The sequence below is a fragment of the Myceligenerans pegani genome, from assembly GCF_014892515.1.
Taxonomy (GTDB): Bacteria; Actinomycetota; Actinomycetes; order Actinomycetales; family Cellulomonadaceae; genus Myceligenerans; species Myceligenerans pegani.
Map to the genome: position 1 here is coordinate 1 of NZ_JADBGR010000102.1, position 95,390 is coordinate 95,390.

The 95,390-nt window shown below is 69.2% G+C and carries 74 protein-coding genes and 1 tRNA gene; 32 read left to right on the forward strand and 43 right to left on the reverse strand.

Annotated features, from left to right (window positions below; all coding sequences use genetic code 11):
* Window positions 1-19: 19 nt before the first annotated feature.
* The gene (locus tag IIE03_RS17565) at window positions 20-1,693 is read right to left on the reverse strand and encodes a beta-1,3-glucanase family protein (RefSeq protein ID WP_192864065.1); all 1,674 of its coding nucleotides are present in this window, start codon (window positions 1,691-1,693) and stop codon (window positions 20-22) included.
* A 308-nt stretch (window positions 1,694-2,001) separates the two neighbouring features.
* Between IIE03_RS17565 and IIE03_RS17570 the strand changes: the two genes are divergently transcribed.
* On the forward strand, window positions 2,002-3,168 hold the full coding sequence (locus IIE03_RS17570; protein WP_192864066.1) for an IS1249 family transposase: 1,167 nt from the start codon (window positions 2,002-2,004) through the stop codon (window positions 3,166-3,168).
* Window positions 3,169-3,331: 163 nt separating this feature from the next.
* On the opposite strand, the gene IIE03_RS17575 is transcribed toward IIE03_RS17570, so the two are convergent.
* The 4 genes from IIE03_RS17575 to gyrB form a co-directional block, all read right to left on the reverse strand.
* Window positions 3,332-3,405: transfer RNA gene (locus tag IIE03_RS17575), tRNA-Ile, on the reverse strand.
* Window positions 3,406-3,586: 181 nt separating this feature from the next.
* Entirely contained in the window at window positions 3,587-4,942 is a 1,356-nt protein-coding gene (locus IIE03_RS26005; protein ID WP_225997944.1) for a DUF3566 domain-containing protein, read from the reverse strand.
* Entirely contained in the window at window positions 4,942-7,611 is a 2,670-nt protein-coding gene (gene gyrA / locus IIE03_RS17585) for a DNA gyrase subunit A (RefSeq protein WP_192864067.1), read from the reverse strand. Before gyrA ends, IIE03_RS26005 begins: the two co-directional genes overlap by 1 nt.
* A gap of 133 nt (window positions 7,612-7,744) precedes the next feature.
* Window positions 7,745-9,874 carry a DNA topoisomerase (ATP-hydrolyzing) subunit B gene (gyrB, locus tag IIE03_RS17590; RefSeq protein ID WP_192864068.1) on the reverse strand — a complete coding sequence of 710 codons (2,130 nt, stop codon included), beginning with the start codon at window positions 9,872-9,874 and terminating at the stop codon, window positions 7,745-7,747.
* Window positions 9,875-10,372: 498 nt separating this feature from the next.
* Here gyrB and IIE03_RS17595 point away from each other — a divergent pair, with 498 nt between their 5' ends.
* Window positions 10,373-11,173 carry a hypothetical protein gene (locus IIE03_RS17595; protein WP_192864069.1) on the forward strand — a complete coding sequence of 267 codons (801 nt, stop codon included), beginning with the start codon at window positions 10,373-10,375 and terminating at the stop codon, window positions 11,171-11,173.
* A gap of 211 nt (window positions 11,174-11,384) precedes the next feature.
* On the opposite strand, the gene IIE03_RS17600 is transcribed toward IIE03_RS17595, so the two are convergent.
* The 5 genes from IIE03_RS17600 to dnaA form a co-directional block, all read right to left on the reverse strand.
* Window positions 11,385-11,885, reverse strand: a complete 501-nt coding sequence (locus IIE03_RS17600; protein WP_318843049.1) for a DciA family protein — start codon at window positions 11,883-11,885, stop codon at window positions 11,385-11,387.
* A 133-nt stretch (window positions 11,886-12,018) separates the two neighbouring features.
* Window positions 12,019-13,350, reverse strand: a complete 1,332-nt coding sequence (gene recF, locus IIE03_RS17605) for a DNA replication/repair protein RecF (protein ID WP_192864129.1) — start codon at window positions 13,348-13,350, stop codon at window positions 12,019-12,021.
* A 4-nt stretch (window positions 13,351-13,354) separates the two neighbouring features.
* Window positions 13,355-14,248 carry a phosphogluconate dehydrogenase (NAD(+)-dependent, decarboxylating) gene (gnd, locus tag IIE03_RS17610; protein WP_192864130.1) on the reverse strand — a complete coding sequence of 298 codons (894 nt, stop codon included), beginning with the start codon at window positions 14,246-14,248 and terminating at the stop codon, window positions 13,355-13,357.
* An 81-nt stretch (window positions 14,249-14,329) separates the two neighbouring features.
* Window positions 14,330-15,463, reverse strand: coding sequence for a DNA polymerase III subunit beta (gene dnaN, locus IIE03_RS17615; protein ID WP_192864070.1), 1,134 nt, complete (start codon window positions 15,461-15,463; stop codon window positions 14,330-14,332).
* Between the two features lie 721 nt (window positions 15,464-16,184).
* Window positions 16,185-17,621 (reverse strand): chromosomal replication initiator protein DnaA, encoded by a 1,437-nt coding sequence (dnaA, locus tag IIE03_RS17620; protein ID WP_192864071.1) that lies wholly within the window; start codon window positions 17,619-17,621, stop codon window positions 16,185-16,187.
* A gap of 478 nt (window positions 17,622-18,099) precedes the next feature.
* Here dnaA and rpmH point away from each other — a divergent pair, with 478 nt between their 5' ends.
* From rpmH to IIE03_RS17660, 8 genes are all read left to right on the forward strand, one after another.
* Entirely contained in the window at window positions 18,100-18,237 is a 138-nt protein-coding gene (rpmH, locus tag IIE03_RS17625) for a 50S ribosomal protein L34 (RefSeq protein ID WP_068270888.1), read from the forward strand.
* 2 nt (window positions 18,238-18,239) lie between these two features.
* Window positions 18,240-18,707 (forward strand): ribonuclease P protein component, encoded by a 468-nt coding sequence (gene rnpA, locus IIE03_RS17630; protein ID WP_192864072.1) that lies wholly within the window; start codon window positions 18,240-18,242, stop codon window positions 18,705-18,707.
* Between the two features lie 92 nt (window positions 18,708-18,799).
* Complete coding sequence (gene yidD, locus IIE03_RS17635; RefSeq protein WP_225997952.1) at window positions 18,800-19,060, forward strand: membrane protein insertion efficiency factor YidD; 261 nt, start codon at window positions 18,800-18,802, stop codon at window positions 19,058-19,060.
* Window positions 19,061-19,179: 119 nt separating this feature from the next.
* Window positions 19,180-20,352 carry a membrane protein insertase YidC gene (yidC, locus tag IIE03_RS17640; RefSeq protein WP_192864074.1) on the forward strand — a complete coding sequence of 391 codons (1,173 nt, stop codon included), beginning with the start codon at window positions 19,180-19,182 and terminating at the stop codon, window positions 20,350-20,352.
* Between the two features lie 10 nt (window positions 20,353-20,362).
* Window positions 20,363-20,968 (forward strand): Jag family protein, encoded by a 606-nt coding sequence (locus IIE03_RS17645; RefSeq protein ID WP_192864075.1) that lies wholly within the window; start codon window positions 20,363-20,365, stop codon window positions 20,966-20,968.
* A 266-nt stretch (window positions 20,969-21,234) separates the two neighbouring features.
* A complete protein-coding gene (rsmG, locus tag IIE03_RS17650) occupies window positions 21,235-21,885 on the forward strand; it encodes a 16S rRNA (guanine(527)-N(7))-methyltransferase RsmG (RefSeq protein WP_192864076.1) in 651 nt (216 codons plus the stop codon).
* A 283-nt stretch (window positions 21,886-22,168) separates the two neighbouring features.
* A complete protein-coding gene (locus IIE03_RS26810; RefSeq protein ID WP_318843050.1) occupies window positions 22,169-24,106 on the forward strand; it encodes a ParA family protein in 1,938 nt (645 codons plus the stop codon).
* Window positions 24,107-24,176: 70 nt separating this feature from the next.
* Window positions 24,177-25,442 (forward strand): ParB/RepB/Spo0J family partition protein, encoded by a 1,266-nt coding sequence (locus IIE03_RS17660; protein ID WP_192864077.1) that lies wholly within the window; start codon window positions 24,177-24,179, stop codon window positions 25,440-25,442.
* Window positions 25,443-25,593: 151 nt separating this feature from the next.
* On the opposite strand, the gene trxA is transcribed toward IIE03_RS17660, so the two are convergent.
* The 6 genes from trxA to IIE03_RS17690 form a co-directional block, all read right to left on the reverse strand.
* Window positions 25,594-25,941 (reverse strand): thioredoxin, encoded by a 348-nt coding sequence (gene trxA / locus IIE03_RS17665; protein ID WP_192864078.1) that lies wholly within the window; start codon window positions 25,939-25,941, stop codon window positions 25,594-25,596.
* 44 nt (window positions 25,942-25,985) lie between these two features.
* Window positions 25,986-26,969 (reverse strand): thioredoxin-disulfide reductase, encoded by a 984-nt coding sequence (gene trxB, locus IIE03_RS17670; RefSeq protein WP_192864079.1) that lies wholly within the window; start codon window positions 26,967-26,969, stop codon window positions 25,986-25,988.
* A gap of 214 nt (window positions 26,970-27,183) precedes the next feature.
* Window positions 27,184-29,073 (reverse strand): protein kinase family protein, encoded by a 1,890-nt coding sequence (locus IIE03_RS17675; RefSeq protein ID WP_192864080.1) that lies wholly within the window; start codon window positions 29,071-29,073, stop codon window positions 27,184-27,186.
* Between the two features lie 224 nt (window positions 29,074-29,297).
* Complete coding sequence (gene murJ / locus IIE03_RS17680; RefSeq protein WP_192864081.1) at window positions 29,298-30,980, reverse strand: murein biosynthesis integral membrane protein MurJ; 1,683 nt, start codon at window positions 30,978-30,980, stop codon at window positions 29,298-29,300.
* Between the two features lie 41 nt (window positions 30,981-31,021).
* Window positions 31,022-33,334, reverse strand: coding sequence for a DUF6049 family protein (locus IIE03_RS17685; protein ID WP_192864082.1), 2,313 nt, complete (start codon window positions 33,332-33,334; stop codon window positions 31,022-31,024).
* Window positions 33,331-33,975: an NUDIX hydrolase gene (locus tag IIE03_RS17690; protein WP_192864083.1), complete on the reverse strand. Its 645-nt coding sequence runs from the start codon at window positions 33,973-33,975 to the stop codon at window positions 33,331-33,333. Before IIE03_RS17690 ends, IIE03_RS17685 begins: the two co-directional genes overlap by 4 nt.
* Window positions 33,976-34,092: 117 nt before the next feature.
* On the opposite strand from IIE03_RS17690, the gene IIE03_RS17695 reads away from it, so the two are divergent.
* Complete coding sequence (locus tag IIE03_RS17695) at window positions 34,093-35,550, forward strand: CCA tRNA nucleotidyltransferase (RefSeq protein WP_318843051.1); 1,458 nt, start codon at window positions 34,093-34,095, stop codon at window positions 35,548-35,550.
* A gap of 117 nt (window positions 35,551-35,667) precedes the next feature.
* On the opposite strand, the gene IIE03_RS17700 is transcribed toward IIE03_RS17695, so the two are convergent.
* From IIE03_RS17700 to IIE03_RS17745, 10 genes are all read right to left on the reverse strand, one after another.
* Complete coding sequence (locus IIE03_RS17700; RefSeq protein ID WP_192864084.1) at window positions 35,668-36,618, reverse strand: ribose-phosphate diphosphokinase; 951 nt, start codon at window positions 36,616-36,618, stop codon at window positions 35,668-35,670.
* A gap of 192 nt (window positions 36,619-36,810) precedes the next feature.
* Window positions 36,811-38,337, reverse strand: a complete 1,527-nt coding sequence (locus IIE03_RS17705) for an MDR family MFS transporter (protein ID WP_192864085.1) — start codon at window positions 38,335-38,337, stop codon at window positions 36,811-36,813.
* A 262-nt stretch (window positions 38,338-38,599) separates the two neighbouring features.
* Window positions 38,600-39,952: a M23 family metallopeptidase gene (locus IIE03_RS26815; protein WP_192864086.1), complete on the reverse strand. Its 1,353-nt coding sequence runs from the start codon at window positions 39,950-39,952 to the stop codon at window positions 38,600-38,602.
* On the reverse strand, window positions 39,919-40,542 hold the full coding sequence (locus IIE03_RS17715; protein WP_192864087.1) for a hypothetical protein: 624 nt from the start codon (window positions 40,540-40,542) through the stop codon (window positions 39,919-39,921). The genes IIE03_RS26815 and IIE03_RS17715 overlap by 34 nt, the downstream gene beginning before the upstream one ends.
* Window positions 40,542-42,608 carry a hypothetical protein gene (locus tag IIE03_RS17720; RefSeq protein ID WP_192864088.1) on the reverse strand — a complete coding sequence of 689 codons (2,067 nt, stop codon included), beginning with the start codon at window positions 42,606-42,608 and terminating at the stop codon, window positions 40,542-40,544. The genes IIE03_RS17715 and IIE03_RS17720 overlap by 1 nt, the downstream gene beginning before the upstream one ends.
* Window positions 42,605-46,444 carry an ATP-binding protein gene (locus IIE03_RS17725; protein WP_192864089.1) on the reverse strand — a complete coding sequence of 1,280 codons (3,840 nt, stop codon included), beginning with the start codon at window positions 46,442-46,444 and terminating at the stop codon, window positions 42,605-42,607. Before IIE03_RS17725 ends, IIE03_RS17720 begins: the two co-directional genes overlap by 4 nt.
* Complete coding sequence (locus tag IIE03_RS17730; protein ID WP_192864090.1) at window positions 46,444-47,058, reverse strand: hypothetical protein; 615 nt, start codon at window positions 47,056-47,058, stop codon at window positions 46,444-46,446. Before IIE03_RS17730 ends, IIE03_RS17725 begins: the two co-directional genes overlap by 1 nt.
* A 27-nt stretch (window positions 47,059-47,085) precedes the next feature.
* Window positions 47,086-47,403, reverse strand: a complete 318-nt coding sequence (locus IIE03_RS17735; protein ID WP_192864091.1) for a hypothetical protein — start codon at window positions 47,401-47,403, stop codon at window positions 47,086-47,088.
* A 13-nt stretch (window positions 47,404-47,416) separates the two neighbouring features.
* Complete coding sequence (locus IIE03_RS17740) at window positions 47,417-48,634, reverse strand: conjugal transfer protein (RefSeq protein WP_192864092.1); 1,218 nt, start codon at window positions 48,632-48,634, stop codon at window positions 47,417-47,419.
* A complete protein-coding gene (locus tag IIE03_RS17745) occupies window positions 48,631-48,906 on the reverse strand; it encodes a hypothetical protein (protein ID WP_192864093.1) in 276 nt (91 codons plus the stop codon). The genes IIE03_RS17740 and IIE03_RS17745 overlap by 4 nt, the downstream gene beginning before the upstream one ends.
* A 244-nt stretch (window positions 48,907-49,150) precedes the next feature.
* Between IIE03_RS17745 and IIE03_RS17750 the strand changes: the two genes are divergently transcribed.
* From IIE03_RS17750 to IIE03_RS17800, 11 genes are all read left to right on the forward strand, one after another.
* On the forward strand, window positions 49,151-50,062 hold the full coding sequence (locus IIE03_RS17750; protein WP_192864094.1) for a sigma factor: 912 nt from the start codon (window positions 49,151-49,153) through the stop codon (window positions 50,060-50,062).
* A 351-nt stretch (window positions 50,063-50,413) separates the two neighbouring features.
* Window positions 50,414-51,364 (forward strand): SAF domain-containing protein, encoded by a 951-nt coding sequence (locus IIE03_RS17755; RefSeq protein WP_193107590.1) that lies wholly within the window; start codon window positions 50,414-50,416, stop codon window positions 51,362-51,364.
* Between the two features lie 4 nt (window positions 51,365-51,368).
* On the forward strand, window positions 51,369-52,208 hold the full coding sequence (locus tag IIE03_RS17760) for a hypothetical protein (RefSeq protein ID WP_192864096.1): 840 nt from the start codon (window positions 51,369-51,371) through the stop codon (window positions 52,206-52,208).
* On the forward strand, window positions 52,205-54,040 hold the full coding sequence (locus IIE03_RS17765) for a CpaF family protein (RefSeq protein WP_192864097.1): 1,836 nt from the start codon (window positions 52,205-52,207) through the stop codon (window positions 54,038-54,040). The genes IIE03_RS17760 and IIE03_RS17765 overlap by 4 nt, the downstream gene beginning before the upstream one ends.
* A gap of 37 nt (window positions 54,041-54,077) precedes the next feature.
* Window positions 54,078-54,962, forward strand: a complete 885-nt coding sequence (locus IIE03_RS17770; RefSeq protein WP_192864098.1) for a type II secretion system F family protein — start codon at window positions 54,078-54,080, stop codon at window positions 54,960-54,962.
* On the forward strand, window positions 54,962-55,900 hold the full coding sequence (locus IIE03_RS17775; protein ID WP_192864099.1) for a hypothetical protein: 939 nt from the start codon (window positions 54,962-54,964) through the stop codon (window positions 55,898-55,900). Before IIE03_RS17770 ends, IIE03_RS17775 begins: the two co-directional genes overlap by 1 nt.
* Before the next feature lie 161 nt (window positions 55,901-56,061).
* Window positions 56,062-56,370, forward strand: coding sequence for a hypothetical protein (locus IIE03_RS17780; protein ID WP_192864100.1), 309 nt, complete (start codon window positions 56,062-56,064; stop codon window positions 56,368-56,370).
* A gap of 36 nt (window positions 56,371-56,406) precedes the next feature.
* Complete coding sequence (locus IIE03_RS17785; protein WP_318843052.1) at window positions 56,407-56,805, forward strand: TadE family protein; 399 nt, start codon at window positions 56,407-56,409, stop codon at window positions 56,803-56,805.
* Window positions 56,802-57,332, forward strand: a complete 531-nt coding sequence (locus IIE03_RS17790) for a TadE/TadG family type IV pilus assembly protein (RefSeq protein ID WP_192864102.1) — start codon at window positions 56,802-56,804, stop codon at window positions 57,330-57,332. Before IIE03_RS17785 ends, IIE03_RS17790 begins: the two co-directional genes overlap by 4 nt.
* Window position 57,333: 1 nt before the next feature.
* Entirely contained in the window at window positions 57,334-57,849 is a 516-nt protein-coding gene (locus IIE03_RS17795) for a pilus assembly protein TadG-related protein (RefSeq protein ID WP_318843053.1), read from the forward strand.
* On the forward strand, window positions 57,849-62,285 hold the full coding sequence (locus IIE03_RS17800) for a LysM peptidoglycan-binding domain-containing protein (protein WP_192864103.1): 4,437 nt from the start codon (window positions 57,849-57,851) through the stop codon (window positions 62,283-62,285). The genes IIE03_RS17795 and IIE03_RS17800 overlap by 1 nt, the downstream gene beginning before the upstream one ends.
* A gap of 18 nt (window positions 62,286-62,303) precedes the next feature.
* On the opposite strand, the gene IIE03_RS17805 is transcribed toward IIE03_RS17800, so the two are convergent.
* Both IIE03_RS17805 and IIE03_RS17810 read right to left on the reverse strand, forming a co-directional pair.
* A complete protein-coding gene (locus IIE03_RS17805; protein WP_192864104.1) occupies window positions 62,304-63,557 on the reverse strand; it encodes a hypothetical protein in 1,254 nt (417 codons plus the stop codon).
* Window positions 63,558-63,905: 348 nt separating this feature from the next.
* Window positions 63,906-64,445 (reverse strand): DUF1016 N-terminal domain-containing protein, encoded by a 540-nt coding sequence (locus IIE03_RS17810; RefSeq protein WP_192864105.1) that lies wholly within the window; start codon window positions 64,443-64,445, stop codon window positions 63,906-63,908.
* Between the two features lie 1,463 nt (window positions 64,446-65,908).
* Here IIE03_RS17810 and IIE03_RS17815 point away from each other — a divergent pair.
* On the forward strand, window positions 65,909-66,379 hold the full coding sequence (locus tag IIE03_RS17815) for a hypothetical protein (RefSeq protein WP_192864106.1): 471 nt from the start codon (window positions 65,909-65,911) through the stop codon (window positions 66,377-66,379).
* A gap of 254 nt (window positions 66,380-66,633) precedes the next feature.
* Here IIE03_RS17815 and IIE03_RS17820 read toward each other — a convergent pair whose 3' ends face one another.
* The 8 genes from IIE03_RS17820 to IIE03_RS26015 all read right to left on the reverse strand — a co-directional run bounded on the left by IIE03_RS17820 (window position 66,634) and on the right by IIE03_RS26015 (window position 71,561).
* The gene (locus IIE03_RS17820; RefSeq protein ID WP_318843054.1) at window positions 66,634-67,140 is read right to left on the reverse strand and encodes an endonuclease V; all 507 of its coding nucleotides are present in this window, start codon (window positions 67,138-67,140) and stop codon (window positions 66,634-66,636) included.
* Entirely contained in the window at window positions 67,137-67,739 is a 603-nt protein-coding gene (locus IIE03_RS17825; protein ID WP_192864108.1) for a GNAT family N-acetyltransferase, read from the reverse strand. Before IIE03_RS17825 ends, IIE03_RS17820 begins: the two co-directional genes overlap by 4 nt.
* Window positions 67,740-67,920: 181 nt before the next feature.
* On the reverse strand, window positions 67,921-68,364 hold the full coding sequence (locus IIE03_RS17830) for an SRPBCC family protein (protein ID WP_192864109.1): 444 nt from the start codon (window positions 68,362-68,364) through the stop codon (window positions 67,921-67,923).
* A gap of 14 nt (window positions 68,365-68,378) precedes the next feature.
* Complete coding sequence (locus IIE03_RS17835) at window positions 68,379-68,768, reverse strand: ArsR/SmtB family transcription factor (RefSeq protein WP_318843055.1); 390 nt, start codon at window positions 68,766-68,768, stop codon at window positions 68,379-68,381.
* Window positions 68,765-69,235 carry an SRPBCC family protein gene (locus IIE03_RS17840; RefSeq protein WP_192864110.1) on the reverse strand — a complete coding sequence of 157 codons (471 nt, stop codon included), beginning with the start codon at window positions 69,233-69,235 and terminating at the stop codon, window positions 68,765-68,767. The genes IIE03_RS17835 and IIE03_RS17840 overlap by 4 nt, the downstream gene beginning before the upstream one ends.
* Before the next feature lie 171 nt (window positions 69,236-69,406).
* Entirely contained in the window at window positions 69,407-69,688 is a 282-nt protein-coding gene (locus tag IIE03_RS17845; RefSeq protein ID WP_192864111.1) for an SHOCT domain-containing protein, read from the reverse strand.
* A 170-nt stretch (window positions 69,689-69,858) separates the two neighbouring features.
* Window positions 69,859-70,845, reverse strand: coding sequence for a hypothetical protein (locus IIE03_RS17850; protein WP_192864112.1), 987 nt, complete (start codon window positions 70,843-70,845; stop codon window positions 69,859-69,861).
* A gap of 11 nt (window positions 70,846-70,856) precedes the next feature.
* On the reverse strand, window positions 70,857-71,561 hold the full coding sequence (locus IIE03_RS26015) for a DUF6318 family protein (protein ID WP_318843056.1): 705 nt from the start codon (window positions 71,559-71,561) through the stop codon (window positions 70,857-70,859).
* 304 nt (window positions 71,562-71,865) lie between these two features.
* Between IIE03_RS26015 and IIE03_RS17860 the strand changes: the two genes are divergently transcribed.
* Window positions 71,866-72,153 carry a hypothetical protein gene (locus IIE03_RS17860; RefSeq protein ID WP_408632856.1) on the forward strand — a complete coding sequence of 96 codons (288 nt, stop codon included), beginning with the start codon at window positions 71,866-71,868 and terminating at the stop codon, window positions 72,151-72,153.
* 4 nt (window positions 72,154-72,157) lie between these two features.
* Here IIE03_RS17860 and IIE03_RS17865 read toward each other — a convergent pair whose 3' ends face one another.
* Window positions 72,158-72,640: a GbsR/MarR family transcriptional regulator gene (locus IIE03_RS17865; RefSeq protein WP_318843057.1), complete on the reverse strand. Its 483-nt coding sequence runs from the start codon at window positions 72,638-72,640 to the stop codon at window positions 72,158-72,160.
* 146 nt (window positions 72,641-72,786) lie between these two features.
* Between IIE03_RS17865 and IIE03_RS17870 the strand changes: the two genes are divergently transcribed.
* Entirely contained in the window at window positions 72,787-73,251 is a 465-nt protein-coding gene (locus tag IIE03_RS17870; RefSeq protein WP_192864115.1) for a DUF6653 family protein, read from the forward strand.
* Between the two features lie 39 nt (window positions 73,252-73,290).
* Window positions 73,291-73,869 (forward strand): DinB family protein, encoded by a 579-nt coding sequence (locus IIE03_RS17875; protein ID WP_192864116.1) that lies wholly within the window; start codon window positions 73,291-73,293, stop codon window positions 73,867-73,869.
* A gap of 262 nt (window positions 73,870-74,131) precedes the next feature.
* Here the strand turns inward: IIE03_RS17875 and IIE03_RS17880 are convergent, their stop codons facing one another.
* Window positions 74,132-76,990 carry a UvrD-helicase domain-containing protein gene (locus tag IIE03_RS17880; protein ID WP_192864117.1) on the reverse strand — a complete coding sequence of 953 codons (2,859 nt, stop codon included), beginning with the start codon at window positions 76,988-76,990 and terminating at the stop codon, window positions 74,132-74,134.
* 417 nt (window positions 76,991-77,407) lie between these two features.
* Here IIE03_RS17880 and IIE03_RS26820 point away from each other — a divergent pair, with 417 nt between their 5' ends.
* The 4 genes from IIE03_RS26820 to drmB are packed head-to-tail and all read left to right on the forward strand — an operon-like array spanning window position 77,408 to window position 89,265.
* Complete coding sequence (locus IIE03_RS26820) at window positions 77,408-82,156, forward strand: sacsin N-terminal ATP-binding-like domain-containing protein (RefSeq protein WP_192864118.1); 4,749 nt, start codon at window positions 77,408-77,410, stop codon at window positions 82,154-82,156.
* Window positions 82,153-83,940: a UvrD-helicase domain-containing protein gene (locus IIE03_RS17890; protein ID WP_192864119.1), complete on the forward strand. Its 1,788-nt coding sequence runs from the start codon at window positions 82,153-82,155 to the stop codon at window positions 83,938-83,940. The genes IIE03_RS26820 and IIE03_RS17890 overlap by 4 nt, the downstream gene beginning before the upstream one ends.
* On the forward strand, window positions 83,933-87,190 hold the full coding sequence (locus IIE03_RS17895; protein WP_192864120.1) for a helicase-related protein: 3,258 nt from the start codon (window positions 83,933-83,935) through the stop codon (window positions 87,188-87,190). Before IIE03_RS17890 ends, IIE03_RS17895 begins: the two co-directional genes overlap by 8 nt.
* The gene (drmB, locus tag IIE03_RS17900) at window positions 87,190-89,265 is read left to right on the forward strand and encodes a DUF1998 domain-containing protein (protein WP_192864121.1); all 2,076 of its coding nucleotides are present in this window, start codon (window positions 87,190-87,192) and stop codon (window positions 89,263-89,265) included. Before IIE03_RS17895 ends, drmB begins: the two co-directional genes overlap by 1 nt.
* Before the next feature lie 53 nt (window positions 89,266-89,318).
* Here the strand turns inward: drmB and IIE03_RS26825 are convergent, their stop codons facing one another.
* The gene (locus IIE03_RS26825) at window positions 89,319-90,002 is read right to left on the reverse strand and encodes a response regulator (RefSeq protein ID WP_192864122.1); all 684 of its coding nucleotides are present in this window, start codon (window positions 90,000-90,002) and stop codon (window positions 89,319-89,321) included.
* Between the two features lie 171 nt (window positions 90,003-90,173).
* Window positions 90,174-90,626, reverse strand: a complete 453-nt coding sequence (locus IIE03_RS17910) for a very short patch repair endonuclease (protein ID WP_225997947.1) — start codon at window positions 90,624-90,626, stop codon at window positions 90,174-90,176.
* Between the two features lie 234 nt (window positions 90,627-90,860).
* Here IIE03_RS17910 and IIE03_RS17915 point away from each other — a divergent pair, with 234 nt between their 5' ends.
* Entirely contained in the window at window positions 90,861-92,420 is a 1,560-nt protein-coding gene (locus IIE03_RS17915) for a DNA cytosine methyltransferase (protein WP_192864124.1), read from the forward strand.
* 2 nt (window positions 92,421-92,422) lie between these two features.
* Here IIE03_RS17915 and IIE03_RS17920 read toward each other — a convergent pair whose 3' ends face one another.
* From IIE03_RS17920 to IIE03_RS17930, 3 genes are all read right to left on the reverse strand, one after another.
* Complete coding sequence (locus IIE03_RS17920; protein ID WP_192864136.1) at window positions 92,423-92,704, reverse strand: HigA family addiction module antitoxin; 282 nt, start codon at window positions 92,702-92,704, stop codon at window positions 92,423-92,425.
* Window positions 92,705-92,784: 80 nt separating this feature from the next.
* Window positions 92,785-93,132, reverse strand: coding sequence for a YnfA family protein (locus IIE03_RS17925; protein ID WP_192864125.1), 348 nt, complete (start codon window positions 93,130-93,132; stop codon window positions 92,785-92,787).
* Window positions 93,133-93,279: 147 nt separating this feature from the next.
* Complete coding sequence (locus tag IIE03_RS17930) at window positions 93,280-93,606, reverse strand: hypothetical protein (RefSeq protein WP_192864126.1); 327 nt, start codon at window positions 93,604-93,606, stop codon at window positions 93,280-93,282.
* 126 nt (window positions 93,607-93,732) lie between these two features.
* Between IIE03_RS17930 and IIE03_RS17935 the strand changes: the two genes are divergently transcribed.
* A complete protein-coding gene (locus IIE03_RS17935; protein WP_192861465.1) occupies window positions 93,733-95,370 on the forward strand; it encodes an IS1634 family transposase in 1,638 nt (545 codons plus the stop codon).
* Window positions 95,371-95,390: the final 20 nt, after the last annotated feature.

The following is a 95,390-nucleotide window of genomic DNA, read 5'->3' on the forward strand; positions in this document are numbered from 1 at the left end:
CCCGCCACGCCAGGGACACCTACGCGCCGAACGTCCAGGACTGCTCGGCGCCACCGCCGCAGGTGCGGATCTCGAGCTTCTGACCGTCCTGCAGCGCGCCGCCGATCACTGCCAGGCACTTACCGGACTGCGGGTTCACCAGGTGCCGTGCCGCGGCGTCGTAGGTCCATTCCTGCGCGCCGGTACCGTTGCAGGTCCACAGCTGGACCGCCGTCCCGTCGGCCGTCCCGCCGCCCGAGACGTCCAGACACTTGCCGAGCGCGGAGATCGTGGCCCCGGAGCGGGTCCAGGTCTGGGCGTCGTTGCCGCTGCAGTGCACGATCTGGATCGGGTTGCCGTCCCGCGGATCGGCCCACGGTACGTCCATGCACATGTCGTTGGCGGCGAGGACCGTTCCGGTGCCCTGCGGGAGAGGCGAGTCGGGCGGGGTGTCGTCGTCATCGTCGTCGCCGCCGTTTGCGCCCCCGCCAATGGGGGTTGCCGCTCCGGCGAAGGGATCGAGCTGCATGAAGGCCTCGGTCGGGTTGCCGTCGTGGACCAGGGATTCCTGGTTCTCGACGTCGTCGAACGCGAAGGCGTACGCCTTGCCGTCGGCCATCTGCTCGTGGATGTACTTCGCGTAGTAGTTCGTCCGGCTCTCCTGGTAGAACGTGTCCGACGACGGACCCGGGTGGACGTCTCCGAGCAGCAGGGTGGAACGGTGGAAGCCGGCGCACAACGTACGGGCGATGGCGCCGACGTCGTCGTTCGGCGCGAACAGGTCACCGGCGCAGCCGAAGATCGACTCGGCCGACGGCTTGTCGAAGCTCGCCACGAACCCGCCGCCACCGTCCGTGAACGTCATCGTGTCGCCCGAGACGGTGCCGTAGAACTTGGTGTCCGGCGCGAAGCCGTAGGGGACCACCGTCATCGTCCGTGACCGATAGCGCTCCCATACGTCGTCGACGTACGAGGTGATCACGTCGGGAGAGATCTGACCGGTGCCGATCCCGTGCCCCGGCGAGAGCACCCGCAGCACGGAGCCGTTGGGCGCCGTCTGCTTCAGCCCGTTCCAGCCGGGGGTGGAGTCGAGGGCTGACACGACGTTGGAGAAGCCGTCCGGCTCCAGCATTCCGGTGTGCAGGATGTCGCCGCTCGAGGTCCGTAGGCCCGTCTGGTAGGGCGCGGAGAAGAAGTCGACCTGGGTGCTGTTGATCCACAGGCCGTCGTCGTTCAGCGTGTACTCGGTCCAGCTGAACATGATGTCCCGGTTGGGGTCGTTCGGGTTCTGCACGGCGGGCTGTACCAGGCGCCCGTCCAGCACGATCTGGAACGTCATCTTGGTGCCGTAGCTGAAGTAGACGCGGCCGGAGAGCTTCGGCATCTGGATCGTCGTGGACGCGCCCCGGGCGGGGCCGGGAATCGAGGCGTCCGGCGCCGGCTCGGGAACGGCGCCCGCATCGGGCCACGGGTGGAACGTGCCGGACGCATCCGCATAGCCCATCTCACCGTTGCGCTCGCCGAGCACGTAGAGGAAGACCTGATCGCCGCGGTCCGAGTTGTTGGTGATGGTCAGAGGGATGGTGTCCGGGACGGCGGCGGCAGTCTCGGCCTGGGGCCCGGCCTCGGGGACACCATGCGCGGCGGTTGCCCAGGGAACGAGCAGACACGCGACCGCGGCGAGGGTTCCGATCAATTTCCGGGACGATGACATCTGAACCTCCGGTTCGTCGGCAAGTGGGGCTCCATCGCCCCGCGTGCAGAGACGCCCTTACCCGGCACGCCGTCCCACGGTAAGTAAGCCTTACTGACTTGTCACCCGTCCAGAACGAGAATAGGCCCAGGAGCCTACTGGTAATCTCGTACCCTGCGGCCCCGGCCACGAGGATCCGCACGCCCACGCCCGACACGCCACGGGGGGCAAGGCGCGAAGCCGGGTTAGCGGCAAGATTGTGTGTCTGCTGAGGCGGTCTCGACGCTGGTCGGAGGCGGGTTTCCGGGGTCTGTTATGCCCTGGTGGGCATGGCGGAGCAGGGTGGTGGACATGGCCGACGGTGTGAGGTATGCGGCGGCTGGCTCAAGCGCAACGGCCGTACGAGCAGCGGGAAGATACGGTGGCGGTGCACGTCGTGTGGCTCTTCCAGCAGCAGGAGCAGGCCGGATGTGACCCGCCGGGCGCAGGCCGAGACGTTCGTGGCGTGGCTGACCGGCCCAGCGTCCCAGCGGGAGGTGGGCGGCGGGAGTGGGCGCACGTTCCGTGACCGGCACGCCTGGTGCTGGCGGATCGAGCCGGCCATCGCGGTCACCGGTGAGGTGTTTGACGAGGTTCAGCTCGACGGGATCTATCTCGCCGGCGGCTGGTGCGCCCTGATCCCGATCACCCGAGGCACCGTTGTCGGGCTGCAGTGGTGCGACACGGAGAAGAAGGCCGCCTGGATGGCGTTGCTGGAACGTCTGCCCGCGCCGCGAGCCGTGGTCGTCGACGGCGGCAGCGGCCTTGCCAGCGCGCTGGCGGCTACCTGGCCGGACACGGCGGTGCAGCGGTGCCTGGTCCACGTCCAGCGGAACGTGCGCGGCTACCTGACCCGCCATCCGCGCACCGACGCGGGGCGCACTCTGCGGGCCCTGTCGCTGCAGCTGACCAAGATCACCACCCGCGACCAGGCCACCATCTGGCTGACCGCCCTGAACGCCTGGCACCAGGTCAACAGCGACCTCATCAAACAGCGCACCTACGCCACCCAGCCCGGCGCGATACGTCCGCAGTGGGCCAGGGCCGGGCAGCGATGGTGGTACACCCACGACCGCATCCGCCGCGCCTACCGGCTCATGGCCCGCCTTGCACGCCAGGACGCCCTGTTCACCTACCTCGAACCCCGATTCGAGGGCCTCGACATCTCCTCAACCACCAACCAGATCGAGGGCGGCATCAACTCCGTACTACGTGACCTGCTCAAACGCCACCGTGGCATGACACCCGAGCATCAGAAACGGGCCGTGGAGTGGTGGTGCTACCTGCACTCCGAGAACCCCACCCAACCTGCAGACCTGGCCCGGCCCGAACACTGGAACCCCCAGCCAAGCCCGCCAGTCATCAACGACAAACCCATCGACCCGGCCGGCTACGACACCACCGCCACGGCCGAAGAAGGACTCTGGGCCCGCAAGGGCTGGGCCGGACGACCATGAGCGACACGCCCGAAGCAGACACACATTTCTGCCGCTAACCCGCGAAGCCCCACACCGGGGGTCCGGGGGCGTGCCCCCGGGGCGGGGCATGGGGGCTCCGCCCCCACAGAAAACAAACGAGACGGCCCGGCCTACGAGTAGGCACGGGCCGTCCACCGTCAAGTGGGGGTACGAGGACTTGAACCTCGGACCTCATCGTTATCAGCGATGCGCTCTAACCGCCTGAGCTATACCCCCGAGCCGTTCCAGGAACCCCGTCCACCCGGACAGTGCTCTCTGGCAGCACCCAGACATTACCCCAGCGGGCGGCTCTGTCCCAAACCGAAATCGTGGATCCCGCCAACTTCGTGGTGTGACATGCGCCGGAGACGACGGCGGCGTCCCTCGTCGAGCGAGGGACGCCGCCGATGCGAGGTGCTCAGTCGTCGGTGAGCGTCATGTGCACGCCGCCCACCAGAGCGGCCGTGATGTTGTAGAGGAAGGTCATGATCGTGGCCAGTGCGGTGAGCAGGACGACGTTGCAGATGGCGACGAGCGTCGCGAGCGAGACCACTCGCTCGAACTCGACGTACTGCATGACGTTGAAGTTCGTCTCCTCGCCGATGGCATCGGTCACGAACGTCTGGACCTTGTCGAAGACCCCGAGGCTGTCGATCACGGACCAGAACACGACGGTCGCGACCACAGTCATGATCGCGATCGCGACCGACAGCAGGAAGGCCAGCTTCATGACCGACCACGGGTCGATCCGCGAGATCGCCAGGCGGACCCGGCGCGGACCAGCACTCGGCCGCGGCGTCGCGCTGGGTGCGGGGCCGGGCGTGGTGTCGCCCTCCGGCCGGCCGCCCGTGCCGACCGGAACCGTCTCCTCGACGGGCACGGAGGCCGAGCCTCGCACCGCGCCGGCCGCGTAGTGCATCTCCGGGGGAGCCGGCGGAGCAGGCTGGGGCTCCGGCGGAGCCGCAGGGGCCTCCGGCATGGCGGAGGAAACCTTCTTCGCGGCGTTGCGCGCGGCGGCGAGGGCCGCCTGTGCTGCCTTGACCGCACCCTGCCGGACGGCCGCGGCCGGATCCTCCGCGCCACCGCTCCGGCCGCCGGCCTCGTTCGCCGTGGCGGCCGCCGGTTCGGCCATCGGCGCGTCAGCCGCATTCGGGGCCGACACCCGTTGCCATGCCTCGCCGGGCAGGTTCGGCGGCAGGCTTTCGCGCGAAACCACTCGCGGCTTCGTCGTGTCCTCGATGTCCTCGCCCTCGGCCCGCCCCGGTGCGGCGGCGTTGTCGATGGCCGATCCGAGAGACGACGACGCCGTCTCGGGTGTGCCGTTCGGCCCGTCGGCGGGATCCGCCGTGTAGCGCGACGACGGCGCGCTCGCACCCGCTTCGTACGCCGAGCGCCAGAAACCGCCGGGGATCGGCTTCTCCGGTGCCTCCGGCGGCGTCGAACCCGCCGGGCTCTCGGAGGAGGTGCTCGCCACCGGGTCCTCCATCGGGGCGGCGTCCGATGCGCTCGGCTCCGCCTTCTCCGCGATTCTCTCGGTCACCGTTCCCCCTGCGGGCTCCTCGACGGCATCGCCCTCGTCCGAGACCGGCTCTGTCGCATTCGTGTCGCTCTGTGTCTTGTCGGCCGAGGCTTCGACCGACACCTGGCCGACGGTGTCACCCGACGGTTCGGAGTCCGGCGAGGCGTCCTCCCGGACATGGGTCTTCTCGAGTTCGTCGTCGATCTCCGTCGTCGCCGATCGGCTGCCCTGTCCGGTGTCGTTGCCGCTTGTCATCAGCTGTCCTCGCGTCCGGTGCTCTCTTGCTCTGGGGTGCTCGAAACCTCGTCGGGGCCAGGTACCTCTCCGTCCACGGTAACGCCGTCCACACCGTTCCCGCCGTTCGTCGGCCCCTCAGGGCCGTCCTCCGACTCGGCAACCTCCTGCTCGAGGTTGCGTTCCGCGTTGCGCGCGACGGCGATGATCCGATCGCCCCTGTCCGGTTTGGCGAAGGTTACTCCCTGCGTGTTCCTGCCGGTCAGGTTCACCTCCGCGACCGCGGACCGGACGATCTTGCCACGTTCCATGATGACGAGGACCTCGTCATCCGCATCCGTGACCAGCGCCCCCACAAGGTCTCCGCGCGCCTCGACCAGATTCGCCACCTTGATGCCCAGGCCACCACGACCCTGGACGCGGTACTCGTCGATCCTGGTGCGCTTGGCGAAGCCGCCCTCCGTCACGACGAACAGGTCCGTCCCGGGCGTGACCACCTGAGCCGCGAGCAACTCGTCGTCGTCCCGGAACTTCATGCCCGTCACACCCGAGGTCGCTCGGCCGAGCGGCCGGATCGTGTCGTCCGAGGCATGGAACCGGATCGACTGCCCCTTGCGCGAGACGAGGATGAGGTCGTCGTCCGCGTTCACCAGACGTGCGGCCACCAGTTCGTCCGGACGCCCCTCCTCGTCCTCCCGCAGGTTGATCGCGATGAGACCGCCGGACCGCGGCGAGTTGTACTCCTGCAGCCGCGTCTTCTTGACGATGCCCCGTCGAGTGGCCAGGACGAGGTAGTCCGCGGCGTCGTAGTCGGGGATGTCCAGGACCTGGGCGATGTGCTCCCCGGGCTGGAACGCCATGAGGTTGGCGACGTGCTGCCCCTTCGAGTCGCGGCCGCCCTCGGGAAGCTCGTAGCCCTTCGCCCGGTAGACCCGGCCCAGGTTGGTGAAGAAGAGCAGCCAGTGGTGCGTCGTCGTGACGAAGAAGTGGTCGACGATGTCGTCCTCGCGCAACTGCGTTCCCCGCACGCCCTTGCCGCCACGCTTCTGCTGTCGGTAGTTGTCGCTGCGGGTCCGCTTGGCGTAGCCGCCGCGCGTGATCGTGACGACCATCTCCTCCTCGGGGATCAGGTCCTCGACGGACATGTCACCGAGATGCGGGAGGATCGTCGTGCGGCGCTCGTCGCCGTACCGCGCGACGATCTCGTCCATCTCCTCGCCGACGATGGCACGCTGCCGCTCGGGCTTGGCCAGGATGTCGCGGTAGTCGTTGATCAGCGCCTCGAGCTTCGCGTGCTCGTCGAGGATCTTCTGTCGTTCGAGGGCGGCAAGGCGGCGCAGCTGCATCGCCAGGATCGCGTTGGCCTGGACCTCGTCCACGCCGAGCAGACCCATCAGGCCGCTGCGCGCCTCGTCGACGTCGGGGGAGCGGCGGATGAGCGCGATGACCTCGTCGAGCGCGTCGAGTGCCTTGAGGTAGCCCACGTAGATGTGGATCTGCTCCTCGGCCTCCTTGAGGAGGAACTCGGTGCGCCGCCGCACGACCTCGATCTGGTGCGTGACCCAGTGCCGGATGAACGCGTCCAGGCTGAGCGTCCGCGGGACGTCGTCGACCAGCGCCAGCATGTTGGCGCTGAAGTTCTCCTGCAGCTGCGTGTGCTTGTACAGGTTGTTCAGGACGACCTTGGCGACCGCGTCGCGCTTGAGCACGATGACGAGTCGCTGGCCTGTCCGGCCCGACGTCTCGTCACGGATATCGGCGATGCCCTGGATGCGCCCTTCGTTGACCATGTCCGCGATCTTCGCGGCGAGGTTGTCGGGGTTCACCATGTACGGCAGCTCGGTGATGACCAGGCAGATCCGGTTCTGGATCTCTTCGACGTTCACCACCGCGCGCATCGTGATCGACCCGCGGCCCGTGCGGTACGCCTCCTCGATGCCCTTCTGGCCCAGGATCTGCGCGCCGGTCGGGAAGTCGGGGCCCTTGATGCGCTGCATCAGCGCCTCGAGCAGCTCCTCGCGCGAGGCGTCCGGGTTGTCGAGGTACCACTTCGCCCCGTCGGCCACCTCGCGCAGGTTGTGCGGCGGGATGTTCGTGGCCATCCCGACGGCGATCCCGGCGGACCCGTTGACGAGCAGGTTCGGGAAGCGCGCCGGGAGGACCGTCGGCTCCTGTGTCCGACCGTCGTAGTTGTCCTGGAAGTTGACGGTGTTCTTCTCGATGTCGCGCACCATCTCGAGCGCGAGCGGCGCCATGCGGCACTCGGTGTACCGAGGGGCGGCGGCGGGATCGTTGCCGGGCGAGCCGAAGTTCCCCTGACCGGCGACCAGCGGGTACCGCAGCACCCAGTCCTGCACGAGCCGGACCAGCGTGTCGTAGATCGCCGTGTCGCCGTGCGGGTGGTACTTACCCATCACGTCGCCCACCACGCGCGAACACTTGCTGAACGAACGATCCGGCCGGTAGCCACCGTCGTACATCGCGTACAGCACGCGGCGGTGGACCGGCTTGAGCCCGTCCCGCACGTCCGGCAGGGCTCGTCCCACGATCACGCTCATCGCGTAGTCCAGGTAGCTGCGCTGCATCTCGAGCTGCAGGTCCACCTGTTCCACACGGCCGTGGTGCACGGCCAACGCGGCGTCGCCGACGCCGTCGGGGAGGTCCTCCACTCCGGGGGTCTCGTCCGTCACGTCTCTTCCTTCCCACGCCGTCCGACGGCGTGCTGTTGTCTCCCCGGCAACTCGTCATCACGCGGTGGCCGGGCCGCGCGCTCGCTCCGTCCGCCGCCGTCCCGGCGGCATCGTGCGGAACTCGCGAACTCGCTCAGATGTCGAGGAACCGCACGTCCTTGGCGTTGCGCTGGATGAAGCTGCGACGCGACTCGACGTCCTCGCCCATCAGCACCGCGAACACCTCGTCCGCCGCCGCGGCATCGTCCATCGTCACCTGGAGCAGGGTCCGGTGATCCGGGTCCATCGTGGTGTCCCACAGCTCCGTGTAGTCCATCTCGCCGAGACCCTTGTAGCGCTGGATCCCGTTCTCCTTCGGGATCCGCCTGCCCTGCGCGAGGCCGGCCTCGAGGAACGCGTCGCGCTCCCGGTCGGAGTAGACGTAGTCGTGCGGAGCGTTCGACCACTTCAACCGGTACAGCGGCGGCTGCGCCAGGTACACGTGACCGTGCTCGATGAGCGGGCGCATGTACCGGAACAGCAGCGTGAGCAGGAGGGTGCAGATGTGCTGACCGTCGACGTCGGCATCGGCCATCAGCACGATCTTGTGATAGCGCAGCTTGTCGATGTCGAAGTCCTCGCCGATCCCGGTACCGAACGCGGTGATCAGCGCCTGCACCTCCTGGTTCGACAGAGCCTTGTCCAGTCGCGCGCGCTCGACGTTGAGGATCTTGCCGCGGATGGGGAGGATCGCCTGGTTGTGCGGGTTGCGCCCGCGCACCGCCGAGCCGCCGGCCGAGTCGCCCTCGACGACGTAGACCTCGCACTCCTCGGGCCGGCGCGACTGGCAGTCCTTCAGCTTTCCGGGCATGCCGCCGCTGCTCAGGATCCCCTTGCGGCGAGTGGCCTCCCGGGCCTTGCGGGCCGCGATCCGCGCCTGGCTCGCCTGGATGGCCTTGCGGATGATCTCCTTCGCCTCGTTCGGGTGGGCGTCGAACCAGTCGGTGAGCTGCTCACGGACCACGCGCTGCACGAAGGTCTTGGCTTCGGTGTTCCCGAGCTTCGCCTTGGTCTGTCCCTCGAACTGCGGCTCGCTCAGCTTCATGGAGATGACCGCCGTGAGGCCCTCGCGGATGTCGTCACCCGTGAGGTTGTCTTCCTTCTCCTTCAGGATGGCCTTGTCGCGTGCGTACGTGTTGACCAGGCTGGTCAGCGCGGTGCGGAAGCCTTCCTCGTGGGTGCCGCCCTCGGGCGTGGAGATCATGTTCGCGAACGTGTGCACGGACTCGCTGTACGCGCTCGTCCACTGCATGGCGATCTCGGCGGAGATGTTCCGCCCCTCGTCCTCCGCCTCGAAGGCCACGACCTCAGGGTGCACGAGGTCGACCTTCTTCGCCGCGTTGATGTGCGCCACGTAGTCGACAAGACCGCCGTCGTACTTGTAGGTGACGGTCCGTGCCCCGGGACGAGCGCCCGACGACGACCCGTGGCCGGCTCCCGTACCCGACTCGCCGTCGGTGGCGGCGGAGTCGCCATCGGTGGTGGTGATCGTCCCGGCGACGTCGCCCTCGGCGACCATCTCGGGGGTGACCTTCGGGATCTGCCCGGTGACCTCGTCCTCGTTCCCGGCGTGACCGGCACGTTCGTCGGTCAGCGTGATCCGGAGCCCCTTGTTGAGGAAGGCCGTCTGCTGGAAGCGGGTCCGCAGGGTCTCGAAGTCGTACTCGGTGGTCTCGAAGATCGAGTCGTCCGCCCAGAAGGTCTGGGTCGTTCCGGTGTGCTCGCCCTCGGCCATCGGCTCGAGCCTCTGCACCTCGCTCGTCGGCTCGCCGCCGTCGCGGTACTCCTGTCTCCAGTGGTAGCCGTCGCGGACGACCTCCGACACGAAGCGGGTGCTCAGCGCGTTGACGACGGACATGCCGACCCCGTGCAGGCCGCCCGAGACCGCGTACCCGCCGCCTCCGAACTTTCCACCGGCGTGCAGGATCGTCATGACGACCTCGAGGGTCGGCTTGCCCTCGGTGGGGTGCATCGCCACCGGGATGCCGCGGCCGTCGTCGACGACGCGCACGCCGCCGTCGGCCATCAGCGTGACGTCGATGGTGGTGGCATGGCCCGCGAGGGCCTCGTCGACAGCGTTGTCGACGATCTCGTAGACCAAGTGGTGAAGCCCGCGTTCGCCGGTTGAGCCGATATACATGCCCGGTCGCTTACGAACGGCCTCCAGACCTTCCAGGACGGTGATGTTCCCGGCGTCGTAGCCGCCGTCGATTCGCTCTGTCACGGGCGGGGTAGCTCCTCGTCTTTCAGGCGCACGCCGGGTTGGAGGAGTGGTCCTGACCCGGCGTGATTGTCCCCCTCAGTCTACCGCCAGGACGCGGAAAACATTGGATTCCGAGCCGGTTGTGGGCAACCTCCACAGGGTCTTCGAGCGGATGGAGCGCGGTCGTCGGTCGGATCGGGACCGGCCTAGCGGGTGAAATTCACTCGTTGACGGCCGAAGGTGACGATCCGGCGCTCGAGGGCGGCCGAATCCGGCGGTCGCCGGCGACCTCATGTGGCAGTCGACGGCGGCACCGGCCCTCCGCTCTCCCTCGCGCGCCTGCCGTTTGGGTACCTGTACCCATGTGCGCCATGGCTTGGTACGGCTACGGTCACCAGTCAACCGGGCGCTGGGAACTATTTCGCTTTTCGGAGGCTTTCTGGTCTAATCCGACACGACCCCCGTCAGCTCCCCCCAGCGCAATGTTCGCAACTTCGTTCGCAACTGAAGGATGACACCGTGAAGAAGTTCCTCGCCGGCGGTGCTCTCACCGCCGTCGTACTTGGTGGGATGGTCGCCATGGCCCCCGCCGCATCTGCCCACATCCCCAACGCCAGCGCCGACTGCAGCGGCCTCTATGTCGACTTCAAGTCGTACAGGGGCGGCACGGACATCGAGGTCGTCATCGACGGCGAGATCGTCGAGTCGGCCGTGCTCCCCGGTAGCCCCCGGGACTGGGCCCACTTCGTCAAGCACTACGAGTTCGACGACGACACGGTCGCCCACACCTGGTCAGTGTCCGTCGACGCGCACGACGACGACAAGTACGACTACTCGAACGAAGGCACTGTCGACGCCTGCGCCGAGCCGCCGGCCAAGGAGGTCGTCTCGCCGGCGACGCCCGAGGTCGTCGCCGGCTGCGCCGTGACGATCGACGACGTCGTCCTCCCCGAGAACACCGAGTCCCTGACCTACTCGAAGAACGAGGCGGGCGTCGTCGCCGCCCTCGTCTCGGACCAGTACGAGTGGATCGAGGACCTCGGCGCCTGGCTGCCGCAGGAGGACGGCACCGTGCTCTTCCCGGCCGAGCTTCTGCTCGTCGAGGAGGAGTGCGAAGAGGCTCCGGCCCCGGAGCCTTCGCCGTCGGAGCCGACCGAGGCCGCGCCGTCGGACGAGCCGTCCGAGCCGGTCGCCGAGGAGGAGCCGCCGGTCCTGGCCGCGACGGGTGCCACCGTCGGTGGCGCCGCGGCGTTCGCCCTTCTCCTGGTGGGCGGCGGCGTCGCCCTGGTCATCGCGCGCCGGCGGATGGCCAAGAACTGACGCGGTAGTCCGCGACAGCAGAGAACGATCAGGCCTCGCCCATCCGGGCGGGGCCTGATCGCTTTCCCGCCGCTCTCATACGGCACCACCCGCGGCGAGCAGGGCCGACCAGGTCACGATGCCGCGTCCGGTCCACGATGAGACCTCGACCGGACATCGGCAAACCGCGACCATCGGGCATCGGGGCGCGATGATCGGGCTCGGCCGAGCCTCAGCCGAACGTGTCTCGAGGGCCCGGCCCGCGCACCGCTCGCGGCCCCCTCCGGAATCCCGGCCCGGCGGGCCCCAGCACGGAAACCTCCTCGACGACGCCCTCACCGATCTCTTCCGCCATCCGCCGCAGCAGATCCGGTACGAGCATCCGCATCTGCGTCGCCCACGCGGTGGAGTCGGCGCGCACGACGAGCACCCGTTCCTCGAAGGTGACCGGTGTGCAGTGCTCCGCGACGTCGTCTCCGACGACATCCCGCCATCGACCCACGACGCCGCCGACCGAGACGTCCTGCGTCCAGCCCTTCTCGCGCAGCAGCCGGCCGACGACTGCTCCGAGCAGCTGCGGGTCGCGCGCGTTCGGTCCCTGTGCCTCCTTGCGCGGCTCGGCGAGCGGGGATCTCCGTGCGGGTGACCCCGGCCGCAGCCCCTTCGCTCGTGCGGCCGCCTTGGCCCGGTTGAGTGCCGCGCGCGCGACCTCCTCGGGAGGGGTGGTCGGCACCTCGCCAGAGCTCGCCAGATCTCCTGTCTCCCCACTGTTATCCACAGCACTCTGTGGATAACTTTCGGGGCCGGGGGAGCCCTCCCGACGGGCCCCTCCGCTGCCCGTCGTTGGCTCACGCGACATGTTCTCGTCACTCACGAGTGACTACTCCTGGTTCCACGTGAAACCTCGCACCGCTCAGTGATGCAGGGACGTCCTCCGGCACGGCGGCCGTGACGAGCACCTGCCGGGCGGGAAGCACGAGCTCCGCCAGTCGCTCTCGCCGACGGGTGTCGAGCTCCGCGAAGACGTCGTCGAGGATGAGCACCGGATCGGCATCCGTGCCGTGGTCCGGGTCCCAGAACGCAGGTGCCGACGACGACGGTGCGCCGAGTTCCGCAGCCCCTCCCAACAGCCAGAACGACGCCAATCTGAGGGCCAGCGCGAACGACCACGACTCTCCGTGGCTCGCGTATCCCTTCACCGGCAGACCGCCCAGAGCAAGCAGCAGATCGTCGCGATGCGGTCCCACCAGACTCACCCCGCGATCGAGCTCCTGCTGCTGGACGGTTTCGAGCGCGGCGGTCATCCGCTCCCGGATCCGCTCCACCGAAGGCGGGCCGTCATGCACGCCGCGGGACCGTTCCGAGGCGTCCTCCTCCGAGCGGGCCATCCCCTCCGTTAACCCCGCGGATGCCATCGGCGAATCAGCCGGACGGGCCGATTCCCGGTCACCGGAAGCGCCCTCGCCGCGAAAGTTTTCCACAGGCCCCGTGGACGACGACCGGTACTCGAGCCACGCCTCTCCCTTGCCCTCACTGACCGCCTCGTAGGCCGCTGCCACGACCGGACGGAGTGCGTCGACGAGCTGGAGCCGGAGCGAGACGATCTCCGCACCGAGTTCGACCAGGCGCCCGTCCCACACCTCGAGTGTCGCCAGCGCAGCCGGATCTGCACCGCCCGAGCGACGCACGGCCCTCGCCGACTTGAGCAGTGCCGACCGCTGCTTGAGTACCCGCTCGTAGTCCGCGAACACCGCCGCGAGCCGAGGCACCATCAGCACGATGAGCTGGTCGAGGAACCGGCGCCGACCCTCCGGATCTCCCTTGACCAGTGCGATGTCCTCCGGGGCGAACAGCACCGTCCGCAGGATTCCGAGCACGTCCCGTGCGCGGCCCGGCTGGCCGCGGTTGATCCGGGCTCGATTGGACTTCCCCTGCGTGATCTCCAGTTCGACCGTACTGGCGCGGTCGCCCCGCACGATGCGCGTGCGGACGATCGCACGCGAGGCCCCGGCCCGGATCAGGGGCGTGTCGGCGGCGACGCGGTGCGAGCCCAGGGTCGCGACGTAGCCGATGGCCTCGACCAGGTTGGTCTTGCCCTGACCGTTGGCCCCGACGAACGCGTTGACCCCGGGCTCGAGCTCCACGTCGACGCTCGCGTACGAGCGGAAGTCGAGGAGGCTCAGGTGGGAGACGTACAGCGGTCTACTCTGCCTTCTTCACCGCATGGCCGCCGAACTGCTGCCGCAGCGCTGCCACCGCGCGCATCGCCGGGGACGACTCCTGACGCGAGGCGAACCGCGCGAACAGTGCTGCCGAGATCACCGGCAGCGGCACGGCGTTGTCCACACCCTCGTCGATGGTCCAGCGGCCCTCGCCCGAGTCGTCGACCCAGTCGTCGAGGCCGGCCAGACCGGGGTCCTCTTCGAGGGCCTTCACCATGAGGTCCAGCAACCACGACCGGACAACGGTGCCGCGCTGCCACGCCTTCATCGTGCCGTGCACGTCGGTCACGACGTCCTTCTTCGCCGCGAGCAGCTCGTAGCCCTCCGCGTACGCCTGCATCAGGCCGTACTCGATGCCGTTGTGCACCATCTTCGCGAAGTGGCCGGCGCCGACGGTTCCCGCGTGCACGAACCCCTCGTCACGGGGTCCCTCAGGACGCAGCGCGTCGAAGACGGGCATGACGGCCTCGACGTGGGCGACCTCGCCACCGCACATGAGGCCGTACCCGTTCTCCAGCCCCCACACGCCGCCGGAGACGCCGCAGTCGACGTATCCGATACCGCGCTCGGCCAGCTCGGCGGCACGCTCCTGATCCTCCACGTAGTGCGAGTTGCCGCCTTCGACGACGATGTCCCCCTCGCCCAGCAGGCCGCCCAGTTCGTCGATCACGCTGCGAGTCGGAGCGCCGGCCGGGACCATCACCCAGACGATCCGCGGCGTTGGGAGCGCGGCGACGAGATCGGCGAGAGAGGCGACGTCCGAGACCTCGGGGCGCGGATCGAAGCCGGTGACCTCGATGCCGGATCGGCGGAGGCGCTCCCGCATGTTGTTGCCCATCTTGCCGAGACCGACCAGGCCGATGTGGCTGACCATGTATTCCTCCAGAAAGTTCTCCACAGGCACAGTGCACAGGGCGGGCGCGAGCCATGGGCGCGCGACCGCACGACGCGCGGGTCAGCCCGTGAAGCGGATCGGGACGAGCAGGTAACGGTAGGTCGAGTCGTCCTCGCCGTCGAGCGAGTCCTGCCCGGTGAACTCGACCGGCTTGTTCGGGTGAGTGAACGAGAGGCGGACGAAGTCGGTGCCGAGGGCACCGAGGCCGTCCAGCAGGTACTGCGGGTTGAACGCCACCGCGATGTCCTCGCCGTCGAGCACCGCCTCCAAGGCCTCGGACGCCTGCGCGTCGTCTCCCTGGCCGGCGTCGAGCACGACCTGGCCCTCGCTGAACGAGAGGCGGATCGGCGTGTTCCGCTCGGCCACCAGGCTGACGCGCTTGGCCGCGTCGATCAGCGGGGCCGTCGCGACGACCGCATGGATCGGCGAGCTGTCCGGGAAGAGACGCCGGACGGGCGGGTAGTCGCCGTCGACCAGCTGGGACGTGGTGTGGCGGCCGCCGGCCTCGAAGCCGACCAGGTCCACACCGTTCCCTGCGGACAACCCGACATTGACGGCACCGCCACTCGCCCCGAGGGAGCGGGCGACGTCGTTCAGCGTCCGAGCACGGATCAGGGCGACTGCCGAGAAGCCCGGCGTCGCGGGGGTCCAGGTGAGCTCGCGCAGGGCGAGGCGATAGCGGTCCGTCGCGAGCAGCGTGATCTTCTCGTCCTCGATCTCGACGCGGACGCCCGTGAGGAGCGGAAGCGTGTCGTCGCGACTGGCCGCCACGGTCACCTGCGCCACGGCGGCCGTGAGTGCCTCGCCCGGGACCGTTCCGCTCAGCTCCGGCATGGCCGGCAGCGCGGGGTACTCCTCGACGGGCATCGTCAGCAGGGTGAATCGGCTCGCCCCACAGGTGAGGACCACCTTGTTGCCCTCGAGCGTGACGTCGACGGGTTTGCTGGGCAGCGAGCGGGAGATCTCGGCGAGCAGCCTGCCGGAGACCAGGACCGTCCCGGGTTCGGCGACCTCGGCCGGCAGCTCTGAGCGGGCTGACGTCTCGTAGTCGAAACTGGCGAGGTTGAGGACACCCGACGAATCCGCCTCCATGCGGACGCCGGCGAGAACCGGTGCCGGAGGGCGCGTGGGAAGCGTGCGCGCCGTCCAGGTGACGGCGTCCGCGAGCACGTCACGCTCGACCCTGAACTTCATGCCGTTCCATCTCCCTCACAGAGCCTCGTCCCGTACCTGCCAGAGCCTACGCGAGGTGACTGACGTTGACGACGGGGGAGGGCGCTCCGGGGAGAGGTGCTTGCTCACATACCGGTCATCGTACTAATGTTCGAACAACGGCGATCGGGCCGCTCGGCCTGATGAAGGCGTGCTGACTTCCCCTTCTCAGAGATCTGTAGTCGTCGTAGTAGGGGTTGTGGATACTGGGGATAACCCTCGTTTCGCCAGGTGAGGCGCGGTTTCTGGGTGTGGACAGCTTGTGGGTACAACTGTGGGAAAACTAGGGGCACATGTGGACGGCTGTTTTTTGCCCACAGGCCATCCCCAGTTCAGACTCCGTCGCCCACAGGTTTCGGGATGTTGTCCACATGTCTTCCACAGGTTCATCCACAGGGCAGTTCCCGCACGTAGTGCTCCGAACCGCGGTTATGCACAGATCCTGTCCACAGCCCTGGGGATCAAGGATCGGGAACCGCGGGATTCCGCGGGTCTGTTTGTGTACAACCCTGTGGAGACGATGCCTGCGGGATCGCCGAAAGTTATCCACATCAGAATCCACAGGCCTGTGGAGATGTGGACTGGGGAGCCTCCGAGCGGTGTCGACGCAGGCCAGAGCACGTGCACGAGGTTGTGTCCGGCGTGGTGACGCGGGGACAGAGCAGGACGTATCGCCTCGTCCAGATAGGGGTGCTACGACGTCTCAGGACACGCGGTGCTGCTGCTTGATCCGTGCAGTGAGCTCAGTGACCTGGTTGTAGGTGGATCGACGCTCTGCCATCTGCCCGGCGATCTTCTTGTTCGCGTGCATGACCGTGGTGTGATCCCGGCCACCGAACTGCTGGCCGATCTTCGGCAGCGAGAGCTCCGTCAGCTCACGGCACAGGTACATGGCGATCTGGCGCGCGGTGACGAGCACTCGGGAGCGCGACGTGCCGCACAGGTCCTCGATCGGCAGTCCGAAGTACGCCGCGGTCTGCGCGATGACGACCGCCGGCGTGATCTCCGCGGTGTCGTCGTCGTCGGTGATGAGGTCCTTCAGGACGATCTCCGCGAGGGTCAGGTCGACCGACTGCCGGTTGAGGTTGGCGAACGCCGTGACGCGGATCAACGCGCCCTCCAGCTCACGGATGTTCGTGGAGATGCGCGAGCCGATGTAGGAGAGGACCTCGTCCGGCACGTCGAGATGCTCGGACGCGGCCTTCTTGCGGAGGATGGCGATCCGCGTCTCGAGGTCCGGCGGCTGGACGTCGGTGATGAGGCCCCACTCGAAGCGGGAGCGCAGCCGGTCCTCGAAACCGCTGAGCTGCTTGGGCGGGACGTCGGACGTGATGACGACCTGCTTGTTGGCGTTGTGCAGGGCGTTGAAGGTGTGGAAGAACTCCTCCATCGTCTGTTCCTTGCCCTGGAGGAACTGGATGTCGTCGATGAGGAGCACGTCGACGTCGCGGTACCGGCGCTGGAACGACCCGGCCTTGCCCTCACCGATGCTGTTGATGAAGTCGTTGGTGAACTCCTCGGAGTTCACGTACCGCACGCGGATGTGGGGGTACAGGTTGTGGACGTAGTGCCCGATGGCATGCAGCAGGTGAGTCTTGCCCAGCCCCGAGTCCCCGTAGATGAACAGGGGGTTGTATGCCTTCGCCGGCGCCTCGGCGACGGCGACCGCGGCGGCGTGGGCGAACCGGTTGGACGAACCGATGACGAAGGTCTCGAAGATGTACTTCGGATTGAGGCGTGTCTGCTCGCCCGTCGGCTTCGGGGCCGGCTGAGGCGCCACCGGCATCTGCGCCTCGGCCGGCTCGGGAGCCTCGTCCGTGAGGCTGGTCGGCGCGTGCGAGATCTGCGAGGGGCCGGCCAGGGACGAGCTGCTCAGCTCGGGATCCACGGTGATGCCGAAACGTACGTCCCGCCCGAGCACTTCCGAGACGGCCGACGACAGCTCGTCACGAACCGCGGTCTCGAGGTAGGTGCGGGTCTGCTCGTGGGGCACGGCGACGAAGACCATGTCGTGGACCACCGCCATCGGCTTCGCCAGCCGGATGAATGCGAGCTGCCGCGGACTCATGTCAGGACGTGCCTCGAGCGTGGTCAGCACCTTTGCCCAGACATCGGCGAGGTTGTCGTCCGGGTCGGCCACGGTCGTTCCTTACGGGTCGGGTCGCGCGAGGGTGCGGGACTGTCGCTGTATCTGGGACGGAGCCCGTCCGCTCGAGCTCTTCTCGTAGCGCGGGGGACTCCTGGAGTCTGCCATGATGAGGCACCGTCCACACAGTTGTCCACAGGTTGTGGATACTGTGGACGGGGCTACGGACCGAGGGCCGCTCGGCGGCGTCGGCGAGTCGTGGGTGCCTGTCCTGTGGCCAGCGCGACACCGCGAAACGCGGGCCGCGTTTGACCGGAGGGCGCCCGAAAGCGTAACGTCAGACAGCCGTTCCAGGTACTTTCGCGCGCCCGCTGCCGGTGATCCGCCGGGTCGCGCGGCCGGGCCCGGGTCGGCAGGCCGGCCGATGTGAGTATCGACCGGACGAACGAACCCTGCATCGGCACTCGCCCCTGCATCGACTTGTTTCGTCGAGGACAGGCTGTGCCCTTCCCGACGTCTTCAGGAGTACCTCGTGAGCAAGCGGACCTTCCAGCCGAACAACCGCCGTCGTGCCAAGACGCACGGTTTCCGTCTGCGCATGCGGACCCGCGCCGGGCGCGCCATTCTCGCCAACCGGCGCGCCAAGGGCCGCGCCAAGCTTTCCGCCTGATCGTGCTGCCAGCGGCGCACCGACTGCGCCGTTCCGTCGACTTCGAACGGACGGTGCGCCGCGGCACGCGTGCAGGACGACCGACCTTGGTGGTTCACCTCCTCACCGGCACCGGTGACGGCAGCGCGGACCCGCCTCAGGTCGGTCTCGTCGTTTCCAAGGCCGTCGGTAACGCCGTGCATCGCAACAAGGTCAAGCGCCGCATCCGTGCGTCGGCCGCGCGGCATGTCGGTGAACTCCCGCGCGGTGCGCGTGTGGTGGTGCGAGCACTGCCGCCGTCGGCCACGGCGTCGTACCACGACCTCGACGAGGATCTCGGTTCATGCCTCCACCGTGCGGTGCGGAAGGCGTCGCGGGGAACCGGCGAGCGCCGGCGCCCGTTGGCTCAGGCAGGCGTCGGCAGGACCGGATCGACGGTCGATCCGGCGGCGGAACCAGCGAATTCCACGAACGGCGGAACGTCAGCATGACCTCCTGGACCGATGGCTTCCGGCTCGCGGCACTCCGCCCCGAGTCGTCCGGCGGCCGTCTCGGCGACATCCCCGTGATCGTGCTGGTCGGGATGATTCGCGTGTACCAAGCCTTCATCTCGCCGATGAGTGGGCCCACGTGCAAGTACTACCCCTCGTGCTCGCGGTACGCGGTGATCGCGTTGCGCCGGCACGGCGCCCTCCGCGGGCTGGGTCTCGCCCTCTGGCGTCTGCTGCGCTGCAACCCCTGGAGCCTGGGGGGCGTCGACGACGTCCCGCCCGCGCGTGGCGTGCGCCGTGGGGCAGGTGCCCTGGACGACGACGCCGCGCACGTCGCGCCGCACACGCACTGAGCAGTGCTCGTGCAGACTCGTCCGCGTGCGACAACGGCCCCCGAAGGCCTCACGCGAGCCCGCCGGGCTGCGGCCCCGGCACCCCCGACTTCCGCAACAATCAGGAGTGACTGAGACCGATGGGTGACTTTTTCCTCTGGGTCTGGCTGAAGCAAGGCGTGTCCTGGATCATGGTCGGCTCCCACGAGCTGTTCATGTTCCTCGGCCTGCCCGACGGCCCAGGCATCGCATGGGTGCTCTCGATCGTGATGCTGGTGATCGTGATGCGCATCCTGCTGATCCCCCTGTTCTTCCGGCAGATCAAGGCGTCACGCGGGATGCAGCTGATGCAACCCGAACTGCAAGCAGTCCAGAAGAAGTACAAGGGCAAGACCGACCCTGCGTCGCGCGAGGCCATGACGCGCGAGACGATGGAGCTGTACCGGAAACACGGGACGAACCCGTTCGCCTCCTGTATGCCGATCCTGCTGCAGTCGCCGATCTTCTTCGCGCTGTTCAGCGTTCTGAACGGGCTCAAGGCGATCGCCGCCGGCGACGCCGAGCCGCTGACACCGATCTCGCAGCAGGTGGCCTCGGACATCGAGCAGTCCACGCTCTTCGGGGCGCACCTTTCCGACGTCTTCATGCAGGACTCGTCGGTCACTGCGAAGATCGTGATCGCCGCGCTGATCGTCGCGATGTCCGCCACCACCTTCTTCACGCAGCGCCAGCTGACCATGAAGAACATGCCGCCGGCGGCCCTCGAGGGTCCGATGGCGCAGACCCAGAAGATCATGCTGTACATGCTGCCGGTGATCTTCATGATCTCCGGCGTGAACTTCCCGGTCGGCGTCCTGATCTACTGGACGGTCACGAACCTGTGGTCGATGGGCCAGCAGTACTACACGATCAAGCGCATGCCCGCGCCCGGATCGCGCGCCGAGAAGGAGATGCAGGAGCGCAAGGCTCGCAAGGCCAAGGAGAGGGCACTGAAGCGTGGCGAGCCGATCCCGGAGGAGGCTGTCGAGGTGCTCGAGCCGAAGCCGCGCGGGCAGCGCGTCCAGCCCAAGCGGAAGGACCGTCGGAAGGGTGCGCCCCGGCAGCCGGTGGTGACCGCGCAGGCGGCGCCGTCGGAGAAGTCGTCCGACAATGACGGTGCACCGGACTCCGGGACGGCCTCGACGGACGCGTCCACGTCGTCGGGAACGACGAAGGCAGTGGAGTCCAGGAACGGTACGCCCGCCGGGAACAAGGGCAAGGCGAAGACGAGGCCCGCCGGCGGCTCGCCGTCGGGCAAGCGGAAGAAGAAGTAGGAGGAGTGCGATGAGCGAGTCCACAGCCGGCGCGTCGGAGACCGACGACCGCACGGCCCGCCTCGAGGAAGAGGGCGAGATCGCGGCCGACTACCTCGAGGAACTGCTCGACATCGCCGACCTCGACGGCGACATCGACCTCGACATCCGTTTCGGCAGGGCAGCGGTCGAGGTGCTCTCCGAGGACGGCGGCGACGAGCTCGATCGGTTGGTCGGGCGCGATGGTGAGGTGCTCGACGCCCTTCAGGAGCTGACGCGGCTCGCGGTGCAGGTGAAGACCGGCGAGCGGTCCCGACTCATGCTTGACGTGGCAGGGTTCCGTGCTGCGCGGCGTGCCGAGCTGACGAAGCTCGGAGAATCGGCGGTCGCCGAGGTGCGGGCGACGGGGCAGAGGGTGGCCTTGGAGCCGCTGAACGCGTTCGAGCGAAAGGTCGTGCACGACGTCGTGGCGGCGGCTGGGCTGATCAGTGACTCCGAGGGTGAGGAGCCGCGGCGGTACGTGGTGATTCACCCTGCGGGGGGCGCGTCGTCGACCACCGATTCTGCGGACCGCTCGAGTGGCGCGACCGATGCCCCGGTGGTCGAGGCGACTGCGGAGAAGGCCGGGGTGGAATAGGGGTTGGCCCGGGCGGACCGGGCGATCCGACGGCTGGGGCCGGTGCGTGTCTGCGCACCGGCCCCAGCCGTATCAGGGGCGCTTCGGCCGGGGACGGGCGTCTCGGGTCCATGCGTTGGGCGCCTCGGGCGAAGTGGTGCGGCGGGATGCGGTGTGGTGGGTTCGGTGCGAGAGGTTCGGTGCGACGGGTCGACGACGGACGGCGGCCGGCTCGCGACGGGCCGGACGATCAGGACGACTGATGGAGACTGGAGACCGTGGAGAACATGGACGATCGGGTGCTTGACGCCGAGACGCTCGGCAGCAGCGATGCGGTGCGGGAGTACTTCGGCGAGGGGTATGAGCTCGTGCGCGAGTACGCGCGGATGCTCATGGACGAGGGGGAGTTGCGTGGGCTGATCGGTCCGCGAGAGGTGCCGCGGCTGTGGGAGCGGCACATCCTCAACTCGGCCGCGGTGGTTCCGCATCTCTCCGGAGCCCGCTCGGTTGCAGACGTGGGGTCGGGGGCCGGACTTCCGGGAGTGGTGGTCGCGATCATGCGCCCGGACGCCGAGATCTTCCTGGTGGAACCGATGGAGCGGCGCACGGCGTGGCTGACGGAGGTGGTCGAGGCGCTCGCCTTGTCCAACGTGGAAGTGAAGCGGGGGCGGGCCGAGGAGTACCACGGGGCGTTCGAGGTGGACGCCGTGACATCACGCGCCGTGGGCGCACTGTCGAAGTTGGTGCGCGTTTCGATGCCACTGTTGCACGTAGGTGGAGAGTTGGTGCTTCTGAAGGGCCGGAACGTGCGGGACGAGTTCGACGGGGCGCGGAAGGTGCTACGCAAGTTCGGAGCGGGGGAGCCGGACGTGCTACCAGGCGAGACGGTCGACGGCGTGGAGGCGACGACGGTGGTGCGAGTCCAGCGGAGGAAGTAGGCGAGCTGTTTCACGTGAAACCGTCCGGTGGGCTGCGGCAGACCGTTTCACGTGAAACGTGCGGCGGCACGTTATCGGCCTTCGTCGGCACCGGCGTTTCAACGGCGTTGGCACGGTGCAGCTGCTTAGCGTGAGCAATGTGCTCTCACTCTGGGGATGGCTGAAGGGGCGGCTCGGCCGGCGACGTGGCAAGCGCGCCACGGGGAGGGGGCGCGCCACGGGGATCGGCGACGGGCCGGTTGCTCCGAGGGTGGGGGACGGAGCGGACTCGCGATCCGCGGACGTGGGAAGCATTGAGCATGCCGATGGCCAGGAGTTCGTGCGGGCCGGTCCGCCCTCGACGACGACAGGCGAATACTCCCACGTTGTTGTTTCACGTGAAACGGCGGACCGGTCCCGTGAGGATGGCACAAGCGACGATGCCGGCGTCGCAGCGACCGATGAGGGCGGGGCAGTTGCCGCGGACCCTGTCGCTGGTGTGATCACGAGTGTCGAGACGGGTGTCGAGCCGGAGAGATTCGCGTTCGCGGTCTCGGCGGCCGTGAAGGAAGAGCGGGGACATTCGGCCCCAGGCAATCCAGGGTCCGCGAGCCCGCCTCGGGGCAGGCTTCCCGGGTCGGCGGAGCTGGACGCCTTCTCGTCGGTGGGCCTGACAGCGGCGGTAGACGCGGACACGGGTGGGGATGCGAAGGTGGACGCGGGTGTGGGTGCAGCGGTCGAGGTGCAGGCAGGCGCGGACGGGGAGACGGTGGACGGGGAGACGGTGGACGGCGCCGTCCTGGCCGCAGTCGGCACCTCGCCGGGGACCGTGCGGCAGCACTTGCGGGAGAACTCGGAGACGAGTGGACGGTCAGCCGCGAGCAATTCAGCGCAGGAGCTGGTAGCCACGGCGCCCCGCAGTGACAAGGCCTCCGCAGCGACCGGCGCTGCTGAACGCCACCGTGCCACGGTCGATCCCGCCAACCAGGCCAACATGGCGGCCGCGCTCGAGGAGGCCGCCGGTGTGACGACCGTGCGGATCGGCACCGACGAGGGCGGCGGGAGTGGTGGTGATCCGGACCCGGGGACTTCAGGCGATGTTGTGGAAAGTTCAGGCGAGTCCGGTCACGGGGACACGTCCACGGATTACAGTGTCAGCGTGACCGATCCGATCTTTGTGCAAGGGCTCCGGGCTCCGGGTGTTTCACGTGAAACACCCGGAGTCGGCCTGCCCTCGAATCCAGAGTCCACGGACGGCGGGTACGACGGCGACGATGAGCGCCGAGAGGCTCTGATCGCGTCGGTTCCCGCCGTCGACGAATCCACCCCCCTGGCGGCGCAGCTCGCGATGGATGCGCGGCGCCGAATCGAACTGCAAGGTCGCACCTTCCCTCGCCCTTCTCGGACACGTGTCATCACGGTGGCGAACCAGAAAGGCGGCGTCGGCAAGACGACGACCACGGTGAACCTGGCGGCCGGCTTGGCGCTGTCCGGGCTCAACGTGCTGGTGATCGACAACGACCCGCAGGGCAACGCCTCGACCGCGCTCGGCATCGAGCACCGTGCCGGCACACCCTCTGTGTACGAGATCCTTGTCGAGGACGAGTTGCTCGCCAACACCGTCCAGCAGTGCCCCGACATCGAGAACCTGTGGGGTGTGCCGGCGACGATCGACCTGTCGGGATCCGAGATCGAACTCGTCTCCCTCGTTTCACGTGAAACGAGACTGCGCAAGGCGATCGACAGGTTCCTCACGGACCGCGAGGCGGCGGGCGAGCCGCAGATGGACTACGTGCTGGTGGACTGCCCGCCGAGCCTCGGCCTGCTGACCGTCAACGCGTTCGTCGGCGGGCGTGAGGTCTTCATTCCGATCCAGTGCGAGTACTACGCGCTCGAAGGGCTGAGCCAGCTGCTCAAGACGATCGACCTGATCCGGTCCCATCTGAACCCGGAGCTCAGGGTCTCGTCGATCCTGCTGACGATGTACGACGGCCGGACCAACCTCGCGCAGCAGGTCGCGGGGGAGGTGCGCGCGCACTTCCCGTCGGAGACGTTCCGGACGACCATTCCCAGATCGGTGCGGATCTCGGAGGCGCCGAGCTATGGCCAGACGGTGATGACCTACGATGCGACGTCGACCGGTGCTCTCGCGTACCTTGAAGCCGCGCGTGAACTCGCCGAGCGAGGTCAGGGCGCATCAAGCCCGCGCCGACCGGCACAGATGCAGGAGGCGCGGCCCTGAGCGGAGCGGAGTACGAGCGGCCCCTGCAGGGCGACGGCCGTAGTACGGCGGAGATGAACGAGGAGAAGCGATGAGCGCGAAGAGGCGAGGGCTCGGCCGGGGCCTCGGTGCCCTGATCCCCACGGGGCCGGAAGAGGAAGAAGGCGCGCTGGGCGCGGCCGCGGCCGTTGCGACACTTCCGACGAACAGTCAGTCCACGGAGGAGCCGATGTCGGCCGCGGACGGAGCGGTGGCGGAAGTTCCGGCGGATGATGCTCCGTCGTCGAACACGTCTTCCGCCTCGTCCGGGGCGGGGGCGGCCCTGGGGGCCGGTGTGGAGACGAGGAGTCGCAGCGTCGGGCGCCACAGCACCGGAAACTGGGACTCCGCGATCGCCAGTGGGCGTCTGTCGGTGTCGGGGGATGGGAGTTCCGGTGAGACCGCGCTCGACACGACGTTCTTCGGGAACGGCGACTCGAATGTTTCACGTGGAACCGACGTTGACCTGCTCCCCGTTCCCGGTGCGCGATTCGCCGAACTGGATCCAGCCGACATCAAGCCGAACCCCCGGCAGCCGCGGACCGTCTTCGACGACGGTGAGCTCGACGAGCTCGTCGACTCCATCAAGGAGATCGGCGTGCTGCAGCCGATCGTGGTTCGTCCGGACAAGCAGGAGCCTGGCAAGTACGAGCTGATCATGGGCGAGCGGCGGTGGCGTGCCACGCAGGCCGCCGGCCTTGACGCGATCCCGGCGATCGTCCGCGATACCGACGACGGCGACATGCTCCGGGACGCACTGCTCGAGAACCTGCACCGGGCGGCGCTGAACCCGCTGGAGGAGGCCGCCGCGTACCGACAACTGCTCGACGACTTCGATTGCACGCACGAAGAGCTCGCTACGAGAATCGCCCGTAGCCGGCCGCAGATCTCGAACACGCTCCGCCTGCTCCGGCTTCCGCCGCTGGTGCAGCGACGCGTCGCCGCCGGCGTGCTCAGCGCGGGACATGCGCGGGCGCTGCTCGGACTCACCGACGGTGCGGAGATCGAGCGCCTCGCTCAGCGCATCGTCTCCGAGGGGCTCTCGGTTCGTGCGACCGAGGAACTCGTCATGATGTCCGACGGCTCCGAGAAGGTGAGCAAGGCGCGGAAGTCGCCGCGAGCAGGAGCTCGCACGGAGGCGATGGATGAACTCGCCACGCGACTCTCGGACCGCTTCGAGACTCGTGTGAAGGTCGCCCTCGGGAAGAACAAGGGCCGGATGACGATCGAGTTCTCGGACGTCAGCGACCTGAACCGCATCCTCGGGGTGCTGTCCCCGGACGACCCGGGCCTGCTGAAGGGCAACTCGTCCGACTAGCGACGAGTCGGCACCGCGAGCCAGCGGGAGCGGCGCCGCCACGGCGTCGTGCGATACATGACGAGGGCGATCCCGCGGCAACGAGAAGGCCCGGGCCCCGATCCGATGGATCGGAGCCCGGGCCTTCTCGGGTGCGGAGACGCCGCGTCGGTCAGGCGACGCCCTGGGAGCCGCTGGACGCGAGCACGCTCTCGATCTCCTCGGTGAGCGCACGCTTGGGACGCGCGCCGACGATCGACTTCACGACCTGCCCGCCCTGGTAGACGTTGAGGGTCGGGATCGAGACCACGTTGTAGGCCATTGCCGTGGCCTGGTTCTCGTCGGTGTCGAGCTTCGCGATCTTGATCTTGCCGTCGTACTCCTCGGACAGCTCCTCCAGGATCGGTGCGACCATGCGGCACGGCCCGCACCAGGTGGCCCAGAAGTCCACGAGGACGGGGACGTCCGAATCGAGGACCTCACTCTTGAAGGTGTCGTCGGTGACCTTGACAGTGCTCATGGTCTACTCCTCAGCTGATCGGATGTTGCGGTTCGGAGGGCCGCTCAGACGGCCTGTGCGGTGGTTTCGGTCGGGGCGGCGACGGCGTCGTTGAGTGTGTCGATGTAGGACTGCGCGTCCAGTGCGGCCGCGCACCCCGAGCCGGCTGCGGTGATCGCCTGCCGGTAGATGTGGTCGACGGCGTCCCCGCTGGCGAAGACGCCGGGCAGGTTGGTGCGCGCCGAACGGCCCTCGGCGATGATGTATCCGTTCTCGTCCAGCTCGACCTGGCCCTTGACAAGATCGGTGCGGGGCTCGTGGCCGATCGCCACGAACAGCCCGGTGACGTCGAGCTCGCGCTGCTCACCGGTCACGGTGTCGCGCAACGTCACCGACTCGACCCGGTCCTCTCCGGTGATCCCGACGACCTCGCTGTTCCAGGCGAACTCGATCTTGGGGTCGTTCTTCGCCCGGTCGGCCATGATCTTCGACGCGCGCAGCTCGTCGCGCCGGTGCACGACCGTGACCTTCGATGCGAAGCGAGTGAGGAACGTGGCCTCCTCCATCGCGGAGTCGCCGCCACCGACGACCACGATGTGCTGGTCGCGGAAGAAGAAGCCGTCGCACGTCGCGCACCACGAGACGCCCCTGCCGGAGAGGCGCTTCTCGTCCGGCAGGCCGAGCTCACGGTACGCCGAGCCGGTCGCGAGGATGACGGTGCGCGCACGATAGACGTCGCCGAGGCCCGTGGTCAGTACCTTGACCTCCCCGGTCAGCTCGGCCTGTTCCACGTCGTCCCAGATCACCTGGGCGCCGAAGCGCTCGGCCTGCTCCCGCATCTTGTCCATGAGGTCAGGCCCCATGATCGCCTCGGGGAATCCGGGGAAGTTCTCCACGTCCGTGGTGTTCATGAGGGCGCCGCCCGCAGTCACGGAGCCGGCGAGCACGACCGGCGCGAGGCCCGCGCGCGCGGCATAGACGGCGGCGGTGTACCCGGCGGGGCCGGACCCGATGATCACCACATCATGGATGGTCTGCTCTTCGGTCAACGTCTTCTCCTCGAGTCTCGCCCGGATCAACACGGATGGGGCTTCCAGTGTTCCAGCCAACGGCAGAATCCGGGCTGCTGGGTCCGTGAAGCGCGGCACACTCACTATATCGAAGTATGTCAATACAGTCGTCGAGCGCCCGGGCGGGTACCCAGCGGACGACGAAGGGCTGCCCTCATTCAAGGACAGCCCTTCGCCTGGAGATGTGACGAGGTCAGCTCAGCGTGACCTCGTTCAGCTCGATCCGGTACCTGAGGTCCGGCAGGTCGGGCAGCGGGTCCGACTCCGGCAACGACGTGAACCAGATGACGAACGAGTCGGCCACGACCGGTTCGGGCAGCTCGAACGTCGTGTTCGACGAGACCGGGCCTTCGGCGACCACCTGCCCCCCGGCCGGGTCGTCCGGAGTCGTCGCGCGGATCTGGACGTTGCCGCCCTCGCTGTTCGTGGACAGTTCGATGGTCGACACGGCGGCCGCTTCCTGCAGCGTGAGGGCCACTCCGGTACCGCTCTTGAAACCACCGAAGTCGGGCGAGGCGAAGGTGCGCGTGTACCAGAACGTCGTCGGGTCGCCGTCGGACACGTACGGAGCGGTCTCGGGATAGTCGGCGTCATCGCCCTCGAGCGGCGCGTCACCGGTGCCGACGAGCGTCGAGCCGGTGATGACCGGCCGGGCTTCGGTCTCGGGTGCCTCGGACTCTTCTCCTTCGCCCGTACCCTCACCCTCGCCGCCGCCGTTACCGGCCTCACCTGCGGCGGTCTCGCCCGCGTCACCGACGGGAGACCTGGTCTCCGACGGAGCGAGGATCGCCATGACCGCCCAGATGAGCCCGGCGACCACCGCGACACCGACGACGCCGAGCACGATCGGGGTGGGGTTGACTCCGCCGCGCTTCGGTGCAGGCTGCGTCCGGAACCCCTGGTTCTGGTCGTAGTACTGCTGCTCGTAGCCCGGAGGAGTGGCATACGCTTGTGGCTGCGCCGCGTACTGAGACTCGTACGACGGCGGATACTGCTGCTGGTCGTGGCTCTGCTGCGGCGCGTACTGCTGCGGCGCGTACTGCGGAGGCTGTTGATAGCCGGTCTGCTGGGCGGTCTGCTGCTGAGGCTGGTAGCCCGGCGGGGGCGGCGGCACCGCCGAATGGGGTGGCGGGTACCCCTGGGGAGCTCCCTCGGGCGGGACGGATGACATTGCTGAGGCCTCCTCGGCTCTGGCGATCCGGCCGGTCACCACCGGCCTCCGGACCGGCGGCGCTGGTGGCGCCGGCCGCTCGGTCGCTTCGGGTTCTTGCTGGACGAACGCGGGCAGAGATGCCAGTACCGACACCTCGCCCCACGGCTCGAGCGCCGTGACCACCTCGTCCGGAGTACTGGGGACGTCCGTCTCGACCGACGGATCGAATGCGCGGCTGAGCAGCGCGTCGAGTGCCGGGTCGACGTGGGGGACGAGCGTCGACAGTGCGACGACCGCACCGTTCTCGTCCCGCCGCGCAGGCAGCGGGATCACGGTGTCCTTCGCGATCCACTCGGCCTCGAGCTCGATGCCGGGCCAGCGGGCCGTCATCGCATAGTAGATCAGCGCGAGCGCGCCCTGCGCGTCCACGGCGGCAGGCGCCTGGTTGAGGGTCTCCCCGCTGGCGAGCCCTCCGTCGAGGCCGAGGCCGGTCACCACGACGCGGTCCCGGTCGACACGGATCGCCTCGGGCCGCAGCACGGTGTGGTGCACGCCCCGGGCGCTCGCGGCAGCGAGCGCGGACGCCACCTCGCCGGCGATCGCACGGGCCTGCTGCTCGTCGACGAGGCCCTGGGACACGACATCGGTGAGTGTCTCGCCCGGGTAGGGCTCCGTCACGACGTACGATCCGATGTCCGCGGTACCGGCATCCAGCACCCGGTTGATCCGTGGTTCCGTCACCAGGGCGGCACGGCGCGCGGAGTCCAGGGCATCGGCGGCCCATGGCCCACTCACGAGGGTCAGCCGGACCCGGCGGTCAAGGACCTGGTCGTGCGCCTCCCACGCGACGGCGGCCGCCAGGTCGGTCCGGAGCTCGGAACCCAGGCGGTAGCGGTCGACAAGAACGTCGCCAGGTCCTGGCGTGCTCATTCCTGCCTCCCTCGCTGTTCGGACGGGCCGTCGACGACGGCTGGATCGTTTGCCCGCCATGCTACGCGGCATAGACGACAATCCGTCGATCCGGCAACGTTCGTCCACAGCCTGTGCACGACGACGACCGGCGGCCCTACGACCTGGGAGGCAGCGCCGGACGGGCCGGCACCCGGACGGGCCGTGCGGCGCCCGCCACCGCGGCCGCCGTCGTGCACGGCGCGTCAGCGGCCGAGGCGGCGGCGGAGCGGTACCAGGAGGGTGTCGAGTTCCCGCACGCGGAACAGCTTGAGCAGCGCGACGTACACGACGAGCATCGCGAGACCGCACACCGCGCTGATCCACAGGCCGCTGAGGAACGTGCCGCCCACCCCGCTCTCGAAGTCGAGTGCCTCGAAGCCGCCGAGCCATTGATACAGCCCCCAGCCGGCCCCGGCGGCCACGAGGCCGGACATGACCGCCGAGGAGTGCAGCAGCAGGACCCGGCGCCCGTCCATCCGGCCGTCGAGCATCTTGCGCAGGCCGCGCGTGCGGAGCACGCAGGTCACCCAGTTGGCGAGCGCGAACGACGCGCCGGCGGCGGTGACCCAGTGCTCGGGCGCGAGCCAGACCTGGGCGGCGATCAGGCCCAGCACCAGCGCGACCGTGGCCGGGACCGTGATCCAGAAGACGCCGCGGCCGTCCTCGTAGGCGAAGTAGACCCACTTCATGAGGACCATCGCGCCCAGCGGGACCAGTCCGAGCGACAGCGCCACCAGCACCGGTGCGATCGCCGCCGTGCCCTCGGCACCGGCCGTGGGCACGATCGTCGCCGTCAGCGGTGCCGCGAGTACCGTGAACGCCGCGGTGGCGAAGATCGTGAAGACCCCGACGGTCCGCAGGCCGAGCGAGAGGTCGGAGCGCACCTTGTCCGTCTCGCCGTTCGCCGCGGCCTTGCTGAGGCCGGTGAACAGGGCTGTCGCGATGGAGACCGTCACGAGTGAATGGGGCAGCAGGTAGATCATCAACGCCTGCGTGTAGGCGGCGTTACCGGCCGCGGCACTCGCGAGCTCGCCCGTGACCGCGTTCTCTGCCCCGGCCCCGGACGCGACACGCGTCAGGTACAGGACGCCCAGCTGTTCGAGCACGACGGCGGCGAAGGTCCAGCCGACCACCGACCCGGCCGAGCGCAGCCCGATGCCGCGGTACCCGAGCCGGAAATGCCAGACGAATCCCGAGCGCATCAGCGGCACGAGGAGGACCAGCGCCTGCGACGCGATGCCGAGAGTGGCGGTGCCCGCGAGCAGCACCGTGCGGGGCGTGTCCCACGAATCGAGATCGTTGATGCCGCCCTCCGGGGCGCCGCCGTAGATCACCCAGAAGAGGCCGAAACCGATGATCGAGATGATGTTGTTCGCCACGGGCGCCCACATGTACGGGCCGAACTGCTCGCGCGCGTTGAGCACCTGCCCCAGCAGGGTGTACAGCCCGTAGAAGAAGAGCTGGGGGATGCACCAGAACGCGAAGATCGTGCCCAGCGCGAGCTGCTCTGCGGTCCAGCGGTCCGACGTGTAGAGCCACACGATGATCGACGACGCCCCGGTGAGGACGGCCGTCAGGGCGAGGATGCCGACTCCCGAGAGGGTGAGCAGCTTGTCCAGGCGCTCCTGCGCGTTCCTCGCCTGGAACGCCCGCACGATCTGCGGCACCAGGATGGCGTTGAGCATGCCGCCCGCGAGAATCGCGAAGAGCACGTTGGGCATCTTGTTCGCGACGTCGAACGCGTCGGCGACCAGGCCGGTGCTGCCGATGATGGCGACCATCACCATGTTCCGGACGAGCCCGCCCAGCCGGGACACTGCCGTCCCGGCAGCCATCACCAGCGAACTGCGTCCCAGCCCGCGGCTGCTGGTGGCCTGTGAGGTCATGTGGGGTCTCTCCCGTCCGTGCCGGGGCCGCCCCCGGCGTGTCATTCCGTCCGCCGCGCGGCAGCTGCCGCCGTCGTCGGCCCGGCCGCGTCCGTGGACCCGGCCGTGGCTTCGATCTCACCGGTCGCTGCCTCGACGTCCTCGACCGTGGCGCGGTTCGGGGAACGTCCGCGCCGTACGGTACGCCAGATTCCTGCCAGGAACAGCAGCCCGACCAGCCCTGCCGCGATCCAGGTGCCGACTTCCTCCCATCCCGCGCGCACCCGCACCTCGAACGAGGTGTCCGAGCCGAGCCGCACGCCGGACGGTGCGACGAGTTCGGCGGTCACCGTGACGTCGCCGGAGCCGATCGCCTCGACCGGGATCGGCAGATCCATCTCCTTGCCCGACGGGATCGTCCCGCTGACGGGGTGTTCCACCGTGAGCCGGGGGTTGTCGGGGCGCAGCCGGACCGTGACCGTCACGGCGGTGTCCAGCCCGTTGCGCACGCGAATCGGGAGGTTGCCGCGATCGGAGATCAGGTTGATCCCCTCGCGAGGGATGACAGCGACGGCGTCGAGTACGTCCTGCGTGTAGGCGATGCCCTCGTCGACCGCCACCTGCCGCTGCTCGGGGTCGGCGCGGTAGGCCACCGACAACGGGGTGACCAGGTGCCACAGCGAGTTCTGGCGGAGTTCGGCCGGGTCGTCCGCGATGGAGGAGAAGTCGATGATCCCGGTGCGGGTCTCGTCGATGCGGGCGACCTCGTGGGCGGCGAGATCCCGCTTGGCCGGCTCGTCGTACGGCAGCGGCGTGCGGGCGACCGGGGAGGCGTCAGAGGCGAGGAGCTCGTCCAGCGGAGCCGGCTCCACCCAGGCGGCGTCGTTCAGGACACCGAGTATCGCGTCCACGGCGCCGGCGTCCGGATACCAGGAGCGGTCCAGCGCGACCAGGGCGTGCGGTGGGTCGGCCGACTGCGCGACGATCGCCGACGTCTCGGCGAGCATCCGCTGCGCGGCCGCGGCACTCGTGAGCACGGGCGTGGTGGTGCGGCTGGCCTCGCCCGCGCCGGAGTCGTCCGCCTCCGTCGACTCGGCCGCCCGGAGTGCGGGGGCCAGGTCCGTCCCGTCGGTGAAAACGCGGGTCAGCGTCGCGTCGGCGACGGCGGTCCGCGCCGTGCCCTCCTTGAGGTCCACGTCCGCGCGGCTCTCCGCGACGCCCAGCGTCGTGGGCGCGAAAGTGCCGTTCGCGAGGATCACGTTCGGTCGGTCCGCGTAGGTGGCGCCCGCCACGGTGACGCGATCCGCGACTCCGCGTGCGGGCCAGGCCAGGCCTTCGCCCCACGACTTGGGGACCTTCCAGCCGTCGATCACCGGTGTGTTGAGGAAACCACGCATGCGGCCCCGTGAGACGTCGGCATGCGTGAGCGCGCCGATGTCCGGGTCCCAGGCGGGAAGCGCGAACGTGCTGGTCGCTTCGGTGGCGTCGAGGAAGTCGGAACCCCACAGCCGCAGTTGGTCGTCCTCGGCGGACACCGCGAGGCCCATCACGTTGGGGTCGACCGCCAGTGAGACGTCGCCGGTCCGCGCGACCCGGAGCATCTGGTCGAGCCGGCCCTCCTCGGCGGCCTCCTGCGCCAGCCGGAGCTGGGCGCCCTCGAGATCGGCAGGGTCGACGATTCCCGTCGTCACGGGGGCGGCGACGGTGAGTCGCATCGGGGCCTGCCCGGCGCGCGTCACGCCGTCGTCGTACATGAGGAACGTGCGCAGCACGCCCACGCGGGCCGATGCGTCGTGAATCTCGACGGACAACTCGCGCGGACCCCAGCCCTGCAACGTGTACACGGCGGTCGGGAACGTGAGCTGGAGGCTCGTCGACTGCCCGGGGCCGAGCCTGCCGAGGTCCCGCCCGGAAGGACCGCTGGTCCCGACGCGGTCGGTGAGCGCCAGGGACTCCCACGCCGACAACATCGAGCGCTGCGTGAGCGCGGCGGCGTTGACGGCGACCCGCGCGGTCAGTCCCTCGAGGGCCTGGTCCGTGGTGTTGGTGACCCGGACGGCGATCCGCACCTCGTCACCCGGCCGGGCCACGGTGGGGGAGACGGAGTCGAGGTCGACCGTGACCGGGGCGACGACGTCGTTCGCCCGATCACGGACGACGGCGAACGTGGTGCCCCTGGTGGACGAGGCCGCCGTGGTCACCGGGGCGGAGGCAGCCGTGGTCCGCGGGGCCCCCGCGGTGGCGACAGGGCTCGCCGCGGCGGCGCCGGAGATCGCGCTCGCGGGCAGGAAGCCGCCCAGGAGCGTGAGGCACGTGGTGAGGATTCCTGCGGTGGTGCGGGCGCGACGCCGCCGGGCACCGTGATGCTGCGTCATGGGTGGTCTGGAGTCTCCAGGTGGGACATGCCGGATCGCAGAGCCGCGAGCAACTCGGGCGACGACCCCAGACGCTCGGCGGCGACGGCGGCCAGTCGCTGCTCGTTCGGGTAGGAAAGCTTGCTCGGGAGGTCGTCCATGCCGACCCAGATGACGTCCTCGGCCTCACCGTCGGGATCGCCCTCCACGGTGAGCGAGCCGCCGTCGGCGCGCAGCAGGAAGTGGTGCACCACCTTGTGCACACGACGGTCCTCACCGGTGAACCAGTAGTCGATGACGCCGAGGTCGACCTGGATCGAGCCGCGGATGCCAGTCTCCTCGCGGATCTCGCGGATCGCAGCCTCCTCCGGGGTCTCGCGGCCCTCGAGGTGCCCCTTCGGGAGACACCACTCGATCCGGCCGCTGCGATTGCGGCGCAGGAGGACAGCGGCGTCGAACCCGGTGGGAGTGGCCGCGAGGCCCGGAGTCGGGCGGAGGACGAGTCCGCCGGCAGACGTCTCGTCCACGACGGGGAGGTGTGCGGTGGCGGCGGGCGCCATGACGAGACGAGAGGGATCCACCCGGAGCGGTGCCCCACCGGGGGGCGTGGGCACCTCGGGGCGACCGATGGGTCGATCGCCGGCCGGTGCTGGGGTGGACATGCCCCAACACTACCGACTGCGCGGACCGTTCCCGATCACACGCACCGCGGTCTTCGGCGGTCCGCCATCTCCGTGGGAGACGTCGCGGGCGCGGCGGGTCTGGGAGAATCGGTGCTCGTGTCAACCCCTTCTGGTGCCAAGCCCGAGCTGGATCTCCTGCGCCGCGCACTCGGCGTGCTGACCGAGATGGCCCCGGCCGCGACCGATCTCGGAGAGGTGTTCCGCGCCGCGGGACACGAGCTCGCGCTGGTCGGTGGCCCGGTGCGGGACGCGTTCCTCGGCCGCGCGAGCAACGATCTCGACTTCGCGACGTCCGCGACGCCCGACGAGACGCAACGCCTCCTCGCCGCCTGGGGCGACGCGCACTGGGACATCGGCAAGGAGTTCGGCACCATCGGCGCGCGCAAGGGTGATGTCGTCGTCGAGGTGACCACCTACCGGACGGACCGGTACGACCCCGAGTCGCGGAAGCCCCTCGTCGAGTTCGGCGACTCGCTCGACGGCGATCTCTCGCGACGAGACTTCACGGTGAACGCGATGGCCGTGCGCCTACCCGAGCTCACCTTCGTGGATCCGTTCGACGGACTCACCGATCTGGCGCGCAAGGTGCTCCGCACGCCGATCGCGCCGGAACGGTCGTTCGACGACGATCCGCTGCGGATGATGCGGGCCGCGCGGTTCGCGGCCCAGCTGTCGTTTCACGTGGAACATGGGACGCTCGCGGCGCTGGTCGCGATGGCCGCGCGGATCGAGATCGTCTCGGCCGAGCGGGTGCAGGCGGAGCTGAGCAAGTTGGCGACGTCGCCGAATCCGCGCGCCGGGCTCGAAGTGCTCGTCGACACCGGACTCGCCGACCACGTGCTGCCCGAACTCCCCGCGCTGCAACTGGAGATCGACGAGCACCACCGGCACAAGGACGTCTACGAGCACTCGCTGATCGTGCTCGACCAGGCGATCGCCCAGGAGACCGGGCCGGACGGGCCCGTACCCGCGCCGGACCTGGTGCTGCGCCTGGCCGCGTTGCTGCACGACGTCGGCAAGCCGGCCACCCGCAGGTTCGAGCCGGGCGGGGGAGTGTCCTTCCATCACCACGAGGTCGTCGGCGCGAAGCTGGTCTCGAAGCGGCTGCGCGCCCTGAAGTACGAGAAGCAGGTGGTGAAGGACGTCGCGCGGCTTGTGGAACTCCATCTCAGGTTCCACGGGTACGGGGACGGGGAATGGACCGACTCCGCCGTGCGCCGGTACGTGACCGACGCGGGTCCGCTGCTCGAGCGCCTGCACCGGCTGACCCGCGCCGACTGCACCACCCGGAACCGGCGTAAGGCACAACGGCTGTCCGATGCCTACACCCACCTCGAGAAGCGCATCGAGGCCCTCCGAGAGCAGGAGGAGATCGACGCGATCCGGCCGGATCTCGACGGAAACCGGATCATGGAGATCCTCGGCATCGGCCCCGGCCGCGAGGTGGGGCAGGCCTACAAGCACCTGCTGGGCCTCCGGATGGAGCACGGACCGCTGGGCGAGGCCGCCGCGACCGAGGAGCTCAAGAAGTGGTGGGCCGACCGGGAGTCCTGACAGTGTTCTCCGGAGCCGCCGGGTTCGGCACCGCGGGCGTTCGTGTATCGCGTCCTGGGCCCCCGCCACCATTCCGGCGGCCCGGGATCGCGAGGCACGGGCTGTGGAACGCCCGGTTCAGACGTGCGTGGGGTCGAAGAGGGCACTGACGGACTCACCGGAGTGGATCCGGCGCACGGCCTCGGCGAAGGCCGACGCCACGCTGATCACCGTGAGCTTGTCGTGGGCCATGAGCTCCGTGGACGGGACCGTGTCGGTGGTGACGATCTCGACGACGTCCGGGTCGGCCGCGATCCGGTAGAGAGCATCGCCCGCGAAGATGCCGTGCGTACACGCGATGCGCACCGAGCGGGCGCCGTGCTCCCGGAGAAGATCCATGAGGGCTGCGATCGTGGTGCCGCCGGCGACCTCGTCGTCGAGCACGATGATGTCGCGTCCGCCGACATCGCCGATCAGCGACGTGATCTCGACGCGGTTGTCGTTGAAGCGTTCCTTCGCCGCCGCCGCGACCGGGACGCCGAGCATCTTCGCGAAGGTGCTCGCCGGCTTCGCGTTGCCGAGATCGGGTGAGACGACCGTCGTCTTCGACAGGTCGTTCGACGTGAAGTGGGACGCCAGCTCACGCAGCGCGTTGAGCTGGTCCGTCGGGACACGGAAGAAGGCGTGCACCTGCGGCGCGTGCAGCGTCATGGTGAGGATGCGCCCGGCGCCCGCCGTCTCCAGCAGGTCCGCGACGAGGCGCCCCCCGATGGAGATGCGCGGCGCGTCCTTCTTGTCCGACCGCGCGTAGGCGAAGTGCGGCATGACCGCCGTGATGCGCTGCGCCGAGGCTCCCTTCGCGGCGTCGATCATGAGCAGCAGCTCCATCAGGTTCTCCTGCGTCGGAGTGATGACGGGCTGCACGAGGAAGACGTCGCGCTCGCGGCAGTTCTCCATGAGCTGTGCCTGGAGGCAATCGTTGGCGAACCGGGTGATCTCCGCTGGGCTCAAGGGCACGCCGAGGTCAGCGCACATCTTCTGAGCGAAGCGCTGACCTGCGGAACCGGCGAAGACCCGAACTTCGGCCATGGACGCAGTGTAGGCGCGACCATGACCTCACGCCCAGCCTTGTCGGGACCTCGAACGAAAACGCGCGGCGCGGTGCCTGCTCGAGGCAGGCGCCGCGCCGCTCTGGCCCTGCCGAGCGCCGCTCCGACACACGGCGTGCGCAGTAGGGTGCGTCCGGACCGGCGTCCCGTTGCGGATGCCGGAAACCCGGGGTCAGTGACTCGGCCCGCCCTCGACCCTCTTGATGCGGGTGGCCAGGAAGATGGCCGTGGCCACGACGATCGCGCCGACCGTGAAGGAGAGGCGCGCGCCGCCCGTGAGTGCCGCGGCCTCGGAGGCACCGCCATCCTCCATCGCCGTCGAGCGGATCGTCATGAGCGCGACGAACAGCGCGATCCCCGCGGCCCCGGCGACCTGCTGCACCGTGTTGATCATGGCGGATCCGTGCGAGTAGAGGTGCAACTCGAGGTCACCCATCGCGGAGCTGAACAGCGGAGTGAAGGTGAAGCTCAGGCCCACCATCAGCACCAGCTGTGCCAGGACGATGAGCCACAGCGGCGTTCCCAGGTTGATGGTCGCCAACAGGATCACCGAGGCCGTAACGCCGATGAGCCCGGGAACCATGAGGGGACGCGGGCCGACCTTGTCGTAGAGGCGGCCCACCACCGGCCCCAGGAGACCCATGGCCAGACCGCCCGGGAGGACGACGAGCCCCGCCAAGGTCGGCGAGTAGCCCATCGCGTCCTGCAGCACGAGCGGCAGGAGGATCATCGCTCCGAACATCGCGACCATGGAGATGGCCATGATGCCGACAGCGAGCCGGAAGTTCCCCGAGCGGAACGTCCGCAGGTCGAGCAGAGCCGTGTCGGTGCGCTGGCGGGACAGCTGGCGCCAGATGAAGGCACCGAGCATCACCACGCCGACGACCAGCGGTACATAGGGGCTGACGACGGACGCTTCGTTCGCCGACTCCCCGAGCTGCGAGAGTCCCCACACGATGCCACCGAACGCGAGGAGCGAAAGCAGGATCGACAGCGGGTCGATCGTCTGGGACTCCTTCTCTGCCACATCGCGGACCCACAGGATTCCGGCTGCCAGGGCGAGAGCGGCGACCGGGGTGACGACACCGAACACCGCACGCCATCCGGCAAGGTCGACGACCACACCGGACATGAGCGGACCGGTGGCGGGGGCCAGAGCAATGACGAGCGTGATGTTTCCCATGACCTTGCCGCGGATCTGCGGCGGCACGATCGTCATGATCGTGGTCATGAGCAGGGGCATCATGATCCCGGTGCCCATCGCCTGCACGACGCGGGCGGTGACGAGTATCCCGAAGGTGGGCGCGAGCGCTCCCAGCAGGGTCCCCGCGGTGAAGATGGACATCGCGAGGATGTACGCGCTGCGGGTGCCGAGCCGGTTGATCAGATATCCCGTGGCGGGGATCACCACGGCCATGGTCAGCATGAAGGCCGTGGTGAGCCACTGGCCCGTGGTCTCGGTGATGGTCAGATCCGTCATGATCGAGGGCAGCGCGATCGTCATCGTGGTCTCGTTGAGGATCACGGTGAAGGCGGACACCATCAGCAGTGCGATGACGCGGAAGTGCGCCGGCGCGAGCTTCGTCGCGGCTCCGGTCTCCGGCGCTGGTGCGGCCACCTGGTCCGGGCGGTCCACGGCGTCCTCGCCCTCGGGTACGGCGGCGGGATTGTCGTCGATCGTATCGGTTCGTGTACTCATGTCGGGGTCCCTCTCCGGAGCAGTGCGGGGGCCGAGACCGCGAGCACCCTTGCACACGACCTACGTCACTACGACGCACGTTCATGGTCGGGTATTCCCTCCCACGAGCGCGACCTGTTTATGGAGACGTCTGCCACGAGCAGAACTCATCGGTCGCGCGCAAGAGGTTCCGCCGCGCCGGGACGCGGCTACGGCGACTCCGCCGCTGCGGGACACGGCACCCATGCGACCCGAGGCGTCGCGGCGCCCGCCGGCCGGAGGATCAGGGCGCCGCCTGGGCCGGGTCGGTGCCTTCGTCACCCGGTTCCATCGGTTCCGGTACCTGCGCGGGAGCCGCGGTCCCGAGCGTCACGCCTTGCTGTGCCATGAACGGCTCGGGATCCACGGCCTGCGCGTTCATCCGTACCTCGAAGTGGAGGTGGCAACCGGACGAGGTGCCCGCACCGGCCGGGTCGACCCGTGAGTCACCGCCCATCGACGCGATCTGCTGCCCTGCCTCGACGATGTCCCCGACGGACACGAGGTTCGTCCCCGTCAGCAGGTGCCCGTAGGTCGTGTCCAGGCCGAGCCCGTGCTCGATGCGGATGGTGTTCCCCGTGCCCCAGCCCGTCCCGCCGGAGATCACGACACGGCCCGTGGCCGCCGCGTACACCGGCGTTCCACAGGCCGCCGCGATGTCCTGTCCCTGATGGAACCGTGACGCTCCCGCGATGCCGGTGTTCCGTGGGCCGTAGCCCGACGCCTTCGTGCCCACCGCGGGATTCGCCCACCCACCGGCGCTCACCGCGGCCCGACCGATCGCCCCGGTGAGGCACGGCGCCCCCGGTGAGGCCCCCTGGATCGACGCGGACAACGCCTCGAGATCCTGTTCGTCCGCGCCGCTGACCAGCCGCATCACCTGCAGCGCGCGGTCCCAGTAGCTGGCGTAGTGGTACGGGTCGGCGTTCCGCTGCGCCTTGTGCGCGGCGATGGTCGGTTCCATCGCCTGCCAGCCCTCGACCGCGAGCAGCCGGTCGTAGAAGCGGCCCGACGACGCCACGGGGTCCAGTCGCTCCTCGACCGTCCCGAACCACTTCTGCTCCTGGAACATCCCGATCGACGAGGTCAGGGAGCCGTCGGGGTTCCGTACGCCGAATCGGTCGTCGCCGTAGGTCAGGTTTCGCATGCCCGACTCGCCGAGGGCCGTCATCAGGGCGATCGCCTGTGCTTTCGCCGGCACTCCGCGCTCGGCGCCGACCTGGACGATCACCGTTCCGTTCTGCAGTTGCTCCGCGGTGAAGCCGCCGGCAGCCTGCTGGGCACCGTCTCCAGCGGCCACCACGACCGACCCCGAGACCCCGCACCCGGAGCCGCCGGTCATGGACTGCTGCCCGCCGATCATTCCCGCGACCAGCACCACCATCCCGACCAGCGCCGCCGGCAGCGCGAGCGTCGCCACTCCCAGCACGGCGAGCACGAGCAGCGCTCGTCTCGTGTGGTCGTCCTTCTTCGGACCCCGGCCCGGCGTCGCCGCCCGCCTCGCAGCCCTGCCCAGCGCCCTCGCCGCGAGCCGGCCGCCCTGCCTCGCCAGCCGCGACCCGCTCACGACGGTGGCCTGATCTGCTCCGTGAGCCACGGCGAGCCGCCGTCCGCCCGGACGAGCATCACGGTGTAGGCGCCGACGTCCGTGGGCACGGTGACCTCCGTGAGGAGTGTCGAGGACTCGTCGACGACGGACGCGGGGCCGGTCACCTGACGCACCGGCACGTTCCGCGGGTCGACGTCCTCGTACACCACCCGTGCCTGGGGGGTGAGGAGCGGCGAGAGGCCCCGCCACCAGGCCTCGGCGGACTGATCGACGTCGGAGAACGCGGTGACGGCCGCCGTCGCCGCAGAGACCGCGGCCGTCCGGACGTCGTCGTCCCAGGTCGCCTCGACCTGTTCCGTCGGGGCCCCGTCGGCGTCGAACTCGGGCTCCTCCACTACCTCGAGCGCCGGGTCGCCCGGATCGACGTCGCCCTCGGCGACCGCGTCCGTCGGCGGCTCAGCGGAGGGATCGGCGCCCTCCGGGGCGGTCGCCGTGTCCTGCCGGCCGTCCTGCTCGGCGACGTTCCCGGTGTTCTCGATCCCGTCGCTCCGGCCAAGGCCGTCGTCCCGCGGCCAGCCGATCCACGCCGCCACCACGAGGACGACGGCGGTCACCACCACGATCACCACTCTGCGCATCAACGGCCCAGATCTCTCAGGTCACGCGAGCTCGGGTACGACACGACACCGGGAGGGGCACCGCCTTGCCGTGCGCCGCGGCCGCCCAGTCGTCGTTCCAGGTCGGCGCGGCGCTGGTAGTAGTTCGACATGGCGCGCGCACCGCTGCGTACTGCGCTTCCGACCGTTCGGGCGCGTCTGACGAAGCCGAGCGCGCGTGCCCCGCCGACCGCCGCGGCGGACGAACCCCCGCTCGCCGCCGCCGCACCCATCTGCAGGCCGGTACGGGTGACGGTACGGGTCGCGTTCGCCATGCGATCCCTGAGCTTCTCGGACTCCGTACGCGGCGGGGCCTGATCCGTGCGCTTGTCGTGCGCGTTCGCGTCCGACCCCGGCTCCTGCGCTCCGACGACGGCAGGGATCTGCTCCCGGTCCTGCTCGCGCAGGGTGTTCGCGGCGTCGGACCACTCGCCCGCGGCGCGGGCGCTCGTCGTCGCGGGATCGCGGCCGTCCGTGCCGCTCGAGCCGTCGGCGGGGGCCGCCTCCTTGTCGGGTCGGTCCGCCGCCGCTCCGGCCGCTGCGCCCGCGGCCGCCGCGCCGGCTGCCGCGGTGCCGGCCCCTCCGGCACTCAGATCCATGCCGGCAGGGTTCGGGGCCGCGGGGGCGCCGCCGTCGGCACCGGAGCCTCCCGAGTCGCCGCCGGATCCCGCCGCGTCGCTCCCGGACGAGGGTGCGGGCCCGAGGCCGATCCCGGCCCAGTCCTTGGCCTTGTTGTAGCGCTCGGTCCACTTGGCCTGGTTGGCCCACGGCATCGCCTGGGGCTCGCCCACCTGCGACGGGACACCGGCCGTGGCGAGCTTGTCGGCGAGGTTCCGCAGTCCGGCCCGGACGCTCGTGCCCATCAGGACGTAGAACACGGCGCCGGCCACGACGAGCGTGTTGAACAGGTACAGACGAACCAGGAACGGCATGCCGTCGGTCGCGTCGTAGAACCCGAGCAGCATCTGCATCCACGCGACGAGGAACATCGTCGCCATCGCCACGAGGATGCAGCCCAGCCCGATGCTCGCGAAGGTGCGGAACAGCTGGGCGCGGGTGCCGCTGGAGACCACTCCGACGGGCAGCTGCCACAGCAGCTTGATCGCCGACCAGCCCAGCAGCACGACGGCGAACAGCGTTCCGCCCACGATCACGACGCTCAGGAGCAGGAACACGAAGCCGGTGCTCAGCAGGCTCAGCGTCGAGACCACCTTCGGGGCGTCGATCTGCTGGGCCGACTCGGCATACCTGTCGTCGCAGCCACCGATGCGCTCGACGGCGTCGTCGGTGCCGACGGCGTCGGTGTACGTGCCCTCGCAACGGGTGTCGTCGATCATCGAGCCGTAGTTGATGATCTGGTGCGGCGTGCGGATGAGGGTGTCCACCAGCTGACCCTTGAGGCCGTCACGGATGGCCGCGGTGTCGCGCTCGAACGAGGCGCCCTCGGTGGCGAAGCCGGTGGCGATGTCCATGCCGGCGTCGCGCGACTGCATGATGACGCCGTTCTCGCCCCCGATGGTGCCCATCGGGTTGGCGAGGAAGCCGGTCGCCAGGGCCGCGATGACGCAACCGATGAGGAGTTCCATGAAGCCGCCCGCGTACCGCCCCCTGAGCAGCCAGAACCCGACGACGAACGCCAGGATGATCAGGGTCAGGCTCAGCAGTCCGATCTGGGCGATCATCGACTGCACGATGAGGCTCAGGCCGGCGAGCGGGGACAGCACGTAGTCCAGCCAGTCCATGCCCAGCACCCAGTCCAGCACCCAGATCTGGACCGCGACGATGTCGCGGTACCAGGACCAGAACATCCCGGCGAGCGTCGAGAAGATCTCGGAGTCGACGTTCATCGGATTCCACGCCGGCCCGGTGTCCCACTGCAGGACGAAGCGATCGGTGGAAACGCCGCTCGTGTCCTCGAGGTGAAGTCCGGAGATGCCCGCAGAGCCGGCGTCGTCGGCCTCCTCGGCGAAGCGGAGAGCGGAGCCGACGCCCCCGGTCCCGAGGTGGCCGGATCTGTGCACGGCGGCGTCGATGAGAGCCCCGATCATGAGCGGACCACCGTTCCCGTCGAACTGGTGGGCGTGGTCTTGACGGTCTCCGCGCGGTTCTCGACGAGCGGCGCCATGACCTTGGCACGGCCGTAGCGCGCCTGGAAGTCGCGCACGAGGCACTCGCCCCGGCGTTCCTCGGGCACTCCGACGGCCGCGTCCATGACGGGGGCGGTGCCCTCGGTGATGAGTTTGACGAGCTGAGGATCCACGGGGGAGTCCGACGGGAGTCCGTGCAACCAGCGCAGGCCGCGGCGCGCGAGGTTCTCGTCGCGGTGGCGCAGGAGGACCCGGAACGGGATGAGCCCGCGCACGACCTCGTTCCCGAAGTCCTCCTCGGCGTCGTGGCTACCCAGGAGGAGGGCAGCCTTGTGCTTGCGTCCGTCGCGGATGAACATGCCGATCTCCTCCGCCGCCTCCGGCGACGACATGGTCTTGGCGGCCTCGTCCGCCGCGAAGATGTCGAGCCGCGTGCGATCGGCGAAGCAGCGGTAGCGGGCGAGCGCCGCGATGAGCGCGAACGCGGCGCGGCCGAACACCTTCTCGGCCTTCAGCTCGGCGAACAGGTGTCCGTGCTCGAGGTCGGCCTTGGACGGCAGCTGCATCTTGTGCGTGTGCAGCACGATGGCCGGAGCCGTGAGGTCGACCGGTGGCACGCCGTCGTCGAACACCGCCCTGCCGAAGTCGAGCTCGGAGAAGATGCGCATCTCGTCGGCCAGCAGCCGGGCGCCGGGGAGCTCGCACTCCGTCTCGAGGTGCCGGGCCAGCGAGCCGAGCGACGTGACCCCGTGCCGGGCCATGTAACCAGGCTGAAGCACCTTGGACAGCAAGACGTTCTGTTCCGACTTGGTCTGCACGCTGAGCAGCACGGTGAGGAACGAGCGGGTGATCCGTGGTGCCTGGGCCGACGGGAGGATTCGCAACGGGTCGAGCGAGCGTTGCGCGTCCTCGGCGATCTCCACGACCTGGGAACCGGGGATCTCCGACACGGCGATGCCCCACTCGCCCATGTCGGTGTGGTCGACCGCCATCAGGGTGGCGCCGCGGTCCACGTTGTCCATCGCCACTGACTTCATGGAGACGGAGTTGTGCGTCGGGATCATGGACTCACCCGCGAGGAACAGGTGTGACTCGGACGCCACCCGGATGCACCGGACCGGCACGGAGGCGACGCGACGGATCTCCTTGACGTAGCGGTAGGGGTCCCGCGCCGCGTCGGCCGATGCGGTTCGCTCCAGCTGGGTCTCGGCCTTGCGTCGGAGCGTGAAGACGTCATCCGTCGTCGTGAATGCCACGGTCCACTTCGGGCCGGTGTCGCGGCCGCTGAGTCGGGCACGGCCCGCACCGAGCACGGCACGATGGCCGAGCGTCAGGGCGAGTTCGAGAACATCTCGCGCGAGACGTGCGTTCGTGTCGGTGAACTCGACCGCGCCCTGTGCCGACACGGCTCCGGCGGAATCCATCAGCCCGGCGAGCAGGGATCTCCGCTGGACCGTCCCGGCACGGAGATACACGGCGGGGATGTGCTTGTTCCGGAGGACCCCCAGCGCGCCGAGCCGCCCGGTCAGCGACGAGGCCCGGCGGCACGCCTCGCACCGGCGACCGGTGCTCGTGGTGGCCATCGTCGTGCCGCACCGGGCGCACGGAAGGGGTGCCAGCGGGGCGATGCCGGCCCGCTGGCCGACGGCGGCGCACGCCTTGCCGCAGTAGCGGCGCTGTTCGTACCGGGCGGTGTAGACGCTGCCGCAGTGAAGACAAGCGCGCTCCTCGGGCACGAACGCGTCGTCGGTCTCGTGGGGGAGCGCGACGGCGTAGTCGTGCTCGCCCTTCAGCTTCGTGACCTCGTATCCGCACATCTCGACGATCGAGAGCGCCTCGGGATCCGCCGTGGTGACGTGAGACCTCGACGAGTTGCCGTTCCCGAGCCACAGCCCGAGGTAGTAGGGGTGCACCGGCAGATCGGCCGGCGGAAGGTCCAGGGCCGCGGCAACCGGGATCGCGTGGTTGAGCTGCTTTCCTGCCACGAGCGAGTAGCGCAGTTGTTCCGTCGTCGCGACCGTCCCGTGCTCGAACCAGCCAGGGCCGCTCGGGCCGGGGGTGACGTCGGACAACTCGACGGTGGGATCACCCGCCTGCCTGCGCCTGCCGTTCAGCCTGGCCTGGCGGTCACGGGCCGTACGAGGCACTGTCGTCCAGAGGTGGTCGGCGTCGGCGACGATCGTCGAGCCGTCCGAGAACTCGACCTCGTAGCAGGTGCGGTTCTGCATCACCGGTGAGACGCCGACGACGTCGGTGGGCGTCCCGTTCTCGTCGAGCACGCGGTCGCCGGGAGCCAGCTCACCCATCGTGGTCCACCCGCTCGGCGTGGGGATCGGGGTGTCGAGGGCCAGCGCCTTGCCCGCCCCCAGCTCTCCCACGAAGCCCATCGCGAGGGCGACGTCGAGCTTGTCGGATGCGCCGCCCAGGTTGACGAAGACGGGGTTCGGCCGCGAGGCACCGTTGCTGATCTCCAGGGCGAACAACGATCCGGAGTTGTCGCCGAGGTCCGTCGTCGCGAACGGAACGGCCGCGGCGAACGAGCGTGCCGTCGTGATCTGCGAGTACTCCCGCACGGCGCGCGGGGTCGGCATACCTGGCAGGGTCGCGTCGAAGAGGGCCGCCTGGACCGTCGGGTCGTTGCGGAGCTTGAACTGCATGGCCGCGAAGTACTTGGTGAGGTCCCGGGCATCGTCGAGCACCTGCTCCGGATCCGGGGCCGACACCGTGAACATCGTCGTGGCGTCGACCTCGACCTCGAGCTCGTCGGCGTCCATCACCGCCTGGTACTCGCCCAGGGCGCGAGCGGTGCTGTCCAGCGACGACCCGGCGCGTTCCTCCTCGGAGCGCTGGTCGAACTGGTCGTTCAGGGTACGGACGGCGCGCCGGTTCCGGCCCGTCACCTCTTCGCGGGACCGCACCGTCATCCGGATCGCCCAGTCGCACGGCACGCTCGACTCGTCCACCCGCCCGATCCACTCGCAGCCGGGGTACACGATGCCGCCGGAGGGCGTGTCGCTGACCACGAGCGTGGACTGGTACGACGCGCGGGCCGGGTTCTCCGGGTCGATCACCTTGACGTACGGGCGCTTGAGGATCTGCATCGGCGTCAGCCGTTTGCTCGCGTCGGTCTGCCCGGCGGGGTCGATCAGCGCCCCCGGCAGCACGGACGACCCGGTCAGGTGCAGCTCCGCGTCCAGCGATCCGTGCACCGGGACGTCCGTGTCGAGGCCCAGGCCGCGCTGCATCGCGTGGCCGAACATCCACGCCATCTCCGCCACCGACGCCGGGCGCGGGTCGAACGCGGACGGCATCTCCTTGCGGAGCAGCTCCGCCTGCGCCGCGCGCTCGCCGATCGCGTGCTTCGACGGCACCGCCCGGGGCAGCATCAGTTGGTCCTTCAGCGCCGACCAGCTCGCCTGCAGCGGCTCCAGGACCGCCTTGGCGCCCGGGTTCGGCAGCGGCGCGGCGATCCAGTGGACTCTCCGGCCGATCTCGATGTGCTCCAGGAAGTCGAGGGTCGCGTTGCACTCCGCTGCCCACGCCTCGTGCTCGGCCACGTCCACGCCATCGACCATCGCCTCCACCACGGAGACCGGATCCGTCGCCGCGACCAGCCCCAGGTGCAGGGACTCGCCACGCAACGCGCGGTACAGGGCGGTGTGATGCCGCCGCGCGGCGTGTTTCTTGTCGTCGGGTTGGTAGGCGTACGGAATGGGCGACACCCGCCAGACGGCCCACACGGTCCCGGAACGGGTCCACATGAGGCCGTCGGTCAGGGCGGAGATGTGGCTGAGCATCAGCCGTCCTTCCTGCGGAGCTTGCCTGCGAGGAGTTCACCGACGCCGGTCAGGGTTGCGGTGTCCCGGTCGTCGCCGTGCACCAGGTCGGTCGGGGTGAGGGGCGGCAGCGGCATCTCACCGGTGCCCGTGGCGACCTCGCGTCGGTCGACGTCGTCCACCGGCACCAGATCCGCGCCCGTCCAGCCGCGCGTGCGCGCCAGCCGCGCCGCGCGATCGCCGTCGGGCAGCAGCACCATGACCCGGTGGCTGATCGTGCGTGGTCGCTGGACCACGAGACGTCCGCCGGACAGGCGTCCGGGGCTCGTGGTGAGGTTGAGCGCGTCCATCACCCAGGTCGCCGGGTTGCGGCCGGTACTGGGGATCTTGCCGGTGAGCCACACCGTGCCGACCACGATTCCCGCTGCCAGCAGCACGTTCATGAACCCGCCGAGGTGCGCCCACAACGGCGTCGTCTGCCACAGCACGAGGCCCATGAGGAAACCCGCTCCGACCTGCGTGATCGTATACGGACCGCCCCAGATCCGCCCCCCGCTCGGCATCTTCCCCACGAGCATGGGGATGCGCCGGGCCCGGGTGTAGAACTTCGCGGTCTCCAGCTCCGGTTCGTCCACCACTGCCCCCTTCGTGCGTGCGCCGCGTCAGACCGTGGTGGTACTCACGACCGCCGGCATGCTGAACTCGTCGTCCGTCAGTTCCTTGGTGACGTTGATACCACCGTTGACCAGCCAGAGGACGATGCCGCCGACGATCGCCGACATGATGATCGCGGCGATCGACATCTTGGTCTTCACCGCGGTGATGACCACCATGAGGATGACGATCACAAAGGTCACGGACTCGATGGCGACCTTGACCTCCTCGGACTTCACGGTGATCAGATCGAGGAAGCCTCCGCCGCCGGATGTCCGGGCGGCTGTGACCAGTTCCGGGGCAGCGGTCAAGAGCTCTGTGAACATGGTTCCCTCTCCTTTACTCGGTACCGGACTCGCCGGAGCCGGCGACCGGGGTCTCGGTGCGGACGGCCTGGTCCAGGCCGGATACCTCCCAGCGTCCGTCCCGCGCGACGAGCGTCAGGACGTACTGGGCGGTGGTCTTCTCCCCGTCGGGACGGGTCAGCTCGGCGGTGACGAGGGCGTGCGTGCCGTCGCCGTCGGGCGGGTTGTCGGAGATCTCGTGCGAACCGCCGATCGAGGTCACGGACACGGCCGTGTACGGCGGCGGCGTCACCGGCTGGATCGTCGTACCGGGCCGCAGGTAGCGGGTGATCTCGCCCTCGCCCGCCACCAGCGCCCCGAGGAACGCAGCAACGGACTCCCCGGCGTCGGACGTGGTGGCGATCGTGCGCGGGTAGTCGAGGCCCGGCGCATCGGCCGCCGCAGGCCCCGGAACCGGGGACGGCAGCGCCAGAGCGGCCACCGCGAGCGGCTCGTCCTCGTCCGCGGGGCGCTGCACGGTCACGGGCACCTGGAAGTACCGGCGCACCCACACGAGTACGGGTTCGGTGGTCTCCGACGCCTCGCCGGAGCCGTTGCCGGATCCGTCGCCGTCGGCGGAGGACTCGTCCTGTCCTGACCCGTCGTCCGCGGCCGGCACGGTCGTACCGGGCGCGGGTTCCGCGACGTCCACGCCGACCGTGATCATCCAGGTCGTTCCCGTGGGACCCGGATCGCCCGCGGCCACCGCCGCGACCGAGCTGTCCCGGATCGTGAGACCGGTGGCGGGCAGGGTTCCCACCGAAGCCTCCGTCAGCGAAGCCACCAGCGCCTGGTCGTCCCTGTCCGCCCGGAGCCACGTCTCCGTCAGTTCCACGGCGCGCTCGGCAGCGGCGGCCGACGCCGCCTGATCGGCCGAGGTCGTGCCGGACGCGACGGGGACGGGTTCGGGCCGGAGTACCGCCCACACGAGCGCGACCGGACCGGAGGCCAGTGCCAGCACGAGCAGTGCGGTCCATGCCTTCGAGGCGAGCGCCGGACCCTGGGACCACTCCACGACCTGCGGCGGCGCGGAGTCGCCGGCCGCGCGCGCCGGGTTCCCGCTCGGCGTCGGGCCGCCCACTTGCCAGGGATTGCCCGACGGCGGCGCGCCGGCGTCCTCCGCGGCGCGCTGGGGATGCGCCGGGAGGGCCGAGGGGGACGCCGTGCGCTTCTTGTTGCTCTTGCCGCGTCGCCCGGTCAGGAGCGAACTCATCGCGTGCGCACCTCGTCGGGCAGTCCGTTCGAGAGGTCGCGGGACAGCCGGGCACGAGCGGCCCGCGCGCTGCGGGTGCGGGGATTCTCCAGGGCGTCCGCGATCCTGTGCGCGGTGTCGTCGTTGCCGAGGGGATCCTGCGTGAGGGCGGCCACCAGCGCGTCGATGACCGGCTTGACCTCTCCGCGGACGGCGTGCACCTCGGCCGTGTCACGCAGGAGCTCCATCGTCACGTCGTCGTGGTGGAGCTCGGGGGTGGGTTCTTTGCTCATCGTGCTTCTCCCAGTCACCGGTGCGGTCCGTCTTTCCTGCTGTCGGTCGTCACCCCGAACAAATGGGCTACCAGGGGTTCGTGTGACCCGGAGATTGCCGATCAAGGAGCAAATGTGACCTAGATCACACCAAGTGTAAATCTGCGGGCAACAGTAGCGGGCAACAGTCCTCGGCTGCACTGGGCGGCAGGCGCTGACCAGCGCTCCGGCACCGCGCCGTCCTGACGACCGAGGAGTCACGTCCATGCCAGGCACGTCTTCAGCTGCCTCCGGCACGCTCATGACCGAGCTCGATCACGACTGGGCCGACCTCGTGGCGACCCGATCCTTCGCCGATGAGATCGACCGCTTCAGCCGTCGCTTCCCGCAACTCTCCGGGCTGGCCGACGGTCGCCCCGTCCGGTTCACCTCGGACGAGGCCGACACGGTGCTGCACGCGCTCCTGGTCGAGCACGCGCGGGGAAGCTTCGCCGCCGGCCGGGCGGTGCTGCAGTGCATGCTCCCGGCGGTGCGCTCCATCGTGCGCCGGTCACGCCGCCACTACAGCGACGTGCAGGACCTGGAGCAGGAAGCGGCCGCCGCGATGTGGGACGCGATCTGCCACTACGACCTCGCTCGCGCGGACAAGGTGGCGATGCGGTTGCAGGGTCACACGCTCACCCGGGTGGTCGGGGACCAGGCGCCGTTCGCGCGCGGTACCCGGGCGAGCAGGGCGCCGCACGTCGAGGAGATCCCCACGGACGCGGCGGTGCTGCCGCATCTCGAGCGCCACGAGCCGGAGGAACAGGGGCACGCTGCGGTGTATTCGCTGGCCAGCGCGTCGCTCGGGACGACCGGCGAGGTGCTCGACGTGATCGCGTGGGGGATCGACGTCCGCGTTATCACAAGAGAAGAAGCGTCCCTCCTCGCCCGCGTCTACGCTCCAGACCCAGAGCTGCCCGAGTACGCCGAACTTGGCGCGGGGAGAGGTACATACCAGAAGCGAGTTGCCGACGAGCTCGGCATCTCGCACGCCACACTTCGCCAGCGCGCGAGCCGAGCGGTTCGCCGACTGGCCGAAGCCGTCCGCACCGGGGGTCTGTCTGGGGGATCACCGGACGGGCGGAAGGACGAGGGCCGTGGAACGGCATCGGGAGAACCACTGGGGGGTGCGTGACTCTCGGGGGTTTCCACACCAGCCCCGTCCCTTGGCATGGGGGGTCGTCCGCCTCCAGTCGGCGGCCCCCCATGTCGTGTCCGATCGGCTCCCGCCGAGTCCGATCGCTCGTCGCCCCGTTCGAGCGGCGGCGGTCAAATCGGCGCAGAGCGGGTGAACTTCCTTCGCGCCGTGTTTGCCCAGGTCAACGCCACTGCTGAGGTTTACTCGACGTCCAGGGCTTCTCCACAGCATGTGAACTTCCGTTGACCTTCCCTTGCCCCGAGTCATCCGGCTACCGTTCAACCTGCCGGGTTCGCCCGCGTGCATCAGGATTGCCTGCGGGAGTACATGACCGGGAGGGGACGGCAAGTGAGCAGTGACACGAGCGTCGGTGCGAGACGCACCGGCGCAGGCGGGGGCACGATCCCGCCCGCGACCGGCAAGGATGCGCGCGTTGTGGGCCCGAAGGCCCCTGCGCCCCCGAAACCGACCCGCGCCCGTCGCCGCCCCGCCGTCATTGCGCTGGGCCTCGCCCTGGTCGCGGTCGGCATCCTCGCGTCCGTCTCCCTGACCACCATGCTCGGGCAGACGCGCCAGGTGCTGGCCGTCACGCGCGACATCGACCGCGGGGAGCAGATCACCGCGAGCGACCTCGCCCCCGTCGACCTGCCGACCGGCCCCACCCTGCTGGAGCCGGTGGACGCGTCGGCGCTCGAGGATGTCGCCGGGCAGTTCGCCGATGTCAATCTGCTCGAAGGTTCGCTGCTCACCGCCGGCAGCTACGTGACAGAGCTGGAGCCCGCCGCAGGCAGGTCCATCGTCGGTATCGCGCTCAGCCCCCACCAGATGCCCGCGGGCACGACGCTGCACGCGGGCGACCCGGTCCGCATCATCGAGACACCGGTCAGTGGTGGCGACGCGCCCGTCGAGGAACCGTTCGCGATCCCCGCCGTCGTCGTCTCCCTCGAAAGGGCTGACGTCGGTGACCAGACCGTCGTCGACGTCGAGGTGGCGCGCAACCAGGCGGCGGCGCTCGCCGCGCGAGCCGCGACCGGACGGGTGGCGCTCGTCCTGGACGCAGCGGCGTCCGAAGGAGAAGCCGCGCCTGGTGGAGACGCCGCGACCGGTGGCGATGCTGCGACGGGCGGGAACTCCCAGTCCGGTGGGAACTCCCAGTCCGGTGGGAACTCCCAGACCGGCGGGAACTCCCAGACCGGCGGGAACTCCCAGACCGGCGGGAACTCCCAGACCGGCGGGAACCCCGGGAACGGCGACACCGGCGCGGGGAACGGCGGAGCCTCGACCGACGGGAACGGGTGATCCCGTGGCCCTCGTCGCACTCGCGAACGCGAAGGGCTCGCCGGGCACCACCACGACAGCGCTCGTGCTCGCGATCTCCTGGCCTCGGCCGGTCCTGCTCGTCGAGGCGGATCTCGCCGGCGCGTCGATCCTCGCGGGGTACTTCCGGGGACAGCTCGCGCACGACCGCGGACTGAGCCAGCTCGCCATCGCGCACAGTCACGGGGAGCTCGAGACCGCCCTGTGGGACCAGACCCTCACGCTCGTCCAGCACAACCAGGACAAGAAGCTGCTGCCGGGCATCGTGTCCCCGCACCTGGCCCCGTCGGTGGCGAACCTCTGGGGTGCGCTCGCGAATCAGCTCGTCGCACTGGAGCGTGGCGGGATGGACGTGATCGTGGATCTCGGACGCCTTGGGCCCACGGGCCGCGACGACCGGGAGCCGCTCCTGCGTCTCGCCGATCAGGTCGTGCTCACGACGGGCTCGCGCCTGCCCGACATCGCGGTCAGCCGCGAACTCGTCCGGTCGCGCATGTCAGTGGTCGAGGCCGCGGCCCGTGACCTGACGAACCTCGCGACCCTGACGATCGGCCCAGGGCGCCCGTACGACGCGAAGGAGATCGCCAGGACGCTCGGCCTCGGGTCCGTCGGGTCGATCGCGTGGGACCCGGTGAACGCCGAGGTGCTGTCGGTCGGATCGCCGACGGGTCGCAAGTGGGGATCGTCGGCGCTGGTCCGCAGCGCGGGTCCCGTAATCACGGCGATCCAGGAGCGCACCGCCACGCGACGGGAACGCTTCTCCACCAGCGCGCCCGCACGCGGCGCGTCGGCCGGCAACGGTGCGATCGGGGGGGCTGGGCGATGAGCAGGAAGCGCGACGATCTGGAAGGACTGCCGATCTTCGGCGGCGAAGGGCCCCGGCGGGCCCGGCAGCCGGAGGCGGAGGGGCGCCCGACGGGGTCCGCGGAACCGGCGCACGACGGCGTCCCGGCACCTCGCGGCGCATCGTCACCCGCCGCCGGTCTGAGCGGAGCGGTGGGTGCGGTCGCCGCGGGTCGTCGTCCGGCACCCCCGGCAGCTCGCCCGGCCGACGTGCAACCGGGCGACCGCCGCCTGGCTGCCGGTCCCTGGACCGGCGCCATCCCGACCACGATCCGGCCGGTCGCCCCGCCCGACGCCCGCCCGTCGGGCGGCCCGGGTGGCGTGCCGGGCGCAGCGCCTCCCGGTCCCGCCTCGCAACGCGGACCGGACGGCGGGCGGAGAGGGGAGCCGTCCGCCCCGGCGGCCGGGGACGGAGCGGATGCCTGGGTCGCGGGCGGACGCCAGGTACGGACGCTGGAGGCGTCGAACCCCGGCGGGCTGCGGGACTCCGAGTTCTGGCGTCAGGTGAACAGCCTTCGTGGGGAGGTCTCCTCGCGCCTCACCAACGCGCTGGCCGCCCGAGAGCTCGACGAGGAAGAGCGCGAGGCGCTCGGCCAGGAGCTCATCCAGCAGGTGGTCCGGGACCGCACCGACGCGATGCTCTCCGGCGGGCAGCGGCCCTGGACGGCGGAGTACCAGGTCGAGATCACGCGCGCGCTGTTCGATGCGCTGTTCCGGCTCGGCCGCCTGCAGCCGCTGATCGACACGCCGGACGTGGAGAACATCGAGATCACGGGGACGCAGCCGGTCCTCATGCTGATGGGGGACGGCCGACGCGTCTACACCGAGCCCATCGCCGACTCGGACGGCGAGCTGATCGACTTCCTGCAGTTCCTCGCCGCGCGCGATCCGGCGAACGAGCGCTCCTTCACCCGCGCCAACCCGTTTCTCAACCTGGACCTGCCGGGCCGTGTGCGCCTGGCGGCCGTCGGCTGGGTGGTGCCGTCGCCGCGCGTGACGATCCGTCTCCAGCGCCTGCAGTCGGTGGACCTCGACGTGCTGCGGGGGACGGGCACCGTGGACGCGGTTCTGGAGCAGTTCCTCACCGCGGCAGTGCGCGCACGCAAGTCGATCGTCGTCTCGGGTCAGGGCCAGGGCAGCGGGAAGACCACGTTGCTCCGCGCGCTCTGCGCGAGCCTCTCGCCGTGGGAGTCCGTCGCGACGATCGAGACCGACTACGAGCTCTATCTGCACCTCGAGCCGGAGAAGCACCGCCGCGTCGTGGCACTCCGCACCCGTGAGGGGTCCGGCGAGATGAACACGGCGGGCCGCCGGGTCGGCGAGATCGACACGAACATCAACGTCTACGAATCGCTCCGGCACAACATCTCCCGCGTCATCGTCGGCGAGGTGAGGGGACCGGAGATCGTCTCGATGTTCCAGGCGATGCAGATGGGCAACGGCTCGCTGTCCACCGTGCACGCGGACGGCGCCCGCGACGTCGTCGAACGCCTTGTCGGTATGGCGGTGCAGGACAGCACCCTCAGCGAGACGTACGCGTACCGGCAGGTGGCGCAGTCGATCGACCTCATCGTGTTCCTCCGCGTCGACATCGATCCGGCCACGGGGCTGCGCACGCGCTACGTCTCGGAGGTCATCGAGGTGACCCGCGGCGAGGCCGGGAACCCGGTCGCGATCACGGACGTGTTCCGCCCCGGACCGGACGGCCGCGCGGTGCCCGCGCACACGCCGTCGTTCCTCGCGGACCTGGAGGCGGTCGGGTTCGACCCGAACCTGCTCAACTTCCACGAGGGACTCTGGGGGGCGACGCCGTGATCGGGCATGGGGTACGGCGCGAGAAGGGAACCCGCCGATGACCACCTTTCTCGCCATCGCCGCCGGTCTCGCGGTCGGGATCGGCGCGTGGCTCGTCGTCGTCGGGATGCTGAGGCGCGAGGAGACCCCGCGACCGCCGTCGTCCACCACCACGAAGCCCTTCGAGGGCCTGCTGCGCCTGCTCGGACTCGACGAGGGCGGGCCGCTGTACTCGAAGCGCCGGACGGTGCTGGTCAGCGCGGGCGCCGGGTTCGTCGTCGGGATCTTCACCGGTTGGTGGTCGCTGACCGTGATCGTGCCGGTCATGGTGGTGGGGCTGCCGGCCCTGTTCCGGACCACGACGCAGTCGAGCGAGGTCGAGAAGCTGATCGACCTGACCGCGTGGGTGCGCTCGCTGATCGGCGTGCTGAGCGGCGGCGCGGTCGGGCTGGAGCAGGGCATCGCGGCGACGCTGTCGTCGGCGGCGCCGTCCGTGCGGCCGGCGCTCGCGCGGCTGGTCGCACGACTGGAGGCGCGGCAGCCGATCAAGCCCGCGCTGTATCGCTGGGCCGATGAGATGGACGACTACTCGTCGGACATGATCGCCTCCGCGCTCATCCTCGAATCCGCCAACCGCACCGGTGCCGTCGCCCCCGCGCTCAAACAGCTCGCGGAGTCGCTGTCGGCACAGGCGCGGGCCCGGCGGGAGATCGAGACCGAGCGCGCGACCGGCCGGGCGACGGTCCGGTGGGTGACGGTGGTGACGCTCGTCGTGCTGGGTGGCACGGCGATGACCGGATACCTCGACGGGTACGACTCCCCGGTCGGCCAGATCGTGGCCGTCACCCTGTTCGCGGCGTACTGCGCCTGCCTGCTGTGGATGCGCCGGATCTCGATGGGGCAGCCGATCCCGCGGTTCCTGCCGCACGAGGGGGGCGCGTGATGTTCCTCGGCAGCATCTGGCCGTCCGCGATCGCCGGAGCCGTGGCGGGGCTGGGCCTCTGGCTCGTCATCCGCGCGCTCGTGCCGACGCAGCCGGGCCTGCAGTCCGCCCTCGATCGCCTCAGCGGCGAGGACAAGCTCGCCTCGATCGAGGTGTCCGACGACGACGGCTCCGGGCTGAATCGCACGGAACAGGTGACCCAGCGGTTCGGTGCCTGGGCGCAGCGGCGGCTCCCGTTGCCGATGCTCATGCGGGCCGGGCCCAGTGCGGCCGATCTCGATCTCATCGGGAAGACCGCGACCGAGCACTACGGATCCAAGACCCTGGGGGCGGTGGTCGTCCTGGTGGGCGTCCCGTTCATCGGGCTCATGGCCGGGTTGCTCAACCTCGGCCTGCCCGCGGGGCTGCCGTTCGGTGCCGCTCTCGTGCTCGCGATCGGCGCGTGGTTCCTCCCGGACCTGGAAGCCCGGAGCAAGGCGCGCAAGGCCCGGCAGGAGTTCACGCGCGCGGTGTCGACCTACCTGGAACTCCTGGCGATCGAGCGGATCTCCGGTGCCGGCGCGACGCAGGCGACGTTCGCGGCCGCTCAGGTGGCGGAGTCCTGGCCGTTCCGGCGGATCGCCGAGGCGCTCGAGCGCGGGCGCTGGGAGGGTGAGCCGCCGTGGACGGCGCTGCGGGACCTGGGGAAAGAGGTCGAGGTCGACGCGCTGGGTGAGGTGGCGTCGATCGTCGAGCTCGCCGGTACGCAGGGCTCGGCCATTCGTGACCAGCTCCAGTCCAAGGCCGCGGCGATGCGCGACGCGCAGCTCGACGTCGAGCAGCAGATCGCGCACGACGCGACGGTCCGCATGACCGTGCCGGGGACCCTGACGGTGTTCGTCTACTTCATCATGCTGATCTTCCCGATCGGCGTGACGATGTTCGAGCAGCTTCCGTGAGGGCCGGATTCCCGCGGGCGTGACGCCGTCGGCGAACAGCAGGCGACAGTTCGTGGCAAGGACTTCACAGCCGCAGAATTTCGGCGAAGACTCGTGTCGCACGTGTCACACGAACCGGATCTTGCCCATTTGTTGATTCCGAGAGCACCCCAGGAGTTGCCATGTCCACTGAACAGCACCAATCCGGCCGGCCGGTCCACGCGGTCGCGGGCGTCGCCGTCCGGGCGCACCTGCGCGCGAACGGGGCCCGCGGGCTGATGGGCCGCGCCTCCGCACGGCTCGCGGAGCGCGGCTCCGAGCTGCGTACGCGCCTTGCCGCGCGGCGTCAGGGCCTTCCCGAGGACGCGGGCCTCGAGTCGATCGAGGTCGTCGTGCTGTCCGTGGTCGGTCTCGGCATCGCCGTCGGGCTCGGCCTGGCGATCCAGGGGCTCGTGGAGAGCTACATGACCGATCTAGTGCGCGGGGGATGAGTGAGGCAGCGCACACGCCGAGAACCACCCTTTCGCGTGCCGGCCGGGCCGGATGCCGAGAGGGAGCGAGGCGCTGCCTCCATCCAGACGGTGATCACGTACCCCGTGGTGCTCCTGCTCATCTTCGGCATCGTCCAGGGCGTGATCTACTTCCACGCGCAGAACGTGGCGCGCTCGGTGGCGAACGGGGCCGTCCAGGCGGCCCGGCTCGAGAACGGCACGATTGCCGACGGGTACGCCGAGGCGGCTGCGCGACTCGACCGCGGACGGGACGTGTTCGCCTCGGTGGAGGTCTTCGTCGATCGAGACGAGGAGGTCGCGACGGCGACCGTGGAGGGGCTCGCACCGTCGCTGGTTCCGGGGTTCCGAGGGCTACGCGTGGAGCAGACCGCGACCGGTCCCGTCGAGCGCTTCACGCCGGCGGTGGGCCCATGAGCGGTGTCCTCCGGAGCCGCCGGGCGCAGGCCTCGCGGTCGCCTCTGCCTCGCGTTCGCGGGTCCTCGCCGCCGTTCCGGCCGTCCAGGGCCGGTTACCCGCGCGACGACACCGCGGAGCAGGGCAGCGTCGCGATCAACACGGCCGTGATCTTCCCGATGGTCCTGCTCATCGCAATGCTCCTGGTCATGGCCGGCCGGATGGTCCTGGCCCAGGGCGCGGTGCAGTCGGCGGCGAACGAGGCGGCCAGGTCGGCGTCGATCAGTCGCACGGCCGCGACGGCAGAGGTCTCCGCGTCCCAGACCGCGCACTCCACGCTCGACAACTCGGGCATCGCCTGCACCTTCACGAGGGTCGAGCCCGTGCTCGACGCCTTCCTGCTGCCCCTCGGGACCGTGGGCGAGGTGCGGGTCGACGTGGCGTGCGACGTCCCGCTCGCGGATCTCGGCCTTCCGGGAGCCCCGGGTACCTGGAGGATGCACGCGACGGGGACGTCGGTGCTGGACGCCTACCGGGGAAGGGGCTGACGTGGGCAGTGTTCTCGGAATCCACCGGGCCCGGCCGTCGCGAGGGCTCGCACCGCGTGTCCTCGCGTCTTCCCTCCGGCGGCGCGGGGCCGATCGCCGGCGTGACGGCGCGGAGCGGGGCGAGATCAACATCCTCGTCGCCGGGCTCGTGCCCGCCCTGATCATCGCCATCGGGCTGGTGGTCGACGGCGGCGGGCGGCTCCAGGCGGCCGACCACGCCCAGTACGCGGCGGAACAGGCCGCGCGCGCCGGCGCACAGGAGCAGGACATCTCCGAGGCGCAGTACGGCCGCCCACCGGTGCTCGACGAGGCGGCCGCAGTCGCCGCCGCTCAGGCCCACCTTGCCGCGGCCGGCGTGTCCGGCCAGGTCGACTACGTCGAGAACGCCTCCATAGGCGTCAGCACCACCGTCACCTACCGAACGAAGTTCCTTGCCCTGATCGGCATCCGCTCACTGTCCGCGGAGGGATCCGCGGAAGCCAGAGCCGTGCGCGGTATCACCCAGGAGGGATCCTGATGAGCACCACGACTGAACGCAAGGCAGCGGCCACACCGTCCGAGGCATCCGGCGGCGCCTCCTCCCAGGGGCCCGCGCCCGGAGCCGGTGGCCTGGCAGGCCGCGTGGTCCGCGGGGTGCTCTCCGTGGCTCTGCTGCTGGCGCTCGTGGTAGGGATTCCGATCGCCTTGTGGGCGTTCGGCGTCCCGCTGCTGGGCGGCGACCTGTCGTGGGCCAGATTCGTCTCCGTGATGTCGACTCCGGACGTCACCGGTGAGGTGGTGCTCAGCCTGGTGACGGTGGTGGGCTGGGTCGCGTGGGCCACCTTCGCGCTCGCGGTGCTGGTGGAGTTCGTGGCGGTGGTCCGCGGTGTGCGGGCACCGCGCCTGCGCGGCCTGGGGCTGCAGCAGCGGCTCGCCGCCGTGCTGGTCGGTGCGGTGGTGGCGATGGTGCTCGCCACGCCGACCACGGGCGAGGCGGTGGCCAGCTCACAGGTGGTGGACCCGGTGGACGGGCGGTCGGCGGACCCGGTCGCGAGCAGCGTCCTGGAGTCGCACCCGGGCGACGGCACGGCGGACCCCACGGCGGGTTCCACGCCTGCGAACGCCGACCGCCACGGCGGCCAGGCGGCCGGGCCGGAGGCGTCACCCGTGAAGCTCACCAAGACGAGAGCCGAGACGAAGGCCGAGAGCGCGCGGGCGTCGTCGGACGCGAACAGGAAGACCTACACGGTGCAGCCCGGCGACTCCCTCTGGCGGATCGCCCAGGAGACGCTGGGCGACGGCACACGGTTCAAGGAGATCGCGCACCTCAACTACGGAGCGCAGCAGGACGACGGGCGGGCCCTCGACGGATCGCACTGGGTGCGGCCGGGGTGGGTGCTGACCCTGCCCGACGACGCGTCGGGGCCGTCCGTGCACCAGGCCGTCGACGCGGCGTTCGCCGAGGACCTCGCACCGGCGGGCGACGTCGCGCCGGTCTCCGAGGTCAGGCCCGCCGGGACGCGCGACGTGACGGTGCAGCGGGGCGACACCCTGTGGGGGATCGCCGAGGAGGAACTCGGCGACGGCGCGAAGTACCCCGAACTGTACGAGGCATCCCGCTCGACCACGCAGCCCGACGGTCGGCGGCTCACCGATCCGGACCTGATCTACCCGGGTTGGCAGGTCACCGTCCCGGCCGCCGACGAGGCCGAGACGTCGGCATCGGACGTCGAGCCGGCGCCCGAACCCGACACCGGGGAATCGGGTTCCGGGACGGGGGCCGGTGACGTCGCGGACGAGAGCGGCGACGCCGGCGCCGACCCCGCATCCGACGCCGACGCCGCGGGCGATGCGGCGGGGGACGACACCGCGGGCGACCCCGCCACGGAGGAGGACGGCGCGTCTGACGGCGACGCGTCCGAGGGCGCCGGACCGGTGGGTGAGCAGGTCGACGAGCCCGTGGACGAGGACGCCCTCGACGAGGGACTTCCGTCCGACGAGGTCCCCGCTGACCGGTCGGCGGATCGACCGGCGGACGAGGCAGGTGAGCAGCCCACGGCCGACGGCGCGGCCGCGGAGGAGACGACCGATCCCGCCCCGCGCGGAGCGCAGCGCGGCGAGAAGGAGACCGTCCCCACCGCGAACGAGCAGTCGGGTTCCGGGGACGACGGCGCGTCGTCCCCGGGGTCCGAGTCCGCTCCCGAGGAGGAGGCGCCGGCGCTCGACAAGGTCGAGGATTTGGACACCGAGACCCCCGAGATCGAGGAGTCCGCTCCCGCCACGGAGGGCGCCGGCGCCCGGCAGGACGACGAGACAGCTGCGGCGGCCGTCCCACCCGGCGGCGCGGTCGACGAGGCCTCGGGCCAGGACGACGTCGGGACGCCCGGCGAAGGCCGGGACCAGCCCGACACCGCCGGAACGACGGACGCGCACGACGCTCCCGCCTACCAGGAGGTCACGCCGGACGACCTCGCCGGCGAACCGAGCCTCGACCCGGCTGCGGCAGCCGCCCCCGACATCGCCGAGTCGGCGCCCACGACGCAGGGTCCGGCCGGCGTCGCGGCTCCCGAGTCCTCGGAGGCAGCCTCCGCCGCGGCCCCGCAGCCCGAACCCGCCATCAGCGCCGCACTCGTCGACGCGAGCCTCTCGGACGAACTCCTGGAGGCCTTCGACGTCCGCACCGCCGCAGGAGTCGGCGGCCTCCTCGCCGCCGGGATCCTCACACTGCTCGCCGCCCGCCGCGATCGTGCCCGCCGCCGGCGCAGGCCCGGCGAGCGGATCGCGCTGCCTGCACCCGGCTCCCCGTCGGCCGAACTCGAGACCGACCTGCGCGCCGTCTCGGACAAGCTCGGACGCGAACAGGTCGACATCGCGCTGCGGACCCTCGCAGGCTGGCATCGTGAGCGAGGCCTCGCCCTGCCGGGGGTCCGCGTCGCGCGACTCAAGTCCGGCGAGTTCATCGAGCTGTACCTCGACCGCGCCGCCGAACTCCCACCGCCGTGGGTCAGCACCACCGACCGCTACGTCTGGCAGCTGCCCGCCGGCGAGAACCCGGCCGTGGCCAGCGACAAGGCCACCCCCGACCTCATGGAGTCGCCCTATCCGTCGCTCGTCACCCTCGGGCACGACGACGAGGACGCCCACCTCATGGTCGATCTCGAGAACGTCGGCTGCCTCGACATCCGCGGGAGCGACATCGCGGCGCAGGCCACTCTCGCGGCGCTCGCGGTCGAACTGGCCACATCGCTGTGGGCCGACGACCTCCAGGTCACCGTGGTCGGTGCGCTCAGCGACCTGCCCGGCGTCGTGGACACGGGCCGCATCCGCCACGTGCCGTCGGTCGCGGGGATCGTGCGGGAGTTGGAGGCGCGTGCCGCCGACGTCGATCGCACGCTCGCGCAGGTCGGCGCCGTCGACCTGTCCGACGCTCGCGGCCGCGGGCTCGCCATGGACGCCTGGACGCCGGAGATCCTCCTGGTCGGGGAGTCGATGGGCACCGCCGAGCGCACCCGGCTCGAGGGCCTGGTCGAGCGGGTTCCCGGCGTCGGTATCGCGGCGGTGACGTCGAGTGCGGAGATCGGCGAGTGGATGCTCGACCTGAGCGGCGAGCTCACGGGAGGCGACAAGTCTCGCGGCGTTCTCGTGCCCGCCTACATCGCCGTGCGCCCGCAGCAGCTCGACGCCGACACCTACGTCCAGGCGCTCGAGCTGCTCGGCGACCCGGAGCCGGTGGCCGGCCCGGCATGGGCACGCAACCTCGCTCCGGAAGAGCCGGAGCTGGTCGAACCGGAGGCGTTGCCGGACTTCGACGAGATCGCCCGCACGGGCGCAGACGCCGACGCAGAAGTCGTTGCAGAGGATGTCGTGGAGGCTCCGGTGGCGGAGAAGATTGCGGTCGAGGTCGGCGCGGGAGCCGGAGGGGGCGTGGACGCGCGGCCCACCTCAGGTTCGGCGGGGGCCGCGGCGGTCGACCTGGCCGGAGACCCGACCGGCTCGGACGTCGCGCCGGTGCCGGTGACACCCGTCGGCCCCGACGGCCCGGATGCGGGCGAGGGGGCCGGCGGATGGGACGACGGCGCGAACCCCTGGGTGAAGTCCCTCGACGAGGGCGAATCCGCCGCCGACGAGAACGGCACTCTCGACACCGTGGCCACCACGACCGCCGTCGTGCACGATGACCTGGAGGTTCCGGAGGAGCCGCAGCCGGCGCGGACCCCCGTCGTGCGGGTCCTCGGCACCGTCGAACTCGCGGGATGTGCTGGGACGGACCTGCCCGCCAGCCATCAGCGACAGGCCATGGAACTCGTCGCGTTCCTGGCGTTCAATCCCGGTGCCCGAGGGTCGGACATCTCACGGGCGCTCTGGCCCTCGCGGGAGCCCAACCTCGCGACGCGGCGGAGTGCCGTCTCCCGGGCACGACGCTGGCTCGGCACCGACGCCTACGGCTTCGAGTACCTGCCGCGCTACTGGTCGACCGACGACGGGTCGCAGGTGGATCAGGAGAAGGCCGGCTACCGGCTACGCGGCGTGACGACGGACTGGGACCTGTTCTGCGAGTTGGTGGGCCCTGACCTGACGGCGGCGCCGCTGGACGACCTGCGCCGCGCGCTGGAACTGGTGCGCGGGGTGCCGTTCCAGGACACGCCACCGCGCAAGTACGTGTGGGCCGAGGTGCTGATGCAGGAGATGGCCGCCGGCGTGGTCGACGTGGCGCACGAGGTCTCGCGTCGCGGGCTCGCCGAGGGCGACCTGGCTGTCGCGCGCGAGGCGTCGCGTGTCGGGCGGATCGCCGACCCGGCCGATGAGCGCTCGTGGCGCAACTCGATCCGGACGGAGTACGCGAGCGGGCGGATGGACGCCGCCGGCCGCCTGATCGATCGCCTCCGCGATCACCTGGAGCAGCTCGACATGGAGCCGGAGCCGGAGACGGAGGAGCTGATCAGCGAGATCGACGCGGCGGGCAAGGATCGCTGAGGCTTCGTGCGGGCCGCGTCACGGGCCGCCGACGGAGATCTCGGTTCCGGTGAGGTGCCAGGTGTGGCCGTCGTGCACGGCGACGTAGAAGCGGTCGTACTCGGCGGGGAGCCGTGACGTGTCCAGGTCCGCGGTTCGCCGGCCGATCTCGTCCGGCTGACTCAGGTCCTCCGAGACGGAGCGGTCGGTGATCGGGTTCACGGGAATCAGTCCCGCGTGAATTCCGCCGCCGCGGACGGTGACGGTGACGACGTCGCCGCGCTTCACGTCGTCGCTGCCCACCTCGACGGTGTAGGGGAGCGGGGGCGCGTCCGCGGCGGGGAGCACCTCGAACGCCGCCCACGCGAGGGTGGTGGCGCCGGGGTCCGATCCTGTCCGGAGCTCGACCGTGTACATGCCCGGCTCCATCCACGACGGCGCCGTGAGCCACTGGGAGTCGCTTCCGTCGAAGGCGGTGCCCTCCCAGGTCCCCTCGTCGGACCCGCCGGGCCCGAGCACCTTCCACGTGACCGTGCTGTGCTCCGGCAGGTTGTGGGCGGAGACGCGGGTGATCCGGCCCTCGTGAATCTGCGCGATGCCGTCACGAAAGTGGAGGAACGGGCCGGAGGGCGGCGCCGACACCGCCGTGCCGTCCGTGAACCAGCCGTCACCGGTGTTCAGGAAGGCGATCCAGTCGAGTCCGCCCAGATCGCTCGCGTCGAGCGGGATCGTCACGTGGCCGTCGTGGTCCGCGCGGACGGTCGTGACGTGGGAGAGACCGGAAATGCCCTCGTGCGCCAGCGCGAACTCCGCAGCCTCGCCCCTCGGCAGGCCGGACGCGTGAACCAGGGTGGTGCCGCCGGAGCCGGGTTCCGTCGTGACCGTGACCGGCAGCGGTGGCGCCTCGGCCGCCGGGAGCACGAGGAGCGTGGTGTGGGCGACGCCGTTCGTGGTGCCGTCCGTGATCTCCAGGGTGTAGGTGCCCGGAGGCGTCGTCGTGGTGGGCGTGACCTGGCGGTACACCCTGCCGTCGTCGTCGGCGAGCCCTGCGTCGGTCGACGCGACTGCGCCGTCCGGGGCGAGAAGGCGCCACGTGACCTCGCCGTGCGGCGTGAATCCGGAACCCACGATGCCGATGGTGCGGTTCTGGTGCACGCTGGCGGACTCGAGTTCGGTGGCTGGTGCGGCGACCGTGGGTGCGGCGGCGATGGCGGTTCCCGCTGCCGCGAGAAGGATGCTCGCGAGAAGCGTGGGCAGGCGTCGGGCTCGGACGGGGCGGTTCGAAGTGTGCAAGATTCGCTTCCCATCTGTGCGTGGCCGCTGCCGGGTGCGGCCGATCGGGGGGAGCGTGCGACACGACTCAAGCACGACGAGTGGCGGACGGCATCCCGGGCAGGAGGGCTGGCGACGGGAGTACCGGGCCGCTCCCCCGTGGGGAGGCAGGGTTCGGGACGCGCCCTGCCGTCGGATCGCGGTGGCGTCGCGTGAAAGACACCATGGCGCCGCCCCGCAACGCCGGAGCGGCGCTCCAGCCGGGCGGGCGTGCCGGGACGGAGCGCCGGGCTCTTGGCGGTAGCCGCGTCGGCGAGCAGAAACGGCGTGCGCGTTGCGCCGGGTGGGCGCGGCGGGTCAGGGGACGCGTCATGGGTCAGGCAAGTCGAACTGGTGGCCGCCCGGGACGCGGCGATCGACGAGGCACTCGGTCAGTCGCCTGCGCGGCTCGTGTTCGATGGCATGCGCGAGCGTCGTCGCGGACCAGCCGTGCTTGATCGCCTTGGACGCGTAGCGGTCGCGGGCCTCGCGGGTGTCGAGCCGGTCGAGCAGGACCGTGATGTGCTCCCAGGGCAGCAGCCCGACCGACCCACGTGCGATCGCGTCGTGCTCCGGCCATGCCTCGGCGAACTGCCGCATGTGCACGACGTCGCCGGCCGTCCAGCCCTTGGCCGTGAAATCGCGGTGGACGTCCTCGGAGATGCGCTCGGCGGCTTTGGTGCCCCAGCCGTACTTGCCGTCGCGTGCGATGAGCTCGCTCCCGGTGCGCCAGTAGACCAGCAGCAACTCGACGTTCGCGGCTCGAGCGGCACGCAGCCGCCCCTCGCGCAGCCGGGTGCGGAGTGCGTCGTAGAACTCGGTGTACCCGACGGGCTCCACGGTGGCCGGGCGAGTGGTCGTCATCGTCATACGACAATCGTCATAGCAATCTAGCCCGGTCGCATCTTGGGTGCGGATCCGCAACGGTGGCTGTGGAAAACCATCGTATGATGTCCTTAGGTGAGAGTCTTGTCGTCGCTGCGTGACCTGCTGCGCGGTCCGATAGGAACTGCCGCCCGGCGCGTCCGCTCTTGGCGAGATGTTGTGAAGTATCACGCCTTACCTATTGCCTGGCACGGACCTTCTGCTGGACCCTGTACGCGGTGCCCGGTGGCGCATTCGCGCTGGACACGGACACTAGGTCTAGCAACACCGACAAGTCCCCCGATCCCAGCCGGAGGCCTCAGGATGTCGAACAGCTTCAGTACCCCGCTGCGCGTCGGCGCGGTGGTGCTGGGCGTGATCGCGCTCGTCGCGGTCGGACTGGTCGTCGCCTACGGCCCTGGCGAGGGACGATGGATCCAGGGAGCCCTCGGGGCGAGCCCATCGGAGTCCGGTTCTCCGGAGCCCTCCCCGTCCGCTTCGCCGACGACGGCGGAGGCCGTGGAGCCCTCGCCTTCCGCGTCGCCGTCACCGAGCACGGCGGCGCAGATCAAGGCAAAGAACATTGCGGACGCGAAGGCGCGGTTGGTGGAGTACTACGCGACTCTCGCTGCTGTGGCAAACGACGGGTATAGAGGTTGGGAAGACAAACTAGGATCGTTCTGGGGGACATCGTCATCCTGGTGGGCTATGACTCAAGTATACCAATCGAACCGAGAGAGCGGGACTCGCACGGAGGGTGCGGCCGTGATCGTTTCGATGAGGGCGACAAACTATGAGCCTTTCACTCCAGGCTCAGAAGAAGTCGACCTCGAAGCGTGCATCGATTTTGGTGATGTGAGGACCTTCGGCGGTGACGGAGAGGCGGTTCCCCGTGACGCTTCAGTTCCGCCGCGTTACATGTTTACCTACTCCTTGCGCAACCAAGGGGAAGGAAACAACTGGGCGCTTATCGCTGAGGATCCAGACTTGGAGCGAGCATGTTGAGACAGCGTATCGCAGCCGTCGCCCTTGGAGGGATCTTGCTGCAAGGACTCGCTGTGCCTGCGGCGTCTACTGAGGCGGACTGTCGCGAGGTCGTCAACGGGGACGGGAGCATTGTGACCATTTGCGAGAACGAGCCAGGGGGACCGGGGGACGACGATGGCGGTGGTGATCCCGGCGGCGGAGAGGGCCAGACGACGTGCCACCGTCAGGGCGAAGCGATTCCTTGCACAACAGAATTTGGGTCGTGGAACAATCGATGCTACGTGCGCGCCGCTGATCCGCAGCCGCCGAAGGATTCCAGCTACTGGGAGGGCAACACCGAAGGTATTATCCTCGAGTGCACTCCATATGAATGTGCGATAAACGGGATTGACTGCGCCAGCACGAGCTACGAGTGGGCTCCCAGCCCTCCGTCTGGTCCGGCTATATCCCCGGAAGAACTGGCCCGCCGGGCCGTTGCGGCTATGAACCTCGACATGGGGGAGATCGGAAGCACGCCACCGTCGTCAGTGAACGGGGAATCGATGGGTCAGCTTGGGCTTCCGATCTGGCTCTGGGTTGCGAACCGTCAGGAGAACACGGTGGGACCGATTGAGCGTTCGGCGTCGGATGGTGGTCTGACTGTCAGCGCTCGGGGTGAGCTTGATCGGACGGAGTGGGTGATCAGCCGTAACGGGCAAGCCCTAGCCACCGTCACTTGTCGCGGTGCGGATGCCGCTGGCACGCCGTACGACGGGCGTGACTCAACGCTTCCAAGCCCGACGTGTGGATTCCCCGCCAGCTACAACGTCCACCCGGGCGACCTGACGGTGTCGGCGATGGCCTACTGGACGGTCACGTGGGAAGGCGGGGGCCAGACCGGGACCATCAACGTCCCCCCGCAGCCTGCCAGCACCGCGATCCGCATCGGTGAGACTCAGACCATCCTGAACTGATCAGGCATCCCGTCAGGGTGGCGCGGACCGGGTAAGTAGCCCACGGCCTCGGAAGCAAGGGGGAATGCCGAGGCCGTGGGCTACGTGACCAACCTAGCGCCTCGCGGGGTCCGGATGTAAATCGCAGCCAGCATTGGTCAGATCACGTAAATGGGGGCTCATCCGGGATGTCGGCCCCGCAGCGGGTTCGTGACCGTCGTCGCGGGCCCGAGCGTGTTCCGCCTCGTGACCACGAGACTTGTGGACCGCACGGATCAGCCTGATCGTGCGAGGCGGTCGACTCTGCGCAAGGCGTCGGGGAAGCGGGCGTTGCCTGCCATGCGGCGCACCAGGTGAGCGGCGTCGTCGGGAGGGACCCCCATCGCTGTGACGTACAGCGGGCGTTCCGACGTCGTGCCTCGAATAACCTCGATCGCGTGGGTGGCGCCGTGGAACCGGGTCTTCGCCACGCCGATCACGACCGGAGCGAGGGCATCGGCATGGACGTGGGCGCCGAGGCCGGGACGGCCGTCCGGAGTGAGGGTCACGTACCCGTCGATGATCAACAGGTCGAGTGGCTCGACGTCGGGGGCGGACAGCAACGCGCGCAGCGGCGGTAGCTCGCGCTCGTAGAAGTTGCCCGGGCGGTACTCCGCGACCTCGGGCACCTCGACGGTGCGCTCCTCGATGATCTCGCCGTAGGCCGACGGGCACACGACGAGCGCCGCTCGCGCGCCGCCGTCGGGAAGGTAATGGACGTCGACGGCGCCGAACCTGGTCACGCGCGGGTGCGCCATTCCTCGGCGAGCAGGGCGTACTCGATGCCGTCGAGCCAACCGAGGTCGCGGTGGAAGGATTCCTTGATGTTGTAGGCCTCACGGCGCATACCGACTCGCTCCATGACTCGCGTTGAACGCTCGTTGTCGGCGAACGCCCCCGCGGTGACGCGGCGCAGCCCGAGCTCGTCGAAGGCGATCCGGATCAATTCGCGAACGGCCTCGGTGGCGAGACCCTTGCCGCCGAGGGCAGGATCCAATGCCCAGCCGAGTTCGGCCTGAGTGCCGTGGGCCAGGTCGGCGGCTTCTCGTTGCGCCCAGCCGTCCTGGATCATGAGCATGAGGTCGCCGGCGATGGAGCCCTCGTACTCGAACACGAGCGTGCGTGCCATGCGTGCAGGGTCGCCCTGGTAGCGGCGCCAGTCCTCTTGGTCGGCAGGGTGCCACGACGTCCACCTGGAGACCTCGGGGAGACCGCGGTACTTCCAGAGGGAATCGAGGTCCTCGATGGTGCTCCGTCGGACCGTGAGGCGCTCGGTGTGAAACGGCCAGTCAAGAGCGTCGAGGCGGGACTGGGGATCGGCGGAAGTTGAGGAGGAGGTCACAAGTCCAAGCGTGGCACGTCCCGGGGGGCTGATCAGACTTCTTTACGGCCGATCAGCCGTCCTCGATGCGGTGACGGGACTGGCAGCTGATCGGGCGCGGTGCGGCACATCTCCCGGCGTCGAGAGGGGCGGGCCGTGCAGCGGATGAGGCTCGCCGCGACGGCGAGCCTCATCCGCCGGGTCAGTTCCAGTTGTCGATCGACACGTCGTGAGGCGCCGGCGCGCCTGTGCCGGTCTCGATCATGGACTTCAGGCTCATCAGGAACGTGGCCCACTTGGTGCTGCAGTGGTGCATGAACTCCACCGGCTCCTTCCAGCCCGCATGCTTGAACAGGACGATCGTGAAGTCGCCCTCCTGGTGGAGGTCCCACGAGATCGTCGTCCCGAGCCACTCCTCAGGGCCGTCGACCACCTCCCACACCACCTGCTCGTTCGGCCGAGCCTCGAGAACCTTCATGTCGAAGCCGCCGACGGGCGGGAAGCGGAACTCGATGACGTCGCCGATGCCGGTCGAGCCGGTCGTTTTGGTGGTCCACCAGCCGGCGAGGCCGTCAATGGTGATCAGCGCTTCGTAGGTCTTGTCGGGCGTCGAGGTCTTGACGCCGACACGGTGCAAGATGTCCATCGCGATTCTCCTGGTCAGTCGTGTTGCTCGTCTTGCCGCAGGTGCTCCTGCTGCGTGCGCTGGATCGTCTCGGCGATCCGCTTGATCCGCTGGAGTCGCGCGTCCCAGGCGGAGCCGACCGAAGCGAGCTGCGCCACGGCGCGTGCGAGCTGTTCGTCGTCGACCTGGTAGCGCTTCTCACGGCCCGACGTCGCGGAGCGGACGAGCCCGGCACGGCCGAGGACACCCAGATGCTTGGCCACGGCCTGACGTGTGACGGGCAGCTGCCTGCCCAGCGACGTGGCCGTGCCACCGCCCTCCGCGAGGAGCAGGTCGAGCATCCGACGGCGGGTCGGATCCCCGATCGCCGACCAGAGGGTGTCGTCGGCCTGCGTCATCGCTCCTGGGTCCTGGGTGCCGCTCACGGGCGGGTCCGCAGTGTGGCGACATACGGAGCAAGCCGCGGCAGGAAGTAGTCCCAGCCCTTGACGTGCTCCTGGTACTGCTCCTCGAGGACCGCGATCTCCCAGCCCATCTCGCGGAAGCCGGTCTCTGTCATCCGCAGCGACGTGCCGCTGTCGCGGGGCGTCAGCTCGAACGTGACCAGCAGCGAGTTCCCTTCGGCCGCGACCTCGCCGGCCGGGTGCGTCCAGCGGAAGGAGAACGTCCGCGGAGGGATCACCTCGACGACGGCGAACTGCGCGGTGCCGCCATCCGCGTCGGGGTCACCGAAGACGATCTCTCCCGTAGACCCGGGAGTGGGCTCGTAGCGAGCGTCGTCCGGCCACCACTCCTTGAGGTGTTCCGGCTTGCTCACCACGTCGAAGACAATCTCCGGCGCGGCCTCGATGTAGAGCTCGCGCTCGATGGTTCCTGGCTCTTTGCTATCCATAGCGACCTCCTGCAACTATTGGTTGCACATGACGGTACAGGAGGGTGAGGCTATGTGCAACCTGTGGTTGCGGATAGTTCTCGGTGCCGCGTAGCCGGAGGGCGTGGCCGACGTCGACCACTGAGGCCGATGATCGCGGAGCGGATCGGAGCGTCTGTCGTGAGAGAGGAGCTACAGGTCGAGGGACTTGCGCTTCGCAGCCACGAACTCCTCGTCGGTCAACTTGCCCTTCGCGTGGAGGTCCGCGAGCTCGGACAGGGTGGGCTGTGCTGATCGCGATGCCGAAGGTGGGGCTGGTGTCGGCGGCGTGCTTCGTGCAGAAGCGCGCGCGAGGAGCACCACGAGAAGGACGACGCTCACGACGATGGCGAGGACGAAGAGCAGAACGAGCAGGTGCCAGGGCTGCATGGCGCCCATGAGGGCCTCCGGTGTCGGACGGCGATTCTTCGTCACGCTACCCCTCGTGGCCCCGGTTGCCGTGAGAACTTACAGAGACAGAGCCTTCGCGTCCTATGACCGTGACCGGATCGCCTGCTCGCACTGTGACGACTCGCAAGGCCGCGGAACCGGCGATGGGCGCGGTCGTCGGCGTGGGCGTCCCGGTCGTGCACCTGGCCGAGCGCTCAGTGACTCAAGTCCTCCACCAGGCGCGTGCGTGCCTCGCGAATCTCTATCGGCGGGGACTGAGACGTGGTCGTTGCCCGCCCGGGCACGTCACGCCAGCTCTGGTCGCCCGGAAGGCGGAACTGGCCGCGCCATGTGGTGGTGAGAGTGATCGTGGCGGTTCCCGGGCTGGAGTATGCGTGCGCGACCGTGTGGTTCGGGTACGGGGCACCCGGGTCTGTGCCCGTATCGGAGGTGCCGTCGCCCCAGTTCCACGTGTAGGCGTCCGGTACCGCGCGGATGCTGACCGGGATGCCGAACAGGTTGGTGTCGAGAACCCGGGGCTCGTCCTCGGCGTAGGCGATGGTGTCGAGGTTGACGAGCGTCCAGCCGTCGGGCGGTTGGACCGCCAGGGTGCTGGGCTCGATGGTCATGTTCCGGAAGGCGCGGGCGGCTGCGGCGGGGATGTCGATCTGGCGGCGTTGTTGCTGTTGTTGGGGCTGATCCTGTGCTGGCAGGGCGGGGTCGACGCACGACTCCTCCTCGACCACCTCGGGGACGGTCCAGGAGTCGCCACTCCGCCGCTGCTCGAAGAGGGCGCCTTGTGCCTCTTGGCCGGCGTCGCACTCGATGCCGTTGTGGGCGAGCCGCTGGCCCGCGCCCTCGCACTCCGCGCGCAGCACGGGCGCGGCCCCATCGAGCCCAGAGAGCTGACATAGCTCCGGTGTTGCCCGCCATTGGCGGACGTTGGTGGCGTTGCCGCCGCCTACTCTGACCGACGACTGCGGAGGCCCGGCCGAAGGAACCGCGTCGGTCTCGCCCTCAATTGAGCGCGACGTACCCGACCTGGGCGGGGGAGCAGGTTGCCCAGCCGTCGGCTCGAATGCCTCAACGCTAACGCTTTGTCCCTGAGCACTACCCCCAAACTGGGTGTAGTCATCGGTCGAGACAGTCAAGGCCGTCACAGGGGTCGCGATCGACAGAACCGTCGCGACGGCGGAGGTCATATGCAAGTGGTTCATCGCGGCGCGATCTCGACGACGATCCAGGCGTCGGCTTCGCGGCCAACCTCGACGCGATAGTTGTGGCTCTCCGCAGCGCCTTGGAACACAATCTCGCCTGAGTCGAGGATTGTCGCGGCATCCTGGTCGACCTGGATATCGAACGGATAGATCCCTGTCAGGTCGTCTCGCGCGTAGGTCTTCACGAGATCGCTGGAGATCTCGCCTCCAGACCACTGATGGTTGTTATCGCGGATCGACTCGGCCTGGGCCAGCGCATCCGCGCAGAACCCACAAGCCTCATGGCTCATAGCCTCGAACTCCACCGTATCCCCGGTCGCCATCACGTACGGATACAGCTCGATGAAGTACTCCGCCGCCGCCGCAGCCCCTTCGGCGTCGTCGCGGTCCATCGCCGCAGGGCGCTCCGGCTTCTCGACCTCAGCGCTCGTCGACCCAGAGGCCGAGGCCGACGCCGTGGGCTCACCCGCGACCGTCGTCGTCGGCGAAGGGCCCGCGTCCGCGTTGCCGGTGCAGCCGGCGATCCCACACAGAGCAAGGGCAAGTGCCGCCCCCGGCAAGAGGGTACGGCCGTCGACGTGTCCGGCTGGCACACGGCCTCGCGAGACCGCCGATCGTGGTCGCTCCTGTTCGGCTGTCGGTCGCATGGAACCCCCTGACGACGTCATCCACCTGGACCGTTGCGGATGGGCAACGGACATCGACGCTAGCCGTACCCGTGCAGGGTCGCACGGGCGGCCTGTGGATAACGGGCTCGGGTGGCGTGAAGCCGCCGTTCAGCGAAAGTGGTGCATGCATGGCCACGGACGAGTAGTTCGTGACCGATCTGCCCGACTTCCCTTGACCTCGGACGGGATGTCGAGATTGGGTGTCTCGGAGGAACTCTGTCGATGGGGAGGCCCATGGAGCAGGGAAGCTGGCGCTGATCGCCGGCCGTCCGAGGGCCGGTCAGTGTGGTTTCGAAGAAGATGGTCGAGCAGACAGGGGGTGCGTTCGATGGCTGGTGTGAACGACATGGAGCGCCGCGACGACGATGCGGACGCGTCGGTGCAGGCTCAGGAGAACCTCGACCGAGTGACGGCCAGGTTGGAGGCGATGATCGAGCGGGAGGTGGCGGCCGCGATGGCGGACGGCGACGGCGCCTCCGGCGAGTATCGCACCAAGGAACAACGGTGGAACGCCGCCGCCAACGACGTGCGCAACGTCATCCAGCTGATGCGCCAGTCCCTCGAGGAAAACGACGGAACCGCGCAGCGCCTGCAGAACAAGGCCAAGCCGACCGAGCCCAGCTGACGGGCTACGCCCGCGAGCCCTGACGCGCCTCGTACTGCTCCCGCCAGCGCTCGATCAGCGGCACCATCTGCTCGCTCATGTAGGTGTAGAAGTCCTGCATCTCGCGGAGACGCTCGGCCGTCGCCGACTCGTCCGGCGCCGCGGCCAGACCCTCCTCCGCCGCGGCGGTCATGGTCCGCAGCACCTCGTTCTGCTGTGACATCAAGCCTGCCCATGCCCCGGAGCGAAACCGATAGTGGTCACGCCTGCTCCCCGGTGCCGGCACGCGCTCGATGAATCCGATCGGCAGGAGCTGCTTCACGGCCGCCGACACTCCCCCCGAACTGATCTGCAGCTGTTCCCGCAGGTCTGCAGAGGTCATCGTGTCCTGCTCCGTGTAGAGCAGCGCGGTCAGGACTCGCGCGGTCGACTTCTGCATGCCGCCCTGCGCGAGCGTCAGGGCGAGTCTCTCTGCGGCATCCCGCAGCCGGTCGTGCTGAGCTTCCACGTGCCCCACCCTACCTGTGATCAGAGTGTTCAGAAACCTCTGAAAGTAGAGTAGGTTATACGACGACGGCACACCGCGCGGCCTGACCCCCGCCGCGAACGCCGTCGTACACGAGACCACTCCCTGACTCCTCGAGGAGGCCCGACATGGACATGAAGGACGCCGTCGCCGGTGCCCACGGCATGACCGACGACACCTGGAAGCGCCACGCCAACCCCTGGAGCGTGTGGACGCGGCTTGCCGCGATCGTGGTGTTCGAGCTCGCGGTCTGGAGCCGCGAGTGGATCGGCTGGTGGTGCCTCATCGGCGTCGCGCTGGTGATGGTCTGGCTGTTCTGGCTGAACGTGCGGGTGTTCGGGCCGGTGGAGCCGACGTCGTGGGCGGCGCGCGGCATCTACGGCGAGCAGATGCACGTCGAGGGAGGCTTGCCCGCCGAGCACCTCGTCATCACCCGGATCCTGGTGGCACTCGGGCTGGTCGGCTTCGGGCTGATCGCGTGGGGGCTGGTCGCGCTGAACCTGTGGCCGCTCGTCTCGGGGACGGTCCTGCTGCTTATGGCACAGCTCTGGCGGATCGACCGGTACGGGCTGCTGTATCAGCAGCGGGCGTAATGGCTTGCTCACGTCGGGCCGCCACGGTTGGCTGACCCCATGACGACGACGCCCGAGCGCTGGACCCAGGGAACCAACCCCTACGACTGGGTCGACGGCGATGAGGACCCGCGGCAGGCTTTCGCCCATCCCGTGGGTGAGAAGGAGACCCTGGCGAACTACCTCAGGCACTACCGCCTCACGCTCGTGATGAAGTGCGAGGGCCTCGACGCCGAGCAGATGGCGCGGCGATCGGTGCCGCCGTCGACGATGTCTCTGCTTGGACTGGTGCGCCACATGGCGCAGGTGGAGAACCACTGGTTCGAGCGCATTCTCAAGCAGCAGCCCGACGTCCAGCAGATCTACGACACGCCAGAGCACAGCGACGCGGACTTCAACGGCGCGGTCGCGGATCCGGCCGTCGTGGACGAGGCGTGGGCGACGTGGCGGGACCGCGTGGCGTCGGCGGACGCCTGGCTCGACGCGTTCCCCGAGGAGGACCTGGGCACGACGGTCCCGCGCCGCGACGAGCAACTTCCGGTGCGGGACGTCCTGGTCCACATGATCGAGGAGTACGCCCGGCATCTGGGGCATGCGGACCTGCTGCGGGAGGCGATCGACGGGCGGGTGGGGCAGTAGGGGTGTCCGGGCTGTCGTGTACGACGGCGGTCGCGGCGGGGGGTCATGGCTGGAGACGTCAGGCCGGCTCTGCTACGCGGAGTTCGTCGTCCTTACGGTCCAGATAACCCTGCTGGCTCATCAGCGCGCGGACGACAGCCTTACCGAGTTCCATGGGGAGATAGGAGCATCAGAACACCGGCGTCTCGTTCGCCGCGCGCCAAGACCTCGCGGGAGGACGCTTCCACGAACGCTCGAGGAGGGTGAACTGCTGCGAGCCGAGTCAGGCCAGACGCCAGGGGAGCCGGGCATCGACGACGAACCCTCCAGACGCAGGCCCCGCAGAGAGGGTCCCGCCGATACTCTCCGCGCGCTCGATCATCCCCGTGATCCCTGAGTGTGGACGGGGAGCGCCGGAGACGTTGTCGGGCAGCGGGTTGTTGACGACTATGGTCACGCCGGTGTTCGGACTGCCGCGAAGCGTGATGTTGACGGGCAGACCGGTGGCGTGCTTGATGGCGTTGGTGACCGCCTCCTGCACGATGCGGTAGCAGGCGCGAGTCAGCGTCCGGTCCGCGGTGTGCCCCTCGGAGACGACAATGGTGCTCGTGATGCGGGCACCCTGCTCCTTGAGTCCGTTGAGCAGGGCGGTGAGATCGGCGAACGAGACATCGGCGAGTCCGTCAGCACCGGTTCGGAGCGTGGTCAGGAGGTCCTGGAGCTCGGCGCCGGCCTGACGAGCTGCTGCCCGGATCCGCGCAGTGAACTCGTGGACCGCGGGGGAGTCGGACACGATCTCCATGGCAGAGGCCTGGAGCGCGATCTGGGCGAGGGAGTGACCGACGGTGTCGTGAACTTCCCGGGCGAGCGCTGCGCGCTCCTCCTGCGGCGTGGCCGTTACAACTCCGATGGCTGGCGTGGCGGTGGACCGGGACCGCGGCTCCGGGAGCATGTCGCTCGCGTCGCCCTGGCAGATTATGGAGAGCCGGTCCCTAGCGCGCGTCGTGGCCACGTATAGCAACGACCGCTCACGCTGCTGAACGTCAGGTCGGTCGCCCTCGGGCAGCCGGTCGAGGGAGCGCGTGGCACCTGTGGCCGCATCGAGGACCACGACGTTGCGGAACTCCATTCCCTTGGAGCGGTGCATGGTCATCACGACCACCCGACCGCCGCCCGGCATATCCTTCGCGCCGACATGCTGGACCGGCAGATCGTCGCGGAGAAGCCGCTGATGAAGGGCCGTGGCCTCGTTCCCCGTGCGGACCAGGGCGGCGATGGTCTCGGGCGGAACGCCATCGGCGAGCCAGTCACGGACCGTCCGCGCGGTTGCGCCATACGCCTCGGCCGCCGTGGCGTGCCGGGAGAACGCGGGCACAGGGCCGGACCGTGCCGAGCGCAGTCCACTGTCGGCGATCGCGTCGTCCTCCAGGTCGACGAACTCGTGACCGGCGAGGACGCTGCTCGCGTAGTCGAGGTTCTGGGCGGTCGTGCGGTAGTTGAGGGCGAGGCGGCGGGAACGGCCGGTCACGTGGATGTCGTACCGCGCCAGGACGGTCCGGGGCACGTAGATGCGCTGCTGGGAGTCCTCGGCGACGAACAGATCGTCGGGCCCCGGGGCGCTGAGCGCTCGGAGCAGCAGCAAGCGGGCCGGGGTGAGGTCCTGTGCCTCGTCGACCAGGACGTGGTCCGCCACCCGACGTCCGGCCGCCCTGGCGGTCGCGTCGAGCGCGATGGCGGTGAGCATCGACTTCTCGTCGTAGTCAGTGGTGCCTTCCTCGGCTGCCAGGGCGCGGTAGGTCTCCACGACTGTCCAGACCCCGGCCCGCTGCGCCCGCCCCAGGGCGACTCCCCGGCCTTGGCGGCGAGCGCGCAGGTAGGCATCGCGTGTTGTGATCCTCTGGGGCACGACGACGTAGGCGTATTCCGACTCGAGGAAGTCGGTGCTGCGTAGTGCCTCGGGCAGGTCGTCGCCGGACCTCCGCAGCGCTCTGGCCCAGACATCCTGCGTGGAAGTGGCGGGCACGAGGCCCGCCCGCGGGGCACCGAAGAGTATTCGGGCTGCGTCTTCGAAGTCGAGTCCGTGACCGGCGGCTTTGGCGACCAGGTGCCACGCGACCGCGTCGACCGTTCCGACATGGATCCCGCGCTCGCCTGGACTCTTTGCCAGGACGACGCCCTTGTCGAGGATCAAGAGGTTCGTCTTCAGCGTCGCGGCGAGCGTCTTGTTGTACGTCGTCAGGACGATCCGCGCCGCGGGGTTCCTACGCTGCAGCAATCGGGCACGGTGCAGCAGTACGACGGTCTTGCCGGTCCCTGCCCCTCCCGAGAGTCGGAACGCTCCCGAGGTCCTGGCTGCCGCGTGTTCCCGTTGTTGTGGGTGGAGGAAGACACGCCAGCGCGCAAAGCTGCCGTCGATCGCCGCCCGCAGGTCGTCGTCTTCTTCGAAGTAGGTGAACTCCATCCGGGACGTCGGGTGGTCGAGAGCGCGGATCAGGTCGTCGTCCGTGTCCTGGTGCGTCCCGCCGGGCACCGGGCGGACGCGGTAGGCAGCTCGGACTTCCGGGACGGTCTTACCGTCGGCGAGCCACAGGAGTGCGTCGGTCTGGAAGGCGGACGGTGCCGCTATCGCAACCTCCAGGAGCCGGTCGGGACTGGTTGCGACGAGCGCCTCGTGGGCGGTCAACGGTGCGATCCCCAGGTCGATCAGGTCTTCGAAGGTGACACCGTGGGCCTGGAGGACCGGGACGACCGATGACTCGGCCACGGCGTGCGAGTTGTGGTCGGGGACCCCTGTTGCGACAGCACCGGCCTGGTCGACGCGGATCACCTCAGCCCCGCTGGTCTGTGCGTTGCGCTGCAGGACCACGTTCCGCGCATACCTGATCGCCTTGTCGTGCTGGTACGTGCCCAGGTAGATGTACCGCGTCTCGCTGTCCGAGCCGGTGAGCTTGATCAGGACGGCACGCCACCCGTCGTTGACGCGGCCGGTCCTGGCACGGCGGTCGGCAGCTTGCTTCATCGGCTCGATGTGCAGTCCGGGGTTGGTGTCGTTCCTCCGGAGCTTCTCGATGAAGGCCCAGGCATGGGAGCGCAAGCTGCCGTCGAGAGAGGGGATGTCGGACGGGATGATCACCTGGGGCACAGGTCGAGATTAGTTGTCCGAGGGCGTTCACACCTGGGCCTTCGCCCCGTGTCGTCATCGATCGTGTGGTGCCCGACGGCGTCCGGCGCGCTGTGACGTCAAGCCGCTCTCTGGCTGGGTGACGCCCGGTCACCTGCAGAGAGGTGCTACCTGATCTGGTGACCCGCGATCACCGGATCGGATGATGTCAGGACCTCCAATGTTGCGAGAGAGTCGTCCTCGAGGTCGTGAGAGGCTCCGCGCCATCCGAAAGGCGCGGGATGGTACGGCGGGGTTTATCACCCGGGTGAACTGTGTACTTGCTTCACCTACGACCTCCTTTGTCTGAGAGAGTTTCATATGGGACGGAACATCGACCGGGAGGCCGTGAGGTAGATGCAGGTGTGGCAGCGGGGCGAGAGTTCTCTCGCGAGCGTCGTGGCCGAGCAGACGGAGACGTGTCTCGCCGTCTACAGGGAGGACCCGAGCCGGGTCGAGCAGGACGCGAACAACGAGCTCCGGATCTCCGAGGGTGGGTACAACAACCGCCAGTTGGAGGAGACCGTCCAGAATGCGGTGGACGCTGCCCGCCATGGTGGCGGTCGGATCGAGCTCCGACTGACGACCGACACACTGTACGTGGCGAATGACGGGGAGCCGTTCAGCGCAGACGGCGTCAACGCGCTCCTGGGCTCCGACCTCTCCCGCAAGGAGGGCGACAGCATCGGTCGGTTCGGCATCGGGTTCAAGTCAGTGCTCGCGATCTCGGACTGCCCGAGAGTCTTCAGCCGGTCGGTGTCCTTCGGCTTCGACAAGGCCTGGGCCGAGTCCACACTGCGTGGGTATGGGTTCGTCTCGCCGCGTTACCCGATGATGCGGATCGCACAGGTGCTGGACCCGCAGGTCCACGCGGCTGCTGACCCGCACCTGAAGGAGCTGATGGATTGGGCGAGCACCGCGGTGGTGCTCCCGCTGTCGGCCGGGTACGTCGGCGTGAGCAGGCGCCTCATGGCGTTCCGCCCCGAGTTCGTCCTGTTCGCCTCCCACATCCGCGAGGCGCGGTTCCATGACTTGACGACCTGGGCCGCCCGGGGCGACGGCGATGTCGGGCACCCGGAGGCCACCGACTATGTCATCCGCCGGATCTCCAACGGCGACAGTACCGTCACGATCGAGGTCGGAGACTCGTCGGAGGTCTGGAGCCTCGCCGAGGCAGTGCACCAGCCGAGCGCCAGGGCGCGAGCTGAGGCCGGGCGCGTCGCGGACCGGACAGACGTGCCGGTCCAGTACGCCACCAGGGTCCCGCCGACCACCGGCGTCGGACAGTTCTGGGCGTACTTCCCGACCCGCGAGTTCACGACCCTGTCCGGTCTTGTCAACGCGCCGTGGAAGCTCAGCGACGACCGTCTTGGCATCCTCGACACGCCCTTCAACGAGGAAATCCTGACCTCGGTGTTGCCACGCCTGGTCGGTGAGGCGGTCCAGGTTTACGGGTCCACGGAGGACCCGGTCCGGATCCTCGACGCCCTCCCGGCGCGTGGCCGTGAGAACCGCAGTTGGGCCGACGAGACGATCAACGAGCCGGTGATCCAGCACATGCGGACCATCCCATCCGTGCCCGACGGTACCGGCAGGCTGCGGAAGCCCGCAGAGCTCCGCTGGACCGGCTTCGTCGAGGAGGTCGAGCGCGGCTGGCTCCAGGAATGGGCGGAGCACCCTGCGGCACCGAAGGGCCGCTGGGTCCACTCGGGTGCCTACAGCACACAGGAGCGGCGTTCGAAGATCGAGCGGCTGATGTCGGGCAGGGCCGGTCGTGGCGTCGGCGGTGATGGATCGACGGCGTCGTCGATCGCGGAGTGGCTGGAGGATCTGGTCGCCGACGGGTCAGTGACGTCGTCGGCTGCCGCCATCCGGCTCGCTGCGCGGATCGCCCAGGACTCGCAGCGCATCGCTGATTCCGGGCGTCGCTCCCGGGCGATGCAGGGGGTCCTCGGCGCGCGCCTGATTCGGCTCGAGGACGGCGATTTCCGCAAGCCGGAGAAGGGCAGGGTCTTCGTGCGTCAGTCGGAGACCGACGCCGGTCACGACTTCGTCGATGCCGCGCTCGTGGAGGAGCCAGGCGTCAAGGATGCACTGGGGGTGCTCGGCATCGTGGTCTATGACCGCAGCGGCGAGCTCCGCGGCCTCTTCGCCCGTGCCAGGTCCCCCGAGGTCCAGAACGACAAGGCGCTCCTGATGCAGACGTGGCAGAGGATCTGGCAGACCGTGCGCACAATCGAGGACGAGAACAAGGTTTACGAGCTCTTCGTTGAGGACTTCGGGGCCGGCCTGCTCGGTGCGGTCCGCATCCGTACGGCAGACGGTTCGTGGCGTGGCATCGCCGACGCGTATCTGGAGGGCCGCCTGGTCGCGCGGGGTACCGGCAGGGACCAGGACCGTCTGATCGACCCTGCGTTCCACTCCGACGGCGATGTTCGCGTGCTGCGTCGCATCGGTGCGGTCGACGAGCCGAGGTATCGGCCGAGCACGCCGCCGGAGCCCTGGCAAGGTGCGTACGAGGCCGTCGCGGTGGACCGGTTCATCAACGCGCAAAAGGGCTCGACGCCGCAGCGCGACCGGATCGTCGCGGAGGGTTCGATGCCGCCGTGGCCCTTGGAGCCGCTCATCGGTATGTCCGCCGAAGCGCGTGCCGTCGCGACGGAATCCCTCCTCCGGCGAGGCATGCCCACGCCGTGGACAGTCCACCACAGCACCAACTCCAGCTACGGTCGGCTGAACGTGCCCGCACCCGAGGTCTGGTTCCTCGCACGGCACGGGGCCTTCGACGTTCCAGGGTTTGGCATCCTTCCCCCGGGCGAGGTGTTCCAGGCGTCCGAGTCGGTGGACCCTGAAGTCTTCCCGACCGTCGACGTAAGCGACCCCTTCGCTGACAGACTCCGGCTCAGGACCGATCCCGATGACGACGGCCAGATGCCATCCGACGCCTGGAAGGCGCACGCCGCCCGGGCGGAGTCCTGGACCGGAAGCACGGCAGCGGACGCTCGTCGCGGCAAGCTCTACGGCTGGCTGCCGTTCAAGCTTCCGGACGAGCCACTGCCGCTGGTGGCACGGATCGGCGCGCGCTATCAGAAGGTCGCCCCGGAAAATATCGGTGTCACCACCGACCCCGCGGTCTACGAGTCGCTGATCGAGGCCCAGGTTCCGGCACTGCTGCTCGCAGACGACGCGGACTGCGACAAGTTCGTCGAGGAGTGGGACGCCAAGCGGGGCAAGGATCTTCTGCAGGAGGAGGTCGTCACCATTACGGCAGGCGAGCCTGAGTACCTCCTGGACGTTTACCCACCGATGAAGCTCTTTGTCCCGGTCACGGAACACGAGGTCCAGATCCAGCCGTGCCGGAGCATCGAACGGCTCGTTGCCACGCCGGAGGGCCAAAAGGGCCGACCGATCCCGCAGCGCCGGGACGGCGCGGTCGTCCACGTGACCGCGACGGACCCGGCGCAGGTTCTCGCACAGGTCTCCACCGCGCTCAACCTGAGCATGTCGGCCACCGACATTCGCAAGGTGTTCGACGGCATGGCGCGACAGAAGACCACGAGGCTCAGGGCAGAGGTCAGGAAGGCGAAGACCGACGGCGACCGCCTGCTCGTTGCCGTGGGTGTCGACGTGTTGCGCCGGAGCCTGCCCAAGCAGGTCCTCGACATCGTCGAGGGCCTGAGCGGCAAGGCGCCGCCGCACGAGATCGCGGCCCTTGCCTGCTCCGTGCACGGCGTCGGCATCCTCAGGCAGCCATCCATCCTGGCGGCGCTCCAGGAGAATGGCCTGGAGCCGCCGCGCGAGTGGACGGGCCGCAGTATGACGCGCCGCTGGGTCGAGGACCTCGGGTTCCCTACCGAGTGGGCCGGCTTCCAGGCGAACGCGCGCCCGGCGCAGGAGATGATCGACGGCCCTGCCGTACTCAAGCCCCTGCACGACTACCAGGTCAAGGTCACCGAACGGATCAAGAACCTCTTCCTGGGTACCGGCTCCGATCGTGGCATGGTGGCGTTGCCGACTGGCGCTGGCAAGACGCGTGTTGCGGTCCAGGCCCTGGTCGACGGATTGCGCCAGGGCTACATTGCCGATGATGAACCCCTGGTCTGGATCGCGCAGACGGAGGAATTGTGCGAGCAAGCGGTTGAAACCTGGACCCACATCTGGCGTGCCGTCGGCCCCGAGACGGCCATGAACGTCGGGCGGCTCTGGGGGAGCAACTCAGTGGTCGAGGATCCGTCGTCATTCCAGCTCGTCGTGGCGGGCATCGACAAGCTGCGCAGCGTCTCGGAGCGGGAGCCTGAGAAGTACGAGTGGCTGCGTGGTCCCTCAGTGGTGATCATCGACGAGGCGCACACTTCGGTCACCTCCGAGTACACCAAGGCACTCGAGTGGCTCGGCAGGAGCGGGCGCACCCGCAAGGTCAGCCAGCGCCGCCCATTGATCGGTCTTACAGCAACCCCGTTCCGCGGCAGGTCCGAGCGCGAGACCGGGCGACTCGTGAGTCGGTACGGCAGCAACCGGCTCGACACCGGCGCCTTCGCCGACCCGGACAACCCCTACCTGGAGCTCCAGGGCATGGGCGTGCTTGCCCGGGTCCGTCAGCAGATCCTCGACGGCGTGAAAGTGACGCTGACCAGCCAGGAGATCGCGGACATCGAGAAGGCTCCCAAGCTTCCTCCCAGCGTTACGGAACGATTGGGTGACGACAACGACCGCACGCTGCGCATCGTGGATCACATCGCCTCCCAGCCCGAGGACTGGACCATGCTCGTGTTCGCTTCGTCCGTCGAGAACTCCCGCACGCTCGCCGCGCTGCTATCGCGCCGCGGCGTCCCGGCGGTATCCATCTCCGCCAACACCGAGGCCGCCGCCAGGCGGCACTACGTCAAGCAGTTCAGGGACGGAAAAATCCGCGTGATTACCAACTACGGCGTGCTCACCCAGGGCTTCGATGCGCCGAAGGTGCAGGCCGTCTATGTCACACGCCCGACGTTCAGCCCTAACGTCTACCAGCAGATGATCGGACGCGGGCTCCGCGGTCGGTTGAACGGCGGGTCCGAGGAGGTCACGATCGTGAACGTGCAGGACAACTTCACGCAGTTCGGCGACCTGCTCGCCTTCAACCAGTTCGAGTACCTTTGGCGGCGGTGACTGGGGTGACCGACCTGGACCCGAGCCAGCTCGCGGCGATCGAGATCGCCGCTGAGACCCGACAGGTAGTCGTCTCCGGACCCGGTTCGGGCAAGACCGAGGTCGTCGCGGCCCTCGTCGAGCACCTGATCGAGGAGGAGGACCTCGAGCCGTCGACCGAGATCCTCGTGATCAGCTTCTCGAACGCCGCGGTCAACGCGGCGACGGGGCGCCTCGCCGGCAAGGGCATGGACCCCGTGACGGTGCAGACCATGGACTCGCTCGCGCTGGAGATTCTCCGCGACGTCTCCGATGTCGACCCGGCCGGTCTTTCCTTCGATGCTCGGGTCCGGGAAGCGACTCGGATCCTTCGCGACGATGGCTGGGACCGGCTGGAGGATGTGCGACACCTCGTCGTGGACGAGACCCAGGACATCGTGGGTCTGCGAGCGGACTTCCTGCTCGCCGTCCTTGATGTCGTGGATGACGACGCTGGGTTCAGCCTGCTCGGGGACCTCGCCCAGGCCATCTACGACTTCCAACTCGACCACCGGTCGAACATGACCACCTCCGCGGACCTGCTGGCGCTAGCCGCGAGCAAAGGGGACGTCGAACAGAAGGCCCTGACGGGGCAGTACCGTGCCCGCACCCGGGACGCCGTGGGCGCGGCACGACTCCGCGAGGCCGTCTTGACTGGCAGCGATGAGCTCGACGACTTCGAGGCGGAGATCGTCCACGCTGGCACTGTTCCCGACATCGTCCGGCTCGCCCAGGCGTGGAACGGCACCACCGCCTTCCTCACGGCGACCAACGGACAGGCGATGCTCGTCGCCCGGGAGATCGCCGAGGCGGGCGGCGCGGTACGGCTTCGACGACGGGCGGATCAGCGCGTCCTGGCGAGGTGGGTCGCCGACGCGCTCGCGGACTGGGGGCCGGCGTCCATCCAACGCGACGAGTTGTTCGAGCGGCTCGGTCCGCTTGACGTCCATCACGACCCCGCGGACCTGTGGCGGGCGCTGCGGACGGTGGCAGGGTCGCGCGGCAACGAGCTCGACGTCGGCCGCCTGGCGCGGAGGCTTGCAGGCGCCCGACCGCTCCCGCCCCAGGTCATCCACCAGCAGGACGACGGCCTGATCGTGTCGACCGTCCACCGGGCGAAGGGGCTGGAGTTCGACAACGTCGTGCTCGTCGACTTCGTCAGGTACGGGAAGCAGGGGGACCGCGACCTCGATGCAGGACGCCGCGAACGCTTCGTGGCTCTGACCCGCGCCCGCGACCGGATCGTCCGCGTGGACGGGCCTCGCGGCAAGGCCTTCCTATGGGGGGAGCGCTGGTACCTCGCTGGCCGGACGAAGGGGCAAACGTTCGGTTTCGAGCTCGGGACCGGCGACCTGGACAAGACGGCCCCGCTGGGCGAAGACCTCGCAGCGACGCAGCAGCACATCGCGACGAAGGTTCGGCCAGGCGATGCCCTGGAACTCGTTCTTGACCCGCGACGATCCACGCTTTGGGTCCCGACGTACACGTTGCTGCACGCCGGGGTCGTCGTCGGACAAACGAACGAGACGTTCGGCGCGGCCTTCGCGGCACGCATCAAGCCGGCTGAGACACGAAAGAAGGATCTGCTCCCTTGGCCGAAGCTCTTGGGCGCTCGAGTTGAGGACGTCGTGACCGTCGTTGGTGAGCCAGCTCGGGATGGTGTCGGACGTCGCGGCTTGTGGCTCGGTGTGACGGCCGCGGGAATGCTCGACGTGCGATGGCGGACGCTCGACCCGCAGTGGAGAACGGAGAACGGCGATGACTGACCTGGACGTGAACGCCTGGTACGCGGCTCGCTCGGCGATGGTGGACGCGCTGGTCGCGGACCTGTACGGCGCGACCGACGCCGATGACATCCTGACCGAGGCGCCGCTGTCCCGGTTCGTGGTCGGGATCCTCCACCCGCGCTCCGACGAGCCGATCGAGGATGTGCGCGACGACGACCAGTCCGACACGAGTACGGCCACCGACTCAGGCAATGACCCGGCGGTCGCCCTGGCCCGCATGCGGTATCCGTCGACCATGGGTCTGACTTTCTCGGTCGCGGCGGACACCTTGTCAGTGGAGGTGGAGGTGTCGGCGGATCAATACCGTCAAGTTGTCGATCCGCTAGAGGAGGCGGAGGTCCGGGAGGAGCTGGTCCAGCGCGCCGAGGAGCGCCGCGCGCGGCTCGGCGACGGGGCTGCAGCTGTCGACGTCGAGGACGAGGAACCAGAAGAGGCCGAGACCCGTGCTGCCACCCGCAACGAGGGCCTGTGGAGGGTCGTACCTCAGGACCCGCGGACGTTCTCGGTGGACGTGACCCGTCCTGGTACGTATCAGAAGTGGGACGTTGCGAACGACCTCGTGCTGCGGACCGTGATCCGGCCCGAGCGTGACGATGCGGTCAGCGTCACCGTGGTGCTGGTCAACACGCACGCCCGTCCCGAGAAGGGGTTCGCGGACGCGCTGTGCTGGTTCCGCCCTCGCCTGGCGGTCACCACACCGGACGGGCACTTCGTCGACCGGCGCCCGGTCCGCGAACTCGCCTTCCAGGACGAAGACGAGCGCAGCGGCGAACTGCTGTACCGAACCGAACGGCACCTCGCCGTCGGGCACGGCTGTGCGGTCACCTGGGAGGAGGGCTCGCTCGTCCAGCGGGTCGAGACGACGTTCTTCCCAAGCCACGAACTACGCCTCGCCCGAGCCGATCGGAACGACGTCCCCCGGCTGAGCATGAAGGCGCTTGGCGCGGACGACGACCGGGGCGCGCTGGTCGGCCTGGTCGACGTCTACGAGCAGTGGATCGCGGGGCAGGAGTCGCGTGTCCCCGTTCTCGACGCGAGGCATGTTCCGACGGCGAAGCGGCATCTGGCGGACGCCCGCCGCGCGGTCGCCCGCATGCGGGAGGGCATTGCGTTGCTAGATCGCGACCCGCAGGCGGCCCAGGCCTTCCGGATCATGAACGAGGTGATGCAGCAGCAGCGCATCCGGCAGGTGATGGTCCGGGGCGGGCTGGAAACGCCTCCCGACATCGAGGGCCAGTGGCGGCCGTTCCAGATGGCGTTCGTACTGCTCAACCTCGTCGGTCTGGCAGACCCGAAGCACCCCGACCGTGACGTTGCCGATCTCCTCTGGTTCCCCACTGGTGGTGGCAAGACCGAGGCGTACCTCGGTCTGATCGCGTTCGTCCTGGCGCTGCGGCGCTTCCGCGGCGGACATGAGGCCGGCGCGGGCGTGGGCGTCGTCATGCGCTACACGCTGCGGCTCCTGACGATCCAACAGTTCGAGCGAGCCGCCGGCCTCATCTGTGCCCTCGAAGAGTGGCGGCGGCGTGAAGCGCCGGACGTGCCTGTGTTCTCCATCGGTCTCTGGGTCGGCCAGGGAGCGACACCAAACGACGTCAAGGCCGCCGCCAAAGCGCTCAAGAAGATTCAGGACGGCGAGGAACCGAGCGACGCGGGCAACCCGCGCCAACTCCTGCGCTGTCCGTGGTGCGGCACTGCGCTCCCCGCCGACGCGTACCACGCGGACGTGCGCGAGGACAGGATGACCGTCCGGTGCCCCGGAGAGACGTGCGACTTCCACGACGGACTGCCGGTGCACCTCGTCGACACCGACGTGTACGCGCACCGGCCGTCGCTGGTGATCGGCACGGTGGACAAGTTCGCGATGCTCGCCTGGCGCGATGACGCTGGCGTGGTCCTTGGTGCGTTCCATGACGCCAAGCCGGACCTGATCATCCAGGATGAGCTGCACCTGATCAGCGGACCTCTCGGCACGCTGGTCGGCCTCTACGAGACTGCCGTCGACGCCCTGGCGACGTCCGACGACGGTGTCCGTCCCAAGCTCGTGGCCTCCACGGCCACGATCCGTCGAGCGACAGACCAGGTCGAAGCCGTCTTCGACCGCTCGGCGCAGCAATTCCCGCCACCGGGCCTGGACGCCGGCGACTCCTTCTTCGCCGTCGACGCCGATCCTCAGGACCGTCCGACCCGCCGGTACGTGGGGGTGATGGCGCCGTCGACCAGCCACGCCACGCTGCTGGTCCGTGTGTACGCTGCGCTCCTGCAGGCCGGTTCCGATCTGGACGCCCCCGACGAGGTGCGCGACGCCTACTGGACGATGCTCGGCTACTTCAACAGCCTGCGTGTCCTCGGCGCCGCCTACATCCAGTCGCTCGACGACGTTCCCGACCGGATGAAGGTCGTCGCGGCGCGAGCTGGCCACCAGGTCCGGGAGATCCGTGACCCGCGCGAGATGACCTCTCGCAAGAGGTCGAGCGAGATCCCCGAGGAACTCGCGCGGCTCTCGGCGTCGTACCCCGACCCCGAGAGCCCCGACGTCGTCCTCGCCACCAACATGATCTCGGTGGGCGTCGACGTCGACCGCCTCGGCCTGATGAGCGTCATGGGACAGCCCCAGATGACCTCCGAGTACATCCAGGCGACCTCGCGGGTCGGACGATCCCACCCGGGTCTCGTTGTCACGATGTTCAACGCGGCGAAGTCGCGCGACCTCTCGCACTACGAGTCGTTCACCACCTACCACCGTGCGCTGTACAAGCAGGTCGAGGCGACCGGGGCGACGCCGTTCGCACCCCGTGCGCTTGACCGTGCGCTCCACGGCTTGCTGGTGATCCTCGCCCGGCACTCGGTCGCCGGAGCGTCCGGCAGCGCCTCCGTCGGCGTGCCCGTCGAGTCCGAGGCCTTCGAGGACCTCGTCGAGGTCATCGCGGCACGCGCGTGCGCCGTTAAGCCGGAGACGGAGGACGAGGTACGTGATGCCCTCGAAACGCTCGTCGAGAGCTGGTCCGATGCCGTCAAGGACGGCCAGGTGCAGAAGTACGAGGGGTGGGTAAGCGCTGAAGGGGCTCTCATGGTCCCTGCGGGCGGGTCGCCATACGGGCACTCCGATGGCGGCTCGGCCGCGGACATCTTCCCGGTGGACGAACCCCACTGGCCGACCCTGACCAGCCTGCGCAACGTCGACCGGGAGAGCACGCTGCGGATCGTGACGCGAAAGCGAGTGAAGTGATGGCCGTCTCGGGCAAGCCCAAGGCACGCCAGAGCCAGCTGGTGACTACCTATGGAGTCGGGTCGTTGTTCCCCGACGCCGATGCGAGCTACATGATCTGCGGGATCGACGACTGGGACACCAGGTTCGCGCAGTCGATCGAGGAACCGCGGCTCGCCAGGACGCTCGGCGTCAACACGTTCTATGCGCCGCCCACCGGTCGGAAGAAAGGCGATGTCCCCGCCATCCGCTTCCCCGAGTGGCATTACTGCTCCGGCTGCCGGCGCCTCGCGCCGTTCTGGAAGTTCGGCGGCAAGAAGGGTGAGGTGAGGTGCGCGGACTGTGCACGCGACCTCACGCCGTCGCGTTTCGTCGCCTGCTGTGAGAACGGGCACATCGAGGACTTCCCTTACTTCCAGTGGGTACACCGGGGCCAGGACGCAGAGGAGGGTGCGGAGCATCGCCTGACCTTGCGGTCGAGAGGTAGCTCCTCGTCGCTCGCGTCGATTGTCGTGTCCTGCTCGTGCGGCGTGCGGCCCTACAACTTGGAGGGTGCATTCAGCGCGGGAGCGCTGCAGGGCATCAGGAGGTGTTCGGGAAGCAGACCCTGGCACAACGGCATGCCGAACGTCCCCGACTGCGACCGTCCTCTTCGGGTCTTCCAGCGCGGTGCCTCCAACGTGTGGTTCCCCGTGCAGCGTTCCAGCATCTCGATTCCGCCCTGGTCGAGTGTCGCGGCACAGTACGTGACCAAGAACTGGGAGACTCTCAAGCCGCTCTACGAAAATGCGGGCGAGCCCGTGGCCCGGCAGGCCATCGGGTCCATGATCCAGCGGCAGGCCGAACTCTCTGTCGACGCTGTGATCGACGTCGTGCGTCAACGTCTCGGCCTCGATGCCGAGGACGCTCCGAACGACGACGCCCTGCGCACCCAGGAGTACGAGGCGCTCAAGGCCGGGCACGAGGGTCCGAGGCGCGACTCCTTCCAGTGCTTGCCCGTCCGGCTGCACCCGTCGCTCGACGGCCTGGTTCGTCAGGTTTCGCAGGTGAACCGCCTCCGCGAGGTGCGCGTGCTCTCGGGGTTCTCCCGCGTCACCCCCATCGAGGCGGAGGCCGGTTCGGCACGCACGGCGGCGCTGTCCGCCGAGAAGGTCGACTGGCTGCCTGCCGTCGAGGTCATGGGCGAGGGGATCTTTGTCAGGCTCGACGAGGCCGTTGTCGCGGCCTGGGAAGGCGGGGCGTTCGCCCAGACGAGAGAGGCCGGCGTCCGCGTTGCCCAGATCGCACGTGATGCCGCGCTGAAGATCGCCTCAGAACCTGTGAGCGCCCGGTTCATTGCGCTGCACACCCTTGCCCACATGCTGCTCAAGGAGCTCAGCCTTGACGCCGGATACCCCCAGGGGTCGATCCGCGAACGCGTCTACGCGCTCCCGGGCCAGGCCGGGATCCTCCTGTACACCGCCTCGTCCGACTCCGCCGGCAGCCTCGGTGGACTCGCTGCGCTGGCCGCCAGCGACGACTTCGCACCGATCTTCCGCAACGCCCTGGAACGCGCCACGTGGTGTTCGAGTGACCCGGTTTGCGCCGAGACCGGGGCAACTGGCACGGACGCGCTCAACCTCGCAGCGTGCCATGCCTGCGTCCTCGCCCCCGAGACGAGCTGCGAGCACCGCAATCAGTACCTGGACCGGTTGACGGTCGTCGGTTCCCCGGCCGCGCCAGAGGTAGGTCTCGGGTCGTCGGCGCTCGACCTTCCCGAGGCGAGACCTGCAGGTGGCGAACGAGCGGTGGTGGCAGCCGTGCCACAGGCAGCTGCTCAGCTGCCGACCGTGTGGGCGGACGCGCTCGCGTCGCCCGAGACCACGTCGGAAGAGCGGATCCTCGCAGAGCGGCTCGTGGCGTTGCAGCCTGTTCTGCCCGTCCCGGAGATCGGGGCTGAGATCGAAGGGGTCATCGTCTCAATGGCTTGGGACGGCCCAAAAGTGCTGGTGGACCTCGATGGCCTGACTGACGCCGACCGCGTCCGTCTCGTGGGGCACGGATGGACGGTCCTGCCGCCGGAGCCCTCGCAGATCGTGACGGCGCTCCAGGGCTGAGGACCTGTCCGAACTTCCCGAGTGCGTGCGTTGGTGGGCGGCACGCATACTGATCAGGTACTCGGCGCGTCGGATTTCGTATACCCGTCCGACGCAGCTTCAGCCCGGTCGACGATCACTGCGATCTGGTCCCGGCTCTCCAGACCGAGCTTGGTCATGATGCTGGACAGGTGAACCTTGACGGTGTTCTCGGAGAGGTTCATATACCGGGCGATGAGACGGTTGGTGCGCCCGGCGACGAGGGCGGCGACCTCTCGCTCGCGCTCCGTGAGCTGGGCCATCTGTGCCAGGGCCTCGGCCTTGCGGTCCGAGACGCCGGGGGCGCCGGAGATTCGCTGGATAACGGTCGTCGCCGCGCTCGGCCCGAGGGCCGCGGCGCCGTCGGCCACGGCACGGACATGCCCGGCGAGTGCGTCGGGGTCGTCGTCTTTGCCGAGAAATCCGACGGCTCCGGCCTCCAGCGCCTTGACGACGGCATCCCGGCTGCCGAAGCCCGTGAGGGCGACGAACCGGGGTGCGCCCGGGCAGGATGCGTTGCGGCGGATCGCCTCGACGCCGTCCACCCGCCGCATCTGCAGGTCGATGAGGACGACATCGGGGCGATGACGGGCGATGGCGTGGGGGACCTGGTCGCCGTCGTCCGCCTCGCCGACGACATCGATCCCCTTGGCGGTAAGGATGCTGTGGATCATGGTGCGTGCGAACGCGTCGTCGTCCACGATGAGTACCTTCGTCACGGCTCAACGGTATCCGTCGCACCTGCGATGTCGCCGCTGTTCGGCGGTCGATGTTCCGATCCCGGACAGGTGCTCCCAGTAACCTGTCGGGTCGGCTAGCGGTGAGGCTGCCACCGGCGAGCCGGGTGCGTTCGGTCATCCCGGCGATGCCCGGGCGCTATCTCTGCCGCATCAGCGGTCGGTCACGTCCTTACCCGGGGCAGGAGACACGACGAGGTTTCTGTCGGGTGTCGTCCCATGGCTCGACGTGAACGGAACGGGCCGGACGACGGCCTCGATCGTGTCCGCCACCGCCGTCGGGTCCTCGTGTTCCCAGAAGCGCAGGACGGCCCAGCCCGCGCCCGCCAGGACCTGGTTGGTGTCCGCGTCGCGCTCGACATTCATCTGGAGCTTCCGCTCCCACCACTTGGCGTTGGCACGCGGCTGCGTGGCGTGCTGGGGGCACCCGTGCCAGAAGCAGCCGTCGAGGAAGACCGCGACCTTCGCGCGCGTGAAGGCGACGTCCATCGTACGGCGCGGCCTGCCGGGGACCGGGTAGGTCACACGGTATCGGAGGCCACGGGCGTGCAGCAGGCGGCGGAGGTCGAGCTCCGGCTTGGTGTCCTTCCTGCGTGCGACACTCATACGCCTGCTTACGTCGGGGGTGGAAGCGCCCGGATGAGGACCCAACGAGGTCATGGCCTAACGCTACCCGCGGCTGGTTGACCCAACCTGAGGGCACCATCACTCGTCCCGGGGGCGACCGTGGGTCAGGCTCGTGCTCGGCGCCACGTCCTTGAACCGGAACCGCGACGTATTGCCGCACGTCACACCCAGGCTGGCAGCGCCGATGTCGGTGGCCGACGCTACGATGACCGGATGGCAAGCGCACCGCACGTTCCCGGGCCGATCAAGGTTCTCGATCTGTTCGCTGGGTGTGGCGGCCTTACCGAGGGCTTCCATCAGTTCCGGCCCGAGGGCATGGACAAGACGGACCCACCCGTCTTCCGGAGTGTTGGCGCGGTCGAGTGGGATCCTGCGGCCGCAGCGTCGTACGCGATGAATTTCGGCACCCTGTCACCGAGGGAACGCCATTTCCCCCCGACGGAGGTCTACCAAGAGAACATCGTCAACTGGAAGCCGAAGTGGGCCCCGGGCGAGATCGACGTCGTCGTTGGTGGACCACCTTGCCAGGGGTTCTCGGGACTGAACCGGAACAAGGTCGGCGCCGAGCGGAACCAGCTTTGGCAGGAGTTCATCAACGTTGTCATCTCGCTCCAGCCGAAGGTCTTCGTTATCGAGAACGTCGACCGGTTCATCCGCTCACCCGAGTTTGCTGATCTCAAGAACCGGATGGGCAGCGACGGTCTGGAGAGGTACTCGCTGCGGGAAGCCTGGGACGTCAAGCCGGGCGACTCGGAGCAGGTGCGTGCGAAAAAGTATCTCTTGAACGCCGCCGACTACGGCGCGCTGCAGGCACGGCGGCGAGCCATCGTCATCGGTGTCCGCACGGAGGAGGATCTGCGTGCCGAAGAGTTCGAGTATCCGGAGCCAAGGTATTCTCAGAAGCTTCTTGAACACCAGAACCTGCAGGCCTTGGAGGGGCTGGATAACTCCGAGCGCCGAGAGGAACCCTGGAACACGATCGACGACGTGTTCGAGTACACGCGGGCCTTGGGACTGAACCGCATCAACTTCCGCAGAGAAATGACGTTCGTACCCGAGATCGGTATGAAGGTCGAAGGGCCCTTCACGACGAAGCAGCTGCATTTCACGCGTGCCCCTGAACCGGTCTCGATAGCGCGGTACACGGCGATTCCACCCGGTGGCAACCGGAAGAATCTGCGAGGCCGCTACTGGTGCCGCTTCGACGACGGGGAGGAAATTCTGCTCCAGAAGGACTCCGTGTTCCGAGATGCCGAGGGGAAGCTCGTGCTGTCGGGCTCGTATACCGAGGTGATCGACGGCGGAGTGCTGGGCGTGCGCAGCTGTCGGGTGAAGCAGTTCGACTCGGAACCGCACTTTCTGCCCGGACGGTCGGGGCGCAACAAGTCCGAGGCGTATGGTGTCGTCATCGACGACAAGGGAAGAGAGCGAAAGGCCACGCTCGTATATTTATCCACGGTCTCCTGGGACCGGCACGACGCCGGTTCAGGCGATGTCATGGGTCGGCTCCGCCTGGGCAGACCCTCGGTCACCATCCGAACCGAGTTCTTCAAGCCAGAGAAAGGTCGCTACCTGCATCCGACGGAGCACCGTCCGATCACCCACTACGAGGCGGCGCGTCTCCAGGGATTCCCTGACAACTTTCAATGGTGCGGTTCCAAGACCGAGATTGCGAGGCAGATTGGCAACGCCGTTCCGATCCCGCTCGGAAAGGTTGTCGCCGGCGCGATCTACGACTATCTTCGGCGGGACGGTACGCCGCCGCAGTCCTGACCTCAGTGGGCGCCAGACGAACTACTGGGCAGGGATGACTCGCCCGCGTCGCGTTCAACCTCGAGGTCGTAACGGGCCTGGAGGTTGATCCAGAACATGGCGGTCGTGTTGAAGTAGCGGCCCAACTGCAGTGCGGTGTCAGCGGTGATCCGGCGCTTGCCGTGGACGATCTCGTTGATCCGGCGGGGTGGCACACCGATCGCGACGGCGACCGCGTGCTGGGTCGTGCCGAGCGGCTCGATGAACTCTTCGAGCAGGACCTCGCCGGGGCGGATCGGAGCGATCTTTGGTCATGTCGTCCTCCTCCTCAGTGGTAGTCCACGATCTCGACGTCATGCTCCGTCCGACGACGCCGCTCTCAAGCTCAGGCTTCTCCCCGCGGCCCATACATGATCACCGCCATCCCACCCAGACAGATCAGCGCCCCCACCACATCCCACCGATCCGGCCGATACCCGTCCGCCACCATCCCCCACGCGATCGACCCCGCGACGAACACCCCGCCGTACGCCGCCAGGATGCGCCCGAAGTTCGCGTCCGGCTGCAGCGTCGCCACCACGCCGTATAGCCCGAGCGCGATCACCCCGAACCCCACCCACAGCCAGCCGCGGTGTTCGCGTAGCCCTTGCCACACGAGCCAGGCCCCGCCGATCTCGAACAGAGCGGCGACGACGAACAGGAGGACAGAGCGGGGAACAAGAGTTGAGTCCACCGGCTCACGGTACGACGGTGGCCCTTGCGGGCATCATGAACAGACGTCTGGACGACAAGGTTATCATCGAGAATAGTATTCCGGGCAACAATCTTGTGCTCGATGGTCTTCCTGCTCACCCCCAGGTCCGACGACGGCCCAGCGCGATCACGCGAGACGCCGGGACCATCGGGTCCCGTCGGACGTGAAGCCAACTCGCTCCAGATAACCCGCCTCGGCGCGGCCTGCCTCCTGACCCACCAGCACTGGGGCGACAGGACCAGAACCTGCACCCGGACCGCCGTCGGCCCCCGCAGCACCGCCCCGCGCCCCCAGCACCGGCCGCACCACCTCCCGCAGCCCCGTCCCGGCCAGCGCCCCCGACTCCTCCCACACGAACTCCCCAGGCGTGAAGTCCCGGAACCGCAAGCTCACCCAGTCCAGCAGGACAGCCCCGACCCCATCGCCGAGGTCGAGCACCTCGACCACACCCACGGTCTCGTCGCCGCCCTGAGTTTGGTCATCTCGGCTTGATCCGTGCTGGCGCAGTGCTGTGACCTGTGGTGATGGTGGTCTTAGTGCGCGGTTTCACGCACTAACGGGCTGGCCTACGCTCGGTGGGTGGCGTTCATTCGACGGGTCCGGACCGCGTCCGGGGCGACGGCTGTGCAGATCGCGGAGTACGTCGGCGGGCGTCGTCAGCGGATCGTGGAGCACCTCGGGTCGGCGCACTCCGAGGCCGAGCTCGGCCTCCTGCTGGAACGGGCCCGCGGCCTGCTTGCCGACGGCCGGCAGGGTGTCCTTGACTTGGGTCTGGAGCCCACGACGCGCGCGGTGGGACTGGTCCCGGCTCCTGGCGAGCCGGCCTTGCTCGGCGGCCAGCCGGTCCCGTCTCAGGCGCCGCGGGTCGGTCCCGCGCGGGTGGAGTCGACCGCTTCGCGTGTCTTGTTCGACGCTCTGGTAGGCGTGTTCGCCGACCTGGGGTTCGACGGGATCGGGGACGAGACGTTCCGGGACCTGGTGATCGCGCGGATCGTGGAGCCGACCTCGATCCTGGACGTGGGGCGGGTTCTGAAGGACCTGGGCCACAGCCCGGCGAGCGAGAAGACGATGCGCCGCACCCTGGCCCGCTGCGTCGGCAACGGCTACCGCGACCAGATCGCCGGGTTGTGCTTCGATCACGCGCAGGCCAGCGGTGATGTGTCGTTGTGTTTGTACGACGTCACCACGCTCTACTTCGAGGCCGAGAAAGAGGACGGGCTGCGGAAGGTCGGCTACTCCAAGGAACGACGAGTCGACCCGCAGATCGTCGTGGGCCTGCTGGTGGACCGGTACGGGTTCCCGCTGGAGATCGGCTGTTTCGAGGGGAACAAGGCAGAGCGCCTGACGATTGTGCCGATCATCGAGCAGTTCCAGGCTCGCCACGGTATCGAGGGGATCGTGGTGGTCGCCGACGCGGGCATGCTGTCGGCGGGCAACCTGGCCGAGCTGGACCGCGCCGAGCTCGGGTTCATCGTCGGCTCAAGGATGACCAAGGCACCGATCGACCTGGAGTCCCACTTCCGCTGGCACGGGGACGCGTTCACCGACGCCCAGGTCATCGACACCATCACCCCGAAGACCGGGCAGAACCTCGAGAACGACCCGATGCTGCGCAGCGAACCGGTCTGGGACCCGGCCACGCACACGCGGTCCTGGCGGGCGGTGTGGTCCTTCTCCCGCAAACGGTTCGTGCGCGACAACGCGACCTTGACCCTGCAGGAGAACCGCGCCCGGGACGTGATCGACGGATCCCGGACCGCGAAGGCCACGAGGTTCGTCAAGACCAGCGGGGACGCACGCACCCTGGACGAGAAGGCACTGGCCCGAGCCCGAGCGCTGGCCGGGCTGAAGGGCTACGTCACCAACATCCCGGCCACGGTGATGCCGCCGGCAGAGGTGATGACCTGTTACCACGACCTGTGGCACGTGGAGCAGTCCTTCCGGATGAGCAAGACCGATCTGGCCGCCCGGCCGATGTTCGCCCGCACCCGCGACGCGATCGAGGCGCACCTGACCATCGTGTTCACCGCCCTGGCCGTCGCCCGCGCGGCCCAGGACCGCACCGGCCTGGCGATCCGCAACATCGTGCGCCAGCTACGCCCCCTGCGCTCGGCAACGATCACCATCAACGGCACCACCGCCACGTTCCCGCCCGCGATCCCCACCCCACAGCAGACCATCCTCGACGCACTGAACCGCGACGACGTCACGCACTAACCCGAATGACCAAACTCGGG

Bases quoted from the DNA above. Each gene is read 5' to 3' on its own strand.
- IIE03_RS17875 (WP_192864116.1), top strand. From the start codon at position 73,291: ATGACGACGACGCCCGAGCGCTGGACCCAGGGAACCAACCCCTACGAC.
- IIE03_RS17690 (WP_192864083.1), bottom strand. From the start codon at position 33,975: ATGTCCACCCCAGCACCGGCCGGCGATCGACCCATCGGTCGCCCCGAG.
- IIE03_RS17915 (WP_192864124.1), top strand. From the start codon at position 90,861: ATGGCAAGCGCACCGCACGTTCCCGGGCCGATCAAGGTTCTCGATCTG.
- IIE03_RS17870 (WP_192864115.1), top strand. From the start codon at position 72,787: ATGGACATGAAGGACGCCGTCGCCGGTGCCCACGGCATGACCGACGAC.
- IIE03_RS17725 (WP_192864089.1), bottom strand. From the start codon at position 46,444: ATGCTCAGCCACATCTCCGCCCTGACCGACGGCCTCATGTGGACCCGT.
- IIE03_RS17775 (WP_192864099.1), top strand. From the start codon at position 54,962: ATGTTCCTCGGCAGCATCTGGCCGTCCGCGATCGCCGGAGCCGTGGCG.
- IIE03_RS17830 (WP_192864109.1), bottom strand. From the start codon at position 68,364: ATGGACATCTTGCACCGTGTCGGCGTCAAGACCTCGACGCCCGACAAG.
- gnd (WP_192864130.1), bottom strand. From the start codon at position 14,248: ATGGTCAGCCACATCGGCCTGGTCGGTCTCGGCAAGATGGGCAACAAC.
- drmB (WP_192864121.1), top strand. From the start codon at position 87,190: ATGGCCGTCTCGGGCAAGCCCAAGGCACGCCAGAGCCAGCTGGTGACT.
- IIE03_RS17750 (WP_192864094.1), top strand. From the start codon at position 49,151: ATGCCAGGCACGTCTTCAGCTGCCTCCGGCACGCTCATGACCGAGCTC.
- IIE03_RS17800 (WP_192864103.1), top strand. From the start codon at position 57,849: ATGAGCACCACGACTGAACGCAAGGCAGCGGCCACACCGTCCGAGGCA.
- IIE03_RS17895 (WP_192864120.1), top strand. From the start codon at position 83,933: ATGACTGACCTGGACGTGAACGCCTGGTACGCGGCTCGCTCGGCGATG.
- IIE03_RS17780 (WP_192864100.1), top strand. From the start codon at position 56,062: ATGTCCACTGAACAGCACCAATCCGGCCGGCCGGTCCACGCGGTCGCG.
- IIE03_RS17745 (WP_192864093.1), bottom strand. From the start codon at position 48,906: ATGAGCAAAGAACCCACCCCCGAGCTCCACCACGACGACGTGACGATG.
- IIE03_RS17715 (WP_192864087.1), bottom strand. From the start codon at position 40,542: ATGCGCAGAGTGGTGATCGTGGTGGTGACCGCCGTCGTCCTCGTGGTG.
- IIE03_RS17720 (WP_192864088.1), bottom strand. From the start codon at position 42,608: ATGATCGGGGCTCTCATCGACGCCGCCGTGCACAGATCCGGCCACCTC.
- IIE03_RS17770 (WP_192864098.1), top strand. From the start codon at position 54,078: ATGACCACCTTTCTCGCCATCGCCGCCGGTCTCGCGGTCGGGATCGGC.
- IIE03_RS26015 (WP_318843056.1), bottom strand. From the start codon at position 71,561: ATGTCCGTTGCCCATCCGCAACGGTCCAGGTGGATGACGTCGTCAGGG.
- yidD (WP_225997952.1), top strand. From the start codon at position 18,800: ATGATTCGCGTGTACCAAGCCTTCATCTCGCCGATGAGTGGGCCCACG.
- rsmG (WP_192864076.1), top strand. From the start codon at position 21,235: ATGGACGATCGGGTGCTTGACGCCGAGACGCTCGGCAGCAGCGATGCG.
- IIE03_RS17660 (WP_192864077.1), top strand. From the start codon at position 24,177: ATGAGCGCGAAGAGGCGAGGGCTCGGCCGGGGCCTCGGTGCCCTGATC.
- IIE03_RS17840 (WP_192864110.1), bottom strand. From the start codon at position 69,235: ATGGATAGCAAAGAGCCAGGAACCATCGAGCGCGAGCTCTACATCGAG.
- IIE03_RS17700 (WP_192864084.1), bottom strand. From the start codon at position 36,618: ATGGCCGAAGTTCGGGTCTTCGCCGGTTCCGCAGGTCAGCGCTTCGCT.
- IIE03_RS17570 (WP_192864066.1), top strand. From the start codon at position 2,002: ATGGCGGAGCAGGGTGGTGGACATGGCCGACGGTGTGAGGTATGCGGC.
- IIE03_RS17705 (WP_192864085.1), bottom strand. From the start codon at position 38,337: ATGAGTACACGAACCGATACGATCGACGACAATCCCGCCGCCGTACCC.
- IIE03_RS17645 (WP_192864075.1), top strand. From the start codon at position 20,363: ATGAGCGAGTCCACAGCCGGCGCGTCGGAGACCGACGACCGCACGGCC.
- IIE03_RS17765 (WP_192864097.1), top strand. From the start codon at position 52,205: ATGAGCAGGAAGCGCGACGATCTGGAAGGACTGCCGATCTTCGGCGGC.
- IIE03_RS26005 (WP_225997944.1), bottom strand. From the start codon at position 4,942: ATGACAAGCGGCAACGACACCGGACAGGGCAGCCGATCGGCGACGACG.
- IIE03_RS17850 (WP_192864112.1), bottom strand. From the start codon at position 70,845: ATGACCTCCGCCGTCGCGACGGTTCTGTCGATCGCGACCCCTGTGACG.
- trxA (WP_192864078.1), bottom strand. From the start codon at position 25,941: ATGAGCACTGTCAAGGTCACCGACGACACCTTCAAGAGTGAGGTCCTC.
- IIE03_RS17740 (WP_192864092.1), bottom strand. From the start codon at position 48,634: ATGAGTTCGCTCCTGACCGGGCGACGCGGCAAGAGCAACAAGAAGCGC.
- IIE03_RS17675 (WP_192864080.1), bottom strand. From the start codon at position 29,073: ATGAGCACGCCAGGACCTGGCGACGTTCTTGTCGACCGCTACCGCCTG.
- yidC (WP_192864074.1), top strand. From the start codon at position 19,180: ATGGGTGACTTTTTCCTCTGGGTCTGGCTGAAGCAAGGCGTGTCCTGG.
- IIE03_RS17815 (WP_192864106.1), top strand. From the start codon at position 65,909: ATGAACCTCGACATGGGGGAGATCGGAAGCACGCCACCGTCGTCAGTG.
- IIE03_RS17810 (WP_192864105.1), bottom strand. From the start codon at position 64,445: ATGACGATGACGACCACTCGCCCGGCCACCGTGGAGCCCGTCGGGTAC.
- IIE03_RS17910 (WP_225997947.1), bottom strand. From the start codon at position 90,626: ATGAGTGTCGCACGCAGGAAGGACACCAAGCCGGAGCTCGACCTCCGC.
- IIE03_RS17790 (WP_192864102.1), top strand. From the start codon at position 56,802: ATGAGCGGTGTCCTCCGGAGCCGCCGGGCGCAGGCCTCGCGGTCGCCT.
- dnaN (WP_192864070.1), bottom strand. From the start codon at position 15,463: ATGAAGTTCAGGGTCGAGCGTGACGTGCTCGCGGACGCCGTCACCTGG.
- murJ (WP_192864081.1), bottom strand. From the start codon at position 30,980: ATGACCTCACAGGCCACCAGCAGCCGCGGGCTGGGACGCAGTTCGCTG.
- IIE03_RS17685 (WP_192864082.1), bottom strand. From the start codon at position 33,334: ATGACGCAGCATCACGGTGCCCGGCGGCGTCGCGCCCGCACCACCGCA.
- IIE03_RS17565 (WP_192864065.1), bottom strand. From the start codon at position 1,693: ATGTCATCGTCCCGGAAATTGATCGGAACCCTCGCCGCGGTCGCGTGT.
- IIE03_RS17735 (WP_192864091.1), bottom strand. From the start codon at position 47,403: ATGTTCACAGAGCTCTTGACCGCTGCCCCGGAACTGGTCACAGCCGCC.